The sequence below is a fragment of the Afipia sp. GW821-FHT04G03 genome, assembly GCF_059419985.1.
In genome coordinates, this window is the sequence record NZ_JBWKSV010000004.1 from 1 (window position 1) to 115,343 (window position 115,343).

Sequence of the window (115,343 nt, forward strand, 5' to 3'; positions counted from 1 at the left end):
TTCTTCGGCATAACCAAAGCTCCTTTCCAAGCTCACTTTCTCACAAAGCTTGGTCCAAAAAAGCCCGGTCAGGTCACCTAGGTCCTCTGAAAACGAGAATATTTTGTTAGACGGCCGGAGAATACTGGTCGACTACAGAGGCCCTGGCGGAAAAACGGTCTCTGTAGAGAATGACCTTGCGTGAAAAGCCCGCCGTTGGCGGCCCTTTTTCGCAACCAAGAGAGAAATTCTCTGAGTCACGCACTGGCTGGCTGGCGATGCAGTGCTGATCGCGCCGGTCTCCGCGCCAATTCCCTGCTAACAGGGAATTTTACAGGGAAATTCGCGAATTCGGCCCCCGCAGAGCGCTTTGGAGGCAAGAAACCGCAGCGCCACAGCGACTTCCGGGATATTTCCCTAGAAAATTAACAGGGAAGACATTTCGAGGAACAGGGAAACTTCGCGCGCGCAACAGGGATTTTCGGAACAGGTAGAGCCAGATTGCAAAGCCAGCGCGGATTCGATTTCCAAACTATACAAGTTAGGTCACTTCGTTACGGCCTGAACGAAAACTGCGGAGGGCCGAGTTGATGCATCAGACAGGGGCGCACAAGCTCGATCCAGTCGCACAACCGCGACCGCGTTTCGCGCGGGTGGATGAGGTCGTGGACCGAGAAGGCCTCGGCTTTGCCAAACGGAGATTGCAGCGCGGCGAACTGGTCTTCAAGTTCAAGCCGTTTTGCAGCGGGATCTGCGGCCGCGGCAATCTCATGCCGGAATGCAAGCGCGACGCCACCTTCCACCGGCAGCGCACCGCTTTCCGCCGATGGCCATGCCAGAACATGACAACCCGACGGCATGTGGGCATAGTTGGCAAGCCCCATGCTCTTGCGCACCAGAACCGCCGCCCAGGGTATCGTGGACAGCGCTACTGAAATCAGCGCCGACGCGCCGTGCCTGATGGTGGCGTCGCGCTCCGCATCGGGACCGATCATGAAGCCGGGCTCATCCACGAAGGTCACGATCGGCTGATGGAACGTCTGGCACAAGTCGACGAACTTCCGCAGCTTCTGGGCTCCCGCCGCGGTGAGCGATCCAGCATTGTGCTTTGGGTCGCTGGCGAAGATGCCGACGACACAACCTGACAGCCGCGCGAAGCCGGTGATCTGGCCGGGGCCGTATTTCTTGCCTATCTCGAAGAACGAGCCGCGATCGACAATCGCCTCGACCACCTGCCGCATGTTGTAGATACGCTTGCGGTTGGCGGGAATAATGTCGGCAAGTTCTGGCGCTTCGCGGTTGGCCGGATCGTCGGTCGCGGTGCGCGGCGCCAATTCCCAGACGTTCTGCGGCATGTAGGACAGAAAACGCTTAATGGATTCGAAGGCCGCGTCCTCGTCCTCGACCACGTCATCGACAAGACCGCTTTTTTCGTGGATCTGTGCGCCACCCAGTTCTTCCTTCGTCAGCTTGACGCCGAGCGCACGCTCGACCAGCGCCGGACCGCCGGTCAGGATTTGCGATGTGGTCCGCGTCATCACCGTATAGTGCGAGGCGACAAGTCGGCCGGCCGGAAATCCGGCAACCGCGCCAACTGCAGCGCTCGCAACCGGCACGGTTCCAAGACACCGCGCGATGGATTCAAAACGGCTACGTTCGTAGACCGCTCCGGGGAGGGTTTTAACCCTTTTGCCTCCGCTCCCGGTGATGCTTGCGCCAGAACCTTCATGAAACCGCACCAGCGGAATCCGATATTGCAGCGCAAGGTCCTCCGTGTAGATGCTTTTACGCAACCCCGCTGCGTTGGGCGAACCGGCGCCCATGGTGAAATCCTCGCCAGCAACCACGCAGTGTCGTCCCGCAATCTTGCCGATGCCGAGCACGAAATTCGCAGGCGTGAATGACAGCGAGCCGTCTTCCGCGCGTTCGCCTACGCCGGCTATGGGGCCGACTTCCTTCAGCGTGTCTTTATCGAGGATGCGCTCGATCCGCTCGCGCACGGTGAGGCGGCCCTTGTCGTGCTGCTTGCGAACCGCATCCTCGCCTCCTTGCAGAAGCGCCAGCTTGCGCCTCTCATCGATTTCGTCGGTCCTGTCCTGCCAAGCAGTCGAACGCATCGGCTCTCTCCATGTCGCCGCTGGCGTGCAGCAGCTATATTCACGTCTCCAGAACGAGGAGCAGATGCCCTTCTTCGACCATATCGTCGATCTGAACGAGAATGGCCTTAACCCTGCCATCGCCCGGTGAGGCGATTGGAATCTCCATCTTCATGGATTCGATCAGGATCACATCTTCACCCGCGTTGACGTCAGTCCCGATCGCAGGAAACGAAATTACCCGGCCTGCCAGTTCGGCGGTTATTCTCTTTTCGGCCATGCACCGATACCCATCGCGCGAAGTTAGGCCCTGCCCGAATGTACAAGCAGCGGCACGACAAGTTAGTTCCTAAATGGAACCTGTCAAGCGCAACCGGCCGCATTGCGCGCCTGCGAACTCGGTTGGCCTCTGCATACTCGTTCCAGTCTAGTGCTGCGTTGTGCTACCCTGGAGCACTCAGAATCTCGCCTCCAACATCCTATCTCTCAAGATCTATTTCGACCGGAGGATAGCAACCGAACTCCAGTTCTCGGTTGCATCCAGTTGAAGCAACCGTTCGCAGCGTTCGAGCATTGCTTTGGCTGGCCGATCACCCAGACGTGAATCCAGAACCAAGCTGAAATCGCGCATGGCACCGGCTAAATCTCGTGCGCGATATCGTGCGAGACCTCGCTGATAGGACTCGATCCACGATTGAGCGTGTTCTTCGGTTCCCATAACGCCGGCCATGCCGATCAGTTCGTGCACTGACAGGCCCTCCTCGCGCCCGTAAACGGCGATACTGTCGATCTCCCGCGTCACGAGAGCTCCGTGCGCCAGACGTTCGGTGGCTTCTCCGATCAGAAGGCTCGTGCCAAATATCTTGTTCGCGCTCTCCAGCCTACTGGCGACATTCACAGCATCACCAATGACCGTGTAATTGAGCCGTAACTCGGATCCGATATTGCCGACCAACATGGAGCCAGAATTGATCCCGATGCGAATCTGCAGCGGATTGCCCTGATCATCTGCAAGTCCGGATGCTTCGATAGCCGCCCGACAGGCCAATGCCGCGCGGCAGCAGCGCACCGCGTGGTCCGGCTGAGATGTGGGCGCTCCCCAAAATGCCATCACGGCATCGCCAATGAACTTGTCGATGGTACCTCCGTGAGCGACGATGTTTTCCGACATGGTGTCAAGATACCTGGACAACAGCGGCACGATGCGGTCGCCCATTCGCTCGGAAAGACCGGTAAACCCTGCGATGTCGATAAACATCACGGTCAGTTCGCGAACCGTCCCTCCCGGCTTGGCTTCGACGCCTTGCTGGACCAGCAAACGCACCAGATCGGCAGGAATGAACCGGCTGAATGCAGACAGGCCGCTTGCCATTTCAGCGATGGCTCCGGACAGACTCGCGATCTCCTTGAGATGCGAGGGATGCCGCCTGACCTGCTCCAGTGCAAAACTCTCCACATGCCGGATCTCGCCGACGACTCGCGACAGCGGGGTGGCGATCAGCCCTCGCGCGAGAAAAGCTGATCCAATGGCGGCCAAGAGCGCCCCCACGGCGAGACCCGCAATCAATCGCCTGAGTGCAGCCTCCACTGGACCGAGAAATTCGGATTCGGGAATCACTGTCGCCAGCGACCAGCCGGGAAACGGCAGCGGCGTCAGCGCAACTTCATATGCTGCGCCTCCCGATGTCAGCCGGTCCCGCCACGCGGTGATGCGGCCATTGTCGCCTGCCCGCACCAGCGCCGTTTTCGCCAGTGGCAAGAGCGGTTGAACGCTCCGCGTATGCTGCAGTTCGTCAGCTTGACTGTCAGGCGTAGCAACCAGATCGCCCTTCCCGTCGAAAATGAAGGCCGCTCCGGTTCGCCCAACCTCAAGCTGGGAGAGAAAACGCGACAGCCGCGTATATTCGATCATCACGGCCAGCACGCCCTGGCGCTCCTGATAGACGTCGATGGGGCCTGCGAAGGCGATAGAGCTGCGCTCTCCAACGGGATGGGTGAGAACCCGGAACCATTGCGGCTCCTCAGAGATCAGGCCGGTCCTGAACCATGGCTGATCCCCGACGCGAAAATCCGTCGGCTCGAAGCGGCGGCTTTCAAACTCAATGTCGCCAGGCACGACCTGATATTCGTCGATCCTGCGCTGATGCGGATCGGCCTGTCCGATCTCCATCATTTCGAGACGTCGATCGCCCAGCTTGTGAGCCGCGAAGAACGAACCATCCGGCCATCCAAACGCAACCCACGAAATGTCCGGCTGTGACTGCAACTGGGACAGGAAGACAAACTCCCGCTTATCAGCTTCCCGTGTCTCCAGCACGTTCTGCAGAAAAAGCGTTCGTATTGCGGTGAAAGCCGAGCGCGCTTCGTCCACGATCGCGGAAACCTCCTTGCGCACAGCGGCGACGATTTGCTCGTTGATCGTGCTCGCAAGCTGCCGGCTGACCGTATCGGCCGTCCGCCACCACAAAAGGCTCGACATCGCCGCTGTCAGAAGAATGGCCGTCAGAACCAGCGCGGATATCGCAAGGCGGATGCTGACCTGCGGAGCGCGCCATTTTCTGCCCCGCAGATCACGCTTGCCGGCTTCCATTCCCGAACACTCCTTGCTTCGTGCGAAGTTGCCAGTCAGCGCCGGCCCGCAATTTCCAGCCGCTTGACGAAAATGGCCGCGATGGTGAGCGACGCGGCGATGCCGCAGACACATGCGAGCCAGCCAAGGTGGTCGAACAACTGACCAAGCACGGCGGTCCCCGCCAGCCCGCCAAGAAAATAGCAGGCGAGGTAAACGCCGCTGGCGACGCCGCGATTGACTGTCGCGGCCCGTCCCACAAAGCCTGTCGCGACGGCCTGAGCGAAAAATGTTCCGATGCCGACCATCACCATGCCGCACATCACGGCCGGGAGCGAAGGCAACAGCAGCAGCGGCAGGCCCGCCAGAGCGAAGGCCAGCGCCCCCCACATCGCGATCCGAAATCCAAACCGCGCCACGGCATTGCCGGCCAGCAAGGTCGTAACGATCGATGGCAGAAAGACAAAATAGATAAGGCCAAGTTGCATGCGATCCAGCGACAGTGGAGAACGCACCAGCACGAAATTGACATAGGTAAACGTGCCGATAAATGCAAACAGAATGCAAAATCCGATCACAAAGGCCGAACGCAGTGGCGGGGACCGCCAGTGATCGCGCAGCGCAGACAGCGACGACTGGGGCGTCTCACCAGACATGGCGCCGGGCCGCGCGCGACTGATCGTAAAAAACACCAATGCGGCGCCAGCCAGATTAAGCACGGAAAAAAAGAGGAAATTGGACGCAAGCCCGAAGTTGTCGGCGACTGCAGCCGAGATCAGACGTCCGATCAGATTGCTTGCAACATTGCCGGTGATGTAGGCAGCGAAAGCGCCGCCGGCGTCCATGCTGCTGCATTGCTCTCCAAGATAGGCCAGCGTCAGCGCAAATGCTGCGGACATGCAGAGGCCCTGTGCAATGCGCAGCATCGCGAAAGTCGCCAGATCGGGCGCAAATGCGAGGCACGCGGTCGGAATGGCGAGTCCGGCCAGACTGAAGAGAATTCCTGAGCGCCGCTCGATCTTCGGACTGAGCAATCCTACCACCAGGCCGGAGATGGCCATGCCCAACGTGCTGGCGTTGACGGCAAGCCCCATCGCGGCGGGGGACACGGCATAGTGCCGTGCCAGCGTTGGCAAGATTGCCTGGGTGGCAAACAGATCGACCACGGTCAAAAACGCGGTAAGCCCGATAACTGCCGAGCGCAGCAGCACACCTGAAGTGCGTTCCGGTATGACAGCTTCGTGCAGGTGTGTCGTACTTGTCATGGAACTTCGCGCCTATGAAACTGAAAGGAATGATGTGACGCTCCGTCTTGGCAGGGTGGCCGGGGCAAGCGGAGCGTCACATCAGGCGGCAGGGATGGGGAAGCGGCCTGCCGCAACTCGTTCATCACATGTGATGATCGTTCGGATCCTTGCGGACATCGCCGACATAGAGAACGGCCGGTGCATCGCTGAGATTCTTCCACCAGTGCGACGTGCCGGATACTTCGGGACGGATGTCGCCTGCCTTGTGCAGGATCGGTCCCGCACAGTTGCTCGCATACTCGATGATTTCGCCCTCGGCGATGTAGATCAGCGCCGGGCGATCGTCATGGCTATGCCACGGCACAATGCCGCCGGGCTGAATGACGAGCTTGCGAAAACGAAGCTCGCGTCCCTTGATCTTCGCTGGCTGCTTTTCAAGATCAATGGCGCCAAGTGTCGTATCGGTCACGCCGACCGGCTTGAAGTCGACTTTCTCACGCACACCGGGCTTGAACTGATCCGCGGGACACTCGCCCGCGAAGGCGGTGGTTGCGGTCAGCGCGGATCCTGCGATCAGCACTACTGCGGCGATGCCTTTTCCTAACATACCAAAATCTCCTGCGTTGCGCCGGTCAGCGGTCGTGCGCCAGCGATGACATCACCTTCGCCGAACAATGCTTCCGCCTGAAATGCCGCCTCGCTCTGGTGTCGATAGCGGTCCGCTATCTGCAAGACGGCATGCGCCGAGTTACCGAACTCACAACAGGTTCTTGATGTCGGACGAAAATGTCGGATAGGCGTAAATCCGATCCTTGAGTGATACCGCCGGAATGCGATGCTCGATCGCGAGTGCAAAGAGATTGATCAGTTCTTCCGCCGCATGCCCGACGAGATGGGCACCGAGAACGAGTCCGCTCGCCTCATCGGTGATAATTCTGGCCCATGCGGCCGTTTCGGCATATGTGCGCGAAGAGAGCCAACCCCTCATGTCCGTGTCGCGGACCCTGATTCTGTGGCCCTTCTCACGGGCAGCCTGCTCGGTCAGGCCGACGCTGGCGAGCGCCGGCACGGTGTAGACTGATGTCGCGAGCGCCTCGTAATTCGGCGTATCGCGGGCACCTTCGGCGATATTGCGCCCGACCAGGCTGCCTTCATAGGTCGCGACGGGTGACAGTTGCGGCGTGCCCGGTACGGCATCGCCGCAGACATAAACACGGGGATTGGAAACCGAGCGAAGCCAGGGATCGAGCGTAATGCGGCCGTTGGTATGCGCCACATTGCCTGCGGCTAGATCGAGATTATCGACATTGGCAATGCGTCCGGCGCCATTCACCGCACGACCGGTCACGATGCCTTGCTCATGCCCTTGATGGCGAAAGACAACTTGAAGCTGACCGTCATCCCTTTTCTCAATCCTCAACACGTCGACGCCAGTCAGAATGCGAAGTCCGATGCGCTCGCATTCGGCCAGCAGTTTTTCAACCGCGGCCTGTTCGATCGCCGGCAGCAACCGCGGCAGCGCTTCCAGAACGGTGACCTCGACGCCGGCGCGGGCATAGACATGTCCCAACTCCAGAGAGATGACACCGCCGCCTATGAAGACAGCCGAGCGCGGCAAAATCCGGTCAGCGAGAATATGATCCGAGGTCACAAGATGATCAGCACCTGGAAAGGCAAGAGGGCGCGATTTCGAGCCGGTTGCGATCACAATGTGTTTCGCGGCGAGACAGCGCTCTCCAACGCAAACCGTGTCGGGGGCGACAAAGCGCCCTTCTTCACAAATAATCTCGACGCCACGCCGCTGCATCGAGGCGCGCAGTTGGGAGGGTATCGGCGCGACCATTGCCTGTTCGCGGTCAATCAGCGCAGACCAGTCGAGCTTCGGCTCGCTCACGGATATCTTATGGGTTACCGCTCGCGCAATCTCGTCGAGCGCATGGCCGGCAGCGACCAGAATTTTCTTTGGCGTACAGCCGCGATTGGGGCATGTGCCGCCCAGGTCGCGCGCCTCAATCATGGCGACAGACAGTCCTGCCGCTCGCGCGGGGCCGGTGACGCCGATCCCGGCATTGCCGCCGCCCAGAATCACCACGTCGAACGGTTCTGTGATCATCGGATTTAGCAACACTACTTCGTTGTGATCGTGGACGTGATGGATTCCACCACCATCGTCGCCATCTTGAACTGGGCATCGCGATTGGTGATGCCGTGACGTTTTGCGATCCAGCCGAAATCCGTCCACACGGCATACACATCACCGTTCTCGCCCTGCGTCAGCAATAAGCGAACGGGCCAGTCCAACCCGGCGTCCGGATTGGCTGTGATGAACTGCGTGCCGAGCGGCGGATTGCCGAAGACCAGCAGGGTCGAGGGACGCAGCTTGACGTCGGCGTCGGCTGCGAGCTTCGTCTGATTGATCTCCATGAAGAACCAGATGCCCTTCTTCGCGATGTCCGCCTTGATCCGCGCGATGGCTTCGCTCATCGGAACCGCACTTTTGACGCGAATAATGCCGTTATGGCTATCGGCACGCACGACAGACGTAGCTGCGGACACAAGGACCGCCAGCAGCAGAATGGTGACAACGAAATTGGAGAAACGATTGATCATGGCATGACCTCGCGAGTGTGAATGACGTTGCACCCAGCATGTCAACTGCGTTGTCGTCTGCGAAATACTGCGTTGCTACCAAGTCGATAGCTGTCTGCTATCCAGCGGCAAGAATGCGCGGCGGCTATGGTGTCAATCGTCCATCGGTATTTTAACGCTGGCCCGATCCGGCTTTCTATGCGCAGGCCCGAACGGCGGGCCGCTTCAACCTCATGACGGGAAATCACCATATGTCCAAGAGCAATGTCATCACCTCACTTGCCATCGCCGGCGCCTTTTCATCAGCGCTCGCCATGACCGCGACGCCGTCGCAGGCGGAGAGTTCAAAGGAAAAGTGTTTCGGCGTTTCGCTGAAGGGCCAGAACGACTGCGCCGCCGGCGCGGGCACAACCTGCGCGGCGACATCGAAGGTCGATTATCAGGGCAATTCTTGGAAGCTCGTGGCCAAGGGCACTTGCACCACCACATCCACTCCATTCGGGCCAGGGTCGCTGACGCCGATCAAGCGTCCGGCGTAATATTCGTTTCGCAAGCCTGCAGCGCTGGCGGAACCATTTCCGCCAGCGCTTGACCGCCCGCCGGAGGCCAATATGGACTTAACGCCCCACTTCCAGGAAAACGAGCACCGGTCCGACTCCGTCCCTGCCGTGCGTGCGCTGCCACGTCTCGGCGCAGGTGCCGGCCTCAAACACGAACATGCGGCGGACATTTTTGAAGGCATCGACCATGTCGATTTCTTTGAAATTCATGCTGAAAACTACATGGGCGCGGGCGGGCCGCCTCACCATTTGTTACGGCGGATTCGCAGCGACTATCCGCTGTCGATCCATGGGGTAGGCCTGTCGATCGGCGGCGCCGGTCCGCTGGACCGAAATCATCTGGCGCGATTGAAAGCATTGATGGCCCGATACGAGCCATCCGCATTTTCAGAGCATCTGGCCTGGTCATCTCACGAGGGCATTTTCATGAACGATCTGCTGCCGCTCCCCTACACGATCGAAACACTGGCGCGGGTCGCCGAGCATGTGCATCAGGTGCAGGATGCTCTCGGGACGCAAATGCTGCTCGAAAACCCGTCGACCTACGTTACATTCGCCAACTCGGACATGACCGAAACCGATTTTCTGCGCGAGATTGCCCGGATCACCGGCTGTGGCCTCCTGCTCGATATCAACAACGTCTACGTGTCCGCAATCAATCAAGGCATTTCGCCCGACCGCTACATCGATGATTTCCCGATAGAGCATGTCGGCGAAGTTCACCTCGGCGGATTCGCTGAGGACGCCGACGATTTCGGTGCGCGCCTCTTGATCGACAGCCATGGCGAGGGAACGGCGGATGCGGTGTGGGATTTGTATCGCTATACGCTCAGGCGGAGTGGTCCGGTTCCGACGCTTGTGGAATGGGACAATGACATTCCCGAGTTCAAAGTGCTCGCCGCAGAGGCTACACGCGCCCGGGCGATTCTTGCTGTCGAAGCTAGGCGACGAAACCGCGTCACAGTCGCGGCCTGAAGGAGAGCATCATGCGGTTCGACCGTGTCACGACCCAGAGTGCTTTTGCCGCCGCACTTTTCGAACCAGCTTCGCTGGTGCCAGCCGTTATCACCGCAGCGAGCCACCCCCGTACGAGGGCCGGCCTTAATGTTTACCGCAACAATGTTGCCGCCGGGCTTTTCAATGTGCTCGCGTCCCGCTTTCCAACCGTCAGGCGAATCGTTGGCGATGAGTCGTTCGCGCCGGCCGCGCGCGCTTTCATTGCGGCGCATCCGCCCCGTTCAGCCGTTCTGATGGAGTATGGGCAGGAATTTCCGGGTTTCGTGCGTCGCCGCGGGACGGATGCCTGCTTCAGGTATGTCGCCGACATTGCGGATCTGGAGCTCGCGCGCAGTCGCGCCTATCACGCCGCGGATGCGACGCCGTTGAGCCACGGCGCGTTCGTCGCGCTATCCGGTGACGAATTTTCCGGCAGGAGAGTGACACTGCATCCCTCGGTATCCCTGCTCAAATCGCGATTCCCCGTCATCTCGGTCTGGCAATCCCAACAGGCCTGCGGCGGCGATCATCCGACGCATGCACGCGGCGCCGAAGCCGCACTGATTTCCCGTCCCTTCCTCGACATCGAGATATATCTGCTCACGGACGGCAGTTATGCTTTCCTCAATGCGTTGCACAGCGGCAGCACGATCGCGGAAGCGCTGAAGGCTGGGGCTGACAGCGCAGCCGCGTTCGATCTGACCGAAAGCCTGTCGTTGCTGATTAGCTCAAATATCGTTGTCGCGCTCCAATGAGGAGAAATGAATTCGGCTGCAAACCGATTGGGGCTAACGAGCGAATTGCGGCAACGTATGCGTGCGCATCCAGATCAGATGATCCAGCGAAATCGCTCCCGGACCACGTGCGATGATTGCGAGCAGCAGTGCCCCCCAGAGCAGATGTTCCGGCCAGGCGCCGGGATAAACGAACGTCTGAATGACTGCGACCATTCCGAGCAGAGCCAGCGCGGACAGCCGCGATGCCAAACCGATGATCAGTAGGATCGGAAGGACATGTTCGGCGGTTGTCGCCGCATAGGCTGCGACGCTAGGCGGCAGCAAAGGCACCCTGTACTCCTCACGGAAAAGCACGAATGTCTCTTCTCGCAGCATGAAGCCCGAAACCTTTGTCTGGCCGGAACGCCAGAACACGCTGGCGACGGCAACACGAGCGACAAGAGCGACCAAACTCGGCGGTATCTGCTCCGCAATATCGCGGCCACGATTGAGAAGGACAGAGAATGACATGCGAACGCTCCTATTCCGCACAGACGGCAATAATTGGCGAACAGCCAACCGTAGTTTCACCGGCGGATAAAATGCCATCTCGCAATGAAGGCGATAGCGACCTGGCATCGCGTTGGCGCTGGACTTGTGAGACCATCCACCCGATGATGCATGAAAGCCGCGGCTTGAACGGTCCATCATGACACCAACAAACACGCCAGCGATCACCCCTGAAATTATCGCCACGCTCCGGGCGGCGTTCGAGACGTGCCGCGACATGGATGCCCCGTTGAGCGATCGGCTGGCCGCGTATGCAGCGGCAAGTTTCGAGGCGCTTCCAGCCTATGGAAACGCTGTCGACCGCCTGGTCGCGCGTATCCATGAAAACGGCGGCGGGGAAACCGGCCCTAGGCCGGGAGATGCGCTGCCTCCATTCGTGCTGCCGGACGACAGCGGTGCGTTCCGCAGCCTCGACGGATTTCTCGCAAAAGGGCCGGTTGCCGTGATGTTTCACCGCGGACATTGGTGCCCCTATTGCCGCCTGAGCCTGAACGCGCTGGTCCGGGCACAAGACGAGATTGCGGCGACCGGCGGCCAGGTTGTCGTGATCACGCCCGAACGCCAGCCCTATGCTCGCCAATTCAAGGAGACGGCCAACGCGCCTTACCCGGTGCTGACCGACCTCGATAACGGCTACGCCTTGTCGCTCGACCTTGCGATCTGGCTCACCCCGGACCTTCAGGACATTCTTTCCATCAACGACTTGCCGCGATTTCACGGCAACGATGCCTGGATTCTGCCGATCCCGGCGACTTTCGTGCTGGGCCGGGATGGCGTGATCCGCGCACGCTTTGTCGATCCGGATTTCCGCAAGCGCATGGAAATCGACGACCTGATCGCCGCGCTGAAGGCTGGACGCTAGTTGAAGCGCGACCAGTCGGAGCCGCGCAACAGCCGGACGACAGCAGCGGCAACAGCCGTGCGCTGACGGCCGGCAACGCCATAAAGATTAAGCGTACGCTTGAGATCGAGTCCGTTGACATCGAGACGCTTCAAGGCGCCGGGAACGATGGTGCTTCTAGGGACAAACGCGATGCCGACGTCCGCCTCGAGCAAACCCATCAAATCCCGCTCGGATGAAATCTCATGCGGATGACCGATCTCGATATCCTGCTCGCGCAGGCTGTCGGCGACCCGGCCGCCATGCTCGCAATAGGTCCTGCTCAGGATCTGCTCCTCGGCCAGATCGGAAGGATCGACGCTATCGCGATTGGCCAGCCGGTGGCGGGCATTCACCACCAGTTGGAATCGTTCGGTGAAAAGCGGCCACGCATCTAACCGATCCCAGTCGCTGTCGATCTCGGCGGCCAGTCCCAGCTCGGCCTCCCCGTTCTTGAGGAGTTCTCCCACAGCCTTGCTGGTGCCACGCAGAAAGCGAAACTCAAGTCCAGAGAAATGCCGATTGATCTCGGCAAGAAACGGAATCACCAGAGATAGATCGACGCCTTCTGTCAGCGCAATGCGGAGCGAACCGATATCGCCACTCTTGAAGGATGAGGCCAGCGAGCGAGCGCCCAGCGCCGCATCGTAGCACTGCTTCAGCAGCGGATGCATGCGCTGGCCGAGTTCGGTGAGCTGTGCTGCCGGACGTTCGCGGCGAAACAGATCGCCACCAAGTTCGGCCTCCAGTTGCTTGATCGCTCGGGTCAGCGATGGCTGCGTGACATTGCAATCGTCCGCCGCCCGCGTGAAATTCAGCGTGCGCGCAACGGCCAGAAAATACCGAACCTGATGCATCTCCATGGTGCCGGCCCCGTATCGCGATCACCCTTGTTGTTTCTAGCGGAACTTTGCCCGAATTCCCAACAGAAAGGCGATAGCGTCGGCCTATGGACACGGAAGCCGTCAGGTATTTCCGCAGCAAAGAGGCTGCGGGCAAACTCGGGCATTGCCATCTTGTACAGCCGAAGGGTGCTTCCATGAATGTTCAGATCCAGCCCAAAAATGCAGCAGGCCTCTCCCTCGGCGGGAAGGTCGCACTCGTCACCGGGTCCACGAGCGGAATCGGTCTTGGCATTGCGCGCGCCCTGGCCGCTGCCGGCGCAGCCGTCGTGCTGAACGGCTTCGGCGGCGCGGACGACATTGCGAAAGCGCAGGCCGATATCGAAACCGGATTTGGCGTCAGTGCTGGCTATTCCGCCGCCGACATGTCTGACCCGGCAGCCATTGGCGAGATGATCGGCAGCATCCTGAAAGATCACGGCCGTCTCGATATCGTCGTCAACAATGCAGGCATCCAGCATGTTGCGCCGATCGCCGAATTTCCGGTGGAGAGATGGAATGCGATTCTCGCGATCAATCTGTCCTCGGCCTTCCATACATCACGGGCCGTCCTGCCCGCGATGCGAAAGAACGGCTTTGGCCGCATCATCAATATCGCCTCCGCGCATGGACTGGTCGCCTCGCCCTTCAAGGCCGCCTATGTCGCCGCCAAGCACGGTATCGTCGGATTGACCAAGACCATTGCGCTGGAGAGCGCGGAGGAAAACATCACCTGCAATGCGATCTGCCCGGGCTACGTCTATACACCGCTTGTTGAAACGCAGATCGAGGGGCAAGCCAAGGCGCATGGCATCTCCCGCGACAAAGTGATCCGCGACGTGTTGCTCGCACAACAACCCAACAAGCGCTTCGCTACCGTGGAGGAGATCGGGGCGCTGGCCGTTTTCCTCGCCAGCGATGCCGCAGCGTCGATCACCGGAACAGCGTTGCCGGTCGATGGCGGCTGGACCGCGCATTGAGGTGGCGTCATGACCCGTCACAACGGCAACGAACAAGACGCTCTTCCCGGCCAGGTCGTTCTTGTGCTGCAAGGCGGCGGAGCACTCGGCTCTTATCAGGCAGGCGTCTATCAGGCCCTGCACGAGGCTGGGATCGAGCCAGACTGGATCATCGGCACCTCCATAGGCGCAATCAACGCAAGCCTTATTGCCGGAAATCCGCCAGAGCGGCGGCTTGAGCGGCTGCAGGAATTCTGGGCCCGAATGGAGCAGCGGCCGGTACTCACCTTTGCGGGCGCCTGGCCCGGCTTCCACGACGCGCTTGGTTACTGGACAACGCTGATGCAAGGCATTCCGGGATTCTTCACTCCCAACCCGTTGGCCCATACAGGTTTCAATTATCCTCTCGGCGCGGATCGGGCCGGTTACTATTCAACCGGCGCGCTCGAACAAACGTTGCTGGAGCTCGTCGACTTCTCGCTTGTCAAACAGTGCAAACCGCGGCTTACGGTCGGCGCAGCTCACGTCACCACCAGCCAGATGCGCTATTTCGACAGCCGCTCGCATAATCTCGGCGTGAAACACGTCCTCGCCTCCGGCGCGCTGCCACCCGCATTTCCACCGATCCGAATCGACGGCGAACTTTATTGGGACGGCGGAATTCTCTCGAACACGCCGACCGAAGCTGTGTTCGATGATAATCCGCGCAAGAACTCACTAATCTTCGCGGTTCATATGTGGAATCCCGCCGGCAGCGAGCCGCAGACGATGGCGGAAGTGCTGAACCGTCAGAAGGATATCCAGTACTCCAGCCGGATCGCCAGCCACATCGCCCGGCAGGAGCAGGCGCATCGGCTGCGGCATATCATAACCGAGCTTGCAGCACACCTGCCCGACGACATACGCCAGAGCAAGGAGATCAGGTCATTGACGGCCTATGGCTGCCCGACACGCATGCATGTGATCAGGCTTCTTGCTCCGCAACTCGAACGAGAGAACCACACCAAAGACGTTGATTTCAGCCCTTCGGGAATCAAGCAGCGTTGGCACGCCGGATACATTCACACGCGCCGCGTTCTTGAACGCAAGCCGTGGCAAGGTGGGTTTGATCCGTTGGCCGGCGTCATCCTGCACGAAGAGGATCGTGCACTGGCGATGGCGGCAGAATAGCAATCCGTTTCGTCAGGCCTAGGGATCGGAACATCGTTTCATGAACATCGCGACAATCGGTCAGCGCCTGCAGGAAGCCTTCGATCATTGCCGCCGCATGGAGGGGCCGGTCAACGACCGGCTGACGGCCTATGCGGATGCCTTGCGAAAGATCAATCCGGAGTTCGCCGACGCCGTTCAGCGTCTTATCGATCGCCTGCAGCAGAACGGCTGCGGCGAGAACGCGCCGAAGCCGGGCGACCTGCTGCCGCCATTCGCATTGCCGGACGATGCGGGGCGAATCGTGACACTGGACGATCTGCTGCAAAAGGGGCCCGCCATCATCACCTTTCAGCGCGGACATTGGTGCCCGTTCTGCCGGATCAATCTTGCGGCGATATCGCAGAACATGGATGCGATCCGGCGCGCAAGCGGGCAACTCGTAGCGATCACTCCGGACCGCCAGGAATTTTCGGTCGCATTCAAGCTGGACAGTTCGGCGCAATTTCCAATTCTGACCGACCTCGACAATGGCTATGCGCTGTCACTGAATCTTGCGATCTGGGTGGGTCGTGAACTCAAACGGATGATGGGCGAGCGCGGACGAAGCCTGCCGGATTTTCAGGGCAACGACGCCTGGCTGTTGCCGATTCCCGCGACCTTTGTCGTGGGCAAGAACGGCACGATTATGCGTCGCTTTGTGGACCCGGACTTCCGTCGGCGTATGGACATCACCGATCTTCTCGGTGCTCTCGCAGCTTGAGCGGAGATAGCATTTCACTGCCGTTACGCTTCGCAATGAAAAGCCGACCACGCTTCTGGCATAACCGGCTTTTCGTTGGGTAGATTTCAGAAACCGCGAGCGCCGATGCCGCCTTTCCGGATCTTCCCGAAATCGACCGACGGCACAGTACGGTCAATCGACGCGTAGCTGTTGATCCGGGAATCTGCGTTTGACGAAGCCTCCAGCGCCGGCGCCCCCTTCGGACCGCCCGAGTAGGTTCCGCTACCCGCATGCGCTGTCGACATCAGGCCGAGTATACTTGCCGAAAACAGTGTGATTTTGATAGCGTTCATGACATTTCTCCGTGAGATATCAGTACATGCGACAAGCCGCATGCCTGAACCGAAGATTGTCAGAGAGGCTTGCCGGGTTGAAATATCGGCTGGCTCTCGTGCTGATAGCTCCGCTCTATGTAACGGGCTCGATAAGAGGCTCCCCAACAACTATTGCAGTGCCAAAATCCGCTTTATGGAGATTATTGCCCCGGGCAAGAGTCGATCCCGCGGCATGAAGCGACCTGAAACACCTTGAGACGCGAAGAGGAGCTGCGTCGCAGCTCCCCTTTCTTTAGAAAAGACCCGGCCCTATCCGCCCGTTACAATCACTTCCGGTTGTTAAATCCCGGCAGTAACATTGCCACGTTCGCACGATACTTTCTGTATTCGTCGCCAAACATCGCAATGAGATCGCGCTCCTCAAGCCAAATCCCTATCAGGATGTAGGCTGTGGTCGCGAACGCAAACAGGGCGTGGCCCGCCGTCATTGTCGATGTTGCCCAGAAAGCAATGATAAATCCGAGATAGATCGGATGACGAACGAAACGATAAAGACCCGGCGTTTTGAAACGGATCGCAGGTGCGACACGGCCGGCAAAGTTCATCGTCACCTGCTTCAGGCCGAAGAGTTCGAAGTGACTGATGAGAAATGTCGCGTAGAGCACGATCAACCAGCCAAACGCGGAAAGCGCCTTGAGCGCGAATGCGGCGTGAGGACTGGTCACCTGCCAGATGATCTGCGGCATCGGCTGCCAGCACGCGAATAACAAGACCAGCGCCAGCGACGACATCAGCACGAATGTCGACCGCTCGATGACGGGAGAGACGAATTTGGTCAGGACGGCCTTGAAGCCACGTCGCGCCATACCCGAGTGTTGAATGGCGAAGATACCGAGCAGCAATGTATTGACGCACAGAGCCGGAATCAACAGTCCGGGGACGCCGTTGTCGATCGTCTTGGGCACAACGACGCCGCCGACAAAGCCAATCGCATAGAGAAACGTGCCAAGGAAGACGAGATAGGCGAACGTCCCATATGCGAAGCCAAGCGAACGCGCGAGAAAGCTGGATTTGGGTGGTTCGCGTACAAGAATTGTTGTCATGATAAATTCCTTTGCATGAAACGAGTAGGCATCGGCGGCCTCAAGCCGCCGACCCTTCAGAACTGCGCGGAGGGATGGCCGCGGTCCTCGCTGCCGACACGCGGTCCAACAACTGGCCGGCGACCGCGCTTTCCAGTTCGCCACGAAAGAGACCGATGTCCTTCAACTCGCGATCGCTGAACCGGCGCAGCACAGCCAGTGCAGTCTGACGTTCACGATAGGCGATATAGCGAACCGCCCATCGCTGGAGGCACCCTCCGATCCAAAGCACGGTCTGCGCAAGTTTCTCGAAGATATAAAACGTCTTTTCGTTGAATCCGTTTGTATGGGTAATACTCATGATCGCATCCTCGAATGATTGATGAAATTGGAATTCTCGTCTGGCGATGCCGCGCGCCGTTCGGGCGCGGCATCGCAGATCGAAAAGAGGACTACTCAGCAGCCTGTGCTTCGACCGGATCGCTCCGGACGACGACGGTGGTCGCAACCTTGTAGAATTCTTCGCCCGGCATGCCGACGCGGCGCGCGTGTTCACGGATCGATTCACCGTCGCGCGCCTGATAGACGCAGAAGGTTCCGATCCGGCCATCCGGCTCGTGGACCACGTAGCTGCGAATCCAGCGCACGCGATCGGACATCTGTTCGTTTCCAATCTGCGCGGACTTTGCACCGGCCATCTCGAGTTCAGCCAGGTTTGCCCAAGCGCTGGGGCGACGAATGACATAGGTATCCATTTCCGTTATCCTTTTCAGTGTTGAGATGATGTGGATCGAAACTCAGCGAGGAGATTTCCAGCGGTCGCTGTAGCTCTTGACGAACTTGACGACCGATTGGCCGGGACCGGAGTGGTAGATGTCCTTGCCGGTTCGTTCGAAGCCCCGGCCGATTCGCACTGCGCCAACACCGACCGCTTTTCCGACGGTGACAGCTCCGCTCCCGACAGCCTTCGCAGCGACCACGGTGCCGCCACCAACGGCCTTCGCCGCCGTGGCCGTGCCACCACCTACAGCCTTGGCCGCAGTCGCAGCGCCGCCACCAACGGCTTTCGCACCGGACTTCACGGCACTGCCGACAGACTTCGCTGCACTCTTCAGCGAGCCGAGCGCCCCAGCTTCCGCCGGAGTTGCCGTCACGACCGAATGGGCCATGGTCAGCGGCGTCGCGAGACCCAGCGCCAAAATCGCTACATGTAATTTTGATCTAATGGACGTTTTCATAATCAAGCTCCTATAAGATTCCACTTAAGAATCAGGTGGTTAAGCCGCCCCGCGTTGTTTCTTGACGGCTTGTGTGGTATAGGAGCGTCTGTCGCCAGGGTCCTTACGACGCCCTGATCAAACTCTTATTTCTCGCTGATCATTGTGATGGATGATTTGGAAGTCTTTCAGTTCGGACCGTTTACTCTCGACCAGCCGGCGCGCGCGCTCCGCTTAAATGAGCGTGAGATCGATCTTCAACCGCGCGTCTTTGATTTGCTTTCGTACCTCGCTCGCTATCGCGAACGTGTGGTCTCGAAAGACGAACTTCTCGATGCGCTCTGGCCCGACGTAACTGTCACAGACAATTCGCTGCAGCGAGCTGTCAGTTTGCTACGCTCAGCTCTGCGAAAAGGCGGCATGGAAGATGCGGTGCGAAATATTCCCCGCGCCGGCTATCGCTTTTGTATCGACAACGACAATGTAGCGCTGGCACCGACGAGCACCAACGGCGACGATATCGTCGCATTGGCACGTCACGCAGTTGAGGATCAACGGTGGCGAGCAGCCATCGATCGTTTCGAGATCGCCGATAGAGCCGCGACGCTTTCTGCGAATGATCTAGATAGCTGGGCCGTCGCGCTTCATTGCCTGGGCAGGCCGTCAGACGCCATACGAATTCTTATCAGGGCGATTTCTGCTCACATCAAAGAAAAGAATTTGGATCGCGCAGCTTCGAGTGCCGTCTTTCTTTCCACAATCCATCTGGAGCGAAATGAGATTGCAGTAGCGAAAGGACTGCTGTCGCACGCAACCGAACTCGTCGCCGATCAGCCTGACGCATCGGCGAACGGCCAGATTATATGGATGGACGCGCGCATTGCGGCAGCTGAAGGAAATCCTTGTTTCGCACTAGATCGTGCCAACGAAGCTTACCAATTCGGAAAAAGCCACGACAGTCTCCAAGTGGAGACATTGGGACTCATGTATCGCGGCTTTTTTAAACTCAGCATGGGCGATACTGAAGCCGGTCTGGCCGATCAGGATCACGCAGCCGCACTAGCGTTATCGCGTGGCACAGATCCGATTACGAGCGGCGTGCTATACTGCAATATTCTTTGGGCATGTAGAACGTTCGGCGATTGGTCTAGAGCGAACCAGTGGACGCTGGGATATCAACACCTTTGCCTTGAAAGCGGCATGGAATTCTCTGGGTCGTGCCAGCTCCACCGTGCGGAAGTGTTGGCAGTGCGCGGCAGTCTTCCTAATGCCCGTGACCATATCAGCGAAGCACTCAGCAAGTTGTCCGGTGACGCGCCTTGGGCGCTGGGTGACGCCCACCGGGTGTTGGGCGACATCGAATCCGCGATTGGAAACCGGGACGCTGCACGAGCGGCCTACGAGACGTCCTATGCTCTGGGCTGGAACCCGGAGCCTGGGCTGGCCATGCTTCTTCTCGAAGATGGCGAGGCCGAATCCGCCTATGCCAGCCTCGAACGCAGCCTGATCGGCCAAAACTGGTGGACATTGCAACGGCAGGGCATGCTTCTGGCGCATCTTGCCCTTGTTGCCGCCCACGCCGGCCGCAACGACAAGGCAAAAGCTCTTATCGCCGATCTCGCTGCGCAGGAAAAGCGCTGGCCGATGCCCTCGATCCGAGCCTTGACGAGCGAAGCCTCGGCTGTTCTTGCAAGATCGGACGATCCTCTGGCGGCTCTGCGTTACCTCCACTTGGCCCGTCAACTATGGACCAGCGTGGATTCACACTTTCACGCAACACGATTGAGACTAGAATTGGCTGATCTGCTGCTGAGCATGGGTGACCGCGCTGGGGCGGGAACGGAGATACGCACCGCTATCGCCGCGGCAAAAGAGCAGCAGTCCGACAAGCTCATCGCGCGCGCTGTGGTGCTGTCAGATAAGGCCACTTTCCAATAATTACCTAACGTTCAGGCCTGCGTAGGGCGACGCAAGGAACCTTCTAGGCGGCAATAATTGTTTGCACATGGAAGGTTTTCGCGGCCCATTCGATCACCAGATCATTTCTTCCTTTGATGCCGTCCGGCCCCCGCGACCATCTTCGCGAACGGCTTCCGTCAGTCTATCGCTTCACGCGCAAGATTGAATTCAGTTGGCTGGGCAAGGTCCACGAAGCGGTCAGTACAAATCAGCAAGAGCTAAGGACTTGGTAAGGACCAAGACCCAAGCGCTACCTATACCGATCAACGCTGCACGATCGCAGCGATGTCGCGGCAGACGCCGCGCGTCATTTATTCAGAGGAGATTTCTCGATGAACTTGTTAAACAGATCCAAAGCCTTTGCCGTTATCCTCACCATCGCTGCTGCCTCCACGATGACGCTGATGCAGTCAGTTGTGACCCCGGCAACCGCTCATGCCAGCCCGCTGGGATCGATCAAAAGCGCCGCCAAATCGGTGGGCAGCGCAGTCAAGTCGACCGCCGGCAAGGTCGTATCGGCTCCGAAATCGCTCGCTGCCGGCACCAAAGCAGCCGCGGTACTTGTCTACAACAAGACGACTTCGGTGGGATACAAAGCAAGCGCAATCGGTGGCAAGGTTGCGGGCGGTGTAGCCTGGGCGCTGAAGAAGCCCAGCAAAGCAATCGCTCACACTTACCCGATCCGGAAGATTGCTATTGCAACCAAGGGCATCGTCCGCAACGCGCAGCGTTGACGGAATTCAAACAAGAAATTATTGGCGACAGATCGATTGCTGGTGCGGCGAGATATACCTCGCCGCACCAACTTCATGCGAAACGTTCAAGCAACCGCAAATCAATGACGCGGAAAGAGATTACCCGCCGCTGCCAGCGGATTTGTTAAAGCGCACCAGTTCTCGTCGGCGGATATCGAACACACCGTACGACTGTATCACGCCGATCCATAGCGTACAGCATTTGTCACATTGTCCGGATATGACGATCTAAGCTATCGCTCGTAGTGCTCTTTCCGAGCTAAATCGCCAGTTGGCAAACGCCTCCTTTACGCTCGGACCTCTTTTTTGCCTCCTGCGATTGGGAATCGGGACTCTCGCCTCTCGTTATCCAAATCACATTTGCGGCAAGCACGACCGAGATGATCGTGTCCTCAATGACTTCGAGAAAGTCGCCTCCAAACATCGTCGGGCCAGTCCTTTTCGAGTGAACGACGCCAATTGACATACCAATACCGATCAATAGGGCGACAGCAATAACTTTGAGTTTCATGATCGCATCTCAAATAAATACAAGGATGAATTCGGACAATGGTCTTTGGCGACTCCGACAGGAACTAGTCTGGTGCCGCCATCACTTTCTTGGTAGAACGACGCTTCAGTTTGCTAATCCATGGCAACGAAACGGATGCCAGTATTCGGCAACGAAGTTACGAGTGAGTCTGAAGGGTCCGGATTCTACAACCGTTATCGCTGCCTGCCTGATCTTCGAACCGGTTCGCGCCCTCTCATTGCTGAAAAGCAAAACCCCGCCGCTTACGGCAACGCCGACGTTGGCAGCGGCCTCCTTGATTGCCTTGCCTATCGCCCGGGCGGTGCCCTCGACGGAGATGGTGATACCAGCTTCTGCGGACATTGCGGTCACTGCGGAGATTGCAAGCTGAGTTATGGTCATCGGAGCCGCCGCACCGACACCAATCATCACTGCAACAATCCGATTCCTAATAGAAATTGTCATCGTAACGGGTCTTTCAGCTATCGGCATCGAATGCCGTGGATTATTCCGCAGCGACGTCTTCGCTGCAGTGATCCCGATATACAAACTGCTATCAGCCAGGTCCTTACGGCAGACTGATCAGTTTCTGATTTGGTTCATTGAGTGGTTTGGGCCGGCTGAGGAGCTTTCCTCTAGAAGAAGATGCATCTCGGCCTGTTCCCCACCAATCGCACCTAGCCCACTGTGAGAGGATGACGAGGGCTCCTACCCGCATCATCCGGGGATGGCGGAACCATCAAAGCAAGATCGGAGGCGACAGGCGGCGAACTTCATCCCGGCCATAAAAAGCGCTCTCTAGACAGTTTCGCGACTGGCCACTACTGCAAGTGCATTGGCTACGAAGCTAAGAATTCCATAATCGCTCATTATGCGCATCATGGATGTAGACGCCAGATGGAGAAGTCACTGTTGTCCCAGATAGAGATGTCACTCTCCACGGTTTCAGTTGGGGAGCATGGGGCCGATGACGGTGATTGCGATGAGCCGGACGGAGATCGACCGGATGAGCGTGTTGCAGGATCTGGCGGCGAACAGGATCAAGGTTGCGGATGCTGCGGCGTTGATGGGACTTGGCCGACGTCAGGTATTCCGGCTGGCGAAGGCCTACGACCAGCATGGCCCCGAGGCGCTGGTCTCACGCCGCCGCGGCCGGCCGAGCAACCGCTGTTATCCGCCAGCGTTGCGCGCCGAAGTCATCGGCATCATCCGTGAGCGCTATTTCGACTTCGGTCCGACGCTGGCGGCGGAGAAGTTGGCGGAGCTGCACGGGATTCACCTGGCGCGCGAGACGCTGCGGCAATGGATGATCATGGCGGGTCTGTGGAAGGATCGCCGCGCCCGGTTGAAGCCTGTGCATCAGCCGCGGTATCGGCGCGATTGCCTGGGCGAGTTGATCCAGATCGACGGCTCGGAGCACTGGTGGTTCGAGGGCCGCGGTCCGCAATGCACCCTGCTCGTCTACATCGACGATGCCACCAGCCGGCTGATGCATCTGCAGTTTGTCGAGAGCGAGAGCACCTTCGATTATTTTGCCGCCACTCGCGCTTATCTGGAGCGTCACGGCAAACCGGTGGCGTTCTACTCCGACAAGCACGGCGTGTTCCGGGTCAACAGGAAGGATGCCGCCTCCGGCGATGGCATGACCCAGTTCGGCCGGGCGCTGCACGCGCTGAACATCGACATCATTTGTGCCAACTCCTCGCAGGCCAAGGGCCGAGTGGAACGGGCCCATGGCACGTTGCAGGACCGGCTGGTGAAGGAGATGCGGTTGTGCGGCATCGACACCATCGCAGCCGGCAATGCATTCCTGCCGACGTTCATGGAGCAGCACAACGCGCGCTTTGCCAAGGCGCCCTTCGAGGATCGCGATGGTCACCGCCCGCTCGCCGGGCATGATGATCTCGACGACGCCTTTGCCTGGAAGGAAGAGCGCTCGGTCTCGGTGAACCTGACGCTGCAGTACGACCAGGTGCTGTTCATGCTGGAGCCGACCGCGATCGCACGGTCGCTGGCACGCAAGCGGGTCACGGTGATTGACTACCCCGACGGACGGCTGGCCATCCGGCACCACGGCGTCGATCTGCCCTACCGGACCTTCGATAAACGTCCGCAGGTCAACCAGGCCGCCATTGTCGAGAACAAGCGGCTGGGCCCGATCCTGGCCTACATTGCCGAACAACAGAAACAGCTCGACATGTCCCGCTCCGCCAAGGCGCCGCGCCGGCGCGGCCAGAAGAACCACATGTTTAAGATCGGATAGATCCGGCGGTTTCCAACCTCTAACCCACAGAAAGGCGGCTATCCTGCTCCCGACCGGGTGACATTTCTAACTGGCGCAAATCGTGACTTCCCTAAATGGCGGCGACAATGGATGTAGACGCCATGTAGACGCCAGATGGAGAAGTCACTGTTGTCCCAGATCGAGATGTCACTCTCCACGGTTCAGGCGGAGGAGGCTTACGGCCACCATGGCCCGAAGCGCTGGTGTCGCGGCGGCGGTCGGGTAGACCGGCTGGCACCGTTGCGTTGCGTAATGTAGGCTTCACCCCGCGCCTTCCTCCACGAGCAATTCCAATCCTAGCCTATGGAAGGGCGGCTAACCTGCTCCCGCAGCGTGAGGTTCTAACTGGTGCAAATCTGACCTCACTTAACGGGGCGACAATCTGGAAAGGAACTCACAGTCGAGCCGACGTCTCAGCTTGACATTGAGCCGCGGACCTCTCCAACTTAGGCATCGAAGCTGTGCGGGAGCTCGACATGACAGTCCACATAAACCTCAGCGACGACAAACCTTACCTGCTTTCAGTTGCGGACACGCTCGCCACGCTCAGCGACCAGGCAGATTTCCAATCCGTTGACCAAGCTCAAATAATATGCGGCGATCTAAGACTGCCGTCCGACGAGATAGTCACCCTAATGGGACAGGAATTCATGAGCTTCGCGATTCGTCGATCACTGAGTGCTCAGCCCGCTGATCATGATCAAAGTGTCTCTTCTCTCGAAGGCTCATGAGCGAGCCACTCATTGTAGGCGAGATCGAGCGCGGCCTGGGGCATGGCAGCCTGCGCGGTAGCCTCGCAATATCAGCTCCGATGAACTTCGGCATTCAAAGTCACGGCCACGTCAGAGGCCCGTTCCATGCTGTTTGGCGGTGCACCGATGGAGGGTCCCCGTTACATCTGGTGGAATTCCGTTTCCTCGCTCGAGCGGATCGAGGCCGCTAAGGAAGAGTGGGCCAAGGGACGGTTTGATACCATGCCAGGTAACGAGGCTGAGTTCATTCCACTGCCTGAAAGGAATGATGCTCCACAGCGTGCGACGGGCGGCGTATTTTATCCGTAACGCGACGCACGATATTCCTGCCTCACCCCTATTATTGCTTGGGGTGGGTCCGATTCGCATTCAGGCGATGGTCGACTAACTCTACAATGCTATCGACCACAGGATGACACATGCCCTTTTGTCGCGCCAGCAACTGCACGAGTTTATCGGCTCTTTCGACATTTACAGCACCGCTATTGAGCGCTCTTGCAACCGACGCAGGACGTGACAGACTCTTGGCCGCATCAGCATATTTTGTAAAGGTCACAAGCTCTTCGCGTGAAGCCCCCAGAGCAACGCAAACGTCCGCGACAAACTCATAAACCGACCTCGTTTCATCGAGATTGGAGTGCACAGCTTGCTCCGCAGTTCGCATACCATCCTGTGTCACGCAACGATAGTTTCCAGCAAGCAACATCGACCATTTTGCCAGCGGCACAAATATTGATTGATGAACTCGCAATTTTACCGGGATCTCAATATTGCCAGTCCCGAAACGAGCGGCGTCAATGTCTCGTTCAAGTCGTTCGAGGATCGCATCACTTTTCTCGTTATCGAATCTCGCTACCTTGAAATTTGTTGGCAGCGTTACTTGCAATATATTCGGCCTCTCATCTGGAGGACGAACCGCTTGGGGATCCGGACTGCACAGCGTCAGCGCTCCGGATTCAAAGCCGCTCCAAACGGACGGATCGGTATAAGCCGCCTCTACGGTTTGGGATAAGACACTCTTGATGCGTTTAATATACGGAAGTGGAGGCATGTTCATAATGGACATGCACGGAACCCGGGATGCAGCAATCCGCTCAAGCAGCCCGCGGACACCTTGCGTACCATACTGCGGCTCCTGCATCGCCAAGCCGATCAGATCGAACTGCTCCGGATTAACATCATCGGGATCTGCGGCAGATACCTCGCCGGGTAATTCACGGGAGTCGATGACAATCGGATCTTGTCCGCGAATGGGCATTCTCACACGGAAACCCTCGCTATTAATTAGATCAGCTTCAGCCGGCCAACAAACAAGCGTAACCGAATGGCCTCCAAACATGATTTTCGAAGCGAGCAGTGATCCGTATGATGCGCCAAGTATCAGGATTTTGTAGTTTGCCATTTTATCCATCTCAGATTTTCCACGATTTCGAATTTGATCTAAAGCCAACAACACCAATCCTCCGACGAGGACGCGAAACTATCGCTGCCATCCGCTTCAAATGTTTCGTTAATGCGCAAGACGCACGCCGATTACGACGCGGCTGAGTGCGCTGCTCCGATTGCACGCGCCCCCACGAGAGTGAAAGGCGCCAAATAATTTACCTGAGGCAAGGCCGCCGAAAGCCATACCGATAGAAGCAGAACCTGAATTACACCCACCCAAGCTCGCAAATTCTTTTGCGGCACAGACACTACGCCAAAATCGCCTTCGCCGAATTTGCCTGATCGCGCAGCGCGAATTTCTGGATCTTGCCGGTGGACGTCTTCGGGATCGCGCCGAACACCACTGACTTCGGCGATTTAAATCCCGGCAGTATGCTTTTGCAGTAGCTCAGGATTTCCGCTTCGGTCGCGGTCGCGCCGTCCTTGAGTTCGACGAAGGCGCAGGGCACCTCACCCCATTTCGGGTCCGGCTTGGCGACCACGGCGGCGAACAGGACCGCCGGGTGCTTGTACAGGACGTCTTCGACTTCGACCGACGAGATGTTTTCGCCGCCCGAGATAATGATGTCCTTGGAGCGGTCCTTGATGATGACGTAGCCGTCCTTGTCGAGCACGCCCAGATCGCCGGTGTGAAACCAGCCGCCTTCGAAGGCTTCCTTGGTGGCCTTCTCGTTGTTCAGGTAGCCCTTCATCACGATGTTGCCGCGGATCATCACCTCGCCGATGGTTTCGCCATCGCGTGGCACGGGCTGCATCGTGTCCGGATCAAGTACCGTGACGGCTTCCTCAAGCGGATAGGGCACGCCCTGACGGCGCTTGAGCTGGGCGCGCTGGTCTGCCGGCAGATCATCCCAGCCGGGCTGTTCGGCGCAAACGGAGGCGGGGCCATAGACCTCTGTGAGGCCGTAAACGTGAGTGAGCTTGATACCGATGCTCTCGGCGCCCTCAAGCACGGCCACAGGCGGCGCCGCGCCCGCAATCAACCCGACGACGGGTTTCGCAGCGCTGCCCTTGGGAGCGTCCGGCGCATTGATCAGCGTGTTGTAGACGATCGGCGCACCGCACATGTGGGTCACGCCGTGAGCCTTGATTAGCTCGAAAATCTTGGCTGGATCGACCTTGCGCAAACAGACGTTGATCCCGGCCGACACCGCAATCGTCCACGGAAAGCACCAGCCGTTGCAATGGAACATCGGCAGCGTCCAGAGATAGATCGGATGGGTGCCGAGATTGCCCGCGAGGATGTTACTGACAGCATTGAGATACGCGCCACGATAATGCGTGACGACGCCCTTGGGATTGCCCGTGGTGCCGGATGTATAGCCGAGCGCAATGGCGTCCCATTCGTCCTGCGGCTGATGCCAGGCGAAGTCCGGGTCACCGGACGCGACCGCCGCTTCATACTCGATCTCGCCAATGCGCTTGCCGCCGGCAAACGCCGCGTCATCCACATCGATCACCAGCGGCTTCGGGCCTTTCATCAGGCCCAGCGCATCGGAGATCACGCCGGAGAACTCGGGATCGACCAGAATGATTTTTGCGCCGCCGTGGTCGAGCTGGAATGCGATGGAAGCCGCGTCGAGCCGGATGTTAAGCGCGTTGAGGACGCCGCCAGCCATTGGCACGGCAAAATGCGCCTCGTTCATCGCCGGGATATTCGGCAGCATGACCGCAACGGTGTCGCCACGCTGGATGCCGCGCTTGACGAGAAACGACGCGAAGCGCTTGCAGCGCTCATAGGTCTGCGCCCAGGTGAAGCTGCGATCCTCGTAGACCGTGCTAACGTGATCCGGATAGACGGCGGCGCTGCGAGCAAGGAAGCTCAGTGGCGACAGCGGCACATAGTTGGCGGCATTCTTGTCCAGACCAGTGCTGTATTGGCCCTGATGGCTGCTCATAGCCTGACTCCCTGATTGTCCGACAGGTCGGACGCCCGAAACGGACGAGACCCGTACTCTATTTGTCTATACACGATGGTTTCGGTGATCATTCACAACGCCGAATGAGCAGAGCTATGGAAGGTTGAGGCCGTTCATGAACCATGTCGGCTATAGAGACCCTCGATCTCTGAAGCGTACTTCTTCTGAACATTGAAGCGACGAACCTTCATTGTCGCTGTGACTTCGTCGTCATCATGATCCAGTTCCTTTGTCAGAAGATGAAATTTCCGGATTTGCGAAACTTGGGCAAGTTGCGCGTTGGCCGTATCGATCTCCGACTGGATCAACTCGCGAAGACTGTCGTTCTCTGTGAGGTTCTTGAAATTTGTGTAGGCGACGCCCTTCTCCTCTGCCCACTTCCCGGCAAGATCATAGTCGATCTGTATCAGCGCCGAGACATACTTGCGCGCGTCACCGATGACGACGCACTCCTTGATGAACGCGCTCGACTTCACCATGTTCTCGATCTCCGACGGACTGAGATTCTTTCCCCCCGCCGTAATCATGATGTCCTTCAGCCTGTCCACAATGCGGAAATGGCCGTCCTTGAATTCCGCGACATCACCGGTGTGCAGCCATCCGTCGCGGATCGACATCCTGGTCGCCTCTTCGTTCCGGTAGTAACCCGCAAACACCGTATCTCCGCGAATAAGAAGCTCGTTCGACTCTCCGAGCTTTATTTCCATCCGGTCGATACCGTTACCCACTGTCCCCACCCGCCGGTCCGACAGTACCTGCCCCAGCGCGATGCCCGAACTTTCCGTCAGGCCGTAGACCTCGATCAGCGGCACGCCGATGGCGCGAAAGAAATGCACAATCGCGGGCGAAATCGGCGCGGCACCGGTCATGGCAATGCGGGTCTTTCGCAGCCCGATAAAGTTTTGTAGCGCGCGGAAGACCAGCCAGTACGACAGCGCAAACTTGAGTTTTTCGGACAGCGTTCGGTCGGCCGCGTTCTTCTCCGCAAACGGCTCGCAGGCAGCATAGGCCCGCTCGAACATGGCGCGCCGGATGCGTCCCGCCTCCAGCAGCTTGATGTGGATCGACGAATGCAGTTTTTCCCAAATCCGTGGCACACCGAGGAACACGCTTGGTGCAACCTCGCGCAGATCCTCCTGCACGGTCCGGATTGACTCTCCGAAACTAACCAACGAGCCCAGATACGTCGGGACCATCACTGTCGTCATCTGCTCGGCGACGTGACATAGCGGCAAATAGGACAGAACACTTGCCGACTGATCGACAACCAGCCGATCCGCACAACCAATCGCCTGCGCCCGAATGTTCTTGTAGCTTAGCATTGCACCTTTCGGCTTCCCGGTGGAGCCGGAGGTGTAGATAATCAATCCGATCTGCGATAACTGTTGACGATCGATGATGCCATCTACCAAAGCGGCATGGCTCGTCTCGAAGTCGGCGCCAAGCGCTTCCAGCGCATCGAACGACATGACTTGATCGGGCGGGTAATCCCTGATGCCCTTGGTTTCAACGACGATAATCCTCCGCAACTTTGGCAGTTCGTCACGGCGTTCCAGAACCTTATCGACCTGCTCCTGATCCTCGCACACGATGATCTCGGATTCAGAGTGCGCCAGCACATAGGCGACCTCGTTCGACGGACTGGTGGGATAAACCCCGACTGCAACAACGTCGATAATGTTTGCGCCAAGCTGCGCCAGCACCCATTCGATCCGATTCTCGGACAGAATGCCGATATGACCGCCTGCACTCAGTCCCAACGCGCGGAAGCCGAGTCCGATATGACAGGCACGGGTATAGTAGTTCCTCCAGGTACACGGATTCCAGATTCCGTATTTCTTCTGCCTGATAGCAACCCGGTTCGGATGGACACGGGCATTCTCACGCAGCGCCTGCGGCAATGTCATCTCAGGAAATCTGTCGCTCATGCGATCCTCATTTCAACCCTAGGACAGCCAGCGCTTGCGGCGCTTGTAGTGTTTGATACCGCGAAAGCCCTTGGTCTCCGCGTTCGCCGCCCCAACGCCGAGATAAAATTCTCGAACGTCCTGATCGCGCAGAAGCTGCGCCGTGGGGCCGTCTGTCACGATCCTTCCCGACTCCATGATGTACCCGTAGGTCGAGACAGCGAAGGCGACGGCCGCATTCTGCTCGACCAAAAGCATCGAGACGCCCTGCTCGCGGTTGATGCGAGCGATGATCGTGAAAATTTCCTCCACCAGTTTCGGCGACAGGCCGAGCGACGGTTCGTCGAGCAGCATGAGTTCTGGTTGAGCGATTAGCGCGCGGCCGATGGCCAGCATCTGTTGCTCGCCGCCGGATAGGTAACCGGCGCGCCCGGTTCGCCGCTCGAACAAACGCGGGAAATAAGTGTAGACGAGATCGAAAGGAGTCTTCGCGCCGCTGCGCCCTGACATTGCGTAGGTCGCCGCAGTAAGATTCTCCTCGACCGTCAGGTCTTCGAAAACTCGGCGTCCTTCCATCACATGAAACAGCCCACTCTGCACCAATTGATGCGGGGCGAGACGCGAGACGGCATTGCCCTTAAACAGGATCTCGCCGGTCGTAACGTTGCCGCCTTCCAGTTCAAGAAGATTGGAGACAGCTTTGAGCGTGGTCGATTTGCCAGCTCCGTTGGAGCCAAGCAACGCGACCACCGCTCCCTTGTCGATCTTCAGCGACAGGCCGCGGAGCACCTGGACCGTTTTGCTATAAACGACCTCGATATTATTCACTGAGAGAAGTGTGTCCGCGGCCATTGTCATTACTTCGCAATCCTGATCCAGTCGGAGACCGGCTTCATGGTCTTGTTCGCGCCGTCGTATTGATAGACGCGACCGACAGGAATGGTGTTGCCAGAGATCGAGATCGGTACGCCGATGATACCGCCGGTATCGAAGTCCTTGATCGAGTTCAACGAGGCCTTCATGTTGGTCGCGGTGAGATCCTTCTTGGCATCGAGTGTACGTTTTGCCGCTTCGATCATCAGCATCGCGGTGAGGAAACCCTGAGTGTAGTATATCGTCTGATACTCGGGGCGGAGCTGCCGGATTTTGTCGAGGGTTGGCGACGCGCCCTCGGTATCGAAATAGTAGCGATATGGCATCACACCCATGTAGCCGTCGGCGACCGCAGCAGAATTAGCCCAGATGGAATTGTCCATCGACCAGAAGGTGCCCATAAACTTGCTCTTGAGACCCAGTTGCTTCATCTGCGTCATGAATTCCGGCAACGGCGCGAGAACATAGCCGTGAAAGATCGTGTAGTCGGGATCCGCCCGGCGCAGCTTCAGGACTTCGGTCGAAACATCGACGCTGGTCGGCGGCGTTGCGATCTTACCGACTATTTTCAGACCTAACTCCGCAGCCCGCTTCTCTGTCGCCGCGATCGGATCCCGGCCGAATTCGGTATCTGAATTGACAAGGACGATTTTCGCGCCCGGCGTCGTTTTGGCAATGTATTCCAGAAGAATGCCAATCATTTGCGAATAGTCAGGGCCCGGGATGAACTGATACGGAAAATTCTTCGGATCGTTCAGCTCTGTCGCGAAGGACGTGCCGGCCATAAGGATGCTGTCGCGGCGATTGAGTTCGGCATTGATGGTCTTGGAGAACCCCGTGGAATCTCCGTAGTAGAGGCTCACCTTCTCGCTGGCGGTGATGCGGTTGAACGCCGCGATCGATTTATCGACCGCGTATCCGCTGTCTTCCGATATATACTTGATCTTGCGGCTCCCAATGCCGCCGGCATCGTTCGCTATCTTCACATAATCCTGGAACCCGAGGTTAAGCGGAATACCTGCGAAACCAAATGCGCCGGTCAGGGGCATCGATGCGCCGATGACAATATCATCGGCAGCGCGTGCCGACGTTTGGATTCCGAGAGCAAGACAGCCGGCGGCTGCATACGACATCAATTTCCGGCGCGTTGGAAAAATACTCATTATTTTCTCCCTACATACTACTTTTTGAACGGCCATAGATGGAAGAAGCGCCGTATGCGGCGCCAGGTCTCGGCGAGGCCCTGCGGTTCAAACAACAGAAACACAACGATGAGCAAGCCGAAAACGATTGTGCGAATTGGCGACAGCTGTGCTGTCGCGTTCGGAATGAAGGTCATGTATGAAACCAACAGCTTGAGAAGCTCCGGGATCACGGTCATGAAGATCGCGCCAAGGATGCCGCCAAGGATCGTGCCCATGCCGCCGACGATGACGGCGGCGAGGAAGAATATCGAATAGATCAACGGAAAGCTTTCCGGCGTAACCACGCGAAAGAAATAGGCCCACATCCCGCCAGCAATACCGGCGTAAAAGGACGAGAGCGCAAAGGAAAGCAGCTTGTATTTCAGCAGAGGAATTCCCAGCACTTCAGCGGAAATATCGCGGTCGCGGATCGCAATGAAGGCGCGGCCGATACGGGTCCGGAACAGGTTGGCTGCGGCGAACACCGATAGTGCGGTCAGTGGCACGAACAGCCAGTACAACTGGAACGGACGCACGAAATCGTATTCGAACAACCGCGCCGGCGGCATGCTGAGCCCCTGCGTACCTCCAAGGATCGACGGTCCGTTCGTGTATAGGAAATGCAGAATGAATGATGCCGCGATGGTCGCAATAGCCAGGTAAAGACCTTTTACGCGAAGGCTTGGGACCCCGAAGATCGCGCCGACACCCGCGGCGACTACTCCAGCTGCAATCAAATTGAAGATAAAGGGCGTACCTACATGGATCTCGAGGATCGCGACCGTATAGGCTCCGACCGACATGAAGGCCGCTTGGCCCACGCTTATGAGTCCGGTATAGCCTGTGAGAATGTTGAGACCAGTTGTACCGACGATATGGATTGCGACGAGACACGCAAGATAAATCCAGTACTGGTCAGCCAAGAACGGAAACACCACCAGCCCTGCGAACAGCAACAGCAGCATCACGCGCTGCACATTGGTATCCAAAAACGACTCTGCCTGGGCATAAGTTTCGTGGGCGGCGCTTATACGCATCAGAGTCGCTCGATCTCGATTGTGCCAAACAATCCGTAGGGCCGGATCATCATGGCAATGATAAGAGTAACAAAAGTGACGAAGAGCTTGAATTCGCCGCCAAGATACGTACCGACGAGCGCTTCAATGACACCGATCGCCAGGCCAGCCACAAGCACCCCGGCAATCGAGTCGAGCCCGCCAACAATTACCGCGACGAGAACCGTCAATCCGAACACGCCCATGCTCGGCGAGATACCACCGATCGAGCCAATGAGGATCCCCGATACAGCCGTCGCCATCCCCGCGACAATCCACGAAATCGAGAACACCGCTGGAACGTTGATGCCGCATGAAAACGCTGCCCCCTGATCAGCAGCAGTGGCGCGCAGCGCCACGCCGCCGCGCCATTTGCGAAAGACCAAGAGAAAACCAGCTATGAGCAACGAAGCGACGACGAAGCATACCGCTATCTTCGGCGATACATAAGCATCGCCAATGAACACTGGTTTTGTCGGGAGGAAATTAGGCAGTGTTCTGGGATCTCCACCCCAGACGAGTTCAACAAAGCCAATCAACACCGAGCTCAAACCGACCGTCACCATAAACACCGAGATCGGACTTTCACCAAGCATCGGTCGTATGAGCGCCCGCTCCACCACGCCGCCAAGAACACCGCCACCGATCACGGTCAGTATAATCGCGAGCCACACAGGTAGGGCCAGCGCGGTGGTCAGACCGAAGAAGAAATAGGCGCACAGCATCAACATCTCGCCGACGGCAAGATTGATCACCTTCGTCGCTTTGTAGATCAGCACAAAGGCGATGCCCGTCAGGGCAAACAACGCACCTGATCCCAGACCCGACAGAACAACCTCGATGAGAAAGAGCCAGTCCATCATGCTGCCTTTTCGCAAGCGATACGCCGCGACAATTCTCCGACATCGCCGGACCCGAGATAGGCCGTGATCACGTCCGGGTTGTTCTGAATCTCCGCGGGTTTTCCGGCCGCGATCACCTGACCGAAATTCAGCACGACAACGTGGTCCGAGATATCCATCACGAGGCCCATGTCATGTTCGACCATCAGGATGGTCACCCCCCACTCCTCCTTCGCGTCGAGGATGAAACGCGCCATGTCTTCAGTCTCTTCGCGATTCATGCCCGCCACCGGCTCATCGAGCATCAGCACGCGCGGCTGCATCGCAAGCGCGCGCGCGAGTTCGACGCGCTTGCGCAAGCCATAGGATAGCGACGCGACGGGATGATCGCGGATGTACTCCATCTCGAGGAAATCAAGCACGCGCCGCTCGAGCTCGGAACGCAGTTCAAGCTCCTCACGCCTGGCGCGACCGAAGTACCACAGCGCATCGAACACGTTCGTCTGCATGTGCGCGTGACGGCCGAGCTTGATGTTGTCCAGCACCGTCATGCCGCGAAACAGCGCGATGTTCTGGAACGTGCGTGCCAGGCCCATCTTGGCCCGCGCCGGCGGATGCAGCCGAGTAATGTCTTCGCCGCCGAATTCAATCTTGCCTTCCGAAGGTTTGTAAAAACCAGATATGCAGTTGAATAGCGATGTCTTGCCGGCGCCATTCGGCCCGATCACCGCCGTGATCGCCCCCGGCGCTACAGAGAAGGTAACATCCGACAGCGCCTTCAGCCCGCCGAACGCAAGCGACAAATGGCTGACGTTCAAGCCTGCAGAGTCTGGCTTAGAAAAATCCGACAATTGATATCCCCCGTTGACCGTCGCGGCGCTTTTCGCGCTCTTGCAGTCATATTTTGAAAGCTTGTCCAATCTTATCGTTTCTGCACTACCGGCGTGCGATCCCGGTATTTTTGCCGCATGTCCATCGAGGTGATTGCGGGCCTGTTCTTATCCACCGTGCCGGTCCTCGACGCCCCAATGCTTCCCTTGCAATCTGCGATAGGCAGGCGCGAGACGATTTCGCAGCCAAGACGTGAACGACCACCCCATCTTTCGCACATATCAACGTACCGAAGCATTGGTTGGAATAGGATGCATCTGCAACAATGCAGTTCGAATGTCCTCGCTTGTCATCACCCAGTCGTTGTCGAAATTCGCGACGATCTCTTTCATGAACCTCTCGGTCATCGACAACGCCTTCTGTTGATCGCCGTAATATTCGTTCAGTATTGCCAAAGACAATTGCATTGGCTCATCGCCTTCGTAACTCCATTCAAAGAATCCGCTGCCATAAGTCCTGATATGGAGAACGTGATCCAGCGGCTGCCCATCAACCGTCACGCGCACTCCGTCAATCGATCTCGTTCCCTTGAAAATACTCATGTCCTTGCCCTTCAAGCCTTTGCACGGGTATCGAGCACAGGCCGCACGTACACGCACCTATCGCGACAACCGCTCACAACCGTCACGAAAATGCTCGATATGCCAGAAACCCGCCATCCACCGGAAGTTCGACGCCGTTAACGTACGAAGCTTCATCGGATGACAGAAAGGCGATGGCTTCAGCGACTTCGGGAAAGAGACCAGTGCGCCCTAACGGGACCGACTTCAGAAGCTTTGGACGCAACTCCGGGTCGGCAGATGCAACAGATGTGCGCATCGGCGGCATCCACCCGGGAATAACCGCGTTCGAGCGGATGTTATCCTTCGCGTAGTATCCCGATGCTGACTTCACGAGAAGAAGTATTGCCGCCTTTGCCGCATTGTATCCCATGTGGACGTAATCCGCGCCAACCTTTCCCGCGATGGATGAGACGGCAACGATTGATCCACCGCCAGCCTGGGCAATGGCCGGTGCTGAATGTTTGATGCCAAGGAACGTTCCACGTGCGTGGATCGCAAGGAGACGATCAAAATATTCCGTATCCATGACATCCGGAATCATCCCGCTGATCCCCGCATTGCTAACAAGCCCGTCGAGCCTGCCATAGCTGGATACAGCGAAATTCACCGCACCGATCCAATCCGGTTCATTGCAAACATCGAGATGAAAGACCGACGCAGATCCACCATCAGAAATGATCGACTGAGCAACTCGCGAAGCGTCTTCATCGAGTATGTCGCCGATAACAATGTTAGCTCCTTTGCGCGCCATAAGGCGGGCAGCGCTCTCACCAAGGCCGCTCGCCGCGCCGGAAATAAGAAAAGTCTTGCCCGTCAGCTTCATTAGAAGTTCCTATTTCTCGGTGACGCCGTAACGCGTTTTTTCACTAACGCAACGTTCCTATTTGTTGACCTGACTTTTCGGTTTGACATCGGGAAAGACCCAAATGGCAAAAACCACGAACAGGCCAACCCCCACGGATACCAAAGCCGGTGCAATTAGTCCGATGCGATAGTCGTAAGCTGCGATACCGCAGGCAACAGCAAGAACAAGAATCGAAATCACAGACTTTATTTTGGCCATCATGATCTTATTCCTCGCTCAAATCATCGACAGCGTAGCTACGACAGAAGAGGATCGACAAAGCATCACCAGCGCGACTGCTTGAACGCAGAGCAAGACCGTCAATCCACCGCGGCTGTCGATCCAACGCTCGGGAAACACATCAAGGATGGCCGGCACAAAGAGGAATATCCAACTTGCCATAAGAATGATGCTCGACACGCGAAGGGTAAGCGCAGCAAACAAAGCCGTTCCTGCGAGTAGTAAGAAGAGCAAGAAGATGTTCACGACCACCAGGCCAGTTCCGCTCGGGGTCGAGAGATTGTTTGCTCGCACACCTAAGGGCAGCATGCCGGAAATTGTCAGCCCGCTTAGACAACAGGCCAGCCAAAGAATGGAGAACCATCCCAGCGACACGAGATCCGGCTCCACTGTACGGGCAATCGAAAGCGCAGCTTCCATCGACGTTGCTCCCAACTTGCAATTTACTCAAAGCACGACAGGCAAGCTCACTGGCTCTCCGCCAAGCGCTGCAATTTTAGCGTCGGTGTTTTTGCTGTTTTTCGCAGGCCCGATTTTACGTGCTTCCAGCTATTTCCATTGAAGACGTGCCCGAAGAAGCCGCGATCGAGATCGGACGTGCCGTAAACCCAATCGAAAATCGGAGTTCCGATGCCCATATTGACTTCCATCATGATGGAGTGGTCGTGATGGGCTTTGTGATGCCTGCGCGCGGTGTTGACGATCGGACAGTTGATCAGGAACCAGTTGTCTTCCACGTGGCAGCAGAAATGAACGAACTCGTACCACATGTAACTGCCAATCACGCTCGCCATGACAAGCCAGCCAACATTAGGCGATAGCAGCAGACCGCAAATCACCGCACTAGGCAGAGCCACAAGAAGCATGGTGGCCATTGTGAACGGCGGGAAGAAGGTGACACGCCAGTCCATGTGATCAGCAAATCGCATCTCGTGGTCAGTGAAGAACTGATGATGCTGCAGAGTATGCCGATTGTAGAGTTCACGAAGCGCCCCATTCTGCGCAGGCCGGTGAAGCCACACACGATGGGCCCAATATTCTCCGAACTGGTACGCCAGGAAAACAACAGGAATGACGCCCCACGCCCACCACGCGCCGTCACGCAAATTCGCCGCGCAGACGTAAATGACGGCGAAGCCGGAAACAAAAATCACCGCGAGGTGAAGCCAGCCGTTGTACCAAGTTGCGATTTGATGACGATAGGTCGCGCGGAACGCGCGTTGCCTATCGGACATGGCTGATTTCTGCAGTTCCATGACCCTTCCTCCCTTTTAGCCGACAATTCAGGATCATAGTCCTACTTGCCGACACCTGAAATTTCAGTTGTCGGCAACATAATCCCGGGGCCTGCCGCTTGTCAAGTCTGTTGCAGTGGCCATCTCCACCGCTCAAGCTGAGAGGTCATTTGCGTCGTTGCGATCGGACAAATGTCAGCTATGTGTACTCATATTGATCCGTCCAAATCGAGAGAGAGAGAGCCCCGGTCTGATGCTTCGCAAACATCATGCTCACAAACGACAAAAGCCGTTCGCACCCGACGACGATGATTCAAACATCAGTCTGGCCGACCACGCCTATCGCGCTTTGGAGGAGATGATCGTTACCCTGCGATTGCAGCCAGGAGCCGCACTCTCCGAACAAACTCTTGCCAGCCAGTTGAACATGGGCAGGACACCGATACGTGAAGCCTTGCGACGTCTGGAACGCGAGGGTTTGGTTCTCATTCTTCCACGAAGGGGGGTTCTGGTCAGCGAATTGAACGTTCACAAGCAGCTTAGTCTTTTGGAAATGAGAAGGGAGACTGAACGTTTGCTTGCGCGACTGTCCGCCGAACGCGCCAGTCCAGAACAGAGGAAGGAGTTCGCTAACATCGGCTCGAACCTGCGGCAGCTTACCGAGGATACCGATGAAACGTTATTTAGTCGCTGGGACAACCGGCTGACCGAGCTGGAATATGAGGCTTCTCAAAATGAGTTTGCTGCGAAATCCATGGCGTTACTGCACGGCCTATCCAGGCGATTTTGGGTGAAGTACCATAGAAGACACGCAAGCCTAGTTGATACCGCCGTGCTGCACGCGAATTTGGCCGAACAAATTTGCAGAGGCAATGCGAAATCAGCCGCGGCTGCATCCGATAAGTTACTGGATTATATTGAGAAATTTACCAGAAATACTATCGTGTAGCTTCGTGCGGATTCCTGATGCCAGCGCTAGAACGGAAGCGCATACCAAATCGGACTGACCGACGAACTGGTCCTGAAGCTGCTCAACGGCCAGTCGCGTACTCTGAAGTTCCGTCATCTACTTCGGACCAGCCCCAGCAATTCGATGTCGTAGCGCCATCGCTCCGCTTCGAAAGCGGAAGCCCGGTGTGCCGTTGCCGGCAAACATGACAGAGTTCAGCAAGACGCCATTCTTCACCGCGCAGGAGTTCAAGGACATGGGCTATCATATGGTCATTTGGCCCGTGTCGTCGCTGCGCGTCGCGAACAAAGCACAGAACTGCTGTACAAGGCCATCGCACGCGACGGGGGACACACAGAGCCGTAGACGCTAGACCGGCTGGCATCGGCGTGCGTTGCGCAATGTAGGCTTCACCCCGCGCCTTCCTCCATGAGCAAATTCCAATCCTAGCCTAAGCGCGGACCGCTCCTGCGGCTTTGGCGATCGCCGACCGGCTCGAACGGTTGGCGCGGCAGGTGCGTTGATGTCTTTGCAGACAACAATGTTCAGAAGATTTGCGACGAAATGACCATCGCAATCGGATTAATGAAAAGATTTTGAAGCATGAGTGACCTGACGGATATTTTGGACCAGCGGGATAGAGACTACTGCATTGCCGCGCTCCGATCCAGATGGGTTGCTGGCGCTGATGTGTGCGGAGCCGGTGGTCGATAGTTCAGCGATGAGTGCGGTCTGATCGTGTTGTAGTGCTTGCGCCATTGCTCGATAACAACGGTGGCTTCCTTCAGGCTGTAGAAGATCTCCCCATTGAGCAGTTCATCGCGCAGTTTTCCGTTAAAGGACTCGCAGTAGCCGTTCTCCCAGGGACTGCCGGGTTCGATGTAAAGTGTCTTCGCTCCAAGTTTGGCAAACCAGCTGCGCACGATCTTTGCTGTCATCTCCGCGCCGTTGTCCGAGCGAATGTGTTCCGGGACGCCCTTGGCGAGCATCACATCGGCCATCGTCTCAATGACGCCAAAGCTATTGATCCGGCGAGCCACCCGGATCGCAAGGCACTCCCGGGTGAACTCGTCGATCAACGTCATCAGTCGGAGCTTTCGTCCATCATGGGTTTGCGCTTCGACGAAGTCGTAGCTCCACACATGATTGCGATGCTGCGGCCGCAGCCGGATACAAGACCCGTCATTGAGCCAAAGCCGGCCCCGCGGCTTCTGCTTCCTTGGTACTTTTAGCCCCTCACGACGCCAGATCCGCTGCACGCGATCACACCCAACCTGCCAGCCAGCATCGGCAAGCAGCTGTGCGATCCTCCGATAGCCGTATCGTCCGTACTGGGATGCGAGAGATATAATGGCTCGCGTCAGCGCATCCTCATCAGCCCGGACAATGGTGGAGTATCGTTGCGTTCCGCGGGGCTGACCGACAATTCGGCAGGCATGGCGCTCCGAGAGACCATACTTCCTTCGGATGCCTTCGACTGCCTGCCGGCGCCGCTCGGGGCTTACAAGTTTCCCGAGGCAACGTCCTTGAGCACCTGCTTCTCGAGAGACAGATCGGCAACAAGGCGCTTGAGGCGGACGTTCTCCCGCTCCAGATCCTTCATCCGTTTGGCTTGATCAAGTTCAAGGCCGCCATACTCTTTGCGCCATCGATAATAACTCTGCTGCGATATGCCGGCTTCCCGGCACGCCACCGGCGGCGATTTGCCCTGCGACATCAACACTTCGATCTGACGAAGCACCACCACAATCTGCTCTGCGCTAAACCTCTTCTTCGGCATCACCAAAGCTCCTTTCCAAGACATTCTCTCACAATGCTTGGTCTAAAAAAGCCCGGTCAGGTCACTCGCTGAAGAATCCTATTGTGGAACGGGCCGGTAGATCCACTCGCGCCAAACGGTCAGAAACGCCGCCATGATCACAGGCCCCAGAAACAATCCGAACAATCCGAAGGCAGCGAGGCCTCCGAAGATTCCGATAAAGGCGATAAGAAACGGGAGACGCGCCGAACCGCCGACCAGAGTCGGCCAGACGAAATGATCGCCTGCAAGCATGACGATCGCTCCCCAGGAAAATACGGCTGCGGCCGCGAACCCACTGCCGCCGCCGGAGACCAGGACCAACGCCGCCGTGGTGAAGGCGAGCCATGCTCCGAGCGGCAGCATCGCGAAAGCCGTCGTCAGAATCGTAAACATCACCGGATTTGGTACACCCGCCACGAGGAAGCCCACGCCAATCAGCAATCCCTCGCCCACGGCAACCAGAACAGTGCCGTTCACCGTGCCGCGCGTGGCATCAACCATTTTCTCGACCAGCCCCTCCCCTGCATCGCCAATAAGGCGGTCACACGTCTCGAGGAAACGGCTCGCGACGGCGCGACCATTGCGGAGCAGAAAGAACAAGGTCACGAGCGAGAATATCAACAGGAACAGCCGATGGAGAAGCTGTCCGCCAAACGTTTTGAAAAACTCTGACGCATTGTCCGCATTGACGGTTCGAAGCAAGGCGCTGGCCGCTTTCGGGTCCGAGAGGTTGGCGCGCCACCATGATTGCAGACTTTCCGCGGCAACCGGCAGGCGAGCGACCCAATCCGGGACTTCAACCCCGCTCTCCTGGGCCTGCTTGAGCCAACTCACGAGCACGTCGCCTTGCTGCGCTATCTGGTAGACGGCAAGCGACATCGGAGTGAACAGGACCAGTGCAACGATTGCGGTAAAGATGAACGCAGCCAAGCTGGAGGGACCGTAGGAGAAGCGTGCCGCAAATTTGAGGTACAGCGGCCACAGGGCAACCGCGAGAATCGTGGCCCAAATCAGCGCTGGCAGAAAACCCGCGGCGGTCCACACCGCTAGACCAAATAGGACTAGGGCAAGCACGACCCGGGCATTCATGCGCGCGCCGGCGCCCAAAGGAAGAGGCTTCCTCTCCGTCGTGGCAGGCGCGTCGTCGATCCGCTCCGACGGCCGTTTTTTGGGCGCGGCTAAACCCACTCTTCTTGCCATCACGTGTCGCGCCCCTATTGTCATGACAGAACTAAAGGACGGTCGTTCAGTTCCCGCTAGGAAAACGTGGCAATCCGCCGAAAGACGGGCGCGCGACGGGAAACCGATCTTATTCGCGGGAAGTTATTTCCCTTCAGGTCCCTCATGATCCCAATTGTCCGACGGCGTCGGCCTCGACCACCGAACTATGAAGACCCCCATGCGCCTGCTTTCCGCTTCACCATGCTGCTGTTCGGGTCAGCGTGTTAGCGCCTCACCCGCTGCTGCCCTCGCTTACACTGACCGACCCAGATCGGGAACAAGTGGCAATATGGCGCGTTTGACTCCGTGAGCAGGTGGCGCGAGCCGCTTCCTGCGGCGAGCCGTCCACTTTACTTGTTTCAACAAAGCTTAGACTCCACTGGAAGGAAAAAATCATGAAGAAGCTCCTGCTTTCGACCGCTGTCGTCGCCTTTACCGTCACCTCGGCGTTCGCGCAGACCACCGAATTTTACGTTGTGAGGGATGCCACGACCAAGAAGTGCACCATCGTCGACAAGAAGCCGACCACAACCACCACGACCGTTGTCGATAACGGCACCTTCAAGACCCGGACCGAAGCCGAGACCGGCATGAAGACCATCAAAGTTTGCTCGGAAAACTGATCGTTGAGAACGCAGGCGACGGGCCACCAAGTTTTCCCCACTTGCCGTCTGTCAGACTTCTGTGCGCAGCCTGCCGAGTACCCACTCGGCAGGTTTTTTTTCGCCTCGTAAAATTCAGCGGAACACCGCGCCCATATCTTCGTTAGGATTAAAATTTTACAAAGAGGTGCATGAATGAAACGTAACTTGTCAGCGGTCGCAGTACTGCTTCTCCTGGCAACAGGGGCTCGCGCAGAACACGAAACCATTCCCAGCGACAAAGCGCACACTTCGACGGAAGACTGTTCGAAGCAGGTGTGGCCGAATTTTACTCCTTCATGTCTCCGCAATGCCGGACGGGCAACGAACGTTCGCCTAATTTCCACGGAGCGCCGCTGACGCCGGGAACATTTGGCAACCGAGTTTGTTAGCTCGCACGATGTAACACTGAGAAAGACGTTATGAAGCCTACTGATTGCCCTCGTGAGTTCAACCGGCGCGTTTGCACAAAGCGTGCGGGCGCTGTCGGCGGCGCTATCGTGGGCGGCCCCCTGGGCGCTACTGTTGGCGCAGTGCCCTGCGGGTGGCATTTCGGACGAAACCCGTCCAAGCTTTCGCACCTATGTATCGGGCCAAAAGCATAGCTCCTATCGTTATGACCGTGAAGTACGAGTTGGCGCTGATCTGCCCTCAAGCGGCGTAACCTATTACGAAGTACCGCGCGAGTACGGCGTCACCAAGTATCGTTACGCCGTCGTCAATGATCGGACGGTCTTAGTCATAGAAGTCATCGATTGATACATGCGGCCCGCTTCGGCGGGCCGTACTTTTTCGGCCCTATCAGCTCCGCCGCAAGAATAACCTCACCGCCCAGAGCAAGGCGATCCTCGAGTCCTAGACATATAGAGCACCGGCCATATCAAGCGGTCGGCTGGTCCGAAGTCCGCTCTGGGTCCTTCGCGTCGCTTTGAATGGACGATGGCCGTTTCGGTCACCCCAGGTGAACGGACATTCTCAGGATAAGCGAGCTTCAAGACGCCTCCGGTGCGCGCCAAACTCTCTCTGCACCGCTCAATAGATGATTTCCAGGACAAATTTATAATAATCGGGCTGTATGCCCGACGCTTTCCATCGATCCGAACGGGGCGAGGCGGAATAATTTCATCGTCTGAGAGCCAAGATAGAGCCGAGGTAGTCCCTGAATATCATTACCGCTTGGCTTCTGCGGGGATACCGAGCGAGGAAAGCGCACTGAGCAGCTCGACTTCACGGTAAGGCTTCGTGACGAAGGCAATCTTCTCTTGCCCTGCGAATAGCGTCCTGATCTCTTCCGAGCCTGCGCCGGTGGCCACCACCACCGGCAAGAACGGGTGCAGTGCTCTTATCTCACGGATTAACTCGTCGCCCCTTCGGTCTGGAAGACCCATGTCGGCCAACGGCATCAACACCGCCGGGTATCTTGCCCAGCACGTTCATCGCTTCGGACGCGGTGCCAGCGGGATGAACGGTAAAACCGCTTCCTTGCAGATATTCAGCGGCGAGCATTTGGATAAGCGCTTCGTCTTCAACAAGCAAAATCCGGCCGGGTTCTCGTTTAGCATCAATAATGTCTCTCAGCTTTTCCGCGAGCGCAGCCTGACTAAAGGGCTTGGTGATAAGATCCACACCTGCATCGAGCCGGCCGTCATGGACAATCGCGTTTCGCGCGTAGCCCGTTGTAAAAAGAACTTTGAGATGGGGGCGGCGTCTCCGCGCTTCATCCGCTAATTGTCGCCCATTCATGCCACCTGGAAGTCCGACATCGGTGAACAGAACACGGATAGCCGGGTTGCTGTCCAGAACGCCCAGCCCGGCAGCGCCAGTACCAGCGGAAAGAACGTCGTAACCAAGCTCGCTTAGCGTGTCGCAGCTATAGGCGCGCACATCAGGATCATCTTCCACCACAAGAACGGTTTCGTTTTTGCGGCCGCGAACAAGTATTTTGCCATGCTCATACTCTACTTCGTCAGGAACCGCATGCGCGCGGGGCAGGTAAAGCTTGATCGTGGTGCCTTCCCCGAGTTCGGTGTAGATTTTGACGTGTCCGCGCGACTGCTTGATGAAGCCATAAACTTGCGAGAGGCCGAGCCCGGTGCCATGCCCCACATCCTTGGTGGTAAAAAACGGGTCAAAGGCTTTGGCCTTAACCTCATCGGTCATCCCGCTCCCGTTATCCGTGATCGCGATCATGACGTACTGACCAGGAACGACCTCATTCTGCGTGGAAGTATATTTTTCGTCCAGATACACATTCGCGGTTTCGAGCGTCAATTTTCCACCGTCCGGCATAGCGTCACGTGCATTCACCGCCAGATTGAGAACGGCAAGTTCGAGTTGGTTCGGATCAGCGAGTGCCCGCCACGTCCCACCGCCCAGCACAGTTTCGATACTTACTTGCTCTCCGAGCGTACGGCGAAGCATATCTGACATGCCCGGTATTGTACGGCCAAGATCCAGCGGCCTCGGATCGAGAGGCTGTTGCCTGGAAAAGGCAAGCAGACGCTGCGTTAGTGACTCGGCGCGCCGCGCGCCGCGCATTGCGTTTTCGGCGGACCTTGCAAGCCTGGGAATATCGACAGGTATGTCATTCAACTTGCGCTGAACAGTTTCGAGATTACCGACGATGACCATCAGAAGATTGTTGAAGTCATGGGCAACGCCCCCGGTCAGGTGGCCAATGGCTTCCATTTTCTGCGCCTGACGCGCGCGTTCGTCAGCGGCCCGACGTTCTGTCAAGTCTCGTGTGATCTTGGCGAACCCAATATGCTTACCGTCAGCGCTCCGAATCGCATTGATGACCACGCTTGCCCAAAAACGGCTGCCGTCCTTGCGCACACGCCAACCCTCCGCCTCATATTTTCCAGTCTCCAACGCCGTCCCGAGCGCGGTTTTGGGAAGGTCGCGCTCAATATCTTCCGGTGTATAAAAGGTCGATAAATGCCGCCCGACGATTTCGGCGCGCGAATATCCCTTGATCCGCTCAGCTCCCGGATTCCAGTTAATGATCGTCCCGTCTACGTCGAGCATATAGATTGCGTAATCGGTCACGCCTTGAACAAGATGCTGAAAGCGCCTTTCTGTGTCTTCCAGCTTCATCACGCTGGCGGCTAGTTGTTGCGCCCGTTCTTCCGCGCGCTTCTCAAGATTTTGATTTAGTTGCTGGAGATCGCTCTCAGCCTGTGTTCGCGCTGCGATCTGGCGCAGATTGACTTCATTGAGTTTGGCGTTGTCGATGGCAACCGCCGCCTGGGCCGCGAGCGCCTCAACGATCCGCTCCGCCCGCGCGGTAAACACTCTTGGCTGTGCATGACCGAAGAAAAGTCCACCTAGAACTTCACCGGAGCGCGATACAACCGATGCCGCAAGATAGCTGCGCACTGGCAGATGGCCTTGGGGCATACCATGATAGGGAGGATTTTTTCCGTAGCGTGGATCAACAAGAATATCATCTGATCGCACCGGCGCCCCTCCCCGGAACGTAGGCTCGAAAATGGCTGAGTTGCGCGGCATCGGAAACTTCTCGAACGCTTCGCGCGGCGCACCGGATAGCGTGTACAGAGTATATGCTTCGCCGTCTTCCCGTAGGACGTTGTAGAAGAACGCTCCGAACTCGGCATGGCTAAGCTCGACGCCGGCGTCGGTCACGAGTTGTACCAACTTTGCAATATCGTGTTCGGCCGCAACGGCAATTCCGACCTGGTTCAGAACTTCCAAGGCTCGCGTTTCCACCCGCGCTTCGGCTACCCTCGCTTCAAGCGTCTCGTTGACGGAGAGCAAACGTGCTTCAAGTGCCTTACGGTCTGTGATCTCGTAAATTGCTCCACTTAAGTGTTTGGGTGGCCCGCCGTTTGACACGACCTGACCGCGTCCTGCGATCCAGTGTAGTCTTGCGTTTGCATTGTAGACGCCAGATGGAGAAGTCACTGTTGTCCCAGATAGAGATGTCACTCTCCACGGTTTCAGTTGGGGAGCATGGGGCCGATGACGGTGATTGCGATGAGCCGGACGGAGATCGACCGGATGAGCGTGTTGCAGGATCTGGCGGCGAACAGGATCAAGGTTGCGGATGCTGCGGCGTTGATGGGACTTGGCCGACGTCAGGTATTCCGGCTGGCGAAGGCCTACGACCAGCATGGCCCCGAGGCGCTGGTCTCACGCCGCCGCGGCCGGCCGAGCAACCGCTGTTATCCGCCAGCGTTGCGCGCCGAAGTCATCGGCATCATCCGTGAGCGCTATTTCGACTTCGGTCCGACGCTGGCGGCGGAGAAGTTGGCGGAGCTGCACGGGATTCACCTGGCGCGCGAGACGCTGCGGCAATGGATGATCATGGCGGGTCTGTGGAAGGATCGCCGCGCCCGGTTGAAGCCTGTGCATCAGCCGCGGTATCGGCGCGATTGCCTGGGCGAGTTGATCCAGATCGACGGCTCGGAGCACTGGTGGTTCGAGGGCCGCGGTCCGCAATGCACCCTGCTCGTCTACATCGACGATGCCACCAGCCGGCTGATGCATCTGCAGTTTGTCGAGAGCGAGAGCACCTTCGATTATTTTGCCGCCACTCGCGCTTATCTGGAGCGTCACGGCAAACCGGTGGCGTTCTACTCCGACAAGCACGGCGTGTTCCGGGTCAACAGGAAGGATGCCGCCTCCGGCGATGGCATGACCCAGTTCGGCCGGGCGCTGCACGCGCTGAACATCGACATCATTTGTGCCAACTCCTCGCAGGCCAAGGGCCGAGTGGAACGGGCCCATGGCACGTTGCAGGACCGGCTGGTGAAGGAGATGCGGTTGTGCGGCATCGACACCATCGCAGCCGGCAATGCATTCCTGCCGACGTTCATGGAGCAGCACAACGCGCGCTTTGCCAAGGCGCCCTTCGAGGATCGCGATGGTCACCGCCCGCTCGCCGGGCATGATGATCTCGACGACGCCTTTGCCTGGAAGGAAGAGCGCTCGGTCTCGGTGAACCTGACGCTGCAGTACGACCAGGTGCTGTTCATGCTGGAGCCGACCGCGATCGCACGGTCGCTGGCACGCAAGCGGGTCACGGTGATTGACTACCCCGACGGACGGCTGGCCATCCGGCACCACGGCGTCGATCTGCCCTACCGGACCTTCGATAAACGTCCGCAGGTCAACCAGGCCGCCATTGTCGAGAACAAGCGGCTGGGCCCGATCCTGGCCTACATTGCCGAACAACAGAAACAGCTCGACATGTCCCGCTCCGCCAAGGCGCCGCGCCGGCGCGGCCAGAAGAACCACATGTTTAAGATCGGATAGATCCGGCGGTTTCCAACCTCTAACCCACAGAAAGGCGGCTATCCTGCTCCCGACCGGGTGACATTTCTAACTGGCGCAAATCGTGACTTCCCTAAATGGCGGCGACATGATCGCTCGCTCGGAAGATGAATGTCAGCTAAAAGTGCTTCGACATACTATACTGCAGCTTGCCTAGCTCATTCCTAATATACCCTCCATGATCCGAAACGATCCAATACGGAAACCGACAACCCTCGCTGAGGCAATTCATGTTGTCGAGAAAAGCCACGGCCTTTCAGAGCGCGCGCAAATCGTGGTGCATGTTGGGCGAATGAATTTGAATGCGGGCAAGCATCTTCACCTCGTCCTGCTGGATTATAAGCTCTCACTTTCCGACGAGAGCACTTTCATTCCCTTGCAATCAGGCAATACGTTTCGTGCAATTGAGAATTTAACCGGCCAGCGCCGCGAGTATGCTGTTGATTTATTAGACGGAGGTATGGTGTCACATGATGCGGTTATCACGCTGCAAGATGGCACCACGTTACGCGCGGTCGAGATTATACCCGGTCGACTTCCATATGAATTCACCCCCTTAGATGAGAAAATCATCCATGCGGCCATTTCGGTCGCGCAGATCGAAGGCGCTGCCTATCGGTCTTTCCGGGAGGGGCTATCTGAGGAAGATGCGAAACGCACTGTGGTCACGGGAGCTGAGTTCTTTGAATTCGTTGAATTCGGTGAATTCATTGACGGCTTCAAATTTATCGACTTTGGCAAGCTGGCAGAGGTTGAAAAGCCACGTCTCAAGCTAAAACATGTGCAGCGCAAATTTATAGAAATTTTCCCCGCGGCCGCAATTCCCTCGGAGCAAAAGATTTCTGACACGCTAGCTTTGGTGGGCCTTTGGAATCCAAAACGTAGGCCAAAATCGTAGAACTGCAGATGGCCACTTTTTGGCCATGTTCTCACTTGGATCTAAGCTGGTGACGCCGCACCGGGGATGTGAACATTAGGAGCTTCATTCATTTGGAATGGGGCTTCAATGCAGACGCCGAAAGTTGAGACAACCCTAGTTTCCGCCCTTAAGCGGAACGCGCGCAACGCGCGAACTCATTCAAAAAAGCAGATCTTGCAGATCGCAGACAGCATTCGCTTATTCGGCTGGACCCAGCCGATATTGGCGGATGATAGAGGCAATGTGATCGCCGGACACGGACGATTGGCTGCTGCTCTGGAGCTTAAGCTCAAAACAGTACCTGTCATATATTGCACCGAGCTGACCGAAGTTCAAAAGCGCGCCCTTGCAATAGCAGATAACAAAATAGCTTCTAACGCGGGCTGGGATAGAGCGTCGTTGGCAAACGAGCTTGGCGAGCTCGCTACGCTTTTGCCGAAGTTCAATCTAGATCTGGAGATCACAGGCTTCGAGCCTGCTGAGATCGACGGTCTCATGGGCGACTTCAGCGACGCTGAAGCCGATCCCAGCGATTTTGTGCCGTCGCTCAAAAGCAACGCGACAAGCCGTACAAGTGACTTATGGATGCTCGGCGAGCATCGCCTCTTATGCGGAGACTGTAGACGAGCGGATCATCTGAAACATCTGATGGGCAAGAACCGCGCCCTTATGGTTATCACGGATCCACCCTACAATGTCCGCGTAAGCTCCGTGCAAGGGCGAGGCAAGATCAAGCATCGCGAGTTCTCCGTCGCTTCTGGGGAAATGTCGTCCGAAGAATTTACGGAGTTCCTCGCCATTTCGATGGGGATCGCGGTTGATTTCTCGGAAGACGGCTCAATGCATTTCTTCTTCATGGACTGGCGACATACGCCGGAAATCCTGGCCGCGGGCAAGAAGATCTATGACGAGCTGAAGAATATCGTTGTCTGGGTAAAATCGAATCCTGGACAAGGCAGCCTTTACCGATCGCAGCATGAATTAGTCTTTGTCTTTAAAAGCGGCGAAGCGCGCCATCAGAACAATATTCAGCTTGGTAAGCACGGGCGATCTCGGTCGAACGTGTGGCAGTATGCTGGCGTCAATACATTTCGAAAAGACCGCCTTGCGGAGCTGACCCTTCATCCCACTGTCAAACCCGTCGCCCTCGTTGCCGACGCGATGCGTGACTGCTCCCGTCGTGGCGACATAGTGCTCGATCTCTTTATGGGATCCGGCACCACCATTCTAGCCGCGGAGAAAGTTGGCAGGCGCGGATATGGCATCGAAATCGATCCCCTCTACATCGACGTAGCGATCCGCCGTTGGCAGGAATTCACCAGACGCGACGCGATACTCGCGGCTACCGGTCAAACCTTCGACGAAGTGGCCACAGAGCGATCCGTCTCCCCTGTTCTCAAACGCGTAAGGACCTAACAAATGGCATCAATTCCAAAAGTGAAACGTGTGTTCCGGAAGCGGGTTCGGCTCAAGTCGAGCGACGAAGATGTCGGCTATGGCAAGCCGCCAAAGGCAAATCAATTCAGGCCGGGCAAAAGCGGCAATCCAAAAGGTCGTCCCAAGGGGGCCAAAAGTCGCGAACTTATCCTTCGCGAACTCCTCGATAGCAAAATCACAATGCGCCGCGACGGCAAGATTCGCAGGATCACAGTCATTGAGGGCATCTTCCATAAGGTGGTGGAGGATTCTTTGAAGGGTAACATCAAGAGCGCTACCTTTTTGCTAAATCAGTTGGCCGCGATCGCATCGAACGCGGGCGACGAATCCGAGATAAGTCGCGACGACAAGGCAGTACTCGACGCCTACCTACGTGATTTCCAATCCACACTTGGTGGAAAGGAGAAGGCGCGATGAAGGATCAAGACCTCCTCTATTCCATCCTGCGCAATGATTTCGAGAGCTTCCTTCATCGTTGCTTTCTGATGCTCAATCCAGGGGCTGAATACCTGCCCAATTGGCACATTAAAGCGATTGCGCATCAACTCCAGCGCCTTCGCCGAGGAGAGACGAACCGCTTAATCATCAATATGCCGCCGCGATACCTGAAGTCTCTCACCGTGTCGGTGATACTGCCGGCGTTCTTGCTCGGTCACGATCCCCGAATGAAGATATTCGGCGTGAGCTACAGTAACGACCTCTCGGCCAAGCACGCGGCCGATTTCCGGGCGATTGTGCAGTCCGATTGGTATCGAAAAATGTTCCCGAGCATGCGTATCGCTCGGACCGCCGATTCCGATGTCTTCACCACTAAACGCGGTTTTCGCCGATCGACTTCCGTTTCGGCAACGCTGACAGGTCTCGGCGGCGACATGATCATTCTTGATGATCCGCAAAAACCGGTCGACGCGCAATCCGACGTTCTGCGTAACTCACTAAATCAGTGGTTTACCAATACACTCCTTTCGCGTCTCGACAACAAAGCGACGGGCGTCATCATTCTGGTCATGCAGCGAGTTCATCTGCATGATCTAACGGGCTTTCTTGTTGAGAACTCCAAAGACTGGAAAGTCCTGAGCCTGCCTGCCATCGCCGACGTCGATGAGAAGGTCGAGATAGGTGAAGGGCATTTTCACGCGCGCCGCGCGGGCCAAGCTCTACATCCCGCGTACGAGACTCTCGCAACGCTGGAAAAGCTTCGCACCGAAATGGGTTCGGGCATCTTCGGGGCCCAATATCAGCAATCTCCCGTTCCCGACGGCGGCGGAATGATCAAGCGTGAATGGTTGCGCTATTACGATCAATTGCCGGAACGCACCTACCGCACCAAAGTGATCCAAAGCTGGGACACGGCGGCAAAAGTTGGCACTCAGAACGACTGGTCCGTCTGCACGACGTGGTTGCTCGTGGATAAACACTTCTATCTGATGGACGTCACAAGGGGACGTTATGAGTATCCCCAACTCCGCGCCACGGCGATCGCCCTCGCGCAGCGATACGATCCGCTCAAAATTCTGGTCGAGGACGCATCGACAGGTATCGCTCTGGCTCAGGAACTTAAGCAAAGCGGTATCCACACCGTCAAACCCGTGCCCATCGAGCGTGATAAGCAGGGCCGCCTATTCGTGCATCAAGCCAAGTTCGAGGCGGGTTTGGTGCTGTTTCCGAAGAAGGCACCTTTTTTAGCGCAGCTCGAAACCGAGCTTCTGACTTTCCCGCAAGGCAAGCACGACGATCAGGTTGATAGCCTTAGCCAAGCACTTTCATACAAGGGCGGCTACGATACGACTCTATCGTGGGTCGGGTGAAAGCGCGGTCGATTAGTCAATAGCTGCGAGCCGGCCGGGTGCGTTTGAGTCATCGAGCTGCCACCGCGCTTCTCCGCGTCAAACGAGTGAAGTGTCCTCATAGTCGGTCAGAGCTTGCGGATGGATGAAAAGCGCATGGTGAAGACCGGGTTCTTCATGGATCCGGCCAAGGTCACGCTCTGCTCACCCACGCAATCGAGGTTCGATGGAAAGAAACTTCCCGAAAACCGGACGGGGTCGCCACGTTTCATCGCAACCAGAGATTTGAAAAATTGCGTATCGGGATCGATCAGAGTTTTATCAGAATAGTCCGATAAGGCGTTGTTCCAGGTCGAGACCTGTAAACCCGGCGCAAGTTCGAGCGTAATGACGCCTTTGCCATCGCCATTGGTGGAGAGATAAGCGACCTTTCCGATCCATCCTGAGGCACTCTGACCTTGAAGAGCGCTGCAGATCGCCTGCTGCCTGGTATTGCGGATTCCGCCTGCAGCCAGTTCATTGGGGGCCGACGTGAATTGAGATCGTGCCTGCGTGATGGCTGCTATGAAGCGAGCCTGATCGGATGGCAGGGGCGCGCTCGGAGCGGGTGGTGCCGCAGTTCGACCGCCACCGACAAGGGCGCCGACGACGATAAATCCAAGTGCGCAGCCCAAGGCCGCCTTGATCACAATATTCATGGATCACTCCCAGCTATTGCTCAGTGTGCCCTTCCGCCGCACCCCGCAGGCTCGGCGTGGGTGGGTCAGCACATCGCTTCCCACGGGGTAGAAGTCCACGACACCCTCGGCTGTCGGCGTCACTATCGCCAACGTCAGTTAATATAATCCTATTTTGGGATAATCCATTTTCAGGATCAGATTGCTCGCCGCCGATTCACGGCCTTGGCGGCGCATGCAAAAGACCCTTAAATCCGCAGATTATGCCCGGCTGATCGACCTGCTTGTCGCAGCGCGGAAAGCCGCGGACGTTCGCCAGCAGGCGTTGGCCAAGAAGCTCGGGCGGCCTCAATCTTTTGTCGCGAAGTATGAGAACGGCGAGCGCCGCCTCGATATCATCGAGTTCACTGCTATCGCCCGCGCCCTTGGTGCCGATCCCGTCAAGCTATTCAAGGACTATGTTGGCGGTAAGGGCTCGCCCAAGTCCCCGTCAAAGCGTCCGGCCAAGTAAGCGTGGCGGCTCGGACTTTTCCCGATCATCTTGTGATCCGGACTGGCTGATAAGAGCCACTAGATTGCTGCGTTTCGGCTCGACTTCGCCGGCACATGGAGCGTCACTGTCGCCGTAACCGGAGGCAAGATGATGGACCGCAAAATCACGGAACAGGCAATTGGGCTGATCCTCACCGAGATCGGTATTCGCCTTGGCGAAGCCGCCCGGATCGCCAAGGCGGCAGAGGCCTGCGCGCTGGCTGGCAGTGTCAGTGAGGGCGTGAGAGTCTCGATGGATCTCGAGCAGATCTTTTACGAGACCAGCCGCTTGCAGGATGCGGCTTCGCTGCTCAACCGGTTGTCGAGCGACTAAGGATTTCTCTCCGACCGAAAGGTTCTCGGCCCGTCGGCAACCGACGGGCTTGCGGCAGTGGCAGCACAGGACGCTGTCGTTGAGGCAGGAGAACCGAAATGACCACCAGCAATCGAAAGCCCCCTCGCAAGACCGGGCGTAGATCCACCCCGGCACCAAAGCGATCGACGAAACCGGCCTCTAAGATTCTGCCGCCCGTCGCGCCGAAGAAGCCGGTCACGCCGAAGACGCCGAACGTGGCCATGTCCAAGCAGGACAAGGTCCTCGACATGCTGCGCGCCCCGTCCGGCACCACCATCGCCGCCATCATGAAGGCCACGGGCTGGCAGCAGCATTCGGTGCGGGGATTCTTTGCAGGCACGGTGCGCAAGAAGCTCAAGCTGAACTTGACCTCAGCGAAAACCGATAGCCAGCGCGCCTACCGGATCGCAAAATCGAGCACCGCGAAATGATCCAAGCTTCCTCCTCCATGAAGCCAGCCGATCCATCGGTGGAAGCCGAGCTGAACCAGCTGGCGACAGCTCCCATCGCCGAACTGCGCAGACGTTATCGGGAAGTGCTTCGAACGGATCCGCCGAAAGCATTTGGTCCGGACCTGCTGCGCCGGAGCATCGCTCACCGGATCCAGGAAAAAGCCTATGGCGGCTTGTCCGGCCCGACCAAGCGCCTGCTCGACCAGTTGGTGAAGGCGATGGCCGCCAAGCCCAACGGGCGGCTGGAGCTGCCGCGCCGGATCAAGCCCGGCTCGGAACTGGTTCGGACATGGAAGGGAAAAACCCACCGCGTCGTGGTTCGTCCGGACGGGTTTGCCTATGACGGCAAGACCTATGCAGGTCTCTCCGAGATCGCCTCGCTGATTGCCGGCACCAACTGGAATGGACCCCGCTTCTTCGGATTGCGGTCAAAGACTCCTGGAGCAGCCAATGGCAAGTAGCGCAACCAAAACACTCCGTTGCGCCGTCTACACCCGCAAATCTACCGAGCACGGCCTGGAACTGGAATTCAACTCGCTCGATGCCCAAAGAGAAGCTTGCGAGGCCTATATAAAGAGCCAGACATCGCTCGGCTGGAAGGTGCTGCCCCAGCCCTATGACGATCCCGCTTTCTCCGGAGGCAACCTCGAGCGCCCCGCCCTCAAGCGGCTCCTGAAGGATATCGAAGCTGGCAAGGTCGATGTGGTGGTGGTCTACAAGATCGATCGCTTGACCCGTTCGCTGGCGGATTTCGCCAAACTGGTCGAAGCGTTCGATGCAAGATCGATTTCTTTTGTCGCCGTGACGCAACAGTTCAACACCACCACGTCGATGGGACGATTGACCCTCAATGTGCTCTTGTCCTTTGCCCAGTTCGAGCGCGAGCTGTCCTCCGAGCGGGTCCGGGACAAGGTGGCGGCTTCGCGTCGCAAGGGAAAGTGGACCGGCGGCACGGTGCCGCTCGGTTATGAGGCCCGGGATAAGAAGCTCGTCATCAATCCTACAGAGGCAGAAACCGTCCGCATCATCTTCCGCCGATATATCGAGCTGCAGTCTTTTGGCCGCCTTGTTGTCGATCTCGACAAGCGCCGCATCGTCACCAAGCGGCGAAATACCCAGGTCAAGAAATTTAACGGTGGCATCCCGTTCACCTACGGTCCCCTCGCTCATGTCCTGAAAAACCGGATCTACATTGGCGAAACTGGTCACGGCGGCAAATGGTATCCCGGCGAGCACAAGGCGATCATAGATCGCAAAACCTTCAACAAGGTTCAAGAACTGCTCTCCGCCGGCACCAACAAGAGGAAGATCAAACGATCGGAAAGCCGTGCGCTCCTGATGGGCAAACTGTTCGACGACCGAGGCAACGCCATGAGCCCCAGTTTTACGTCGAAAAACGGTGCCCGCTATCGTTTCTATGTCAGTTCAGCAATCCTGCGTGGGCGCAAAACCGACGCTGGATCGGTCGCACGCGTTTCGGCAACCAGCATCGAACAGACGCTGATTAATGCTCTGCGCGAGCGACTAAAGATCGATAAAGCTATCCTGGATGCGGATATTATCGGCACATATGTTGCGCGTGCCGAACTAAGTAGCCGTGCCATCAAAATCACCACATCTCCAGCAGCGAAGATTCGATCCAGCCAGTTCACGATTCCTTGGCAGCCGCCCCAGGCCGGTTCGGCATCGATCGTCGATGCAACTAACGAACGCCAACCCGATGCAAAATTGGTGCAGGCCGTTGTTCGGGCTCATGCGTGGTTGCGCGATCTGAAGAACAACAAATTTGACACTGTTGAAGCGCTGGCAGCCGCCGTTAACCTGCATCCCAAGCTGGTCCGGCAGGAACTCCGTTACGCGTTTCTCGCACCGGCCATCACCGCGGCCATTCTCAACGGCGATCAACCAGCGACATTATCCTTAGCGCGAATCCCCAAGACGCTGCCGCTGGCATTTTCCAAGCAGTGGCAGGCGCTGGGATTCTAGCGCGCCGGAACACGCTTCGCCACCTTTTAGCATCCCGAGTTTGGCTTGGAGCTTTCCTGCTCCACCAGCACCGGACCATTTATAGTGTTACTCGATAACATTCGTGATAGCCGCAAACATTAGCCGAGTTTCAACCCTATCTCGAACAATCTCATAACTCTGGCCCTCAAGTTCCGGGGGCTTTGGCACGTCTTGAGCAAAATTTATATGCACACCGATACGCGGTCGTTTTATTTTGGAGACTTGGTCGTATGCGACTTTTTGCGGAGTATCAAAACCCTTTCGGATAGCGACCGCCAAAGTTTCCAACACCGATGGTTGAGGCGGTGAAACGCCGCGCGATATATAGAGCTGACTGGCGGTGCCACCAATAGCGCTGAGGATCAAGTACAAACGTCGATTTGCCAGCTTAAGAACTAGGTCTCTTGCTCGCCAACAACACTCTAGTTTCGCGCTGTCTGTGCCCAATTCCAGTTCTATCTCGCGATACGGTCGGCCACCAAGCCAAAACAGCAACGCATTTGCTAATCTGTCAAACTCCGCGTTTGTTGGAGGGCTGCCTTGTTTAGTGCCGCTGACCTGCCACTGAACTTTCATCCGGTGGCAATTAGAGCCTCGGCTGGTGATGCGCCTTCTCGCGCGGTGAGTGTATCGGCATAAGCCGCCGGCGTCTTGTATCCGAGCGAGGAATGCGGCCTCGCGGTATTGTAGTCGGTGGCCCATGCGTCGATGAGTTGGCGGGCCTGACCAAGATCGACGAACAGGCTTTCGTTCAGAAGCTCGTCGCGCATCCGGCCGTTGAAGGATTCGATGTAGCCGTTCTGCATCGGCTTGCCCGGCGCGATGTAATGCCATTCGACACGATGATCTTTTGCCCAGCCAAGGATCGCGTTCGAGGTGAACTCGGTGCCGTTATCCGACACGATCATCGCAGGCTTGCCACGCTTGCCGATAAGCACCGTCAGTTCGCGTGCGACCCGTCTCCCCGAGATCGAGGTGTCCGGGATCGCCGCCAGGCATTCGCGCGTCACATCATCCACGATGTTGAGAATGCGGAAGCGTCGGCCGAGCGCGAACTGATCGTGGACGAAGTCGAGCGACCAGCGTGCATTGGCCTTGGCTTCGATCAGGATCGGGGTCCGTGTTCCCACGGCCCGTCGCCGAGCTTTGCGTTTGCGCACCGTCAGCCCTTCCTCCCGATAAAGCCGGTAGATGCGGTTGATGCCTGAGGGCTCGCCCTGATCCCGCAGCAGGATGAACAGCCGCCGGTAGCCGAACCTGCGGCGCTGGTTGGCGAGATCGCGCAGACGCGCGCGAAGTTCGATATCGGGCGGGCGGCGCGAGCGATACCGGATCATCTTGCGATCCGCAGCAACGATGGTGCAGGCCCGACGCTCACTCATCTCCAGCACGCTGCGCAGATGAGCGACAGCCTGGCGCTTGGCGGCGGGCCCTACCATTTTTTTGTCAAAAGCTCCTTCATCGCGGCATTGTCGAGCATCGATTCCGCCAGCAGCTTCTTCAGCTTGCGGTTCTCATCCTCCAGTGCCTTCAACCGCCTGGCCTCAGACACCTCCAGGCCGCCATACTTGGCCTTCCAGTTGTACAGCGTGGCTTCCGAGACGCCGTGCTTGCGCGCCAGATCGGCGGCCTTCGCACCAGCCTCGTGTTCGCGCAAAACCGCGATAATCTGTTCTTCCGTAAATCGCTTCCGCTTCATTGGTCCGCCTCCAATAGAGGCCGGACTCTAACTCCAGGTGGAGGAAAAACTCAGTGGCAGGTCACCGCGCATTACTGACAGCGCAATTCCTGCATCCAACTCCATCAGTGCTTCATAAGATTGTCGGTCCGCTTTGAAAAACTGTATCAGCCACTCAACCCACCCGCCGATACTCGTGGGAAGGCTCTCAAAGTCGGCTTCCATGCGGGCGCGGGCCTTGGCCAGCGGATCTGCGGCAAGCCCATATGAAGCCGCAATAGCGGAGACATCAGCATCGATGTCAGAAGGCTGCGCGATGACCGCTTGCAAGGCCAATACTTTGGTTTCGAAATTTTCAGCTTCGTTTCGTCGGTCAGCAAGGAATTTCGAGAAAGAACGGCGCACTGTGTTCAGTGCGTTCTCTGCCGCTTGCTCTGGGTCGTCAGCAGCCTGAATCCTGCTAATGAAATATCTGACGTCTAGACTATTTGTGTCGCCAGACTGGATACGATCGAGTACCCGGGTTATTGGGTCCGCGATGGCCACACACTTATCATCCTGCGGAAGTATGGCGCGAAGTTTACTGAAGGCAGAATCGGAGGGCCTCCCATTGTGAAAGGTTTCTATTGGTTCCGGGACCATTAAAACCACACCGTTTGCCAAATGACCTGCGCGACCAGCGCGGCCTGCCGCATTCAACAGCTCATGGGCCGCTAGAGCTGATCGGCCCTCGTCATCGTCGTGACGTTTGTCGCCAGCGAGTATTGCCAATTGCGCCGGAAGGTTCATGCCTTGCGCTAGTGTGGGCGTGGCGACTATCACGTCGACGCCGTCTCGCTTCTTGTAGAGAGATTCCGCGAGTCTTCGCTCGAGGGGTATCATGTCTCCATTGTGAGGTAACGCCGCAGCGCCGATATTAATCAGGGAATGCTCGCTCCCGCCCAACTCAGCCTGAATGTTTCCCCATAAAGCAGTTTCGCTTGCAGTCAGCGTATATGTTGCTTCCAATTTACCTGAAATGTTTCGTGCTGTAGAAACAGCGTGTCCGGGCTGCTGAACGAAAACTATAGTTTTGAGACCGGCAGCGCAGGCGTCGATAGCAAGGCGGGCCGCAACTTTGTTGGAATTCGGTGTCGCATAACCATTTTTTTTAACTGTGAGCTCTACAGGATCATCTGACAATTTTATCAGACGAATGTCCGCCGCCGCTCCTTGGTTCCAATTTTGATGTAGTCCAAAAACCGCAAACGGCACCACATCCTTTTTACGCTTCAGTTTAGTTTTTGTTTTGGCAGCCCGGTTTGCTCTAGTGGCTGATCTACGAATTTCCTGAACTTCATTTTGATCATATACAATAACACCTCGGGCCTGGCGGCTCGGCTTCCACGAATCTTGGAAGGCGACACACGGGCGAGTTGTTATTTCTGCAATCCAATCTGCAAAATCAGCGGCGTTTGTGAGCATTGCTGAAAGAAGCAGTAAGTCGGCATGCGGAGCGCGTCTGATTGCCTGAATAAGGCACAGCATTGCATCAAGGCTACGCTTTCCGCCTCCTTGCGGGCTTAGAAGATGACACTCATCAAACACCACGAGCCCCACGTCTTCGAGAGCGTCTGCATTGTGACTCATGAGAGCAAGGCAGCGTTCTGGGGTCATGACTTCAATGGAGCTTAGCTCCGGGACCGATAATGTTCCGGTGAGGTCACCGTCAGCGGCGACCTCAATATCGCCGATTGATGCAGGAAAGCTTTCTGCTAAATCGTCCCGGAGCTGGTCCACAAGAGCGAGCGTGGGAACAATAAACACAACCTTGTGTTCTGCAGCCAGCGTTGCTGCGATCTTTAGCTCGGAAAGTGTGGTCTTACCCGCGCCTGTCGGCAAAACCAGAACAGCGGACGTGCCTCTATTCAAGAAATTGGTTTCGAGAGCGCGGCGGTGATTACTCCAGATTATGGGCTTGGACTTCGCGCGATGTTTAAGCCAAGGCACCCAGAATTCGGGGGATGCATCTTGTGGCGGTGGAATATTCGCGACCCCTGCGCCCTCCAAACCATCCGCAAGATGCCGCAAAAGCGCCGCCAGATGTCTGGGCCCTCCAAACACTGCATATGAATCGCCTTCGCCAAAATCCGCAAGATTTAGATCTTCGACGGATAGTTCTAGAACGCGTTCGAATGCATTCTGCGGTGAGTCAAAATTGAGAAATTGTGTTGCTGGAGACTCAACACCCATCAAGCGAGATACCAGTTGTACTATGCCCGACCAACACAGGCCGTAAAGCGCCTGTTCGATCGCTGCGTCACCAAACTCGTTAATTGGCGCTCGCATTTGCTCAAGGCGGGCCGCACGGTCAAGAATTGACTGGTAGCTCTCGGAGGCGAGATCATAGACGGTTTCGATGAGCGCAGATTTGATCAGGTTATCATCGCGAACATCTGTTAGGGACCTAGCCGCCTCGCGAGCGTCGGCGTTTTGCTCCGCGACTAGAAATAAGAGCGGCGCAGCCAGCAACGGATGAATGCTTGATACGGTAAGGTATGGTAGCGATACATCGTATGCTCCAGCCATAACGCGACCGAGAATTTGATGGGCTGTTGCTGCAACGAAAGCGGATGCGCGTCTCCGTTCGTTGTCCACAGTTACATCTGCGCAAGCCTCGTAGACCGTGGCAATGCGGCTCAATCTTTCTAGCAAAATTGCGCGGTCAGAAGCGGCCACCAATTCATCTTCACGTAAGCGAAGAGCGACCAGTTCCGCATAAATCCCTGTTAATTCCTGCGGAAGAACATTTGGATCAACGCCTCGCAATGCAGGCGCACGGCGGATCAGGCGCGATGTTTCAACGTCAAACATCCTGCTCCTCTATTTTAGCCCAAACGTCTTGTGCAAAGACGCTGAACCATTGTCGAATGTCAGGCAGTGGAAATGTGTCGCCAAGACGATTCTCGATCGCAGGAGTCAGGGTGCCGTAATCCTTAAACACTGCTACGCACTGTTCCGTTGCAAATGGAGTCGGCGTGACGGTTAGTGCCGCCCGGAATGCCAAAGGCCGGTCTTGAACTAATCTGTCGAACACCGCAGTGCGCTCGTCATCGGTTAGATCAAAAGAACTCAATAACCCAGTTGCGATTGAAGTCAGATGATTATCGCGTTTCCCAGACATCCACTCCTTGAAAGATGGCATCACATTATCTCTAAATTGCGGTCGCGCGTTCGCTGTGCATTTCTGCTCATAGATTGTCGCCAGCGATAGCGTGCGTGACGCGGCATCAAATCGGACAACAATTGTGTCCGCACCCTGTTGGGTTGAGGAAAGATGTGGATCCGAAATCACATCATTAGCGTCTGCGGACATGCGAGCAGTTATCCAGCAGATGATTTCGAATAGAAGGCCGTCGCGGTGCCATTGCATGGCCTCACTGGCAGGGTGAAGCTGGGCACGTAACGCATTTCGTTGCGCTACACTCGTATTGACCGAATTGTGTTGTGTGCCTTTAAGAACGCTTGCAACGTGCTTCGCCCGCCCAACAAGAACCGTCCCGACAAGCGTTGCTAGCTCGTCCTGATTGGCCACCAGCCATTGCGTGCCGCCGCACTCAGGTGCAGCAGGGTAATCGAGAATAGTAAGCGGCATTTACCCCGCAACTCCCCAAAATCACTTCTTTTGTTATTAAGCAATTAGAATGCTGTAACTAATCGCCGACGGCAAGCAATTCATCCCAAGACGTCGTATATCACGGGGAGAGGTGATCCCTCCGGAGCTTTTAAGCCGGCCGCTTGCCTGATGACGCGTATGTCAGGGTGCTGCGACCGTAATACGCGTTGAGCTCATCGAGGGCTTTCGTGAGGGACTTCGACCGTGCGGGCATCGGGATGACGTCCAAAGATCACCCTGCACTCGCTCTGACGGGGCGAGATCGAGCAATATCACGCCCGCTGGTTTGTATGGGAAGCCGTCCTTATAGATCGCGCGTATGACCGTATTCGCCGCCTTGGCGAGCGTGCCCGCATCCGCGCCGGCGACCGGCAACCGGATCAAGCGTGATACGTTGTATGCGGATCGGTCGGTTTGAAGCGGTTAGGTTTGACAAAAACAGACAGGTGCGCAGTCGCGAGATACTGCCGCCTCATCTTCTCTGCGGCGCGAGCGACGGCTTCTTCCATTTCCTGCAAGGTCGTGACTAGCCTGCCGAACGAACGCGAAGCGATGATGCTTTGCGGTCCAGCACAGGATCTTCCACCACGTTGAACCGTTCCCGGATAAACTCCGGGTCGCACTGGCGTAGTTTCAGCGGCGTCACAATGCCAATTTCGGTAAGACGTTGCGCCATACGGCCAGCACGACCGACAGGTCGGTCGACATCATACGACCCAGCGTCCGGTCATCACATAGACGGCGCGGTCGAGGTCCTTCTTGGCAAAGCGATTCGTCACCTTCGTCAACGTTGGTCGGGGCTATCCCCGTCCGATACCGGGATACCGGTCCGGCCCCGCCTAAGCGGTCGTCCACTCTCGTAAGAACCCAGCAACTCGCAGATTGGGGGGAAGCCCCTGTGGTCAGGGACAACTCAATCAATTGCGGCTTGGCACACAGTGAACACTCCAAATAGACTTAACAGCGTTCTTGGATTGTTCTAGTCTTATTGCATGTCAAAAACTATAACCGCCAACCAATTGCTCGGGGAGATAGGCGAGACGGCAGTTCGTCTTCGCTTTCTTAACATGGGTTTTCAGTTTGACGGGCGCTCGCGTCTAGAAGCGGGGGTCGATGGCATTGCCGAGGTAATGGATAAGGGGCAGCCACTGGCCCGGATGATTGCGGTTCAGGTCAAGGCAACTGACTCATCTCGCTACTCGTCCGAGACTGACGACGGTTTTTCTTACCTGTTGCGCCCCGAAGATCTGGCCTATTGGCGCGGTTCCAACCTTCCGGTCATCATTGTTCTCCATCGCAGATCCGATGACACTTACTTCTGGAACGAAGTTGGCAGTCAAATCAAAGGGGAAGAGCGTCGGCTCCAATTCGACAAGAAACGCGATATTCTCGATGCAGATGCCGTAGATCGCCTTGCAGCGCTGACTGTTCCGAAAACTGGTTTCGGTTATTATGTGCCGCCTATCGGAGGCGGAGAAGAAGCACTAGTCAATATTTTGCCGATTACGCTTCCAACTGAGGTGTTCGTAGCATCCACGCCGCATACGCCTAAGAAAGCAGCTGCGATCCTGCTCGATGGCAATAGCCCACGATTTGATTGGGCCATCAAGGGCGGAACATTCTGGTCGTTTAGTGACCCGCGCGAGACGGTTTGCAGGAAGCTTGTCGATTTCGATCAGGTTGAAGCAATCAACACCACGGCACTTGCGTTTCAGGAGGAGCAGGATGAGCAAAATAACTTTGCCTTCCTGCTTCGCAAAACGCTGGACCATCAAGTTCAAAATGACTTGCGTTGGAACAAGGATCGCAAACTCTTCTATGTCCGAGCCTTGGCAGAGAATACTTCGCGAACATTCGCGTATGAGGCATCAAAAAAACGCGCGTCAACCGACGTTGTGAATGCGATCGTGAACAAGGCCGACAAAGAGAGTGTCGACTTTGTCCGTCACCACGCGTTTACGCCACGTTTCGAATTGATTTACGATCAGTGGTATCTTGTCATCAACCCAACTTATTTTTTCACGACGAATGGATTTATTCCGCATTCGTATCCGGCTGCGCTTCTTGCAGGAAAAAAACGCCTGGACAATAGCGCATCGCTGCGCGGGCAAGTCGTGATGTGGCACCGCTTCCTAAGTCAGGCAGACCGCGAAGAAAACAATCTGTTTGGGAAATTATCGACCGAACCTCGGCTACGCTTCGGTGAGCCACCGACTGTCGACCTAGCAACGCGCGTTCCTGAGGATGTTTGGGGATCGCAAAAGAAAAGCGTTGTCGAGCCTGACGACGGACAGGAGAAAATGTTCGGATGAAATTTGAAACGAAAATATTCGAAGAGCCGCAGCTGGAGTTTGGTGACAAGCATCATCATCCGGACCCACGGCTTGGCCTGTCAGAAGCTGGACCGCTGCAGATTCCTTTAGGAGACGTGGTCAAGATCGCCGTAATCGGCAGCTCAAAGACAGTGGAGGATACAAAGGAGTTTTTTGAAGAAGCCGTTGCTGGCTTTGAGGGCAAAGGCGAAAAACATCCGAACCTGCATCCAGATTTTCCGGGATTGGGAAATCAGAATCCATATCGATGCAAATTCGAGATATCTGATGGCGCGACCATTGCGATCTCGCAATCCAAAATCGACAAGATTAGGAAAGAACCACATCATTATAAAGCTGTAGAGATGGCGGTCGATGAAATCGTCCAACAACTGCAAACACTCGATGAGACCAGCCACCGTCCGGATGTTGCGATTGTCGCGTTACCGGTGGAGCTGATTGAACGTGTATGGAATGCGAAAGTGGATTCCAAGGCGACGACCGAGAAGGACGATTCCGGCGGTTCAGATGCACCCGACTTCCGTGGCATGCTCAAGGCAAAGGCCATGGACCTGAGCTTCCCGATCCAAATTGCTTGGGAAGATGTGTTTGACGAGAGTGCAAAAATTCCGCTCAAGGTTAAGGAAAGTCGCGCCAGAAAGATACAAGATCAAGCTGATCGAACTTGGAATTTGCTGACGACGATCTACTACAAAGGAACGGGCCGCATTCCGTGGCGGAAGATGCCGCAAGATGGCGAATTCACTGCCTGCTATATCGGGATCAGCTTCTATCGCGAAGTCGGCGGGCAGCAATTGTTCACCAGTGCGGCGCAGATGTTCGACGAGCGAGGTCGGGGTTTTATTCTAAAGGGAAAACGAGCCCAGACCGAAAGTCGAGGTCGTCACCCATACATGACGCAGGAGGATGCGCATGAATTGGTCGCCAATGCGCTGACAGCCTATAAAAACCATCACAAGCATTATCCCGCGCGCGTTATTGTCCTCAAGACCTCGAAATTCCGAGAAGAAGAAGCAGAAGGCATCTTTGAAGCTATAAATGAAGCCGGATTGGAGTTTCGAGACCTCGTTTGGGTACAGGAGTCCTATTCCGTCAAAGTTCTACGTGACGGCAACTATCCTGTTATGCGCGGGACATTCGTCGATCTAGACGGGAAAGGACTGCTCTACACAAACGGAAGCATTCCCTATTACGGAACCTATCCAGGTATGTACGATCCACGACCGCTTCTTCTCTGTCCATACGAGGGCAGTGACAGCACAGTGGCGCAAATTGCGAGCGAAGTTTTGGCTTTGACGAAGGTGAACTGGAATTCCACGCAAATGAATCAGAAGCTGCCAATTCCTATTCGAGCAGCGCGAGCTGTTGGCGAAGTCTTAAAGTACACAACCGATCAGAAAGTCAGCTCTGATTACGCCAGATACATCTAGCGCCGTGGCGATCAAGATTCGATCAGAGCTAAGCTCTGGCGCGTTCGCGTGATCCAAAAATGGAACTGAGAAGCAGCAGTGGGCCGTAACAAAGGATAAAGCCAATGATCGCAAATATAACTGATGTGAGTGTCAGTGGAAACGCGGGCGTGAAAGCTGCCCGCGCTTGCGACATTATCTGCGCATCGTAATTAAACGCGACCGAAAGCACCGCTGCCAAAGTAACGCCGTTTGCTAACACTGATTGCTGCGAATTTAGTCGTTCAAGCCTGCCTGTATAATCTTCCATCCGCTGACCTTGCTCTCTTACAAGGCGCTCAGGGTTCTTCTTCATGAGGCCAAACGCGCCAGCGCGGTCAAATCCGGATCGCCGAGAATCTTCGTCGAAATTGCGCACAATGACATTGAGTTCATCAGCCGCGCCGCCAATTCTTTGGCGATACTGCTGTATCAACTCCGGAATTTGCGCAAAGAGCAGCGCGGACAAAAGCGAAAGGGCCATAAAGAGCTTCTGCATCGAACAACTCCTTTGACGTTGATAGACTTGAACAGCCCAGTTGGGATTCGTCGGTGATTCGATGTCGCCCGTCCAATTAATGGCGCTCGCCTTGCTGGTGTTCCAGAGCAAAGTTGATGACAGCTTTCCGCGGAAGACGGCCGAGCAGACTGCCAGGTCATAACGCAGTGATTTTATTCTCCGGTCTCTGAGGCGAGTCTCCAGAAAACGGGAATTCTTCAATAGGTACTTGGAGACTTTTGGAAATTTTCAGAGGAATTGGGCGAACATTAGTCTCGACAGAGACTCGTAACGCGTGAAAAGCCCGCTATTTGCGGGCCTTTCTGCCTCAAAACAATAATATTCTATAAAAGCCGGACTGGTTGGCTGACCTTGGAGGATTCGAACTTCCACATTCCCAGTTGGAAAATGCCCTTTGATTTCTCAACAGAATTTCCGCAGTTCTGCGGCAAATGCTACTTGGAGACTTTTGCAGCTACTGGCTGCGCAACTTGTCCCTGCAACCCGTTCGGTCCAATCCCTTGACTGATTGACGGAGCGGGCAGGCATTTCCGCCAGAGGCCGCCGAGGCAGACTGCCGAGCCATCACGCATTGGCTTTATTCTCCGTTCTCTGAGGCAAGTCTCCAGAAAAGGGGAAGTCTTCAATGAATGAGCGTAGAGGAACAAGGACGACGCGATCCGCCGGCATTTTGGCGAGGACGATTTCTGCGACCCCCACGGGTGCGACCGACTTCCCGCCCAACCGTCTCGCAAACGCCATGTTTTGGCAGATTTTGGGCTTGGCCTATCACCCATGCATGCGACATCGATTGCGGCTCACCGTGCGAGGGAATATGGCTGCGGACCTGAAAAATGATCTTTTCATTGGGAGGTTCAAATGGCGAATCCGGAAACCGGACTTCAACTTCGGTCCTTGATCAAGAAAAGTGGTGAACTCGAAATTTCACTTGTGAAGGTGCCCGTCGCGGAGCCTTCGGCTGACGAGTTGATCGTGCGTGTCGAGGGATCTCCGATCAATCCCTCCGACCTCGGCCTTCTCCTCGGCCCCGCAGACATGAAGACGGCTAAATTCTCCGGCGCGGGCGAAAATGCCACAGTGACGGCGACTGTGCCGGAAGCGCTGGTGAAATCCATGGCGGCGCGGCTCGACCAATCGATGCCGGTCGGCAACGAAGGCGCTGGCGTTGTGGTCAAGGCCGGCGCCTCCGAGGCCGCACAGAAGTTACTCGGCAAGACGGTCGGTCTGATCGGCGGCGCGCTGTATGCGCAGTTTCGCACGGCGAAGGCGGCGGAATGCCTCGTCTTGCCAGCAGGGACAACACCTGCTGAGGGCGCTTCATGGTTCGTCAATCCTTTGACGGCGCTTGGCATGGTCACCACCATGCGGCTCGAAGGGCACAAGGCACTTGTGCACACTGCGGCTGCGTCCAACCTCGGTCAGATGCTGAACAAGATCTGCATCAAGGACGGAATCGATCTGGTCAACATTGTCCGCAGTGCGGAGCAGGTGAAAATCCTGAAAGGCCTCGGCGCTAAGTATATCTGCGACTCGTCCGCGCCAACGTTCATCGACGAACTCATCAACGCGCTCGTCGCAACCGGTGCCACCATCGCATTCGATGCGATCGGCGGCGGTAAGCTCGCGAACCAGATTCTGGTAGGCATGGAAGCTGCGGCTAACAAGACCGCGACGAGCTACAGCCGGTACGGTTCGACGGTTCACAAGCAGGTCTACATTTACGGCGGTCTTAATACGGCGCCGATGGAACTGACTCGAAGCTACGGCATGTCGTGGGGCGTCGGCGGTTTTCTCGTCTTCAACTTTCTGCAGCGGGTCGGCCCTGCGGAGACGAGGAAGCTACAGGAGCGGGTCGCGGCCGAACTCAAGACAACCTTTGCAAGCCACTACACGAAAGTCATCTCGCTGCAGGAGGCCCTTCAGCCCGACGTGCTGGCCGCTTACAACAAGCGAGCAACTGGCGAGAAATATCTGATAAATCCGAACAAGGCGTAGGCCGGATGATTTATTCGCCGCGCTGGCCCATGGGCCGGTGCAGTGAATGGTCATCGATGTGGCAGCGACGCTGACCTTTGGCCTGCCAGTCCGGCATCGCAAGACGCGGATGCTGAACCGGGAGTATGCACCTCGGTGAAACCAGCGAGGAGACGAGCTAACGGACTCGCCTCCTCGATTTTCTAAGCTGCCGCCCGGCTGTTCGGGGCTCCGAGTTTTCTCGACAGGAATTTTCGGATCTTGTCCGCCATCACCTTGTTAGCAGTGCCCGGGAATATTTTGTCTCGGCCGTCGGTTATTTCTCCCCACACATCCGCAAACCGAAACTTATCCATGGTACGAAGCAAAAGCTCTCCAGCATCCCGCCATTCCGGTACGCCGCTTAACACCTCACACAACGCCTCAACGATTGTGGCTTTAACGAAGCCAGGATTTCCATCTGCGGTCTGCGTAATACATTGAAGAGCAGTGATCAGCGTATCTCGTCCATACAGATTGAAGCATCTTGTTAGCGCTCCAACGGCCGACGTCTGACCTCGCTTAAGATTAGATTGAATTTTGCGAACGATTTCGACCTCAGCTGCAGCACATACCTCTGCAAGCGCGAGTGACGCGGGATCTTTAGCAGCGAGCCTTGCGTGATAGAGTTGCTGTGCAGTCGTCTTGGTAATATTGCCGTTGACGGCGGCATACGCCGCCGCCTGCCGTGCGCGATCAGCCTGAACAACTTGGCAAGGCACAGTTTTCTGACCCCGCAACATCGCGGCCGTCGTCCGATGCTGACCATCAACAATAGCGAACTGGCCGCCCTCGACCGGTGCGACAATGACCGGGGCAAACTTTGACCAGTCGAAATTTTCAGCAATTTGATTGACGTTGATTGTGCCGCGTCGGCCGATTTCGCGCTGATATGACGCGTCGACGACGAGCTTATCAGTTTCAATCCACTCCAGAAACGGAGCAGGTCCCGGCACAAACTCTGATTGCGGTGTGACAAAACGATTCGCACTAAGAGGCTTGAACATGGTGACCTCCGCTGTTGAGGAATCGCCCCCAACTCCAGCAGACCGTCGCAATGCGCCATTTCAATATGGCGGCGAGAGCCGTACACAGCTAAGAATCTTGTGTTTCCTCTCGCACCGTCAATTTCTCGATACAAAGCGCAAGATCATCGCAGATGAGTCGCGGAAAGAGATGCCCCAGACTAACCTTTCATTGCTTCCAGCAATGCGGAAATTTCGATGGTTGCGAAATTGGAGAATGTATCTGAGATCGCGTAGGGGAAAATAATCTTGTCGTTGTGCCGCATCGCCCCGCAAGTGTAGACGACATTCGGCACATATCCCTCACGCTCTGAAATATCGGGTCGCACCAGCGGTTCACGCAGGCGCGCGATAACCTTTGACGGGTCTTTCTTGTCGAGCAGTGCCGCACCGATGGAATATTTCCGGACCGGACCCACGCCATGCGTCAACATCAGCCACCCACTGTCGAGTTCAATCGGTGATCCGCAATTGCCGATCTGAACAAACTCCCACGGAAACTCTGGCTTCAGGATCGCCTGCCCCTCGTCCCATGTGTACAGGTCGTCGGAGTAAATCAGATAGAGATTCTCGTTATCCTGTCGCGCGATCATCGCGTACTTGCCGTTAATCTTGCGGGGGAAAAGGGCCATGCCTTTGTTCCGCGCAGCTGTACCTTTCAGCGGTGACAAGCGGAACGACACAAAGTCCGACGTTTCGATTAGTTCGGACCTGATTGCCCGTCCGCTGTAAGCGGTGTAAGTGGCGTAATAAATGCTCCGGCCTCCATCGCGAAACTCCACGAAGCGCGCGTCTTCGATGCCGTTCGATTGCGATTCAGTGATCGGGAAGATCACCCGTTCGCTAATGTCCTCATCCGGCGGGAAGGTGAGATCGACATCCTCACGACCTGGATGAACGTCAATGCGCGGACTGGATGCCAGGCGCGATGTGGAGTCGACGCTGACCTTGCCGTCAGCAGCGATGATGCCCGATCGGAACGTGAGAGATGAGATATGCCCCTCGCCCACCGCACGAAGACTTAAGACGAAGCGGAGGCTCCCGGCAGGAACGCCTGATTGGTCGGGGTGCGCCACGATACTTGGATTAAAGAGCGCCGACGCCTCAAACGAATACTCGTTCAGAAAGTAAGCGCCCGCCAATTGCCGCTGCTCCTGCGTGAACACAGCATGAGTATTAAAGGCCTCTTCCATTTCTCCAGCTCGCGCCTCGAACAGCTTTAGCAGATTGCGATGACGGCCCTCGAAATTTTCCAGTACGTCGGCCAATTGGCTGGTCACGGTTTCAGCGTCGAGCGCAAGCATGCGATCGATGATGTGATTGGCGCGTGTCTTGTCGGTCGGATTGAGGTCGCGCGGCTCGGTCGCCGGCTTGAACGGACGCACAATCACCCGCGCCGGATCGGGACGCAGATAAAGAGCCTGACGATTCAGGAATGGAAGCTGTGACAGGGTGTCCTCAGATTCTTGAGAAAAACATTGCTGAGTTTAAGCGACACGAGCCGCGGGTTTCGAACGGCTTTCGCTCAGGCGGGCGATCTGACGAATTTCTGAAAGCGCAAGCAGATACGATACGACGGATTCGCCCCCCCTGTTTTCATTTGGCCGATCCGGATGCAATCCATCGCGACAGCTTCCCGTTTCCAGATCGATGAGAGACACGGACAGATCGTTGCTGCCGAGAAACCATGCGAAGACGCGCGCGGCCTCTACGTTCCATTCCGAATCATGAGTAGCACGCCAAGCCGCGACGCAGGCTGAAATCGTCGCGGTCGCTTCCAGCGGCTGTTGATCGAATGCCCGCGGCCGCCGGCGCGTTTCGCCAAATCCTTCCGTCCCGACAGGCCTGAACTGCCCCCCTTCCGTGGTCTGCTGCGTCACCAGCCAGTGCAAAGACCGCAAACCCGCTTCAATATAAGCGGGTGTTTTGGTGGACAGACCGGTCAGGATCAGCGCCTGTGGCAATCGCGCGTTGTCGTAGGCCAACCCCTCTTCAAACCACACCCAATCGCTCGTTTCGACGGTGCCGAGGATCAACATCAGTCTTTCGGCAAGCACCGAGCGAAGCCGGCTGGCGAGCGCATCGTTAGACCGAGCGACACAATAGGCCTCCAGTCCAAGAAGCGTAAAAGCCCAGGCGCGCGGTGAGCTAAAGCTTTCAGCGCTGCGCATTGCTTCGCAGAACAAACCTGCAGCCCAAGCCCTGCGAGACGAACTTGCGTCGGTTAACGCGCACACGCCCAATGCCCAAAGCGTTCGCCCGTGGCTGTCTTCCGAACCACTGGGCTCCAGCCAACAACGATTAAAGCCCATGAAATTTCGAAACCGCTTGGTATCTGGATTCCACGCGTGCTGGATAAAAGCCGCGAACCTCGCGGTAAGAATTTCCGGCAATCGCTGCTCACCTGGATTATTAAGCGCACAGGCAAGCAGCAATGCGCGAGCGTTATCATCGACGCAATAGCCGTGCAATCGATCAGGTACAGAGTGCACTGCGTGCTGAAACAAGCCGGTATCATCACACATCGACAGGAAATGTCCCGTTTGCATCTCCGGCGGCGCATGGCTGTCGCGTAGCAGAGTACTGGTGTCGAGATGCACAATCGTTTCTAGCCGGTGTCGTCGTCTGGTTCCTTCAAAGACGGACATATAGCGCTCCGCCGATCTTTCCCAGATCATGGAGCGGCTGCTCGCATAGGCTCGCTTACGCATAGCCAGCCGAAGCATATCGTTGGTCAGGAGCTTGCCGATTTCATTGCCAATCGTAACTGCATCGCCGAACGGCACGAGAATTCCCCTGCCATCGGCCAAAAGTTCGCGCGCATGCCAATACGGGGTCGAAACGACCGCTTTCCCCAAACCAAAGCTGTAAGCCAGCGTGCCCGACGTCATCTGCGCTTCGTTGAGATACGGCGTAACATACACATCGCACATCGAAATGAAGTCCAACAGGATCGGAAGATCGACAAACTGGTCGAGAAACACGACGCTATTTTCAACGCCAAGCTCACGGACGCGCGCCTTGAGACTGTCCCGGTACTTCTCGCCCTGATCGCGGACCAAGTTTGGATGTGTCGCTCCGAGGACGACATAGACTGCGCCGCGCTTGCTTTTCAGGATTGAAGGCATCGCATCGATCATGACTTCGATGCCCTTGTTATGTGACAGGAGCCCGAATGTCAGGATAACGGCTCTGTTGCTGAACCCATGCTTTTCCTTGGCCACAGCAGGCTCAACGAACGCAAAATCGGGTATGCCATGCGGGATGAGTTCAATCTTGTCGTCGGGCACCAGATACACAAGCCTGAGCAGCTCCCTGCCCTTCTCGGCCATAACCACAACCTTCGATGAGACCTCAACGATGCGCGCAAGAACCTCTCGTTGCGCCGCCGTCGGTTCGACGAGAACCGTATGCAGCGTTGTCACGATGGGCATCGTCAGCCGGGAAAGCAATGCCATGATGTGGCTGCCGGCCTCGCCTCCAAAAATGCCAAACTCATGCTGCAAGCAGACAACATCAAATCGGCCAGCGTTGAGGAATTCGGCGGCGGCGATGTAATCCTCCAGCTGATGGTCGTTAACCTGAAAACCCACAGCCGACGGATAATCGTAGACCTGACCGTGGTCCGTCATCGCGACAATGGTCGTTTCAAGGTCGGGGCGCGATGCTGCAATCGAGCGCTGCATGTCTGTTGTGAACGTCGCTATGCCACATCGACGCGGCAGCGAATTCCCGATGAACGCCACACGATTGACTACCGTCACGTCTGGGCCTCCGGTTGCTTGTGCGTTGTTCCTGATGACTCTTGCTGCGCTGAGGCTCTCAAAGTACGACCCGCCGCAATCGTTGACGTGTCGTCAAGTTGCGCAAGCAAGCCAAGATCGACATCGGGACCCGTATACGCGAGCAACCCTTCAAGACCATCTGGCCCGACTTCAATGTGAACCCGCTCATCCATAATAAAGGCTGCCTCCCCTTTTAAGGCGTCGATCGCTCCGATCCGGCCGTGTCCTTCGAGAACCAGCGTCCAGGTTTCACGCTTGGCATGAAGCACCCATCGAGATCCCGGCTGAAGTTTGATTTTCTCCAGCACAAAATGGCGGTTTGCGATCAAAACGGTCCGGACTTCGTTTAATTTTTCCGAAGGAGATTGATGTTCGACAGGGCCCGCATTAGCGACCGTTAAAGCACTTTCGACGTGCAGTTCACGCTGACGTTCGTAGTCAAAAATACGAAAGGTGGCATCACTTCGCTGCTGAATTTCGACAAGAACAACTCCTGCACCAATCGCATGAATTGTTCCGGCTGGAACGGAGCAAACATCGCCCGCATGAACTGAACGCCAATGTACCATTCCGACAATGGAGCTGTCAGCGATAGCTGCACGCAGCTCAGTCGAGGAAAGCACCCGTTTAAGTCCGATACCCACTTGAGCGTCGGGAATGGCTGAAAGAATGTACCAAGCTTCGGTCTTGCCGTTTGCAAGACCGATGGATCGCGCGAAGGCGTCGGTCGGATGAACCTGAATAGACAGCGGCTGTGTTGTGAATAGCAGTTTCAGAAGCAGGGCCGAATCCGGCGCATTCTTATCGGTTCGCTGAAACCAGAGTTCCCCAATAGGCACACCGTCACGATCGACATTGCTCCATGGGCGAAGGTCGGCACTACCCCACGGCTTGCGGACGAGTTGCGCGGAGGCACGTTCGGCTGCCATGGAGCCTCCTGATGAACGAACGGAAATGGGTCACAAGCGAGCGGCAGACACTCTGCGCACATGATGCGCATGTCGGCTCAGAGGCGATTTGCCGATCGATATGAAATCAGCAGGTTAGAAAGCTGCCGACCAGATTTTTGCCGATGCATCGTAAGCTGCACCTTGGCGACGTCGCCAGTTCCATAAAGATGGGCACGAATTGCTCAGATACAACGGACCAGATGTCTAATGGTCCCGCGCAGAACAGCGATATTGACGAAATAACTCATTGGCTATTCATCGATTAAGGGCGCATTGTCTTGGCCTGCGAAATCCGTAGCTGAATCGCTTTTCTAAGCTTCGGCCGTCGCAACTGATGAGCGGCGATCTGATTTGGGATTACTCATTGAGCAACCATCACGCGGTCCCAGTATTTGGTTGAAAGACCTTTATTTCCTTTTCGCCCAAGCTGGCATCAAACCCGTCCATGCAGGAAGTCCATTCCACTCGGCCGCGCGCATCCGACGTTCTTCATCGCCGACTCGAATGAACACGAATGCATCATCATCCTTACCGGTCTTCGATCCCACAAACATAGCGGGCGAACCGTAAGCGTCTCGAACAAGTGCCGGGTTTGTCATTTTTTAGCTCCTGCTTTGCGCAGAACCTATCATGTTCGAGGAAGGCGCTGCCTCTTATCGTGTTCGACCGTATCTCATTGCTCAATTTCATCACTTACGTGATCGCTTTCATCCGCAAGGAGCCGCGAGCTATTGCCCACGTATAACCTTACGGACCCCCGTGTCGGCACAAGGCTTCACTGATTGCGCGCAGACCGTCCACGAAGGGCTGGATGCCCTACCGCGCAGTGGTTTTATTCTCCAGTCTCTGAGGCGAGTCTCCAGAAAACGGGAATTCTTCAATGGTTGAGTGGAGACTGCCCCCGATTTCGGAAGATAGTGGTTCGAATCCGGTCTCTGAAGAGACTCCCCATGCCTAGAAAGCCCGCGGTTAGCGGGCCTTTCTCATGCCTGAAAAGGAAATTCTCCAAAATCCGCACTGGCTGGCTGGCGACGCAGTGCTGATCGAATGGGTCTCCCGGTGAATTCCTTGCTAACAGGGAATTTTACAGGGAAATATGCGATTTCGGAGCTCTCAGGTGCGATTTCTTGCCGAGAAACCGCTGTGCCGCAGCGACTTTTCAAGAACTACTCTACTAAAATTAACAGTGAAAATTTCCAAGAAAACAGGGAATTTCCTAGCGGGGACAGCGAATCTACCAACGCATAATCGAGATCGCTGACGGATAAGGTTTTCGATAAGTACAGGTAACTCAACGCCGACTATTACGGTGTGCAGCCGCCCGCCCAAGAGACCTCGTCTGGATCAACGTCACAACAACGGCGTCAGAACGCACCGATCATTGGACAAAGATACGCCTGTCTCTCGCCAAATTCGGCGAACCGTAAGCGTCAAAATCATACGCCATTCCTGGCGGACTTCATCATCACTACGTCCGGGTCTAAGTTTTCGGTACACACACACCCGGCAGGCGTATTACAGAGGTCGGGCGCGCCGAAACAGGCTCGCAGAGCCCGGAATCCAGTTCTTTCCCGCAAGATTTCTCATCAGCTACCCTGCGCAAAAGCAGGAAATCCTTATCACGGTTCGATCAACACGCCTTTTGGAAGTGACAGGGTATACTTGGCGATTTCGCCCGCCGTCGTCAGCCAAATATCTCCCCGCTGTCTGACGATATGCTCCAGTGCATGGCGCAACCTGCGCGCGCGGTGCGGCTGCCCCATCACGAAGGTATGAAGCGCGATGCAATAGACCAGCGGATACTTCCTTGAATCCTCTAGCTGCTGGTCGAATGCATCAATCAGTAAAGAGGCAAATTCTTCATCGCTGACCTTGCGATTGAAGATCGCCGGCAGATCGTTCAGTTCCATCGAAGGATAAGGCACGCTCAGGATTGGCCCGTTGTCCGTGCGGAACAATTGAGGTTGTTCGTCGAAGAACCAGTCCAGCATGTACCTGAAACCGTTCTCGACCAGAAGCTCCGGTGTCTTAGCGCTCTGCGAAATGAAAGGGCCGAGCCAGCCTTTCGGCGCCGAACCTTCCTCGTGCTCGAATCTCGCGCAGACCTCGCGAAGCATTTCCCGCTCCTGATCTTCCGTCATGTCGACCTGACGCTCGGAGTTCGTTCGGCCGTGACCGACGAACTCGTCGCCACGGTTGCGGAACGCGGCGACGAGCTCAGGATAAGCGTCGTACACTGCGGCATTAGTGAGTACAGAAAGCGGAATGTTCAGTTCGTCGAACATATCCAGCAGGCGCCACGCGCCAACACGGTTACCGTAGTCACGGTAGGCATAACCGCGGTGGAACGGCGCGGTCGGCATGGTTGTGAAATCCGGTCCGGGATTCCGACCGAACTCGAATGCCTCGATATTGATCGCGAAGTACACCGCAAGCCGCTTGCCATTTGGCCACTCATAAACCGGCCGTTTCGTGATCGGCACGAAAGGATAGCGGTCCATTTTTGTATCGAATTTCGTCATCGGTTCTCTGCTATGTTGATTGAATTGAACAGCGGATACTTATTCGGCGAAAGCAGCCTCTCGCTTTGCGCGCAAAGTCGGGAGCATGAGTGAGAAAACAAGCATCATTGTCGCGGCAAACAGAGCGATACTGATCTTGCTGTGGATCAGAATCGCGGGATCACCACCCGAAAGTAGGAGTGATCGCCGCAGGTTCTCCTCGAGCAACGGCGCAAGAATGAACCCCAGCAACAACGGTGCGGGCTCGCAATCCAGCTTGCGCAGCGTGTATCCAACGAGAGCAAAGCCAGCCATCAACAAGACATCGAACGTCTGAAGATTCACGCTGAACACGCCGACGCAACACACCAGAAGAATGGCCGGGAAGAGACGCCTGTAAGGGACCAGCACGAGTCGGGCCCACAGGCCGACCAACGGCAGGTTGATCACCAGCAGCATGAGATTTCCGATCCACATGCTCGCGACGATCGTCCAGAACAGCAGCGACTGCTCTTCGATGACCTTCGGACCTGGAACGATACCCTTCACGGTCATCAACCCGAGCATCAGCGCCATCACGGAATTGGCGGGAATACCCAACGTCAGCAGGGGAATGAAAGACATTTGCGCGCCCGCATTGTTCGCGGACTCCGGTCCCGCAACCCCGGCGATGGCTCCGTGGCCAAACTTGCCAGGATCCTTGGCTACGCGTTTCTCGATCGCGTAACTCGCAAACGAGGCGAGGATCGCGCCGCCACCCGGCAGAATTCCCAGGATCGATCCAATTCCCGTACCGCGCAGCATGGCCGGCCACGACTCGCGCAAGTCATCACGGCTAGGGAGTATCCTGTTCAAGTTAGCTGTAACAAGGCTGCGCACTTCCGGCTTTTCGAGCGCGAGGATGACCTCGGAAATGCCGAACACTCCCATCGCAATGATCGTGAAGTCGATGCCGTCGGCAAGTTGAAGGTAGCCGAACGTAAACCGCTGCGCATCGGAGCTAACATCAGTCCCGACCAAGCCCAGGAAGAGACCCAGAAAAATTACAGCGATCGATTTCAGTATAGACCCGTTGGCCAGCACGACCGCAGCCACCAGCCCTAGCACCATGAGAGCGAAGTATTCCGGAGCTCCGAACTTCTGCGCAAGCGCCGCAAGCGGTGGACTGAGCAGCGCGATGAAAACTGTCGCAATGGTGCCCGCAAAGAACGAGCCAATCGCGGATATTGCGAGCGCAGTACCAGCCCGACCCTGCCGGGCCATCTTATGACCGTCCAGCGCTGTGACGACCGACGACGCTTCACCCGGGAGGTTGATGAGGATGGATGTCGTCGATCCGCCGTACTGGGCGCCGTAGTAGATACCAGCAAGCATGATTAGCGCCGCATCGGCCTGCAACTGGTAGGTAATCGGCAATAGGATCGCTAGCGTAGCCGTCGGACCAAGCCCGGGTAAAACACCGATGAGCGTTCCGATCAGAACCCCGACAAAGCAGTAGAGCAGATTGTAAGCCGACAGCGCTGCCATCAGCCCGCTCAGAAGGTTCTGACCTAGCTCCACAGCAGCACCGGGAGGCTTGGCAACAGATCGATTCGAACGCCGATACCGCAAACAAAGACCAACGTAACAATGGCGATCAATACGCTTGCGAGGACAAGCGTCTCCGCGAGGCGCTGCCCTTTAATCGCTTGTCCGCCGCATGCGAGCAACGCGAAGCTTGCAACAATCAACCCGGCCGGCTTTATGAGCAAGCCGTACAGTACGATCCCCATTAGAACGCTGAGCAGCGGCCGCGGATTCCAGGGATTGAAGTCAGCGGTGGATTCTTTCGCTTGCAGAATCGCAGCAACGACGCCTCGCGCGCCGATGATCGCGCCAAAGATCGCCATTCCACTTCCCAGAAGAAGCGGCACATACCCCGGCCCCATGTGTCCTGCAGTTCCTATCTTGTAACCGAAACTGAGCTTGATCGCGACGAAGCCAAGCGCTGCGAACATCGCCCCCGCCAGAAAATCCTTATTGAGAGCTGTCATCTTTATGCGCCGATACAGTCAGTTGCTTTCGGCTTTGAGGCCGGCCTCTCTGACGATCTTGCCGATCGCGCTGTAGTCGCCCTTCACAAAGGAGGAGAACTCTTCCGGCGTGAACGCGCCCGGAGTCGCTCCGCTTTCGAGAATGCGTTTTTTGTACTCCGGCAGTTCCACCATCTTCCGAAGCTCGGCGTTGATCTTCGAGATGATCGGCTTCGGCGTCTTGGCTGGCGCAAACAGCCCAAACCAGGATCGCATTTCGTAGCCCGGAACCCCCTGCTCCGAGATAGGCACAACATCAGGGATCAGATCCTGACGGGCAGTAGTCGTGACGCCGAGGGGCCGCACGGTGCCAGCCTTTATCTGACTGATCACGGAAATCGTGTTGGCGAACATGGATTGAACTTCGCCAACGACCACCGCGTTGGCCGCCAGCGCAGAGCCTCGGTAGGGAATGCTCAGCAACTTAACGCCCGCCTTCTCCTTGAAAAGCTCTCCAGCGATGCTCATCGACGTTCCCGAGCCTGCATGGCTAAACGTCACTTTTCCCGGATTAGCCTTTGAATAGGCAACGAACTCTTGAACCGTCTTCACCGGAAGGCTGGGATTCACCACCAGAACATTGCCTAGCATCGCAACCATGGCGATCGGTTCGAAGTCCGTGAGCGTATTGAACTTCATGTTGCCGAACAGATGGGGGTTGGTGGCATGCGTAGCTTGACCACCCATCAGCAGCGTGTAGCCGTCCGGCTCTGCTTTCGCGGCCAGTTGCGAGCCGAGTACTCCCTGCCCGCCGGGGCTATTTTCAATAATGAATTGTTGTCCGAAGGCCTTTGTCAGATGCTCAGCCGCCATCCGACTGTAGAGATCATAAACGCCGCCCGGCGGAAACGGCACGATGATCCGCACGAGCTTTGTCGGATAGTCCGCGCCGAATGCGCGTGATGGGAGTATTGTAGCTGCGATCAGCGCGGCGATCCGGGCGAGCCGTAACCATCTCGAATTCAGCATTGTCTACCTCCCAGTGAATGGCTATTCGCCGCGTCGTTTCCCATTCGGTTGCGCGGCTTGACCCAAACGCTAGTTCAATATATTTAATTTTGCAAACTAAAAATATCAAACAGCGCAAGGAACGATCATGAGACCGTGGGATCCATTTATCTCCACTGAAGAACAACGCGCTTACGAAGCCGCAGGCTTCGGCCGGCCCGGCGGACTCGGAAAGCGTCCAGCTCTGCTGATCATTGACGTCCAGTATCGAACCACCGGAACAACGCCACTGCCCTTCTGGCAGGCCGTGGAAGAATTTCCAACTTCATGCGGCGACGTCGCCTGGCAATCCGTTCGCCATATCAAGGATCTTCTGACCCTGTTCCGCAGCAAGAGATGGCCTGTCGTCTACCCCCATGTAGCGCCAAAAACACGAAACGACCGTGGCAGGTTGGCCAGCAAGGTGCCTGCCATCATGTCGATTTCATCGCGCGGATATGAGTTTGTGGAAGAGATCGCGCCTCTCGAGCACGACATCCTGATTCCGAAGAAACATCCGAGTGCTTTTTTTGGAACAACTCTCGTCAGCCATCTCGTCGATCTCAATGTCGATACACTGGTCATGACCGGGTGCACGACATCGGGCTGCGTCAGGGGCAGCGTCGTTGACGCCTTTTCCTACAATTTTCACGTCGCCATTCCCGAAGAGTGCGTCTACGACCGCAGCCGCGCGGCTCATGCTGTGAACCTTTTTGACATGTCGCAAAAGTACGCCGACGTATCACCGACCGCGGTGCTTCGTTCACAACTTGCTGACCTACAGCCCGGAGCCTGACATGCGGGATGATTTCGAATACGGGTCCGCCGGTATCATCGGCATTGCGCCGCCGCAATCGAACCCGACAGTCGAGCCTGAGATGGCAACGCTTCTGCCCGCCGACGTGACAATGCTCACGACGCGTCTCCGCGGAAATATGCTGGATACCCGAAAACGGTTCGGTGAATACCTTATCAACCTAAAGGACAGTCTCGATGGCTACGGAGCAATCAAGCTGGGCGCCTTCGGCTTTGCATGCACCGCGACCAGCTATCTGCTGGGCGAACGGGAGGCAAGCCGGGAGTTCGATAAGCTTTCTCTGCATTTTGGATATCCTATCATTTCATCAGCCCAGGCAATCCGCATAGCTCTCAGTGAACTGGGCGCGGCTCGCATTGCCCTGTTTGGACCCTATCCGGGCTGGCTTCAGGAAGTATCGCAAAGGTTTTGGTTCGAGTCCGGCTTCGCGCTGGTCGCCAAGACCGGCGTGGATCTCGGCAACGGTGATACGCTGGGCATCTACCGGCTGCGAACCAATTCCATCGTCGAAGCGGTCAGCCGTATGGATTGGAGTAAGGCCGACGCCATCGTGCTGACCGGCACGGGCGCACCGACGCTCAGGGCGATTCCCGAGATCGCACGCCTGTCGGGCAAACCCGTATTCTCTTCGAATCTCTGTCTCGCTTGGGCTCTTCTCCGCGAGATAGGCCACAAATCAGCACTGCCTGTTTGGGCGGACCAAAGCGTGTTAATCAAAGGCTGGGCAGACCGACTGGATCGCAGATGATTCGGACGGCCATACCCTGAAGCGGAGGGGATGGCGTGCCAAAAAAAGCGAAGCAGACCAAGCTGACATCTCGAAAAAGCTCAACAGTCGTGTCGAAGAAAACTACACTCCCTCCGACCGTCTCGCGCGCATCCCTGATGCTTGATGGTTCGGATGCTCTCGTCCGCCGTATTACTCATTTGCACTATGTTCTATCCGGCATGCTGGAAAGCATCCGAGGCGGTTTCGCATCGTTGATCGGCGTCTCATCGTTTCAATACGTCTTGATGCAGGCTCTTGGACGGCTTCAAACCGACACCGACTGGACGGTGCGCTCGGTCGCTCGGGAAATGCATATGACTGACGCCTATGTCAGCACTGAAATTAGCGACCTCGAGCAACAGGGTTTTCTGGAGAAGGTCACAAACCCGAACGACAGGCGCATGAGCTTTCTCTCGTTGACAGCAAAGGGGCGTGAATCGCTCGCCGCAATAGCGCCGATTCAGACCATCGTGAACGATACCCTGTACGGACATCTCGACGAAAAAAGCGCGACCGCTTATCTGGAAGAACTGGGGACATTGGCCGCCCAAGCCGAGAAAGCAAGCGCGGTGCTCGATCAAATCACTGCAGCACAACGACTGGCAGTTCTTGGAAACGTCCCCCGCCCCCGGCGCCGGCGCCGTCCACCCTTACGCGCATAAGCACGAACCGCCCTTGGTTACCACTGTCTTGACAGCAAACGTGATGTCATTTAGTTAGTTTGCATAAATAACTAAAGGTGACACATGCTTCGATCCGGCAAGGACTATCTTCGCTCGCTTCAGGACGGCCGTAAAATCTATCTCGGCAGTAAGCTCGTTGACGATGTCACGGAGCACCCCGGTTTTCGCAACTCCGCAAGGAGTTTTGCCCACCTCTTCGATCTCAAACGCGATGCCGCGCATACCAACGCGCTCTCGTTCGAAGCCGACGGCGATAGGCATAGTTTCTACTATTTGCAGCCGCGCAACGGTGAGGATCTGCAGTTCCGGATGAAAGGTCACAAGCTATGGGCCGACGCGAGCTACGGACTTTTCGGGCGTTCCCCGGATCATGTCGCTTCCTTCATCACCGGAATGACCTGCCGACCAGAGGTCTTCGACATACCTGAGCATGGCTTTAGAACCCGACTGCTCGACTACTATCAGTATATTCGCAGCAACGATCTCTACGTCAGTTACGCGACCCATCCACCGCAAGGCGCTCGAAACTATTCGACAGACGCCAAAGCGCATTTCTTCAAGTCACCGGCCTTGCATGTCGAGGCTATGGATGATGAGGGCATTATCCTCCACGGCATGAAAACACTCGCGACGGGCGGCGCGTTCTGCGACGAGGTCTGGATCGGAAATCTGACACCCCTTGCCCCCGATCGGATCAAAGAGGCGGTCACCTGCGCAATTCCCGTCAATTCAGCTGGGCTTTCGCTCTGGTCGCGCCGATCGATGGAAGGCGCCGCGCCCAACGAGTTTGATTATCCGCTCTCGTCGCGGTTCGACGAAAGTGATTGCATGCTGGTGTGCGAGCACGTGCGCGTTCCATGGTCACGCGTTTTCACCATTGGCAACGTCGATCTGAGCCGCGCGATCTATATGGAGACCGGTGGTCACTATTTTGGCAATCACCAGTCGAACGTGCGCTTCTGGTCGAAGTTGCAGCTTATCGTCGGCTTGGCGAACAAAATTGCCAAATCCGCAAGCGTACGAGGTATCCCCGCCGTTCAGGAAACGCTGGGCAAGCTTGCAGCGATGGAAGCCACGATTGCCGGCCTCGTGCACGGACAGGTTTCCGATCATCAGCCCCTGGGCGATGGCTACGTTGTCGTGAACCAGCGCTACATGTATGCAGCTTTGAGCTGGTGTCAGGATAACTACGGCCTGATCTGTGCGACCGTCCGCGAGCTAATGGGTGGAGCAATCTTTCAGATGCCGGCTGACATTTCCATTATCGAAAGCGGAAAACTCAACGATATTTTCGAAACCTATTGGGCAACCGACGGCGAAACGGCGCTCGACCGTATGAAGCTCTACAAACTCGCCTGGGATCTGCTCGCATCCGAATTCGGTGCGCGGCATGTGCAATACGAGAACTTCTATGCCGGTCCCCCTTTTCTCGTGCGTGCCCATAGCATGAGGCTCGCGCCGTGGGATCGCTTCGACGCCACCGTCGATACGCTCATGGCGAGCTACGGACCACAATCCCACACACGCACGGCAGCAGAGTAAGGCAATGCCCGCGGACAGCATCTCACCCGTCCCGTTCGACACAAGAGCCTTTCGGAAGGCACTCGGCTGCTTCCCGACCGGCGTCGCCGTTATTACTGCGCAACCCTCGGGACAGTTACCGGTCGGGTTGACCATTAACTCATTTGCATCCGTCTCGCTCGATCCTCCGCTCGTGCTTTGGAGCCTTCAGCGCGATGCGCCGAGCAAGGACGCTATCCTTCAGTCCGGGCATTTCGTCGTCAACGTGCTGGACGAGACCCAGCTCCGCCTGGCGCAGCAGTTTGCGCGACCTGCTATCGACAAGTTCGACGGCGTCGAGATTTCAACGAACCGCTGGGGCGCGCCATACATAAAAAAGTGTATCGCTAGGTTCGAGTGCAAGGTGATGAACTGCGTGGACGGCGGAGATCACGTGATTTTTCTCGGAGAGGTCGAACACTTTCACCACGAAACTGGAGCTCCGCTGGTATTTTGCCACGGGATGTTTGCATCCGTGGCCGACACTAGGCCAAAGCAGATCACTGGCTAGGATAAACCGCGCCCGGTCTCGCCTTTCGCGACGTCCTCGGATCGCGCGCCTGATTGCTCTCAAGAATCCCGCCAATCTAAGCGCAGTGCAGCAGTTCGATCGCCCGTCGCTTTCGGCAGGGCTCGATCTCAGCATCCTCTTAGGGAAATCCGGCGAAGAAATTAGGGAATTTCTACACGAACTCTACATCAGGCTATACGAAATTCGATTCCATCAGCGATGACGGTCAACGCAAGGTTCCTTCATCACCGCGGCGAATTGATCGCGCAACTTGTGCTTCTCAATCTTTCCCGAAGGCGTCCGGGGCAGGGAATCGACAATACGAACATGCTGCGGGACCTTATAACCCGCAAGCTGCGCCCTGCAGGCTGCCCGGAGACGCTCCGGATCGATTTTGTTTCCAGATCGCGGCACCACGACGGCAAGGCCGACCTCGCCCCAGCGCGTATCCGGCACACCAATCACCGCAGCCTCGGCAACATCTGGAAGATCGTAAAGGAAGTTCTCGACCTCGGCCGGATACACATTCTCTCCTCTGGAGATGAACATGTCTTTGAGGCGATCGACAATGAAGATGTCGCCATCGGCATCACGGACAGCGACGTCGCCGGTGCTGAGCAGTCCCTCTAGCACGCCCACGGAACGTGCGTTGGTATGAGTCCACTCCCTTCAGGCCCCATCGACAGAGATTAGAGAGGCCCAAGCAGCACGAACGGGCACGTGTTGCCACGCCGTATACTGCCAACTCTGCTTGAACCGATGCAGGGAAAGATCCATGCGGCCCGCTGCAGTTTGGTTTGGAACGGCATCGCATTCAATGGCGTCATTACGCGGAAAACCCGATCAACGACCAGCTGGCTTTTTCAAATTGTCCTATCGTTAAATGACCTGCCTGCCTCCTTCCATCAGAAATCAGGAAGATCCTAGATCTGATTGGCTGTGCAGCATTGAATACATCGCATCGGGCAAGGGACCGCCCGTTGCCCAGTCAAGCAATTCAACGGTGTGAACTATCGGAATAGTCGTCGCGGCGCCGATCTGTGTCATGCATCCCAGGTTTCCGCTCGCGATAATCTGCGGCCTCACTTTCTCGATGTTGGTCACCTTTCGCGACCGAAGCCGGTCTGCGATTTCGGGCTGCATAACATTATAAGTCCCCGCCGAACCGCAACAGATGTGGCTTTCAGGAACGTCCTTCACGACAAATCCCATCTGCTTCAGAAGGGATTTCGGCTGATCAACGATGCGCTGACCGTGCTGCATTGAGCACGCCGAATGATACGCGACAATCTGACCTGTGGTCCGAACGGGTCCCTGAAGCTGAAGTTTATGGAGATACTCAGTGATATCCTGCGCGAGCGCAGAAATGCGCACAGCCTTGCGAGCGTATGCCTTGTCCTCGCGGAGCATGAATCCATAATCTTTGATGGTCGTTCCGCAACCCGACGCCGTGACGATGATGGCATCGAGCCCGCTCTCGTCAAGCTCCCGTGTCCAGGCATCAACGTTGCGCCGGGCCGCCTCCAGTGCCGATTCCTCGTAACCCATATGATGCACGAGAGCTCCGCAGCAACCCTCGTCGCGGGGGCTCGTCACCTCAATCCCATGACGATTCAGCAGCCGGATCGCGGCGTCGTTGATGTTCGGATCAATGACCTGCTGGGCGCAGCCCATCAATATTGCGACTCTGCCTCGCTTGCCCTGCGCGACCGATCCCTGAGGAGTGGACTTCCGCGGCTTCAGAGCCGGGGCAAGATCGATCATGGCGGCAAGATGCGCGCCGCCCGGAAGCCTGGCAATCCATTTCCTCACCGGCCTGACCGCAGCCGCCGACAACAGCGCCAGTCTCAGCCGTTTCGGATACGGCAGCACCGACGCCAGCATGCCACGCAGAACACGATCGACCAAGGGGCGCTTGTAGGTCTTCGTGATGTGGGCCCGCGCATGGTCCACCAGATGCATGTAGTGCACCCCGGACGGACAGGTGGTCATGCAGGAGAGACAGGACAGGCAGCGATCCACATGCTTGACGACCTTCTCGCTCGCCGGTTTCTCATTCTCGAGCATATCCTTGATGAGGTAGATTCGCCCGCGCGGACTGTCGAGTTCGTCTCCCAGCAGCAAGTAGGTCGGGCACGTCGCAGTACAAAACCCGCAATGAACACAGGCGCGAAGAATCTTCTCCGATTCGATCATGTGCGGATCGACAAGCGCTGTCAGCGAGAAGTTCGTTTGCATGGGATTTCGATCTGCGCTTCAAATACCAGAGTACATTTTTCCGAAGTTGAGGATACGGCCGGGATCAAACGCAAACTTGATCCTTCGGGTCAGTTCTGCAACCGAGGGCGGAAGCGGCTCGAATATATCGACCCTGCATCGAACCTCCGGCGGTGCACGCAGAAGCGTCGCGTGGCCACTGAGGCCTCGCATTACATCCCGGATCACCTTGGACCCCGCGTCTTCTGGCGCGTCGACAGCGAGCCAGACCAAACCGCCGCCCCAGTCGTAGAAATGACGCACATCAAGCACCCGCTTGATATCAGCAATGATACCGGGTGCCTTCGACGGGGCGAGCGAAAGCCGCCATATGGCGCTCTCGGCCGGATCAGCCAGCCACCGCGCATCCCGCACATCAGACCAGATATCGGCGCTCACCTCTCCTTCCAGAAGATCGGCCTTTCCGTATGGTCTCCAAAGTTTGGCGATCTCGCCGCAACCATACGCAACGGAAGGCGCGAATCCTTCGATACGGATGATGGTCAGGGGCTCCGACACCACACCCTTCGGCAGATGCGCCGCCGCGGAGACGGAAAATGGCGATCCCAAAGCGGTCGTCAATGCAGCGATAGCCGTCGCATCATTCAATCCGCGCAGCACCAGAGAAGACGTATATTCCGGTCTTGGCAGAACCTTGAAAATGACTTCGCTTAACACGCCGAGCGTTCCCCACGCTCCGCAATTGAGCTTGACCAGGTCGAGACCCGTGACATTCTTCATGACCCGTCCGCCCGATTTCACGACATCGCCGCGGCCGTTTACCAGCCGGATGCCGATCAGACTGTCACGGCAGGCTCCCGCCATGATACGTCGCGGGCCAGTAACATTTCCCGCTGCAATTCCGCCGATTGTCGGCTCATGGCGCCCGCCGAGAATCGGCCGATAGTCCATCGGCTCGAACGGCAGCATTTGATTCTGTGTTGCAAGCGTCTGATTGATCTCGGACAGTGGTGTTCCGGGAAGAGCCCCGATCACCAACTCCGTTGGCTCATAGAGCGATATTCCCTGCATACGTTGTGTCGTAACAGACATCGCATATCCATTCGGCCGACCAATACCTGACTTGCTGCCAGCGCCACTGACAATCAACGGCATTTTTGCCGCCGCTGCCATTCTGATCGATTCAGACAGGTTCTTTTCGTCGCGCGGTTTCAGATCTCCAGACATCGCCAAATTCGTCCAGCGTTACGTTTGATTTCGGCAGTCAACGGGGAAAACCTTGTCCGTGTTGAGTAGCCATTTTGAATCGAACGCTGCACGCAAACGGATCTGCTGGGCAAGATCGATCTCATTGAACTGGTACGGCATCAGGTCGCGCTTCTCGATGCCAACACCGTGTTCGCCGGTAAGACAGCCACCGACTTCAACGCACAGCTTAAGAATGTCGTTGCCCGCGGCCTCCGCTTTCAACTGCTCCGCCGGATCGTTCGCGTTATAAAGGATGAGAGGATGCATATTTCCGTCGCCGGCATGGAAGACGTTAGCCACACGCAATCCATAGTGCTTCACGATCTCGGTGATCTGCGCCAGAACGTAGGACAGCTTGCCCGTCGGCACCGTTCCGTCCATGCACAAGTAGTCCGCAACGCGCCCAGTCGCGCCAAATGCCGACTTCCGCCCCTTCCAGATCGCCGCTGTTTCAATCGCGGATTTGCTCTCCCGAACCGTCTCAACGCCATTGGCTCGCGCAATGGAGATAATCCGATCCAGCATCGCGTCCATTTCCGCCTGCGAGCCTTCCACCTCAATGATCAGAAGAGCTTCCGCATCGAGAGGATAACCCGCCTTGGAAAAGGCCTCGCATATCTCAATCGCGGCCTTGTCCATGTACTCGATCGCGACTGGAATGATTCCCGCCGCGATAATCTCTGCAACGGTGTTGCCTGCTCCATCGGATGAGGAGAAGCCAAACAGAACGGGACGCGCGGCTTCCGCCGATCTCAATATCCGGACGGTAGCCTCGGTCACGATCCCGAGCTGGCCTTCAGATCCGACCACAACACCCAGTAGATCAAGGCCACCGCTATCGAGGCTATCTCCACCCAAGTCGATGATCGTTCCGTCGATCAGAACCATTCTGACGCCGAGAATATTGTTTGTCGTAACGCCGTATTTCAGGCAATGCGCACCGCCCGAATTATTGGCGATATTGCCGCCGATGGTACACGCGAGTTGAGATGACGGGTCCGGCGCGTAAAAGAAGCCTCTGTCCGACACTGCAGAAGTTATGCTCAAGTTGGTGACGCCCGCTTCGACCCGAATGAAACGATCATCGTAGTTGATCTCAAGCACGCGGCTCATTCTTGAAAGTCCAAGAACAACAGCATCCTCGGTCGGAATTGCACCTCCCGCAAGTGAGGTGCCCGCGCCGCGCGGCACGACCTTCACGCCATTATCATGGCAAAACTTGAGAACCGCACTTACTTCATCCGTCGATGTCGGCAACACAACGGCCAGCGGCATCTTGCGATAGGCGGCGAGCGCGTCGGTCTCGTATGCCCTGCACTCATCTCTATCCGTGATAAGGCCTTCGGGCGAAACCAAGCTTGCCAGGTGCTCCACGATTGCACCGCGACGATCGAGAATATCCTTGTCTGGTTCGGAAAACATGGTCGCGCTCAAGCGCACCTCCTAGATCGAAACACTTCCGACGTGCGCTTCAATTTTGTGAGCCGACCCTGAGAGCAGTTACCGTGGAAACGATCGCTGTGAGACTGTCTTCTCGGCTTCAAACCTTCGCGCCGAACATGTTCTTCCAGGATTCCGTGCCGGGTTTTGCTTCCCACTTTTTGGTGTCGGACATAACAGCCAGCCCCTCCTGCACCGCCGGACGAACCTTGATCGCGTCGAACCAGCGCTTGAGATTGGGATACGTCTCGAGCTCCTGCCCCTGCCATCGGTAGGGACGAATCCATGGAAAGGTCGCAATATCTGCGATCGAGTACTCACCGGCGAGATATTCGCGGTCTGCCAGGCGGCGATCGATCACGCCATACAGTCTGGCGGCCTCTTTCGTGTAACGCTCCACGGCATAAGGAATCTGCTCTGGTGCGTAGCGCCGAAAATGATGAGCCTGGCCGAGCATAGGGCCGGCGCCGCCCATCTGAAACATCAGCCATTGAATGACCTCCATCCGTGCCCGCGGGTCGGATGGCAGCAGCTTGCCGGTCTTTTCAGCAAGGTACAGAAGAATGGCTCCCGACTCGAAAACCGGCAACGGCTTCCCGCCCGGGCCGTCGTGATCGACGATCGCCGGTATCTTGTTGTTCGGGCTGATCTTGAGAAACTCCGCGCCGAATTGATCACCCTTGGTGATGTCAATCGGCAGAACCCGATAATGCAGGCCGAGCTCGGCCAGCATTATCGTGATTTTGTATCCATTCGGCGTGGTCCAAAAGTAGAGGTCGATCATAGACGAACTTCCCGTGAAACAGCCGAATGGATAGTGTTGTGCGATTAGGCCTTAGGCTTGTCGAAGAGAATGCCCGGGTTGAGCACCCAGTTCGGATCAAGCTCGCGCTTGTTGGCCTGCATCATTCGGATGAAGCCCGGATCGATTTCCTTGTCATACCAAGGACGGAAACTGCGTCCGACAGCATGATGGTGCGTGATGGTGGCGCCGAGTTCCAGAAGGGCGTCGGAAGCAACCTTGTTCAACGCTGCGTAATGCTCGATGTTCTTTTCGTGAGAAGACGGAGCCATGATGGAGTAGTACGGCGCCGGCCCATCCGGATAAAGGAACGAGAACCGACGGCAGACAATGCCACCACCGCAAATCTTCTTCTCCGCCTCAGCTACCCGCCGCATGACTTCGGTGTCGAGCGCTTCGAACTTGTCCCACGTATAGGCCGTTTCGAAGGTAAAGCTGACGATACCCATCGCCGCACGAACGTGCATGAGATAAGGCAGATAGCGGAACTGGTTACGCCAGCTGCCCTGCGCGCCCGAGCGGCTGGTTTCGAGAGCATCGGTGCCCGTGCCCGCCTTCTGCTTCACCGTACCGCCGTAATCCCGGCAGATTTCCAGAGAGCGATCCAGCCATGCATCGACCGGATGATCAGCCGACTCATAACCGATCAGCAGCATCGATTCCGTGCCGTCGCCGGCCCCATAGAAGAAGGCGTCCTTCTCATCGAGGTAGCGGCAGTTTGCGGGATAAAGACCGGCCTGGGTGATCTGCCGAACGGCCTTCGCACCCTCGTAGAAGGTCTTGAATGAAACCGAGGCGTTGGCGCGGAACTTCACCCGGCCCTGCAGACGCATCCACGCTTCGGTGATGATGCCAAGCGTACCTTCCGAGCCGATGAAGGCGCGATCGGGGCTGGGACCGGCGCCAGACGCCGGCAGTCGGCGGTTTGTGATCGTGCCGGTCGGCGTGACGACGCGCAGGCTTTCCACCATGTCGTCGATATGGGTCAGATGCGTCGCATAGTGACCGGACGAACGCGTCGCGATCCATCCGCCGAGGGTCGAGAATTCCCAGGACTGCGGAATGTGGCGCAGCGTGAAACCATGCGGCTTCAACTGCTCCTCGAGCGAAGGACCGAACGTGCCGCCCTGGATTCGGGCCGCGCGCGAAGTCGGATCGACTTCCAGAACGCGATTGAGATTCTCGAGGTCGATCGTGACCACGCCCTTGTAACTGCTATCATCCGGCGGATTGATGCCGCCCGTAACGCTCGATCCGCCGCCGAAAGGCACGGCCGCGTAGCCATTTTCACCGCACCAGTCGAGAACCGCGGCAATGTCCTTTTCGTCGCGAGGATAGGCCACGACATCTGGCGGATTTGGATACTTGCGCTTGTAGATCATGGCCAGGTCGCGGAAGCTCTTGCCGTAGGTGTGAGCAACGCGATCCCATTTTTCCGTCGTGCAGAAGCTTGCAAGCGATGCCGGCGGCTTAATGCGCGGGGCACGGATCTCGATCTCGTCGAGGGTCGGATCCGGGAGAACTGTGAAATCGCTCATGCCGAGGCGCTTCGCGACGCGCTCGTGCATCGACTTCACTTCTGACTCAGGGATGTCCTGGCCTTCGTAACCCCAGCTCCAGAACTTCCTTCGCTGCCCTTTTGGCATATTCATGGGTGCATTCATTGCCTCGCTCCTTGCTCCTCGCTCGTGTTGAACCGGAAAGCCAGCCCGACTGATTCATCTGTCCCGACAGTCGGGAGAAAAATCTTCGGTAATACACTGGCCCTTCCAAATTGGTACGACCAATAAGCTCCCGACCATGCTCTTTGTCAAGCGCATCTTCAGGCGTTGATCGAGAATTTCTTCATGGCCTGCAGGCCCTCATTGCAACGTCCGGGCTCCATCCGCTGACGCGGACGTAGCCAAGCGAGCCCGCCTCAGCGAGCCCCGCAAGGGATCTTCGGAATTCGATTTTGCGCGAAAAATCGCAAAGCCGGCCGATTGCCTACGTGGCTTAGCCGTTCATTTGGGTGACGAACTTGGTGTTCAAGTAGGCCTCCATGGCCTCTGTTCCACCCTCGGAGCCGTAACCGGAATCCTTGATGCCTCCAAACGGGGTTTCAGGCAGCGCAAGACCATGATGGTTTATCGACATCATTCCGCTTTCGACCCCCGTGCTGATGGCACCAATGACGGCCGCCGACTTCGTGTAGGCATAGGCGGCGAGGCCAAATGGAAGACGATTTGCCTCCGCTATGGCCTCATCGAGATCGGAGAAGGCGCTGATCGGAGCAACGGGACCAAACGGCTCCTCGTTCATGATGCGCGCGTTCAGCGGGACATCCGTGAGTACGGTCGGCTCGAAGAAGAATCCCTCGTTTCCTATTCGCTTGCCACCGGCTCTGATGCGGCCGCCGCGCGATGTGGCGTCGGCGATCAGAGCCTCCATCGCCTCAATACGGCGATGATTGGCCAGCGGACCCATCTGGCTCGCGGCGTCAAGACCGTTGCCGACAACCAGATCCTTTGCAGCCGATGTGAAGTGGTCGACAAATTCCTCGTAGACGCTCTTGTGCACGATGAAACGCGTAGGCGAGACGCAAACCTGACCGGCGTTCCTGAACTTCGCCGCGGACAGCAGCCTCGCCGACTCCTTCACGTCCGCATCGCCGAACACCAGTGCCGGCGCATGCCCTCCCAGTTCCATCGTCACCCGCTTCATATGGCTTCCCGCCAGAGCGGCGAGTTGCTTGCCGACCTGGGTCGAGCCCGTGAACGAAATCTTGCGAATGAGCGAATGAGCAATCAGATACGAAGACACCTCCGCAGGAACGCCGAAGACCAGATTGAGCACGCCCGATGGCAGGCCGGCATCGGCGTAGGCCTGAACCAGGGCGGCGCAACTAGCCGGCGTTTCTTCGGGTCCCTTGAGAATTACGGAACAGCCGGCAGCGATTGCAGCCGAGATCTTGCGGACAGCCTGATTGATCGGAAAATTCCACGGCGTGAACGCTGCCACCGGCCCGACCGGCTCCTTGATCACGATTTGCTGCACCGCTCCGGAACGCGAAGGAATAGCGCGGCCGTAGGATCGGCGAGCCTCTTCGGCAAACCAGTCGACGATGTCCGCGCCGAGCAACACCTCCAGGTTCGCTTCCGCCAGGGGTTTCCCCTGCTCGAGCGTGAGAATGCGAGCGATTTCGCCGGCCCGCTCGCGCAACTTCTCGGCAGCCGCCCGCATGAGCTTGTAGCGGTCGAACGCCGATGTCTTGCGCCACGCATTGAAGCCGCGCCACGCGGAATCGAGCGCTCGATCGAGATCGTCGACAGACGCATGCGGAACACTCCCGATCGCAAGCCCGGTCGCTGGATTTAGCACTGCCCCGGATCGGCCTTGCGACCCGTCGCACCAAGCCCCGTCGATGAACATCTTGACGTCCGGGTAGGTCTGTTCCTGCTTCATGGCGATGTCCATTGGCCTTCGATGGGATTGAACGATCTGGAATGACTAGACAGAAAGCGCCGATGCTTCGGCGTACTGCTTCAAATCATGCTTTCTGATCTTGCCGTTTGGCGCGACCGGCAGCTGCTGCATCACGATGATCTGCTGAGGCTTCTTGTATCGGGCCAGCTGTCCTTCGATGAACGTGAACAGGTCACTGGTCTCGACGGAGACTCCAGGAACGGGCTCCACAAATGCGATGATTTCCTCGTTGCCCTCGACCGATCGCCCGACGACTGCAGAGTTGAGGACGTTCGGATGCGTATTGAGAACCGCTTCGATCTCGGGCGGATACACATTGAACCCCGAGCGAATGATCAATTCCTTTGATCGGCCCTGTACGATCAATGCGCCACTCGCATTGCGGCTGACAATATCGCCGGTCTTCAAATAGCCCTGCTCATCGATAACCCCTGCAGTAAGCTCCGGCTGACCATAATAGCCAAGCATGACGTTTGGTCCACGTACAAGAAGCTCGCCCGGCAGGCCGTCCTCAACCTCATCACCGTTCGCTCCGACAATCTTGATCTGAACTCCGGGGATGGGGGGACCAATGTTGACTTCGTCGCTGCCCATTGCGTACTGGGTGCGACTGATCGTCGGCGAGGTTTCGGTGAGACCATAACCGTTGTGAAGAACGACCCCAAACACACGCTCGACGTTTTGACGCAACGAAAGGTCCAGCGGAGCGGTGCCGGTGTAAACATATCGGAGCCTGTTCGGTGTGAGCTGAAGACCCGCCTGGTCGACGTGAGCGACGATACGCGACAGCAACGCCGGCACGGCCGTAAATATCGTAAGAGTCTTGTTCACGACGGCTTCGATAGCTTGCGTGAGCGAGAATCTTGGCATGATTTTCAGATGCGCGCCTGCGAACAACATGCCTTGCATGAGTGTAAGCCCATACGAATGGGAAATCGGCATCACGCACAGCGAGACGTCGTCCGAACGAATCGTGTCGGTCCTTTTCCCCCGGCATGCGACAAACGCGAGACTGCGATGGCTAAGCATCACTCCCTTTGGGCGTCCGGTGGTTCCCGTCGTATAGATGACAACGGCGACCTGCCGGGAAGGATCCAGGTGAACCCGCTCCGCAACACTATCCGCATCAAGCTTTCCGACCTTCACCTCACCTATTCCGGTGAACCGCTCAATGTCTGCATCTCGGCGACACGCATGAGCATCTGCGTCGGGTGAAACGGCATGCGTATAGAACACACGCCGCGGGCGGCAGTCGCGTTCGATCAAATCCAGTTCATGCTGGCTCAGTCGTGCATTTGTGATGACCGCCCAGGCGTCAAGCCGGCTCGATGCATATAGTAATACGATCGCTGCGATTGAGTTTTCACATACGATCATGACGCGATCGCCCGGCCGAATACCGAGCCGGCTCATGTCGATGGCGGCAAGCTCGACTGTATCGATCAGGCGACGATAGGACCAATCGACACCATGCTCGTCGGTAAACGCGATCCGGGAAGCATCCCCCTTTGCCCCCTCATCAAGTATCCCGTGAATGCGGGCCGGCAAGTTTGATACCAAATCCATTTTATCAGCCTGTTTCCTGGTCGCTGCTAAAATCAGCGCTCCATCCGCGTCGCTGGGATAAATCGGCACCCCGGATGCAACCGCCACTCAAGAGCCAGCAACCTCATATTGGTAAGACCAATTTGGTCTGTTCAGTCGTGTGCTGTCAAGACGTATTTGGCCGGCCAAGATCAACCTCGCCCGTCGCCGGGCGCGTCCGACGGGGATGGATTCCTGGCAGTTATTCTGCCGCCTCGCGGACGTAACGCTGGGTCGGCGTGCGCATGGTCACGAGTTCCTCTGCCGAGGTAGGATGCAGCGCCATGGTGGCGTCGAAGTCGGCTTTGGTCGCTTTCATCTTGACCGCGATAGCGACAGCCTGAACGATCTCAGCAGCCTCCGGACCGACGATGTGGCAGCCGAGAACACGGTCAGATGTTCCATCGACGATCAGTTTCATTAGAACGCGGCTTTGGCTGCCCGACAGCGTTGCCTTGATCGGCCTGAAATCGGTCTTGTAAATATCCACGTGGGTGAACTGCGCCCTTGCCTCGGCTTCGGTCAGCCCGACCGTTCCAACCTGCGGCTGTGAGAACACCGCGGTCGAGATCTCGGCATGATCGACACGCACTGGCCGCTTGCCAAACACAGTGTCGGCGAAAGCATGCCCTTCGCGTATCGCAACTGGCGTCAGATTGATGCGGTGGGTGACGTCGCCCACCGCATAAATGTGCGGCACATTGGTTTGCGAGAAGGCATCGACGGCAATGCCGCCGTTGGCCGGATTGAGCGCCACGCCTGCCTTTTCAAGCCCAAGACCCTTGACGTTGGGATGACGGCCGATGGCAAACAGCACTTGGTCAGCAGCAATCGTCGATCTCCCAGACAGGTGCGCGGCGAAGCCCTCCCGTTGCTTCTCGACCTTGCTCACTGTGGTGCCCGTGAGAACTGTAATACCCGCCTTCTCGACCTCACTACGGACATGCGCGCGGACATCCTTGTCGAACCCCCGCAGGATATTATCGCCGCGATAGACCAAGGTCACGTCAGCGCCGAGACCTGCGAAAATGCAGGCGCACTCCAGTGCGATGTAGCCACCGCCCTGGATTACGATGCGCTTTGGGAATGCCGGCAGGTGGAAAATCTCATCCGACGAAATGACATGCTCGATGCCGGGAATTGCCGCGCCGTGGCTCGGCGTACTGCCGGTGGCGATCAGGATGTATTTCGGCCGTACCGTTTCGCCGGTCGACAAGCGCAGCGTGTGCGCGTCCTCGAACACCGCGCGCGCCTTGACCACCCGCGCGCCGGCCTTCTCGGCATTGCCGGTGTAGGCGGCCTCCAGCCGGGCGATTTCCTTGTCCTTGTTGGCGACCAGCGTCGCCCAGTCGAACGTCGCTGACGGGATGTTCCATCCGAACCCCGCCGCGTCCTTGATCTCCTCGTGGACATGCGAAGCATAAACGAACAGCTTCTTGGGCACGCAGCCGCGGATCACGCAAGTGCCGCCCATGCGGTACTCTTCGGCAAGCATGACCCTGGCGCCGTAATTGGCTGCAATCCGCGCGGCGCGAACGCCGCCCGAGCCACCGCCGATCACAAACAGGTCGACGTCGTAATCAGCCACGACACCTTGCGCTTTGCCGCTCTGTCCCGACATTTCCAAATGCTGCAGAATCATCATCAACCTGATACGAAAGAACTATACGCAGGATGATTGTTATCCCAACGCCGCCCTTTTCGGTCTTACCAATTCGGTATACCAGTCTTATATGTTCGGCACACCGGAATCAAGCGAGCGGCCGTGCGACGTCCGATTTAGGGCGAGACGTTATCTGGCGGCGGGACTCGCACCGGTGCGGAAAGCACCTGTAATATCATCGCCTGTCGAAATAGAGTGAACATCACTCAGATTCGTGGCTATTGGCATGTGCCCGGGCGCGCAACGGCTTAGCAGACAAGCTCCCCCCGGGAACGCAGGCTGGAAAGAGTAGACACAAATGACCGAACGAAATCGAACCGAAAAGCCTGAGCCTCCCTCGAACGCCATCGGAAAAATCCTTTCGTTCATCCGTGAGCGCCGCTACCAACCCTCGGAACGTCTGCCGTCTGAGCGCGACTTCGCGGAGAAGTTCGACACAAGTCGGGGCGCCGTCCGCGAGGCGCTGGCTGCTCTCGAAGCCATGCGCGTCATCGAGAGGCGGCCCAACTCGGGCATATATCTGCGGAACTCGGACGAAAGCAGCATCGAAGCTCTCGTTCTTCACGCCGAATCCGGTCTTCCGTTCCAGGCCAACGAAATTGCCGATGTCTTCGAAGTGCGACGCATGCTCGAAGTGCAGGCCGCCCGGTTGGCCTGCACACGCCGAACACCTGACAACATCCGCGATCTTCGCGCAATTTTGAGCGACACCGAGAAGCGCCTTGCCAAGAAGCAGACGATCGAGCGGGAAGATGAGGCATTTCATCTGGCCATCTTCGCTGCCACCAAGAATGATATCCTGTTGCGCGTGGTAAAATCATTCTATGAGCTATCCAGACAGCGCCGCCGCGTCTATTTCGCCGATCACAGCCGCGGTCGCCGTTCCTATGAACATCACTGCGAAATCCTCGACGCCATTGAAGGGCGGCGCGTCGGCCAGGCAGAGCAGAAAATGAACGAACACCTGTCCCAGACCATCGAAACCTGGCAGACGCTGTTGGGAGAGCCAAAGATACCTGCAAGACGATAGACTTTCGTCAAAGATCCATCCGAGCAATCGTTCAAGTCGATTCCGGCACGGTGGCGCACAGAACTGATCTCTTGCCCGGACGGGATCTGGAACGTCCCTACCCTTTGAGGGCGCCTGCCGTAAGTCCTGCGACGAAGTACCGGTAGCAGAACGTAAAGATGACAAACAGCGGCAGCGCTATAAGGGATGCGCCGGCAAGAATTTCGCCCCAACGCAGGTCCTGCGCTCCCAGCATTGATGCCAATGCTACAGGCAGCGTCTTGTTCTGATCACTCATAATCAGGATGAGAGCGAACACATAGTCGGCCCAGGACAGCAGGAACGAGAAGATACCGACCGTAATTAGGCCGGGTGCGGAAAGCGGCAACACCACCTTAATGAACGCGCCGAATTGCGAGCACCCGTCGACCATTGCCGCTTCTTCCAGATCAAATGGCATCGACTTGAAGAAGCCCCACAAAAGCCAGACGCCCAACGGGAGCGAGATTGCGAGGTGAGCAATCAGCAGACCCCACAGGCTGTCGGAAAGCCCGACCATGCGAAACAAGGCTGACATCGGGATAACCAGCATCAACGGCGGGAACATATAAGCAAACAACATCGAGGCAACCAGTGTCGTCTTGCCGCGGAACCGCAGCCGCGTCGCGCCGTAGGCAATGAACGCCGAAAGCGTTGTGGCAACGATGATCGTTGCCATCGCCATCAGCGCGCTGTTGAAGAAATTGGCCGTGTAGTTCGTCAGCTCCAGCAGCGACTTATATGAAGAGAGATCTGGCGGCCAAAACGCCAACGACGTGTCCAGAAACAGCCGCTGCGGGGGCCGAAGGCTGGATATGATCATCCAGTAAATCGGAAAAAACGAATAGATGCAGATCACAACGACAGCAGCATAGAGACCGACACGTCCGGCAATCTGCTTGATCGGCTTGCTCGCTAACCCGAACAACTTTTGTTCCGATGCCGGCGTTGGCGCGTTCTGCGGCAAGCGATCGAACCGGGATGTGTTGCGAAGGAGCCGCTCCTGCCGCGGATCCGCAACAGCAGCAACGACGGAGAGGTGCGAATTTTGTTGTGTCACTGTCATCGGCCTTGCTTTGCTTCGTCGATCGGGAAGAACCGCAGATAGATCAGGATAATGGTCGCCAGAAGCGCAAACGAGATTGTCGCAACCGCCGCCCCGCCTCCAAGATCGAATTCCAGAAACGCTCTTCGATAGGCAAGGGTCGGGAGCGTCTCGGTCTGATTCAGCGGGCCTCCCTTGGTCAGCAGCCAGATCACGTCAAACTTGTTGAACATCCAGATGCCTCTCAGCAGAATGACCACGATCAATACAGATCTGAGACCCGGCAGAGTGATGTGCCAGAACTGCTTCCAGGCACCGGCACCGTCGACCCGAGCTGCTTCGTAAAGCTGGACCGGAATTGTTTGAAGGCCGGCCAGCACGCAGGTCACCACAAAAGGAGTCCATATCCATACGCTGACAAGAACAATCGTTCCCTTCGCAGTTGCCGAGTTGGCGCCCCAATCGAACATGCTAGATCCGAACGACGCCAGGATACTTTTGATCAATCCGTAATTGGGATCGAGCATCCATTGTGCGATGAGGCACGCAACGACTGTCGGAAGAAAGTATGGAACGATGGACAGCGCTCGAACGATTGTTTGCCCCACGAATTGACGGTTCAGAACGAGTGCAATGCCCACGCCGAGCGTAACCTGCAACACGATTGCGGAAATTGAGATCGTTATCCCGTTTAACAGTGCGTCCCAAAAATTACTGTCCTCCAGGACAGAGAGATAATTTCCAAATCCAACCCACCGCGGCGGAGCAATAAAGGACTCCGCCGCGTAGAACGAGAGCTTGATGGAGTACAGGAGTGGTCCGCCAACGATCGCGCCGACTATCAGAACGCCCCCGACGAACAAGCCGATGATTCGCCAATCCTGCCTCATGAGGCACCTACCTTTTCGTCAACGATTTCAGCCGAGTTTCCGGATGCGATTGGCCGCCGTCTTCACGCAATCGGCCGACGACATGTTCTTGAGCACCTTGTTCTGCAGCATCTCGGGCATGACATTCGTATCGAATACCTTGCACGGCCGCAGATCGATCGACGGACCGATCAGGTCGACCGACGAGAGCTTGACCTTGCTGTCCGGATCGATGAACGACTTCATCTGCATCATCGTTGCCCAATGCTTCTGAATCATCGGGTGTTTCTTCCAGCGCGGATCCTCGTAGATGTCCAGGCGCACCGGCTGGAAGTTCATCCAGGCCGAATGCAGCCAGTCGATGTAATGCTCATCGATAAACCATTTGAGGAACTTGAGCGTCTCCTCGCTTTGTTTAGTCTTGAATGCCACGAACCCGTCGAAGGCAAATGGCAGCGCCTTTTGCTTGCCGGTGCTATCTGGTGCGGCAAAGATTCCATACTTGTCCGCAAGATCCGGATTTCGTGCTTCAAGCGCCTCGACCACACGACCGGAGTAAAGGGTATGCGCGACCTTTCCGGTGACGAAGAGGCTCATCAGTTCGGCATAACCGACCGTGTTCAATCCCGGTGGCATGGTCTTGTAGAGTTCACCGTAAAGATCGAGGAAGCGCCCGGCCCGATCCGCATTCTCGGGAGCATCAAGAACAACGTTCCACTTGTCGTCGTAGAACTGCGGGGCCTCCGCGAACAGGTTGCCGAAGCTCGCCCAATTGGTCGCACTGTCGCTCGCCAGCGGCATCACGCAACCGCCACGCTCGATGTTGCCATCCTTTGAAACGGTCAACGCCCGGCAGTTTTCGAGATATTCCGCCCATGTATTAGGGATCTTGAGGCCCTTCTCGGCGTAGAGATCCTTTCGATAGTAACAGGTCACCAGATTGTAGTCGTAGGGATAGAACCAGTTTTCTCCCTGATACTTCCAGGCGCCCATCTGCCCCCAGGAATGCTGCTTCACAAGATCGGTCACCGGAAGAAGATGACCACCGCGGGCATACTGAAGAATATGGGCGATATAGCCTTGGGTGGCGAGATCATACGGAGTACCCGAATTGATCGCTGCCATGGTCTTCGCGTAGGCGCCGCTGATCGGCGTCGAATCGACGATGATCTTGACACCGAACTTGCTCTCATACTCGTTGCACGCGTTTCGCAGCACGGTCTGGCTATCGGCCGCGGTCTCATTGTTCAGGAATCGGAGGGTCACTCCGGCTTGGGCGTTCACGTACGGAGCCGCCAGAGAGCTCGTCGCGCCAATGACTGCTCCCGCGGATGTTTTAAGAAAGTCTCGCCGGCTAAAACCGAAAGACTTACCCTTGGACTTCCATTGGTTTGAATTGCGCCTGGTCATGATCTTCCCTCCCTTTGTTAATTTCATTTATTGATTTTGATTGCCTCAAAGCCTTCCCGTTTTCGCGCGAGAACAAATGCAACCGCTCCGCAGGCAGAACGACGGGGATTTTGTCGCCGGCCGCGAGCACGTCGTCGCGCGCAAATACCGCGCGGAATTTCTGACCGAAGATCGTTCCCAGCACATATGTCTGTGCACCGATTTGCTCTACCAAGCTGACGATCATCTCGATGTCCGATGCCGTCTCGGCACGAACGATATGCTCTGGTCTGATGCCAACGGTGACGCTCTTCTCGGTCTCGATAAACTCGCCGTTCTGCAATCCGAGTTGTAGCTCGCCGGAACGAACCTTCAGACCGCCACCGTCGCGGAGCAATTCACCCTCAACCAGGTTCATCTCGGGCGAACCGATGAAGGCCGCCACAAAGACATTCTCCGGCCGGTCGTAGAGATCCAGCGGCCGCCCGGCTTGCTGGATCCAGCCATCGCGCATGATGACAATCCGGTCACCGAGCGTCATGGCTTCGACTTGGTCGTGAGTCACGAAGATCATCGTGGCTCCCAGCCGGGCATGCAGCGTCGCGATTTCTTCGCGGGTCTTCACGCGCAGCTTGGCGTCCAGATTGGAAAGGGGTTCATCGAGCAGAAAGACGTCCGGGTCTCGGACGAGCGCGCGGCCAAGCGCAACCCGCTGCATCTGGCCACCCGAGAGCTGGCGCGGTTTTCGCTCGAGCAAGGGATCAAGACCGAGGCTCGACGCCGCGCTGCGCACACGACGATCGATCTCGTCTTTCGGTTCTCCGCGCACGCGAAGACCAAACGCCATGTTGTCGTAGACGGTCTTTTGCGGATAGAGCGCGTAGTTTTGGAATACCATCGCAATATTGCGATCTTTCGGCGGAAGCGCGGTCACGTCCCGCCCGCCGATCATGATCTTGCCAGATGTCACATCATCGAGGCCGGCAAGCATGCGCAAGGTGGTCGATTTCCCGCAGCCGGACGGCCCGACAAAAACGACCAGCTCTCCGTCGGCAATATCCAACGAAAAATCCTGCACCGCCCATGGCCCTCGGTCTCCGCCAAAGGATTTCGATACATTCTGGAGAGTGACTCGCGCCATACAGCAAACCTCGCTTCGCGTTGCCTCTAGTTTTTATCACCATGCGCAGAATTCTGACTGCACAGCTGTCTTCCAAATTGGATAGACCATTTTGGTCTTCCATACGTCTCCGCTTGTCAACTGTCAAGCAATCAGCGGTCCGTACCCATCGGAACCTCGACCATTGAGCGGACGCTTGCGCCGAAACCTGGAGGACCCGGAACCCGTTGCCAATCTTGTTACAGCCGATATTGGTTTGACCAATTTGGACGATCCAATTATGGTTTAAATGGAAGGCGCGGAGTTTGTCGGAAATAGATCGCGTCACATAAACTGACAAGGAAGCGACATGGCTGGACCTCTGGTGGGCTACCGAGTACTCGATCTCTCAAGAATTCTCGCAGGACCGTGGTTAGGCCAGCTTCTTTCGGATCTCGGTGCCGAAGTCTGGAAAATCGAACGTCCCGGCACCGGCGACGACACACGGCAATGGGGACCGCCATTCCTGAAGGACAGTGACTCCAACGACACAACAGAAAGCGCCTATTTTCTCAGTGCTAACCGCGGCAAGTATTCGATCTGCGTCGACATCGCGACCGAGGAAGGCAGCGCAATCGTGCGCTCACTGGCGCAAAGTGCCGACATCGTGATCGAGAACTACAAGGTCGGCGACATGACCCGGTACGGGCTGGACTATGAGTCGCTGCGAAAACTTAAATCCGATATCATTTACTGCTCTATCACCGGCTATGGCCAAACCGGTCCAATGAAAGATGTCGCGGGATACGACATGGCGATCCAGGCAATCGGCGGCCTGATGAGCATTACGGGTGAAAGCGACGATATGCCGGGCGGAGGCCCACAGAAAGTCGGCGTTCCCATCGTCGATATTCTCACCGGGATGTACAGCGCCACGGGTGTAATTTCAGCGTTGCTGCACCGCGAGCGCACCGGCGAGGGTCAACACATCGACATGGCTCTGCTCGATGTTCAGGTTTCGGTACTTGCCAACCAGAACATGAATTATCTCACGACTGGGACTCCACCTAAACGCTCCGGTAATGCACATCCGAATATCGTGCCTTATCAGGTGTTCAAGACAAAGGATGGCTCGTTTGTGCTGGCTGTAGGAAACGATCAGCAATTCAGAAAATTCTGTGTAACGGCGGGATTGACGGAACTAGCCACCGACACCCGCTTCCTCACCAACACCGATCGGCTTCACAATCGCGACCAGCTGATCCCACTTCTGGACGTCCATCTGGCAACACAGACGACACATCACTGGATATCAGCATTTGAGCCAGTCGGAGTTCCTTGCGCGCCGATCAATCGCCTGGACCAGGTGTTTGCTCATCCGCAGGTGATCCATCGGGAACTGCAGATCAATCTGCCTCATCCTTCCGGCGCCATCGCGCCTCTCGTCGGCAACCCGATCAAGTTTTCTAAAACGAAAATCGAATATTCGAAGAGCCCGCCGTTGCGGGGCGAGGACACCGAACATGTCCTCAAGACTGTACTCAAACTTGATCAGGCACAGATTCAGCGCCTGAACGAGAGCAGAATCGTCGATACCGGCACGCATCCTAAGCGCTCCTCACCAGGCCGGCTCGAATAAGCGGGCGCGCTACTCGCAGCACCCCCGACGCATCACTGCGGTCGCGCTTATTGCATCTGCCTCGAAATCGGCGGCGCTATTTCTCTGGCAAGCGAAGCTCGGACAAACTCGGACGAATGCGACCTACCTAATGACCGAGGGCCCAGACCGCCTTTTGAAATGCCGTTCTGTCTTGGGGAGACATGGTCTTGTCCCAATGCTCGATCCTCTTCGGCGCCCATAGAAGAACGACAATAGCCGACGCGATAAGCGAAGCTGTCAACACCCGAGTGATCATCGAAACACCTCTCTGTTGACGCCCGAACCCCGGCCACTATAATTGGACATACCAAAATGGTACTCCAAGACGATCAAAAAACAACGGCAAAAATTCGTCACTCGTATCGGAAAAGCATCCGGCGAGCTCTTCAAGCACACCAGCCACGTTACCCAGCCGCGGGCGTTCCCAGGGGGATTCGAAATGAAATTATCTGGATATGACTACATCATCGTTGGCGCGGGATCGGCGGGATGCGTGCTGGCTTCGCGACTGAGCGAAGACCCGAACGTCAATGTCCTGCTGATTGAGGCCGGTGCTCCGTCCGCGTCCATCTTCGTTCATATGCCAGCCGGCATTCGCGTCCTCTACACAAGTCCGAAATACAATTGGCAATTCTGGACCGAACCCCAGGCTCATCTCAACAACCGAAAGATTTACATTCCGCGCGGCCGGGTTGTGGGTGGATCGTCCTCCATCAACTCAATGATTGCGATTCGCGGCAACGCCTGGGACTACGACTCATGGGCGGCCCAGGGCCTGCCATCATGGAGCTACGAAAACCTGCGCCCCTACCTCAGGAAAATCGAGGATGCTACCCTGGTGACACGGGAGCGCGATCAGGACAGAGGATATTCCGGTCCTATTCGGCTGTCCTACGGCACCCTGCAACATCCCATTTCAAAGGCGTTCATTGAAAGCGCAGTGTCGGCCGGCTTGCCGGAGAACAATGGCTTCAACGGCCCATCCCAGATCGGCGCGGGCTTTTACGAACTCACCATCGCCGAAGGAAAGCGATCCGGAGCCTTCAAATATCTCGATCGCGCGAAGGGACGAAGCAATCTCACCCTCATGGCTAACTGCAGAGTTCGCCGGATCGCGATGGAGGGAACGCGAGCGCGCGGCGTGGTCATAGAGAAGGGTGGACGCGAGATAACCATCTCGGCAGAGCGCGAGGTATTGCTGACATCCGGAGCCATCGGCTCACCGCAACTGCTGATGCTGTCGGGCATCGGACCGGCAGATCACCTGCAATCGCTCGGCATCAAGCCGGTCCTCGATTCCGGCGTTGGAAGTAATCTGCAAGACCATCTGGACTGCGCAATTCGCCTGGAAGCGTCTCAGCCGGTTACGCTGACGCCGTATCTCGGCCTGATCAAGGGCGGCTTGGCGGGGGCGCAATACATTCTTCGGGGCACGGGCCCCGCAACGTCTCAAGGTGTCGAAGCCGGCGCCTTCTGGGGACCTGACAAAAATTCGTCGTTGCCGGAATGGCAAGCCCATCTCATCGTTGCGCTCCGAAATCCGCCGCCCAACGAACGTATCGATCATGGTTTCGCGATTCGCGTTTGCCAGCTTCGGCCCAAGAGCCGTGGCACGCTGCGATTGCGATCGGCAGACCCATCCGACACTCCCGCTATTGATCCGCGCTTTCTCTCTGACGAGTCCGATTTCGTCAGCATGCAGGAGGGTGTCAGGCAGCTTTGCGAAATTATCGATCAACCGGGTCTGCGTAAATTCGTGAAACGAAAAATCGATGTCGATGCATTTACCAGTGTGAACTCGCGCAAAGAATGGATACGGGCGCGCGCCGAAACGATCTATCATCCGGTCGGCACCTGCCGCATGGGCGAAGACAGCAACGCGGTTGTCGACGGTCAGTTGCGGGTCAGGGGGATTGACAACCTCAGAGTCATCGATGGCTCGATCATGCCTACCGTCATCAGCGGAAATACCAATCTGCCGATCATGGCCATGGCGGAAAAGGCCGCAGAGCTGATTGCAGGCAGCAACGAGACCAGACAGTCAGGTGCCGCCCCGAAAAAGCAGTCGGCTTGACGCTCCGAGCATCTCGAAACCGCTGAGTGACCCATTTCATCGATGGACTAGTGCCCCCGTGATGCGTCGGATATATCACTTCAGGCTGCGGTAATCCACGCGTTGCAATACCATCGTCTCCGCAATCATAAGGTTGAACCATGACTGAACGACTGGAACCGTATCGTGTGGAAGCTTACAACACCGCCAAACTGTCCGAAAACAAGATGCATGATGATTCCGTAGCCCTGAAATACGGCTTCAGAGGCGGACTGGTGCCGGGAGTCGATGTTCTCGCCTACATGATCCACGTTCCGGTCGCGAAATGGGGCCGGACGTTCCTCGAGCGAGGATTGATCGAAGCGCGGTTCGTCAAGCCGGTCTATGACGGCGAGGCCGTACTGGTTCAGGCCGAGGAGTGCAGCGATGGGCTGGCACTGACCGTCGAGCGCGGCGAGCCAAAAGCCACGGGACGGGCCTCGCTTGCAGACACTGCGCCGGCATTCTCGCTCGCCGATTATCCCGACACCGCACCGGTTGTGACACGGACGCCCATCGACGCTGAATCTTATCGGCTCGGAAAATGGCTCGGCACTGCCCCGCGCTCCTGGCAAGGCGAGGCAGGTGCCGAATATCGCGCCGAGGTGCGCGAGGCCGATCCAATCTATGCGCGCGAAGGCCTCGTCCATCCAGGCGTGCTGCAGCGGATCATGAACCGAGTCCTCATGGAAAATGCTCTTCTCGGGCCATGGATTCATATCGGCAGCCGCATGCAACTGTTGTCAGCCGTTGCCGACACCGATGAACTCACCGCTCGCGCACGCGTCACGGGCAACTACGAGAAGAAGAGCCATTTGTTTGTAGAACTGGACGCTCTTATCGTCGCCAATGGCCGCACTCCTATCGCCCATTGCCAGCACACCGCGATCTATCAGCCTCGCGCTCAGGCTGCATAGGGTGCGGTCGCTTCGGCATTCAGCTTTTCTAACGCATTATCGTGGTTAGCCGAACTGGCTAGCCACTTTTCATCATGAAATTCGGGTGTGTGGCGCGATGCCGTCGCGCAGATAAGCGCAGCGGCCACAGCTTCTGCATACGACTGACTGCCCCCTGTATGCACACCAATATTCCATAACGGCCATTATGCGAATCTGATCGCTCGCCCAGAAATGAAGGGCAGCCAAAAGTACTTCGAACATACTATACTTCGGTTGCATTGCTCATTCGAAGTATCCTCCATGCCCCCAAAAGATCCACTACGAAAACCGACAACCTTCGCTGAGGCAATCCATGTTGTCGAGCAAAGCCACGGTCTTTCAGAGGGCGCCCAAATCGTGGTGCATGTTGGGCGGATGAATATGAATGCAGGCAAGCATCTTCACCTCGTCGTGCTGGATTATAAGCCATCACTTTTCGACGAGAGCATTTTCATCCCCCTGCAATCAGGCAATACGTTTCGTGCGATTGATAATTTAACCGGGCAGCGCGACGAGTATGCTGTTGAGTTATTAAACGGAGGTATGGTGTCACATAATGCGGTTGTTACGCTGCAAGATGGCACCACGTTACGCGCGGTGGAAATCCTACCCGTTAGACTTCCATATGAATTTACCCCGATGGATGAAAAGATCATTCATGCCGGCATTGCGGCCGCGAAGATTGAAGGCGCTGTCTATCGGTCTTTCCGGCAAGGACTATCTGAGGAAGATGCGAAGCGAACTATGGTCGTGGGAGATGAATTCTTTGAGTTTATTGAGTTCGGTGAATTCATTGAGGACTTCAAATTCATCGACTTTGGTAAGTTGGCTCAAGTTGAAAAGCGACCCCTCAGGCTAAAACATATACAGCGCGAATTCATAAACCTTTTCCCCACGGCCGAAATTCCGTCGGAACAGAAGGTTTCTGATACGCTAGCTTCGGCAGGCTTTTGGAAGCCAAAACGCAGACCAAAATCGTAGAATTATAGCTAGCCACTTTTTAGCCACGTTCTCAGTTGGATCTGAGATGGTGACGCGGCACCGGAGATGTGAACATTAGGAGCTTCATTCATTTGGGATGAGGCTTCAATGCAAACGCCTAAAATCGAAACAGCCCTCGTTTCCGCCCTTAAGCGGAACGCGCGCAACGCGCGAACCCATTCGAAAAAGCAGATCTTACAAATCGCAGATAGCATCCGCGCGTTCGGATGGACCCAGCCTATATTGGCGGATGATAAAGATAATGTAATCGCCGGACACGGACGGTTGGCTGCCGCTTTAGAGCTTAAGCTCAAAACGGTACCTGTCATATATTGCACCGAGCTGACCGAAGTCCAAAAGCGCGCCCTTGCAATAGCAGATAACAAAATAGCTGCGAACGCGGGGTGGGATAGAGCGGTGTTGGCAACCGAGCTTGGCGAGCTCGCTACGCTCTTCCCGGAGCTCAATCTAGATCTGGAGATCACAGGCTTCGAGCCTGCTGAGATTGACAGTCTCATGGGCGACTTCAGCGACGCTGAAGTCGATCCCAGCGATTTTGTGCCGTCGCTCGAAAGTATCGCGACAAGCCGCACGAGTGACTTATGGAAGCTCGGTGAGCATCGCCTTTTGTGCGGAGACTGTAGACGAACGGATCATGTGAAACATCTGATGGGCAAGAACCGCGCATTCATGGTTATCACGGATCCACCCTACAATGTCCGCGTAAGCTCGGTGCAAGGGCGAGGCAAGATCAAGCATCGCGAATTCGCCGTCGCTTCGGGGGAAATGTCGTCTGAAGAGTTTACAGAGTTCCTCGCCACTGCGATGGGAATCGCGGTTGATTTCTCGGAAGACGGCTCAATGCATTTCTTCTTCATGGACTGGCGGCATACGCCGGAAATCCTAGCCGCAGGCAAGAATATCTATGACGAGCTCAAGAATATGGTCGTGTGGGTTAAATCAAATCCTGGACAGGGCAGCCTTTACCGATCGCAACATGAACTGGTCTTTGTCTTCAAAAGCGGCGAAGAGCGCCATCAGAACAATATCCAGCTTGGTAAGCACGGGCGATCTCGGTCGAACGTGTGGCAGTATGCTGGCGTAAATACATTTCGAAAAGACCGCCTTGCCGAGCTGACCGCTCATCCCACTGTCAAACCCGTCGCTCTCGTTGCTGATGCGATGCGTGACTGCTCCCGTCGTGGCGACATCGTGCTGGATCTATTCATGGGGTCCGGCACCACCATTTTGGCCGCGGAAAAGGTCGGCCGGCGCGGCTTTGGCATCGAAATCGATCCCCTATACGTCGACGTAGCGATCCGCCGCTGGCAGGAATTCACAAAGCTCGACGCGGTTCTCGTGGCCACCGGCCAGACCTTCGACGAGGTGGCCGCCGAGCGGTCCGCCTCCCCTGCTCTCAAACGCGTAAGGATCTAACACAATGGCATCGATCCCAAAAGTTGAGCGTGTCTTCCGGAAACGGGTGCGGCTGAAGCCGAGCGACGAAGATGTCGGTTACGGCAAGCCGCCGAAGGCCAATCAATTCAAGCCCGGAAAAAGCGGAAACCCGAAAGGTCGCCCCAAGGGCGCCAGAAGTGAGGCAACCATGTTGGTAGAACTATTAAATCGCAAAATCGAGATCCGCCAGAACGGCAAGGTTCGTAAGATCACCATCCTGGAGGGCATCCTTCATAAGCTCGCGGAGGATTCACTCAAGGGCAACACCAAGAGCGCAGCTTTCGTGTTGAATCGTTTGGCTGCAATCGCATCGACAGCCAGCACGGAGCCTGAGGTCAATCCGGACGATAAGGCCGTGCTCGACGCTTACTTGCGGAATTTCCAATCCACCCTTGGTGAAAAGGAGAAAACGCCGTGAAGGATCACGATCTGCTGCACTCCGTCCTACGCAATGATTTCGAGAGCTTCCTCCATCGTTGCTTCCTGATGCTCAATCCGGGGGCTGTATACCTTGCGAATTGGCACATCAAGGCAATCTCGCATCAGCTTCAGCTCATTCGAGAGGGCAAGGTCAACCGTCTCATCCTCAACATGCCGCCGCGTTACCTAAAGTCTCTGACTGTCTCGGTGATACTGCCAGCGTTCTTGCTAGGTCATGATCCTAGAATGAAGATCTTTGGCGTGAGCTACAGCAACGACCTTTCGGCGAAACACGCGGCTGACTTTCGGGCGATTGTTCAATCCGACTGGTATCGAAAAACGTTTCCGACGATGCGCGTCGATCGGATTGCGGATTCCGACGTCTTTACCACCAGACGTGGCTTCCGCCGATCGACCTCCGTTTCGGCAACGCTCACCGGTCTCGGCGGCGATATGATCATTCTTGATGATCCGCAAAAGCCAGTGGATGCGCAATCGGACACACTCCGTAATTCCCTGAACCAATGGTTTACCAATACGCTTCTTTCGCGGCTGGACAACAAAGCGACGGGCGTCATCATTCTGGTCATGCAGCGAGTTCATCTTCACGACCTGACGGGATTTCTGGTCGATAACTCCAAGGACTGGACCGTCCTCAGCTTGCCGGCCATTGCCGAGGTCGATGAGAAGGTTGCTATCGGCAATGATGAGTTTCATATGCGCCGGGCCGGTGAAGCGCTTCATCCCAAATACGAGACCATCTCCACACTGGAAAAGCTACGCAATGAAATGGGTTCGGGCATCTTCGGTGCCCAATATCAGCAATCTCCCGTTCCCGACGGCGGCGGCATGATCAAGCGCGATTGGCTGCATTACTACGATCAGTTGCCGGAACGGGGTTATCGCACCAAACTGATCCATAGCTGGGACACTGCGGCAAAGGTTGGCGCTCAGAACGATTGGTCTGTCTGCACCACCTGGCTGTTGGTGGACAATCGCTTCTATCTCATAGACCTCATCCGAGGCCGCTATGAATACCCCCAACTCCGCGCCAAGGCTATTGCGCTTGCGCAGCGAGACGAACCGCTCAAGATTCTGATTGAGGATACCTCGACGGGCATCGCGTTGGCGCAGGAACTTCGGCAGAGCGGCATCTATACGGTCAAGCCTGTACCCGTTGAGCGAGATAAGATGGGTCGGTTATTCGTGCATCAAGCCAAGTTTGAAGCGGGCTTGGTCCTGTTTCCGCGAAAGGCGCCATTCCTGGCACAGCTCGAAACCGAGCTTCTGACTTTCCCGCAGGGTAAGCACGACGACCAGGTTGACAGTCTCAGCCAAGCGCTCTCATACAAAGGCGGCTACGATACGACCCTTTCGTGGGTCGGATGAAAGCGCGGTGAGGTGATCAACAGCTCCGTGGCTCGCCTGTCAGATTTCGACCCTTCGAAGCTCCAGCGGCCACCTCAAACGAACCGACTTCGAGGTGAACGAACTTAGAGATAGCATCGGTTGGGGCAAATGTAAGTGCCGCTGTCGTCGATCAGAATTTTCGGATCGAAGAAAATCGGATCGTGAAGACCGGGCTTTTCATCGATCCAGCCAAGGTCACGCTTTGCTCGCCAATACAATCGAGGTTCGATGGGAAGAACCCTCCTGAAAACCGGACGGTGTCACCACGTTTCATCGCGGCGAGAGATTTAAAGAACTGCGTATCTGGATCAATCAGGGTCTTATCAGAATAGTCTGATATAGCGTTATTCCAGGTTGAGACTTGCAAACCGGGCGCAAGTTCGAGCGTAATCACGCCTTTGCCATCGCCATTGGTGGAGAGATAGGCGACCTTTCCTATCCATCCGGATGCGCTCTGACCTTGCAGAGCGCTGCAGATGGCCTGCTGCCTGACATTGCGCATCCCGCCTGCGGCCAATTCGTTGGGAGCCGATGTAAATTCGGATCGTGCCTTTGTGATAGCCGCAATGAAGCGAACCTGATCGGATGGAGCAGGTACGCTTGGAGCCGGCGGGGCCGCGCTTCGACCCCCGCCGACGAGGGCTCCAACAGCGATAAATCCAAGCGCGCAGCCCAAGGCCGCCTTGATTGCAATGTTCATCGACAACTCCAAACTTTTGCTCGGTGTGCCCGTCCGCCGCATCTCGAAGGCTCAGCGTGGGTGGATCAGCACATCGCTTCCCATGGGGCAGAAGTCCACGATGCCTCGGCTGTCGGAGGCACTATCACTAACCTCAGTTAATAAAATCCTATTTTGGGATAATCCGTTTCTGGGATCAAATTGTGTGCCGCCGATTCACGGCCTTGGCGGCATATGCAGAAGACTCTCAAATCCGCGGATTATGCCCGGCTGATCGACCTGCTTGTCGCAGTGCGGAAGTCAGCGGACGTTCGCCAGCAGGCCTTGGCCAAGAAACTCGGCCGCCCTCAATCTTTTGTCGCAAAGTATGAGAACGGCGAGCGTCGCCTGGATATCATCGAGTTCACGGCCATCGCGCGCGCTCTTGGCGCCGATCCCGTCAAGCTGTTTAAGGACTACGTTGGCGGAAAGAGCGCACCCAAGACCGCCGCAAAGCGTCCGGCCAAATAGGTCGTGCAGCCTTGGGCTCTTTCGGATCATTTTGTGATCCGGACCGGCTGATAAGAGCCACTAGATTGCTGCGTTTCCGCTCGACTTCCCCAGCACGTGGAGCGTCACTGTCGCCGTAAATCGGAGGCAGAATGATGGACCGCAAAATTACAGAACAGGCAATTGGCCTAATCTTGACCGAGATCGGTGTTCGCCTTGGCGAAGCCGCGCGCATCGCCAAGGCTGCCGAGGCCTGTGCGCTGGCCGGCAGTGTCGCCGAAGGCGTAAGAGTTTCTATGGATCTCGAACAGATATTCTATGAGACCAGCCGATTGCTGGATGCGGCCTCGCTGCTCAACCGGCTGTCGAGCGACTAAGGGTTCTCTTCAACCGAAAGGTTCTCGGCCCGTCAGAAACTGACGGGCTTGCGGCAGTGGCAGCACAAGATGCTGTCATGCACGCAGGAGAACCGAAATGCCGAAAAGCAGTCGAAAGCCCCTTCGCAAGACCGGGCGTAAATCTACACGGGCAGCAAAGCGACCGACAAAATCCGCCGGGAAGGTTCCGCCGTCCGTCGCGCCGAAGCAGCCGGTCATGCCGAAGACGCCGAACGTGGCCGTGTCGAAACAGGACAAAGTCCTCGAGATGCTCCGCGCACCGTCCGGCACCACCACCGCTGCCATCATGAAGGCCACCGACTGGCAGCAGCATTCGGTGCGCGGCTTCTTTGCAGGCACGGTGCGCAAGAAGCTCAAGCTGAACCTGACCTCAAAAAAGATCGACGACCAGCGTGTCTACCGGATCGCAAAACCGGCCACCGCGAAATGATCCGAGCGTCCTCCTCCACGAAGCCAGCCGATCCCGCGGTGGAAGCCGAACTGGATCGGCTGGCGACCGCTCCCATCGTCGAACTGCGCAAGCGCTACCGGGAAATACTTCGAGCGGATCCGCCGAAAGCTTTCGGTCCGGACCTGCTGCGCCGGAGCATTGCCCATCGGATTCAGGAAAAGACCTATGGCGGGTTGCCCGGTCCGACCAAGCGCCTGCTCGACCAACTTGTGAAAGCCATGGCCGACAAGCCCAACGGAAAGCTTGATTTGCCGCGCCGGATCAAGCCCGGCTCGGAACTGGTCCGGACATGGAAGGGAAAAACCTACCGCGTCGTGGTTCGCCCTGACGGCTTTGCCTACGACGGCAAGACTTACGCGGGACTTTCCGAGATCGCCTCCCTAATTGCTGGCACCAACTGGAATGGACCGCGTTTCTTCGGGCTACGGTCAAAGTCTCAAGGATCCGCCGATGGCAAGTAGCTCTCCAAAAAACCCTGCGCTGCGCTGCGCCATCTACACCCGCAAATCGACTGAGCATGGTCTCGAGCTGGAATTCAACTCGCTCGACGCCCAGCGCGAGGCTTGCGAGGCATATATAAAGAGCCAGGCATCACTCGGTTGGAAGGTGCTGCCGCAGCCATACGACGACCCGGCATTCTCAGGCGGCAATCTTGAGCGCCCTGCCCTCAAGAAACTGCTCAAAGATATTGAAGCCGGGAAGGTTGACGTCGTCGTGGTCTACAAGATCGACCGTCTCACCCGTTCACTGGCCGATTTCGCCAAACTGGTCGAAGCGTTCGATGCAAGATCGATTTCGTTTGTGGCAGTGACGCAGCAATTCAATACCACAACGTCGATGGGACGACTGACGTTAAACGTCCTGCTCTCCTTTGCGCAGTTCGAACGTGAGCTGTCCTCCGAGCGCGTCCGGGATAAGGTGGCGGCCTCCCGTCGTAAGGGAAAATGGACCGGCGGCACGGTGCCGCTCGGTTATGAGGCCCGGGACAAGAAACTCGTCATCAATCCTACTGAAGCGGAAACCGTCCGGACCATCTTCCGACGTTACATTGAGTTGCAATCCTTTGGCCGCCTTGTTGCCGATCTCGACAAGCGTGGCATCGTCACCAAGCGGCGAAACACTAAGGTCAAGAAGTTCAATGGCGGGATCCCGTTCACCTATGGACCCCTCGCTCATTTCCTGAAGAACCGCATTTACGTTGGTGAAACCGGCCACGGCGGCAAATGGTATCCGGGCGAGCATAAGGCCATCGTGGACCAGAAGACTTTCGACAAGGTCCAGGGATTGCTCAAGTCCGGTATCCACAAAAGGATGATCAAACGATCTGAAAGCGGCGCTCTCCTGATGGGTAAACTGTTCGATGATCGTGGCAACGCGATGAGCCCGAGCTTTTCGTCAAAGAACGGCGCCCGCTATCGTTTCTATGTCAGCTCCGCAATCTTGCGGGGCCGAAAAGCTGAGGCCGGATCGGTCGCACGCGTCTCGGCAACCAACACCGAACAGAGGCTGATCAATGCCCTGCGCCAACGGCTGAAGATTGATCAGGCTGTTATGGATGCCGATGTTATCGGCAGCTACGTCGCACGTGCCGACCTGAGCAGTCGCGCCGTCAAAATCTCGACCACCCCGGCGGCAAAGATTCGATCGAATCAACTCTCGATCCCTTGGCAGGTGTGCCAACCGAGTTCGGCAACTATCATTGAGGCAAACAGCGAATGTCAGCCCAGTGCGAAATTGGTCCAGGCTATTGTTCGAGCCCATGCATGGCTGCGCGATCTGCAAAGCGACAAGTTTGACACGGTCGAGGCGCTCGCCGCCTCGGTCGAACTGCATCCAAAGCTGGTGCGGCAGGAGCTGCGTCATGCGTTTTTAGCACCAGCCGTTACAAAGGCGATTTTGACAGGTGGCCAGCCGTCGGCGCTCTCGCTCGCACGGATACCGAAGACTTTGCCGCTTACATGGTTGGAGCAGTGTCGCGCCCTCGGTTTCTGAGGGCTCGAAATCATAAATCCGGCCATGAAATCTGTAAGTCCGCTTTTCGCTAAGAGCGGACGACGACTTTCAAATGGATGCCAACGAAGCCCTGACCGAAACTCGCCGGTCCTTTCGTGAGTCTTTTTTGACACAGGGTGGATGTATCCCAGACACGACCTTGAAGCGCGGTAGTCAAATCAGCCAAGCTGTGCAAAAACATTTACGCTACTGGAGAAATCCGATGACATATGCCGACTCCTTCCCTTCCTTTCCTTTCGCGGATAGCCGCGAAGCGGCGTCATCGCGGCCCCGGTTGTCGGTGAAGATCCGCGGCAAAGCCATCACGACGACCCCAGTCTTCGCTGCGTACTGGTATTTCGCTGCTGAGCGGCAACGCATCTTCTTTCGACGCCTGCAGGGTTCGCTTACGCAAACGACGAGCGATCCGGTGCTTAGCGTTTACAAATTCACGAATGCGTACCGGGCCTCGGACCGAGTTAGCCAATACCTGATCCGTAGCGTCATCTACCGTGACGATTTACCCAACGACACAACAAACGTCTTCTTTCGCACGCTACTTTTCAAGTTATTTAATAAGATCGAGACTTGGGAAATGCTTGAAAGGACGGTCGGCCCCATCGTTTGGGAGACGTTCAGTTACGAGCGCTACAACCGCGTTCTCGCGCAATGCATGAAGGCGGGTAAGCGTATCTATTCGGCTGCTTATATCATGCCGTCAGCTGGTAGCTTTTTCGGACACACTGCCAAGCACCAAAACCATCTCAAGATGTTAACATATCTTGTGAAGGAAGAATTCCCTGCACGGTATGTCGCAACAGAGAAAATGGCGGATGCGTTCGCCCTTCTTCGCTCGATACCTTCGGTAGGCCCTTTTCTTGCGTACCAGTATGCAATTGATCTCAACTACAGTCGGCTGACCAGCTTCTCGGAGGACGACTTCGTCGTCGCGGGGCCCGGCGCACTCGATGGCATTCATAAATGTTTCGTCGGCGTAGATGGTATTAGCGCCGAAGATATCATCCGTTATATGTGGGAAACCCAGCAAGAGCATTTCGCCGCCTACGGTATCGACTTCAAGTCGCTATGGGGACGGCCGCTGCAACTGATCGATTGCCAGAACTTGTTTTGCGAAATCTCTAAATACGCGCGCGTCGCGTTCCCGGAATATTCCGGGGTCGCCGGCCGTACGCGGATCAAGCAAAAATTTCAGCCCGGCAAGACGGCGCCGGCACCCTGGTATCCGCCGAAATGGGACCTCAACGCGCGGATTCCCGACTGTCTATTTTGATATATCGGCCACGTCGGCAACATCGGC

At 56.7% G+C, this 115,343-nt stretch carries 109 protein-coding genes and 3 pseudogenes (1 of these 112 running past the window's edge); 48 read left to right on the forward strand and 64 right to left on the reverse strand.

What is annotated here, in order from left to right:
- Window positions 1–533: 533 nt before the first annotated feature.
- The 7 genes from AC07UB_RS18120 to AC07UB_RS18150 form a co-directional block, all read right to left on the reverse strand.
- Complete coding sequence (locus tag AC07UB_RS18120) at window positions 534–2,096, reverse strand: acyl-CoA carboxylase subunit beta (RefSeq protein ID WP_494654187.1); 1,563 nt, start codon at window positions 2,094–2,096, stop codon at window positions 534–536.
- 40 nt (window positions 2,097–2,136) lie between these two features.
- Entirely contained in the window at window positions 2,137–2,355 is a 219-nt protein-coding gene (locus AC07UB_RS18125; protein ID WP_494654186.1) for an acyl-CoA carboxylase biotin carboxyl carrier protein subunit, read from the reverse strand.
- 213 nt (window positions 2,356–2,568) lie between these two features.
- Window positions 2,569–4,665 carry an adenylate/guanylate cyclase domain-containing protein gene (locus AC07UB_RS18130; protein WP_494654184.1) on the reverse strand — a complete coding sequence of 699 codons (2,097 nt, stop codon included), beginning with the start codon at window positions 4,663–4,665 and terminating at the stop codon, window positions 2,569–2,571.
- 35 nt (window positions 4,666–4,700) lie between these two features.
- On the reverse strand, window positions 4,701–5,909 hold the full coding sequence (locus AC07UB_RS18135; protein ID WP_494654182.1) for an MFS transporter: 1,209 nt from the start codon (window positions 5,907–5,909) through the stop codon (window positions 4,701–4,703).
- 124 nt (window positions 5,910–6,033) lie between these two features.
- Window positions 6,034–6,498 (reverse strand): cupin domain-containing protein, encoded by a 465-nt coding sequence (locus tag AC07UB_RS18140; protein ID WP_494654180.1) that lies wholly within the window; start codon window positions 6,496–6,498, stop codon window positions 6,034–6,036.
- Window positions 6,499–6,648: 150 nt separating this feature from the next.
- The gene (locus tag AC07UB_RS18145) at window positions 6,649–8,004 is read right to left on the reverse strand and encodes a dihydrolipoyl dehydrogenase family protein (protein WP_494654178.1); all 1,356 of its coding nucleotides are present in this window, start codon (window positions 8,002–8,004) and stop codon (window positions 6,649–6,651) included.
- Between the two features lie 14 nt (window positions 8,005–8,018).
- Entirely contained in the window at window positions 8,019–8,501 is a 483-nt protein-coding gene (locus AC07UB_RS18150) for a DUF302 domain-containing protein (protein ID WP_494654176.1), read from the reverse strand.
- A 230-nt stretch (window positions 8,502–8,731) separates the two neighbouring features.
- Here AC07UB_RS18150 and AC07UB_RS18155 point away from each other — a divergent pair, with 230 nt between their 5' ends.
- The 3 genes from AC07UB_RS18155 to AC07UB_RS18165 all read left to right on the forward strand — a co-directional run bounded on the left by AC07UB_RS18155 (window position 8,732) and on the right by AC07UB_RS18165 (window position 10,791).
- Window positions 8,732–9,019 (forward strand): BufA1 family periplasmic bufferin-type metallophore, encoded by a 288-nt coding sequence (locus AC07UB_RS18155; RefSeq protein ID WP_494654174.1) that lies wholly within the window; start codon window positions 8,732–8,734, stop codon window positions 9,017–9,019.
- 72 nt (window positions 9,020–9,091) lie between these two features.
- Entirely contained in the window at window positions 9,092–10,015 is a 924-nt protein-coding gene (bufB, locus tag AC07UB_RS18160; protein ID WP_494654172.1) for an MNIO family bufferin maturase, read from the forward strand.
- Between the two features lie 11 nt (window positions 10,016–10,026).
- On the forward strand, window positions 10,027–10,791 hold the full coding sequence (locus AC07UB_RS18165; RefSeq protein ID WP_494654170.1) for an HvfC/BufC family peptide modification chaperone: 765 nt from the start codon (window positions 10,027–10,029) through the stop codon (window positions 10,789–10,791).
- 33 nt (window positions 10,792–10,824) lie between these two features.
- On the opposite strand, the gene AC07UB_RS18170 is transcribed toward AC07UB_RS18165, so the two are convergent.
- Complete coding sequence (locus AC07UB_RS18170) at window positions 10,825–11,283, reverse strand: DoxX family protein (RefSeq protein WP_494654168.1); 459 nt, start codon at window positions 11,281–11,283, stop codon at window positions 10,825–10,827.
- A gap of 178 nt (window positions 11,284–11,461) precedes the next feature.
- Here AC07UB_RS18170 and AC07UB_RS18175 point away from each other — a divergent pair, with 178 nt between their 5' ends.
- Window positions 11,462–12,184, forward strand: coding sequence for a peroxiredoxin-like family protein (locus AC07UB_RS18175; RefSeq protein WP_494654166.1), 723 nt, complete (start codon window positions 11,462–11,464; stop codon window positions 12,182–12,184).
- Here the strand turns inward: AC07UB_RS18175 and AC07UB_RS18180 are convergent.
- Window positions 12,181–13,065 (reverse strand): LysR family transcriptional regulator, encoded by an 885-nt coding sequence (locus AC07UB_RS18180; RefSeq protein ID WP_494654164.1) that lies wholly within the window; start codon window positions 13,063–13,065, stop codon window positions 12,181–12,183. The two genes, AC07UB_RS18175 and AC07UB_RS18180, sit on opposite strands and share 4 nt — an antisense overlap.
- Before the next feature lie 176 nt (window positions 13,066–13,241).
- Between AC07UB_RS18180 and AC07UB_RS18185 the strand changes: the two genes are divergently transcribed.
- From AC07UB_RS18185 to AC07UB_RS18195, 3 genes are read left to right on the forward strand one after another with little or no spacing between them, the layout of a single operon-like run.
- Entirely contained in the window at window positions 13,242–14,063 is an 822-nt protein-coding gene (locus AC07UB_RS18185) for a 3-hydroxybutyrate dehydrogenase (protein WP_494654162.1), read from the forward strand.
- 9 nt (window positions 14,064–14,072) lie between these two features.
- A complete protein-coding gene (locus AC07UB_RS18190) occupies window positions 14,073–15,212 on the forward strand; it encodes a patatin-like phospholipase family protein (protein ID WP_494654161.1) in 1,140 nt (379 codons plus the stop codon).
- A gap of 40 nt (window positions 15,213–15,252) precedes the next feature.
- Entirely contained in the window at window positions 15,253–15,954 is a 702-nt protein-coding gene (locus tag AC07UB_RS18195; RefSeq protein ID WP_494654159.1) for a peroxiredoxin-like family protein, read from the forward strand.
- Window positions 15,955–16,040: 86 nt separating this feature from the next.
- On the opposite strand, the gene AC07UB_RS18200 is transcribed toward AC07UB_RS18195, so the two are convergent.
- From AC07UB_RS18200 to AC07UB_RS18220, 5 genes are all read right to left on the reverse strand, one after another.
- Window positions 16,041–16,268: a hypothetical protein gene (locus AC07UB_RS18200; RefSeq protein ID WP_494654157.1), complete on the reverse strand. Its 228-nt coding sequence runs from the start codon at window positions 16,266–16,268 to the stop codon at window positions 16,041–16,043.
- 308 nt (window positions 16,269–16,576) lie between these two features.
- Window positions 16,577–17,353: a methanethiol S-methyltransferase gene (gene mddA / locus AC07UB_RS18205; RefSeq protein WP_494654156.1), complete on the reverse strand. Its 777-nt coding sequence runs from the start codon at window positions 17,351–17,353 to the stop codon at window positions 16,577–16,579.
- Between the two features lie 40 nt (window positions 17,354–17,393).
- Window positions 17,394–17,693, reverse strand: a complete 300-nt coding sequence (locus AC07UB_RS18210) for a DUF1127 domain-containing protein (protein WP_494654154.1) — start codon at window positions 17,691–17,693, stop codon at window positions 17,394–17,396.
- A gap of 91 nt (window positions 17,694–17,784) precedes the next feature.
- Entirely contained in the window at window positions 17,785–18,087 is a 303-nt protein-coding gene (locus AC07UB_RS18215) for a nickel-binding protein (protein WP_494654152.1), read from the reverse strand.
- A gap of 42 nt (window positions 18,088–18,129) precedes the next feature.
- Window positions 18,130–18,570, reverse strand: coding sequence for a hypothetical protein (locus AC07UB_RS18220; protein WP_494654150.1), 441 nt, complete (start codon window positions 18,568–18,570; stop codon window positions 18,130–18,132).
- A gap of 147 nt (window positions 18,571–18,717) precedes the next feature.
- Here AC07UB_RS18220 and AC07UB_RS18225 point away from each other — a divergent pair, with 147 nt between their 5' ends.
- Both AC07UB_RS18225 and AC07UB_RS18230 read left to right on the forward strand, forming a co-directional pair.
- Window positions 18,718–20,487, forward strand: a complete 1,770-nt coding sequence (locus AC07UB_RS18225) for a winged helix-turn-helix domain-containing protein (protein WP_494654148.1) — start codon at window positions 18,718–18,720, stop codon at window positions 20,485–20,487.
- 353 nt (window positions 20,488–20,840) lie between these two features.
- Window positions 20,841–21,242, forward strand: coding sequence for a hypothetical protein (locus tag AC07UB_RS18230; protein WP_494654147.1), 402 nt, complete (start codon window positions 20,841–20,843; stop codon window positions 21,240–21,242).
- Between the two features lie 280 nt (window positions 21,243–21,522).
- On the opposite strand, the gene AC07UB_RS18235 is transcribed toward AC07UB_RS18230, so the two are convergent.
- Both AC07UB_RS18235 and AC07UB_RS18240 read right to left on the reverse strand, forming a co-directional pair.
- Entirely contained in the window at window positions 21,523–21,774 is a 252-nt protein-coding gene (locus tag AC07UB_RS18235) for a hypothetical protein (protein WP_494654145.1), read from the reverse strand.
- Between the two features lie 105 nt (window positions 21,775–21,879).
- The gene (locus AC07UB_RS18240; RefSeq protein WP_494655283.1) at window positions 21,880–22,206 is read right to left on the reverse strand and encodes a hypothetical protein; all 327 of its coding nucleotides are present in this window, start codon (window positions 22,204–22,206) and stop codon (window positions 21,880–21,882) included.
- 535 nt (window positions 22,207–22,741) lie between these two features.
- Between AC07UB_RS18240 and AC07UB_RS18245 the strand changes: the two genes are divergently transcribed.
- The 3 genes and pseudogenes from AC07UB_RS18245 to AC07UB_RS18255 form a co-directional block, all read left to right on the forward strand.
- Window positions 22,742–24,037 carry an ISNCY family transposase gene (locus tag AC07UB_RS18245; RefSeq protein ID WP_006019196.1) on the forward strand — a complete coding sequence of 432 codons (1,296 nt, stop codon included), beginning with the start codon at window positions 22,742–22,744 and terminating at the stop codon, window positions 24,035–24,037.
- A gap of 497 nt (window positions 24,038–24,534) precedes the next feature.
- On the forward strand, window positions 24,535–24,789 hold the full coding sequence (locus AC07UB_RS18250; RefSeq protein WP_006019218.1) for a hypothetical protein: 255 nt from the start codon (window positions 24,535–24,537) through the stop codon (window positions 24,787–24,789).
- Between the two features lie 105 nt (window positions 24,790–24,894).
- Window positions 24,895–25,119: pseudogene (locus tag AC07UB_RS18255) on the forward strand (pirin-like C-terminal cupin domain-containing protein); the annotation flags it as partial.
- Between the two features lie 31 nt (window positions 25,120–25,150).
- Here the strand turns inward: AC07UB_RS18255 and AC07UB_RS18260 are convergent.
- The 13 genes from AC07UB_RS18260 to AC07UB_RS18320 all read right to left on the reverse strand — a co-directional run bounded on the left by AC07UB_RS18260 (window position 25,151) and on the right by AC07UB_RS18320 (window position 37,830).
- The gene (locus tag AC07UB_RS18260) at window positions 25,151–26,212 is read right to left on the reverse strand and encodes a hypothetical protein (protein WP_006019216.1); all 1,062 of its coding nucleotides are present in this window, start codon (window positions 26,210–26,212) and stop codon (window positions 25,151–25,153) included.
- A 292-nt stretch (window positions 26,213–26,504) separates the two neighbouring features.
- A complete protein-coding gene (locus AC07UB_RS18265) occupies window positions 26,505–28,154 on the reverse strand; it encodes an acyl-CoA synthetase (RefSeq protein ID WP_006019215.1) in 1,650 nt (549 codons plus the stop codon).
- A gap of 134 nt (window positions 28,155–28,288) precedes the next feature.
- Window positions 28,289–30,103: an AMP-dependent synthetase/ligase gene (locus AC07UB_RS18270; RefSeq protein ID WP_006019214.1), complete on the reverse strand. Its 1,815-nt coding sequence runs from the start codon at window positions 30,101–30,103 to the stop codon at window positions 28,289–28,291.
- A gap of 18 nt (window positions 30,104–30,121) precedes the next feature.
- Window positions 30,122–30,934 (reverse strand): ABC transporter ATP-binding protein, encoded by an 813-nt coding sequence (locus tag AC07UB_RS18275; protein WP_041711067.1) that lies wholly within the window; start codon window positions 30,932–30,934, stop codon window positions 30,122–30,124.
- Between the two features lie 5 nt (window positions 30,935–30,939).
- A complete protein-coding gene (locus AC07UB_RS18280) occupies window positions 30,940–32,118 on the reverse strand; it encodes an ABC transporter substrate-binding protein (RefSeq protein WP_006019212.1) in 1,179 nt (392 codons plus the stop codon).
- A 17-nt stretch (window positions 32,119–32,135) separates the two neighbouring features.
- Window positions 32,136–33,128 carry a branched-chain amino acid ABC transporter permease gene (locus AC07UB_RS18285; RefSeq protein WP_244432844.1) on the reverse strand — a complete coding sequence of 331 codons (993 nt, stop codon included), beginning with the start codon at window positions 33,126–33,128 and terminating at the stop codon, window positions 32,136–32,138.
- A gap of 47 nt (window positions 33,129–33,175) precedes the next feature.
- Window positions 33,176–34,057, reverse strand: a complete 882-nt coding sequence (locus AC07UB_RS18290; protein ID WP_245258697.1) for a branched-chain amino acid ABC transporter permease — start codon at window positions 34,055–34,057, stop codon at window positions 33,176–33,178.
- Entirely contained in the window at window positions 34,054–34,887 is an 834-nt protein-coding gene (locus tag AC07UB_RS18295; RefSeq protein WP_041711790.1) for an ABC transporter ATP-binding protein, read from the reverse strand. Before AC07UB_RS18295 ends, AC07UB_RS18290 begins: the two co-directional genes overlap by 4 nt.
- Before the next feature lie 261 nt (window positions 34,888–35,148).
- Window positions 35,149–35,469, reverse strand: a complete 321-nt coding sequence (locus AC07UB_RS18300; RefSeq protein WP_006019208.1) for a DUF6166 domain-containing protein — start codon at window positions 35,467–35,469, stop codon at window positions 35,149–35,151.
- Window positions 35,470–35,551: 82 nt separating this feature from the next.
- Complete coding sequence (locus tag AC07UB_RS18305; protein WP_006019207.1) at window positions 35,552–36,313, reverse strand: SDR family NAD(P)-dependent oxidoreductase; 762 nt, start codon at window positions 36,311–36,313, stop codon at window positions 35,552–35,554.
- A 57-nt stretch (window positions 36,314–36,370) separates the two neighbouring features.
- Window positions 36,371–36,556: a hypothetical protein gene (locus AC07UB_RS18310; protein WP_006019206.1), complete on the reverse strand. Its 186-nt coding sequence runs from the start codon at window positions 36,554–36,556 to the stop codon at window positions 36,371–36,373.
- Window positions 36,557–36,571: 15 nt separating this feature from the next.
- Window positions 36,572–36,994: a hypothetical protein gene (locus AC07UB_RS18315; RefSeq protein ID WP_006019205.1), complete on the reverse strand. Its 423-nt coding sequence runs from the start codon at window positions 36,992–36,994 to the stop codon at window positions 36,572–36,574.
- A gap of 47 nt (window positions 36,995–37,041) precedes the next feature.
- Window positions 37,042–37,830: a sterol desaturase family protein gene (locus AC07UB_RS18320; protein ID WP_006019204.1), complete on the reverse strand. Its 789-nt coding sequence runs from the start codon at window positions 37,828–37,830 to the stop codon at window positions 37,042–37,044.
- A gap of 232 nt (window positions 37,831–38,062) precedes the next feature.
- Here AC07UB_RS18320 and AC07UB_RS18325 point away from each other — a divergent pair, with 232 nt between their 5' ends.
- Window positions 38,063–38,758, forward strand: a complete 696-nt coding sequence (locus AC07UB_RS18325) for a GntR family transcriptional regulator (protein ID WP_006019203.1) — start codon at window positions 38,063–38,065, stop codon at window positions 38,756–38,758.
- Between the two features lie 172 nt (window positions 38,759–38,930).
- Window positions 38,931–39,106 (forward strand): annotated as a pseudogene (locus tag AC07UB_RS18330) (methylisocitrate lyase); the annotation flags it as partial.
- Window positions 39,107–39,402: 296 nt separating this feature from the next.
- Here AC07UB_RS18330 and AC07UB_RS18335 read toward each other — a convergent pair.
- Window positions 39,403–40,538, reverse strand: a protein-coding gene (locus tag AC07UB_RS18335) for an IS3 family transposase (RefSeq protein ID WP_085947359.1) whose coding sequence is annotated in 2 segments (ribosomal slippage) — window positions 39,403–40,274 and window positions 40,274–40,538 — 1,137 coding nt in all. Because the reading frame shifts where the segments join, the coding sequence is not laid out codon by codon here.
- A gap of 78 nt (window positions 40,539–40,616) precedes the next feature.
- Window positions 40,617–41,648, reverse strand: a complete 1,032-nt coding sequence (locus AC07UB_RS18340) for an AI-2E family transporter (RefSeq protein ID WP_245258696.1) — start codon at window positions 41,646–41,648, stop codon at window positions 40,617–40,619.
- 527 nt (window positions 41,649–42,175) lie between these two features.
- On the opposite strand from AC07UB_RS18340, the gene AC07UB_RS18345 reads away from it, so the two are divergent.
- Entirely contained in the window at window positions 42,176–42,403 is a 228-nt protein-coding gene (locus AC07UB_RS18345; RefSeq protein ID WP_006019199.1) for a hypothetical protein, read from the forward strand.
- 462 nt (window positions 42,404–42,865) lie between these two features.
- Window positions 42,866–43,180 (forward strand): DUF1236 domain-containing protein, encoded by a 315-nt coding sequence (locus AC07UB_RS18350; RefSeq protein ID WP_430648544.1) that lies wholly within the window; start codon window positions 42,866–42,868, stop codon window positions 43,178–43,180.
- Between the two features lie 410 nt (window positions 43,181–43,590).
- Here the strand turns inward: AC07UB_RS18350 and AC07UB_RS18355 are convergent, their stop codons facing one another.
- Window positions 43,591–43,824 (reverse strand): response regulator, encoded by a 234-nt coding sequence (locus AC07UB_RS18355; protein ID WP_006019198.1) that lies wholly within the window; start codon window positions 43,822–43,824, stop codon window positions 43,591–43,593.
- On the reverse strand, window positions 43,769–46,276 hold the full coding sequence (locus AC07UB_RS18360) for a PAS domain S-box protein (protein ID WP_006019197.1): 2,508 nt from the start codon (window positions 46,274–46,276) through the stop codon (window positions 43,769–43,771). The genes AC07UB_RS18355 and AC07UB_RS18360 overlap by 56 nt, the downstream gene beginning before the upstream one ends.
- Window positions 46,277–46,402: 126 nt before the next feature.
- Here AC07UB_RS18360 and AC07UB_RS18365 point away from each other — a divergent pair, with 126 nt between their 5' ends.
- From AC07UB_RS18365 to terL (AC07UB_RS18385), 5 genes are all read left to right on the forward strand, one after another.
- On the forward strand, window positions 46,403–47,698 hold the full coding sequence (locus AC07UB_RS18365; protein ID WP_006019196.1) for an ISNCY family transposase: 1,296 nt from the start codon (window positions 46,403–46,405) through the stop codon (window positions 47,696–47,698).
- A gap of 196 nt (window positions 47,699–47,894) precedes the next feature.
- Window positions 47,895–48,614, forward strand: coding sequence for a hypothetical protein (locus tag AC07UB_RS18370; protein ID WP_006019195.1), 720 nt, complete (start codon window positions 47,895–47,897; stop codon window positions 48,612–48,614).
- Window positions 48,615–48,722: 108 nt separating this feature from the next.
- Window positions 48,723–50,051 (forward strand): site-specific DNA-methyltransferase, encoded by a 1,329-nt coding sequence (locus AC07UB_RS18375; protein ID WP_006019194.1) that lies wholly within the window; start codon window positions 48,723–48,725, stop codon window positions 50,049–50,051.
- Between the two features lie 3 nt (window positions 50,052–50,054).
- A complete protein-coding gene (locus AC07UB_RS18380) occupies window positions 50,055–50,489 on the forward strand; it encodes a DUF5681 domain-containing protein (protein ID WP_006019193.1) in 435 nt (144 codons plus the stop codon).
- A complete protein-coding gene (gene terL, locus AC07UB_RS18385; protein ID WP_006019192.1) occupies window positions 50,486–51,880 on the forward strand; it encodes a phage terminase large subunit in 1,395 nt (464 codons plus the stop codon). Before AC07UB_RS18380 ends, terL (AC07UB_RS18385) begins: the two co-directional genes overlap by 4 nt.
- Before the next feature lie 107 nt (window positions 51,881–51,987).
- On the opposite strand, the gene AC07UB_RS18390 is transcribed toward terL (AC07UB_RS18385), so the two are convergent.
- A complete protein-coding gene (locus AC07UB_RS18390; RefSeq protein ID WP_006019191.1) occupies window positions 51,988–52,557 on the reverse strand; it encodes a hypothetical protein in 570 nt (189 codons plus the stop codon).
- A gap of 214 nt (window positions 52,558–52,771) precedes the next feature.
- Here AC07UB_RS18390 and AC07UB_RS18395 point away from each other — a divergent pair, with 214 nt between their 5' ends.
- The 5 genes from AC07UB_RS18395 (at window position 52,772) to AC07UB_RS18415 (ending at window position 55,860) form a co-directional block, all read left to right on the forward strand.
- Window positions 52,772–53,047 carry a helix-turn-helix domain-containing protein gene (locus AC07UB_RS18395; protein ID WP_041711055.1) on the forward strand — a complete coding sequence of 92 codons (276 nt, stop codon included), beginning with the start codon at window positions 52,772–52,774 and terminating at the stop codon, window positions 53,045–53,047.
- Window positions 53,048–53,179: 132 nt separating this feature from the next.
- Window positions 53,180–53,401 (forward strand): hypothetical protein, encoded by a 222-nt coding sequence (locus AC07UB_RS18400; RefSeq protein WP_006019189.1) that lies wholly within the window; start codon window positions 53,180–53,182, stop codon window positions 53,399–53,401.
- A gap of 98 nt (window positions 53,402–53,499) precedes the next feature.
- On the forward strand, window positions 53,500–53,853 hold the full coding sequence (locus tag AC07UB_RS18405) for a DUF3489 domain-containing protein (RefSeq protein ID WP_006019188.1): 354 nt from the start codon (window positions 53,500–53,502) through the stop codon (window positions 53,851–53,853).
- The gene (locus AC07UB_RS18410; protein WP_006019187.1) at window positions 53,850–54,335 is read left to right on the forward strand and encodes a DUF2924 domain-containing protein; all 486 of its coding nucleotides are present in this window, start codon (window positions 53,850–53,852) and stop codon (window positions 54,333–54,335) included. The genes AC07UB_RS18405 and AC07UB_RS18410 overlap by 4 nt, the downstream gene beginning before the upstream one ends.
- Window positions 54,325–55,860 carry a recombinase family protein gene (locus tag AC07UB_RS18415; RefSeq protein ID WP_006019186.1) on the forward strand — a complete coding sequence of 512 codons (1,536 nt, stop codon included), beginning with the start codon at window positions 54,325–54,327 and terminating at the stop codon, window positions 55,858–55,860. The genes AC07UB_RS18410 and AC07UB_RS18415 overlap by 11 nt, the downstream gene beginning before the upstream one ends.
- A 593-nt stretch (window positions 55,861–56,453) precedes the next feature.
- Here AC07UB_RS18415 and AC07UB_RS18420 read toward each other — a convergent pair.
- The 6 genes and pseudogenes from AC07UB_RS18420 to AC07UB_RS18445 form a co-directional block, all read right to left on the reverse strand.
- Window positions 56,454–57,580, reverse strand: a protein-coding gene (locus AC07UB_RS18420) for an IS3 family transposase (protein ID WP_430648543.1) whose coding sequence is annotated in 2 segments (ribosomal slippage) — window positions 56,454–57,326 and window positions 57,329–57,580 — 1,125 coding nt in all. Because the reading frame shifts where the segments join, the coding sequence is not laid out codon by codon here.
- Window positions 57,581–57,607: 27 nt separating this feature from the next.
- A complete protein-coding gene (locus AC07UB_RS18425; protein ID WP_006019183.1) occupies window positions 57,608–60,412 on the reverse strand; it encodes a DEAD/DEAH box helicase in 2,805 nt (934 codons plus the stop codon).
- Window positions 60,405–61,193 carry a hypothetical protein gene (locus AC07UB_RS18430; RefSeq protein ID WP_006019182.1) on the reverse strand — a complete coding sequence of 263 codons (789 nt, stop codon included), beginning with the start codon at window positions 61,191–61,193 and terminating at the stop codon, window positions 60,405–60,407. The genes AC07UB_RS18425 and AC07UB_RS18430 overlap by 8 nt, the downstream gene beginning before the upstream one ends.
- Window positions 61,194–61,323: 130 nt before the next feature.
- Window positions 61,324–61,428, reverse strand: coding sequence for a DUF4113 domain-containing protein (locus AC07UB_RS18435; RefSeq protein ID WP_430648541.1), 105 nt, complete (start codon window positions 61,426–61,428; stop codon window positions 61,324–61,326).
- Between the two features lie 74 nt (window positions 61,429–61,502).
- Window positions 61,503–61,598, reverse strand: a pseudogene (locus AC07UB_RS18440) (hypothetical protein); the annotation flags it as partial.
- Window positions 61,595–61,723, reverse strand: a complete 129-nt coding sequence (locus tag AC07UB_RS18445; RefSeq protein WP_430648540.1) for a hypothetical protein — start codon at window positions 61,721–61,723, stop codon at window positions 61,595–61,597. The pseudogene AC07UB_RS18440 and the gene AC07UB_RS18445, both read right to left, overlap by 4 nt.
- Window positions 61,724–62,206: 483 nt before the next feature.
- Here AC07UB_RS18445 and AC07UB_RS18450 point away from each other — a divergent pair, with 483 nt between their 5' ends.
- The gene (locus AC07UB_RS18450) at window positions 62,207–63,526 is read left to right on the forward strand and encodes a DUF4365 domain-containing protein (protein WP_006019181.1); all 1,320 of its coding nucleotides are present in this window, start codon (window positions 62,207–62,209) and stop codon (window positions 63,524–63,526) included.
- The gene (locus AC07UB_RS18455) at window positions 63,523–64,977 is read left to right on the forward strand and encodes an argonaute/piwi family protein (protein WP_006019180.1); all 1,455 of its coding nucleotides are present in this window, start codon (window positions 63,523–63,525) and stop codon (window positions 64,975–64,977) included. The genes AC07UB_RS18450 and AC07UB_RS18455 overlap by 4 nt, the downstream gene beginning before the upstream one ends.
- A gap of 28 nt (window positions 64,978–65,005) precedes the next feature.
- Here the strand turns inward: AC07UB_RS18455 and AC07UB_RS18460 are convergent, their stop codons facing one another.
- Complete coding sequence (locus AC07UB_RS18460) at window positions 65,006–65,494, reverse strand: DUF2937 family protein (protein WP_006019179.1); 489 nt, start codon at window positions 65,492–65,494, stop codon at window positions 65,006–65,008.
- A gap of 879 nt (window positions 65,495–66,373) precedes the next feature.
- Here AC07UB_RS18460 and AC07UB_RS18465 point away from each other — a divergent pair.
- The gene (locus AC07UB_RS18465) at window positions 66,374–67,510 is read left to right on the forward strand and encodes a zinc-binding dehydrogenase (protein WP_494654132.1); all 1,137 of its coding nucleotides are present in this window, start codon (window positions 66,374–66,376) and stop codon (window positions 67,508–67,510) included.
- A gap of 182 nt (window positions 67,511–67,692) precedes the next feature.
- Here the strand turns inward: AC07UB_RS18465 and AC07UB_RS18470 are convergent, their stop codons facing one another.
- From AC07UB_RS18470 to AC07UB_RS18505, 8 genes are all read right to left on the reverse strand, one after another.
- A complete protein-coding gene (locus AC07UB_RS18470) occupies window positions 67,693–68,535 on the reverse strand; it encodes a DUF6551 family protein (RefSeq protein ID WP_494654130.1) in 843 nt (280 codons plus the stop codon).
- Between the two features lie 179 nt (window positions 68,536–68,714).
- Window positions 68,715–70,004: a glycoside hydrolase family 130 protein gene (locus tag AC07UB_RS18475; RefSeq protein WP_494654213.1), complete on the reverse strand. Its 1,290-nt coding sequence runs from the start codon at window positions 70,002–70,004 to the stop codon at window positions 68,715–68,717.
- 36 nt (window positions 70,005–70,040) lie between these two features.
- Window positions 70,041–72,317 carry a glycosyltransferase family 4 protein gene (locus tag AC07UB_RS18480; RefSeq protein WP_494654128.1) on the reverse strand — a complete coding sequence of 759 codons (2,277 nt, stop codon included), beginning with the start codon at window positions 72,315–72,317 and terminating at the stop codon, window positions 70,041–70,043.
- Window positions 72,314–73,267, reverse strand: a complete 954-nt coding sequence (locus AC07UB_RS18485) for a class I mannose-6-phosphate isomerase (RefSeq protein WP_494654126.1) — start codon at window positions 73,265–73,267, stop codon at window positions 72,314–72,316. The genes AC07UB_RS18480 and AC07UB_RS18485 overlap by 4 nt, the downstream gene beginning before the upstream one ends.
- Window positions 73,268–74,907: 1,640 nt before the next feature.
- Window positions 74,908–75,810: a polysaccharide deacetylase family protein gene (locus tag AC07UB_RS18490; RefSeq protein WP_062316866.1), complete on the reverse strand. Its 903-nt coding sequence runs from the start codon at window positions 75,808–75,810 to the stop codon at window positions 74,908–74,910.
- A gap of 39 nt (window positions 75,811–75,849) precedes the next feature.
- Window positions 75,850–77,316: a tripartite tricarboxylate transporter permease gene (locus tag AC07UB_RS18495; RefSeq protein WP_197430967.1), complete on the reverse strand. Its 1,467-nt coding sequence runs from the start codon at window positions 77,314–77,316 to the stop codon at window positions 75,850–75,852.
- Window positions 77,317–77,339: 23 nt separating this feature from the next.
- Entirely contained in the window at window positions 77,340–77,786 is a 447-nt protein-coding gene (locus AC07UB_RS18500; protein WP_494654123.1) for a tripartite tricarboxylate transporter TctB family protein, read from the reverse strand.
- 54 nt (window positions 77,787–77,840) lie between these two features.
- Complete coding sequence (locus AC07UB_RS18505; RefSeq protein ID WP_062316872.1) at window positions 77,841–78,830, reverse strand: Bug family tripartite tricarboxylate transporter substrate binding protein; 990 nt, start codon at window positions 78,828–78,830, stop codon at window positions 77,841–77,843.
- Window positions 78,831–78,957: 127 nt separating this feature from the next.
- On the opposite strand from AC07UB_RS18505, the gene AC07UB_RS18510 reads away from it, so the two are divergent.
- The 5 genes from AC07UB_RS18510 (at window position 78,958) to AC07UB_RS18530 (ending at window position 83,188) form a co-directional block, all read left to right on the forward strand.
- Entirely contained in the window at window positions 78,958–79,644 is a 687-nt protein-coding gene (locus tag AC07UB_RS18510; protein WP_062316874.1) for an isochorismatase family protein, read from the forward strand.
- Window position 79,645: 1 nt separating this feature from the next.
- Window positions 79,646–80,413, forward strand: coding sequence for a maleate cis-trans isomerase family protein (locus AC07UB_RS18515; RefSeq protein WP_062316876.1), 768 nt, complete (start codon window positions 79,646–79,648; stop codon window positions 80,411–80,413).
- Between the two features lie 35 nt (window positions 80,414–80,448).
- Window positions 80,449–81,096 carry a MarR family transcriptional regulator gene (locus AC07UB_RS18520; protein WP_156449420.1) on the forward strand — a complete coding sequence of 216 codons (648 nt, stop codon included), beginning with the start codon at window positions 80,449–80,451 and terminating at the stop codon, window positions 81,094–81,096.
- Between the two features lie 84 nt (window positions 81,097–81,180).
- A complete protein-coding gene (locus tag AC07UB_RS18525; protein ID WP_062316880.1) occupies window positions 81,181–82,659 on the forward strand; it encodes a 4-hydroxyphenylacetate 3-hydroxylase family protein in 1,479 nt (492 codons plus the stop codon).
- Window positions 82,660–82,663: 4 nt separating this feature from the next.
- Window positions 82,664–83,188 (forward strand): flavin reductase family protein, encoded by a 525-nt coding sequence (locus AC07UB_RS18530; RefSeq protein WP_062316882.1) that lies wholly within the window; start codon window positions 82,664–82,666, stop codon window positions 83,186–83,188.
- 213 nt (window positions 83,189–83,401) lie between these two features.
- Here the strand turns inward: AC07UB_RS18530 and AC07UB_RS18535 are convergent, their stop codons facing one another.
- The 9 genes from AC07UB_RS18535 to gor all read right to left on the reverse strand — a co-directional run bounded on the left by AC07UB_RS18535 (window position 83,402) and on the right by gor (window position 95,532).
- Entirely contained in the window at window positions 83,402–83,737 is a 336-nt protein-coding gene (locus AC07UB_RS18535; protein ID WP_082757991.1) for a class I adenylate-forming enzyme family protein, read from the reverse strand.
- 363 nt (window positions 83,738–84,100) lie between these two features.
- Entirely contained in the window at window positions 84,101–85,426 is a 1,326-nt protein-coding gene (gene glcF, locus AC07UB_RS18540; protein WP_062316886.1) for a glycolate oxidase subunit GlcF, read from the reverse strand.
- Between the two features lie 18 nt (window positions 85,427–85,444).
- Window positions 85,445–86,632 (reverse strand): FAD-binding protein, encoded by a 1,188-nt coding sequence (locus AC07UB_RS18545; protein ID WP_062316888.1) that lies wholly within the window; start codon window positions 86,630–86,632, stop codon window positions 85,445–85,447.
- 18 nt (window positions 86,633–86,650) lie between these two features.
- Window positions 86,651–88,075: an FAD-linked oxidase C-terminal domain-containing protein gene (locus AC07UB_RS18550; protein ID WP_062316956.1), complete on the reverse strand. Its 1,425-nt coding sequence runs from the start codon at window positions 88,073–88,075 to the stop codon at window positions 86,651–86,653.
- A gap of 118 nt (window positions 88,076–88,193) precedes the next feature.
- Window positions 88,194–88,877 carry a glutathione S-transferase N-terminal domain-containing protein gene (locus AC07UB_RS18555; protein ID WP_082757990.1) on the reverse strand — a complete coding sequence of 228 codons (684 nt, stop codon included), beginning with the start codon at window positions 88,875–88,877 and terminating at the stop codon, window positions 88,194–88,196.
- A 44-nt stretch (window positions 88,878–88,921) separates the two neighbouring features.
- Entirely contained in the window at window positions 88,922–90,559 is a 1,638-nt protein-coding gene (locus AC07UB_RS18560) for an FAD-binding oxidoreductase (RefSeq protein ID WP_062316890.1), read from the reverse strand.
- 331 nt (window positions 90,560–90,890) lie between these two features.
- The gene (locus AC07UB_RS18565) at window positions 90,891–92,339 is read right to left on the reverse strand and encodes an NAD-dependent succinate-semialdehyde dehydrogenase (RefSeq protein WP_062316960.1); all 1,449 of its coding nucleotides are present in this window, start codon (window positions 92,337–92,339) and stop codon (window positions 90,891–90,893) included.
- Window positions 92,340–92,384: 45 nt separating this feature from the next.
- On the reverse strand, window positions 92,385–94,013 hold the full coding sequence (locus tag AC07UB_RS18570) for a class I adenylate-forming enzyme family protein (RefSeq protein WP_318256755.1): 1,629 nt from the start codon (window positions 94,011–94,013) through the stop codon (window positions 92,385–92,387).
- Window positions 94,014–94,146: 133 nt separating this feature from the next.
- On the reverse strand, window positions 94,147–95,532 hold the full coding sequence (gene gor, locus AC07UB_RS18575; protein ID WP_062316964.1) for a glutathione-disulfide reductase: 1,386 nt from the start codon (window positions 95,530–95,532) through the stop codon (window positions 94,147–94,149).
- Window positions 95,533–95,905: 373 nt separating this feature from the next.
- Here gor and AC07UB_RS18580 point away from each other — a divergent pair, with 373 nt between their 5' ends.
- On the forward strand, window positions 95,906–96,637 hold the full coding sequence (locus tag AC07UB_RS18580) for a FadR/GntR family transcriptional regulator (RefSeq protein ID WP_062316892.1): 732 nt from the start codon (window positions 95,906–95,908) through the stop codon (window positions 96,635–96,637).
- A gap of 97 nt (window positions 96,638–96,734) precedes the next feature.
- Here AC07UB_RS18580 and AC07UB_RS18585 read toward each other — a convergent pair whose 3' ends face one another.
- From AC07UB_RS18585 to AC07UB_RS18600, 4 genes are read right to left on the reverse strand one after another with little or no spacing between them, the layout of a single operon-like run.
- Window positions 96,735–97,721, reverse strand: a complete 987-nt coding sequence (locus tag AC07UB_RS18585; protein ID WP_062316894.1) for a carbohydrate ABC transporter permease — start codon at window positions 97,719–97,721, stop codon at window positions 96,735–96,737.
- Window positions 97,718–98,590, reverse strand: a complete 873-nt coding sequence (locus AC07UB_RS18590) for a carbohydrate ABC transporter permease (protein WP_062316896.1) — start codon at window positions 98,588–98,590, stop codon at window positions 97,718–97,720. The genes AC07UB_RS18585 and AC07UB_RS18590 overlap by 4 nt, the downstream gene beginning before the upstream one ends.
- Before the next feature lie 27 nt (window positions 98,591–98,617).
- Window positions 98,618–99,979, reverse strand: coding sequence for an ABC transporter substrate-binding protein (locus AC07UB_RS18595; protein WP_062316898.1), 1,362 nt, complete (start codon window positions 99,977–99,979; stop codon window positions 98,618–98,620).
- Window positions 99,939–101,099, reverse strand: a complete 1,161-nt coding sequence (locus tag AC07UB_RS18600) for an ABC transporter ATP-binding protein (RefSeq protein ID WP_062316900.1) — start codon at window positions 101,097–101,099, stop codon at window positions 99,939–99,941. The genes AC07UB_RS18595 and AC07UB_RS18600 overlap by 41 nt, the downstream gene beginning before the upstream one ends.
- Window positions 101,100–101,427: 328 nt before the next feature.
- On the opposite strand from AC07UB_RS18600, the gene AC07UB_RS18605 reads away from it, so the two are divergent.
- From AC07UB_RS18605 to terL (AC07UB_RS18635), 7 genes are all read left to right on the forward strand, one after another.
- On the forward strand, window positions 101,428–102,696 hold the full coding sequence (locus AC07UB_RS18605) for a CaiB/BaiF CoA transferase family protein (RefSeq protein ID WP_062316902.1): 1,269 nt from the start codon (window positions 101,428–101,430) through the stop codon (window positions 102,694–102,696).
- A 460-nt stretch (window positions 102,697–103,156) separates the two neighbouring features.
- Entirely contained in the window at window positions 103,157–104,791 is a 1,635-nt protein-coding gene (locus tag AC07UB_RS18610; protein ID WP_062316905.1) for a GMC family oxidoreductase, read from the forward strand.
- 140 nt (window positions 104,792–104,931) lie between these two features.
- Entirely contained in the window at window positions 104,932–105,726 is a 795-nt protein-coding gene (locus tag AC07UB_RS18615) for a hypothetical protein (protein WP_062316907.1), read from the forward strand.
- 282 nt (window positions 105,727–106,008) lie between these two features.
- Window positions 106,009–106,728 carry a hypothetical protein gene (locus AC07UB_RS18620; protein ID WP_156449422.1) on the forward strand — a complete coding sequence of 240 codons (720 nt, stop codon included), beginning with the start codon at window positions 106,009–106,011 and terminating at the stop codon, window positions 106,726–106,728.
- 108 nt (window positions 106,729–106,836) lie between these two features.
- On the forward strand, window positions 106,837–108,165 hold the full coding sequence (locus AC07UB_RS18625; protein WP_184087191.1) for a site-specific DNA-methyltransferase: 1,329 nt from the start codon (window positions 106,837–106,839) through the stop codon (window positions 108,163–108,165).
- A gap of 4 nt (window positions 108,166–108,169) precedes the next feature.
- On the forward strand, window positions 108,170–108,604 hold the full coding sequence (locus tag AC07UB_RS18630) for a DUF5681 domain-containing protein (protein ID WP_062316912.1): 435 nt from the start codon (window positions 108,170–108,172) through the stop codon (window positions 108,602–108,604).
- Entirely contained in the window at window positions 108,601–109,995 is a 1,395-nt protein-coding gene (terL, locus tag AC07UB_RS18635) for a phage terminase large subunit (RefSeq protein ID WP_062316913.1), read from the forward strand. Before AC07UB_RS18630 ends, terL (AC07UB_RS18635) begins: the two co-directional genes overlap by 4 nt.
- A gap of 151 nt (window positions 109,996–110,146) precedes the next feature.
- On the opposite strand, the gene AC07UB_RS18640 is transcribed toward terL (AC07UB_RS18635), so the two are convergent.
- The gene (locus tag AC07UB_RS18640; RefSeq protein ID WP_062316915.1) at window positions 110,147–110,716 is read right to left on the reverse strand and encodes a hypothetical protein; all 570 of its coding nucleotides are present in this window, start codon (window positions 110,714–110,716) and stop codon (window positions 110,147–110,149) included.
- Between the two features lie 213 nt (window positions 110,717–110,929).
- Between AC07UB_RS18640 and AC07UB_RS18645 the strand changes: the two genes are divergently transcribed.
- The 6 genes from AC07UB_RS18645 to AC07UB_RS18670 all read left to right on the forward strand — a co-directional run bounded on the left by AC07UB_RS18645 (window position 110,930) and on the right by AC07UB_RS18670 (window position 115,316).
- A complete protein-coding gene (locus AC07UB_RS18645) occupies window positions 110,930–111,205 on the forward strand; it encodes a helix-turn-helix domain-containing protein (protein ID WP_062316917.1) in 276 nt (91 codons plus the stop codon).
- A gap of 134 nt (window positions 111,206–111,339) precedes the next feature.
- Window positions 111,340–111,561, forward strand: a complete 222-nt coding sequence (locus AC07UB_RS18650) for a hypothetical protein (protein WP_062316918.1) — start codon at window positions 111,340–111,342, stop codon at window positions 111,559–111,561.
- Between the two features lie 217 nt (window positions 111,562–111,778).
- Window positions 111,779–112,012 (forward strand): DUF3489 domain-containing protein, encoded by a 234-nt coding sequence (locus tag AC07UB_RS18655; protein WP_494654114.1) that lies wholly within the window; start codon window positions 111,779–111,781, stop codon window positions 112,010–112,012.
- Window positions 112,009–112,494, forward strand: a complete 486-nt coding sequence (locus AC07UB_RS18660) for a DUF2924 domain-containing protein (protein WP_062316920.1) — start codon at window positions 112,009–112,011, stop codon at window positions 112,492–112,494. Before AC07UB_RS18655 ends, AC07UB_RS18660 begins: the two co-directional genes overlap by 4 nt.
- The gene (locus AC07UB_RS18665; protein ID WP_062316921.1) at window positions 112,484–114,025 is read left to right on the forward strand and encodes a recombinase family protein; all 1,542 of its coding nucleotides are present in this window, start codon (window positions 112,484–112,486) and stop codon (window positions 114,023–114,025) included. The genes AC07UB_RS18660 and AC07UB_RS18665 overlap by 11 nt, the downstream gene beginning before the upstream one ends.
- 73 nt (window positions 114,026–114,098) lie before the next feature.
- On the forward strand, window positions 114,099–115,316 hold the full coding sequence (locus tag AC07UB_RS18670) for a nucleotide kinase domain-containing protein (RefSeq protein WP_246395428.1): 1,218 nt from the start codon (window positions 114,099–114,101) through the stop codon (window positions 115,314–115,316).
- Here AC07UB_RS18670 and AC07UB_RS18675 read toward each other — a convergent pair.
- On the reverse strand, window positions 115,308–115,343 hold the final stretch of the coding sequence (locus AC07UB_RS18675) for a MazG nucleotide pyrophosphohydrolase domain-containing protein (RefSeq protein WP_062316922.1). Its footprint extends 1,650 nt past the window's final position; only the last 36 of its 1,686 coding nucleotides appear in the window; the start codon falls outside the window, past its right edge; its stop codon occupies window positions 115,308–115,310. The two genes, AC07UB_RS18670 and AC07UB_RS18675, sit on opposite strands and share 9 nt — an antisense overlap.

Bases quoted from the DNA above. Each gene is read 5' to 3' on its own strand.
- AC07UB_RS18300 (WP_006019208.1), bottom strand. From the start codon at position 35,469: ATGAGTATTTTCAAGGGAACGAGATCGATTGACGGAGTGCGCGTGACG.
- AC07UB_RS18400 (WP_006019189.1), top strand. From the start codon at position 53,180: ATGGACCGCAAAATCACGGAACAGGCAATTGGGCTGATCCTCACCGAG.
- AC07UB_RS18610 (WP_062316905.1), top strand. From the start codon at position 103,157: ATGAAATTATCTGGATATGACTACATCATCGTTGGCGCGGGATCGGCG.
- AC07UB_RS18125 (WP_494654186.1), bottom strand. From the start codon at position 2,355: ATGGCCGAAAAGAGAATAACCGCCGAACTGGCAGGCCGGGTAATTTCG.
- AC07UB_RS18265 (WP_006019215.1), bottom strand. From the start codon at position 28,154: ATGAGCAGCCATCAGGGCCAATACAGCACTGGTCTGGACAAGAATGCC.
- bufB (WP_494654172.1), top strand. From the start codon at position 9,092: ATGGACTTAACGCCCCACTTCCAGGAAAACGAGCACCGGTCCGACTCC.
- AC07UB_RS18390 (WP_006019191.1), bottom strand. From the start codon at position 52,557: ATGAATATTGTGATCAAGGCGGCCTTGGGCTGCGCACTTGGATTTATC.
- mddA (WP_494654156.1), bottom strand. From the start codon at position 17,353: ATGACAACAATTCTTGTACGCGAACCACCCAAATCCAGCTTTCTCGCG.
- AC07UB_RS18455 (WP_006019180.1), top strand. From the start codon at position 63,523: ATGAAATTTGAAACGAAAATATTCGAAGAGCCGCAGCTGGAGTTTGGT.
- AC07UB_RS18260 (WP_006019216.1), bottom strand. From the start codon at position 26,212: ATGGCAAACTACAAAATCCTGATACTTGGCGCATCATACGGATCACTG.
- AC07UB_RS18625 (WP_184087191.1), top strand. From the start codon at position 106,837: ATGCAAACGCCTAAAATCGAAACAGCCCTCGTTTCCGCCCTTAAGCGG.
- AC07UB_RS18445 (WP_430648540.1), bottom strand. From the start codon at position 61,723: ATGGAAGAAGCCGTCGCTCGCGCCGCAGAGAAGATGAGGCGGCAGTAT.
- AC07UB_RS18530 (WP_062316882.1), top strand. From the start codon at position 82,664: ATGCCCGCGGACAGCATCTCACCCGTCCCGTTCGACACAAGAGCCTTT.
- AC07UB_RS18190 (WP_494654161.1), top strand. From the start codon at position 14,073: ATGACCCGTCACAACGGCAACGAACAAGACGCTCTTCCCGGCCAGGTC.
- AC07UB_RS18670 (WP_246395428.1), top strand. From the start codon at position 114,099: ATGGATGCCAACGAAGCCCTGACCGAAACTCGCCGGTCCTTTCGTGAG.
- AC07UB_RS18120 (WP_494654187.1), bottom strand. From the start codon at position 2,096: ATGCGTTCGACTGCTTGGCAGGACAGGACCGACGAAATCGATGAGAGG.
- AC07UB_RS18320 (WP_006019204.1), bottom strand. From the start codon at position 37,830: ATGGAACTGCAGAAATCAGCCATGTCCGATAGGCAACGCGCGTTCCGC.
- AC07UB_RS18605 (WP_062316902.1), top strand. From the start codon at position 101,428: ATGGCTGGACCTCTGGTGGGCTACCGAGTACTCGATCTCTCAAGAATT.
- AC07UB_RS18395 (WP_041711055.1), top strand. From the start codon at position 52,772: ATGCAAAAGACCCTTAAATCCGCAGATTATGCCCGGCTGATCGACCTG.
- AC07UB_RS18185 (WP_494654162.1), top strand. From the start codon at position 13,242: ATGAATGTTCAGATCCAGCCCAAAAATGCAGCAGGCCTCTCCCTCGGC.
- AC07UB_RS18485 (WP_494654126.1), bottom strand. From the start codon at position 73,267: ATGGCAGCCGAACGTGCCTCCGCGCAACTCGTCCGCAAGCCGTGGGGT.
- AC07UB_RS18555 (WP_082757990.1), bottom strand. From the start codon at position 88,877: ATGATCGACCTCTACTTTTGGACCACGCCGAATGGATACAAAATCACG.
- AC07UB_RS18275 (WP_041711067.1), bottom strand. From the start codon at position 30,934: ATGGCCGCGGACACACTTCTCTCAGTGAATAATATCGAGGTCGTTTAT.
- AC07UB_RS18280 (WP_006019212.1), bottom strand. From the start codon at position 32,118: ATGAGTATTTTTCCAACGCGCCGGAAATTGATGTCGTATGCAGCCGCC.
- AC07UB_RS18235 (WP_494654145.1), bottom strand. From the start codon at position 21,774: ATGAAACTCAAAGTTATTGCTGTCGCCCTATTGATCGGTATTGGTATG.
- AC07UB_RS18465 (WP_494654132.1), top strand. From the start codon at position 66,374: ATGGCGAATCCGGAAACCGGACTTCAACTTCGGTCCTTGATCAAGAAA.
- AC07UB_RS18595 (WP_062316898.1), bottom strand. From the start codon at position 99,979: ATGACCAGGCGCAATTCAAACCAATGGAAGTCCAAGGGTAAGTCTTTC.
- AC07UB_RS18215 (WP_494654152.1), bottom strand. From the start codon at position 18,087: ATGGATACCTATGTCATTCGTCGCCCCAGCGCTTGGGCAAACCTGGCT.
- AC07UB_RS18590 (WP_062316896.1), bottom strand. From the start codon at position 98,590: ATGAGGCAGGATTGGCGAATCATCGGCTTGTTCGTCGGGGGCGTTCTG.
- AC07UB_RS18580 (WP_062316892.1), top strand. From the start codon at position 95,906: ATGACCGAACGAAATCGAACCGAAAAGCCTGAGCCTCCCTCGAACGCC.
- AC07UB_RS18535 (WP_082757991.1), bottom strand. From the start codon at position 83,737: ATGTTCATCTCCAGAGGAGAGAATGTGTATCCGGCCGAGGTCGAGAAC.
- AC07UB_RS18655 (WP_494654114.1), top strand. From the start codon at position 111,779: ATGCCGAAGACGCCGAACGTGGCCGTGTCGAAACAGGACAAAGTCCTC.
- AC07UB_RS18200 (WP_494654157.1), bottom strand. From the start codon at position 16,268: ATGAACGCTATCAAAATCACACTGTTTTCGGCAAGTATACTCGGCCTG.
- AC07UB_RS18450 (WP_006019181.1), top strand. From the start codon at position 62,207: ATGTCAAAAACTATAACCGCCAACCAATTGCTCGGGGAGATAGGCGAG.
- AC07UB_RS18600 (WP_062316900.1), bottom strand. From the start codon at position 101,099: ATGGCGCGAGTCACTCTCCAGAATGTATCGAAATCCTTTGGCGGAGAC.
- AC07UB_RS18135 (WP_494654182.1), bottom strand. From the start codon at position 5,909: ATGACAAGTACGACACACCTGCACGAAGCTGTCATACCGGAACGCACT.
- AC07UB_RS18225 (WP_494654148.1), top strand. From the start codon at position 18,718: ATGGATGATTTGGAAGTCTTTCAGTTCGGACCGTTTACTCTCGACCAG.
- AC07UB_RS18140 (WP_494654180.1), bottom strand. From the start codon at position 6,498: ATGTTAGGAAAAGGCATCGCCGCAGTAGTGCTGATCGCAGGATCCGCG.
- AC07UB_RS18490 (WP_062316866.1), bottom strand. From the start codon at position 75,810: ATGACGAAATTCGATACAAAAATGGACCGCTATCCTTTCGTGCCGATC.
- AC07UB_RS18525 (WP_062316880.1), top strand. From the start codon at position 81,181: ATGCTTCGATCCGGCAAGGACTATCTTCGCTCGCTTCAGGACGGCCGT.
- AC07UB_RS18230 (WP_494654147.1), top strand. From the start codon at position 20,841: ATGAACTTGTTAAACAGATCCAAAGCCTTTGCCGTTATCCTCACCATC.
- AC07UB_RS18220 (WP_494654150.1), bottom strand. From the start codon at position 18,570: ATGAAAACGTCCATTAGATCAAAATTACATGTAGCGATTTTGGCGCTG.
- AC07UB_RS18380 (WP_006019193.1), top strand. From the start codon at position 50,055: ATGGCATCAATTCCAAAAGTGAAACGTGTGTTCCGGAAGCGGGTTCGG.
- AC07UB_RS18545 (WP_062316888.1), bottom strand. From the start codon at position 86,632: ATGTCTGGAGATCTGAAACCGCGCGACGAAAAGAACCTGTCTGAATCG.
- AC07UB_RS18645 (WP_062316917.1), top strand. From the start codon at position 110,930: ATGCAGAAGACTCTCAAATCCGCGGATTATGCCCGGCTGATCGACCTG.
- AC07UB_RS18615 (WP_062316907.1), top strand. From the start codon at position 104,932: ATGACTGAACGACTGGAACCGTATCGTGTGGAAGCTTACAACACCGCC.
- AC07UB_RS18435 (WP_430648541.1), bottom strand. From the start codon at position 61,428: ATGCCCGCACGGTCGAAGTCCCTCACGAAAGCCCTCGATGAGCTCAAC.
- AC07UB_RS18470 (WP_494654130.1), bottom strand. From the start codon at position 68,535: ATGTTCAAGCCTCTTAGTGCGAATCGTTTTGTCACACCGCAATCAGAG.
- AC07UB_RS18640 (WP_062316915.1), bottom strand. From the start codon at position 110,716: ATGAACATTGCAATCAAGGCGGCCTTGGGCTGCGCGCTTGGATTTATC.
- AC07UB_RS18370 (WP_006019195.1), top strand. From the start codon at position 47,895: ATGATCCGAAACGATCCAATACGGAAACCGACAACCCTCGCTGAGGCA.
- AC07UB_RS18460 (WP_006019179.1), bottom strand. From the start codon at position 65,494: ATGCAGAAGCTCTTTATGGCCCTTTCGCTTTTGTCCGCGCTGCTCTTT.
- AC07UB_RS18155 (WP_494654174.1), top strand. From the start codon at position 8,732: ATGTCCAAGAGCAATGTCATCACCTCACTTGCCATCGCCGGCGCCTTT.
- AC07UB_RS18165 (WP_494654170.1), top strand. From the start codon at position 10,027: ATGCGGTTCGACCGTGTCACGACCCAGAGTGCTTTTGCCGCCGCACTT.
- AC07UB_RS18415 (WP_006019186.1), top strand. From the start codon at position 54,325: ATGGCAAGTAGCGCAACCAAAACACTCCGTTGCGCCGTCTACACCCGC.
- AC07UB_RS18145 (WP_494654178.1), bottom strand. From the start codon at position 8,004: ATGATCACAGAACCGTTCGACGTGGTGATTCTGGGCGGCGGCAATGCC.
- AC07UB_RS18630 (WP_062316912.1), top strand. From the start codon at position 108,170: ATGGCATCGATCCCAAAAGTTGAGCGTGTCTTCCGGAAACGGGTGCGG.
- AC07UB_RS18620 (WP_156449422.1), top strand. From the start codon at position 106,009: ATGCCCCCAAAAGATCCACTACGAAAACCGACAACCTTCGCTGAGGCA.
- AC07UB_RS18665 (WP_062316921.1), top strand. From the start codon at position 112,484: ATGGCAAGTAGCTCTCCAAAAAACCCTGCGCTGCGCTGCGCCATCTAC.
- AC07UB_RS18565 (WP_062316960.1), bottom strand. From the start codon at position 92,339: ATGAAGCAGGAACAGACCTACCCGGACGTCAAGATGTTCATCGACGGG.
- AC07UB_RS18430 (WP_006019182.1), bottom strand. From the start codon at position 61,193: ATGCCGCTTACTATTCTCGATTACCCTGCTGCACCTGAGTGCGGCGGC.
- AC07UB_RS18425 (WP_006019183.1), bottom strand. From the start codon at position 60,412: ATGTTTGACGTTGAAACATCGCGCCTGATCCGCCGTGCGCCTGCATTG.
- AC07UB_RS18375 (WP_006019194.1), top strand. From the start codon at position 48,723: ATGCAGACGCCGAAAGTTGAGACAACCCTAGTTTCCGCCCTTAAGCGG.
- AC07UB_RS18495 (WP_197430967.1), bottom strand. From the start codon at position 77,316: ATGGCAGCGCTGTCGGCTTACAATCTGCTCTACTGCTTTGTCGGGGTT.
- AC07UB_RS18345 (WP_006019199.1), top strand. From the start codon at position 42,176: ATGAAGAAGCTCCTGCTTTCGACCGCTGTCGTCGCCTTTACCGTCACC.
- AC07UB_RS18340 (WP_245258696.1), bottom strand. From the start codon at position 41,648: ATGAATGCCCGGGTCGTGCTTGCCCTAGTCCTATTTGGTCTAGCGGTG.
- AC07UB_RS18130 (WP_494654184.1), bottom strand. From the start codon at position 4,665: ATGGAAGCCGGCAAGCGTGATCTGCGGGGCAGAAAATGGCGCGCTCCG.
- AC07UB_RS18560 (WP_062316890.1), bottom strand. From the start codon at position 90,559: ATGAATGCACCCATGAATATGCCAAAAGGGCAGCGAAGGAAGTTCTGG.
- AC07UB_RS18195 (WP_494654159.1), top strand. From the start codon at position 15,253: ATGAACATCGCGACAATCGGTCAGCGCCTGCAGGAAGCCTTCGATCAT.
- AC07UB_RS18270 (WP_006019214.1), bottom strand. From the start codon at position 30,103: ATGAGCGACAGATTTCCTGAGATGACATTGCCGCAGGCGCTGCGTGAG.
- AC07UB_RS18250 (WP_006019218.1), top strand. From the start codon at position 24,535: ATGACAGTCCACATAAACCTCAGCGACGACAAACCTTACCTGCTTTCA.
- AC07UB_RS18515 (WP_062316876.1), top strand. From the start codon at position 79,646: ATGCGGGATGATTTCGAATACGGGTCCGCCGGTATCATCGGCATTGCG.
- AC07UB_RS18150 (WP_494654176.1), bottom strand. From the start codon at position 8,501: ATGATCAATCGTTTCTCCAATTTCGTTGTCACCATTCTGCTGCTGGCG.
- AC07UB_RS18660 (WP_062316920.1), top strand. From the start codon at position 112,009: ATGATCCGAGCGTCCTCCTCCACGAAGCCAGCCGATCCCGCGGTGGAA.
- AC07UB_RS18170 (WP_494654168.1), bottom strand. From the start codon at position 11,283: ATGTCATTCTCTGTCCTTCTCAATCGTGGCCGCGATATTGCGGAGCAG.
- AC07UB_RS18325 (WP_006019203.1), top strand. From the start codon at position 38,063: ATGCTTCGCAAACATCATGCTCACAAACGACAAAAGCCGTTCGCACCC.
- AC07UB_RS18245 (WP_006019196.1), top strand. From the start codon at position 22,742: ATGACGGTGATTGCGATGAGCCGGACGGAGATCGACCGGATGAGCGTG.
- AC07UB_RS18500 (WP_494654123.1), bottom strand. From the start codon at position 77,786: ATGTTCGCAGCGCTTGGCTTCGTCGCGATCAAGCTCAGTTTCGGTTAC.
- AC07UB_RS18180 (WP_494654164.1), bottom strand. From the start codon at position 13,065: ATGGAGATGCATCAGGTTCGGTATTTTCTGGCCGTTGCGCGCACGCTG.
- glcF (WP_062316886.1), bottom strand. From the start codon at position 85,426: ATGCAAACGAACTTCTCGCTGACAGCGCTTGTCGATCCGCACATGATC.
- AC07UB_RS18550 (WP_062316956.1), bottom strand. From the start codon at position 88,075: ATGTTTTCCGAACCAGACAAGGATATTCTCGATCGTCGCGGTGCAATC.
- AC07UB_RS18310 (WP_006019206.1), bottom strand. From the start codon at position 36,556: ATGATGGCCAAAATAAAGTCTGTGATTTCGATTCTTGTTCTTGCTGTT.
- AC07UB_RS18290 (WP_245258697.1), bottom strand. From the start codon at position 34,057: ATGATGGACTGGCTCTTTCTCATCGAGGTTGTTCTGTCGGGTCTGGGA.
- AC07UB_RS18585 (WP_062316894.1), bottom strand. From the start codon at position 97,721: ATGACAGTGACACAACAAAATTCGCACCTCTCCGTCGTTGCTGCTGTT.
- AC07UB_RS18355 (WP_006019198.1), bottom strand. From the start codon at position 43,824: ATGCCGTTGGCCGACATGGGTCTTCCAGACCGAAGGGGCGACGAGTTA.
- AC07UB_RS18650 (WP_062316918.1), top strand. From the start codon at position 111,340: ATGGACCGCAAAATTACAGAACAGGCAATTGGCCTAATCTTGACCGAG.
- AC07UB_RS18510 (WP_062316874.1), top strand. From the start codon at position 78,958: ATGAGACCGTGGGATCCATTTATCTCCACTGAAGAACAACGCGCTTAC.
- AC07UB_RS18405 (WP_006019188.1), top strand. From the start codon at position 53,500: ATGACCACCAGCAATCGAAAGCCCCCTCGCAAGACCGGGCGTAGATCC.
- AC07UB_RS18210 (WP_494654154.1), bottom strand. From the start codon at position 17,693: ATGAGTATTACCCATACAAACGGATTCAACGAAAAGACGTTTTATATC.
- AC07UB_RS18365 (WP_006019196.1), top strand. From the start codon at position 46,403: ATGACGGTGATTGCGATGAGCCGGACGGAGATCGACCGGATGAGCGTG.
- AC07UB_RS18410 (WP_006019187.1), top strand. From the start codon at position 53,850: ATGATCCAAGCTTCCTCCTCCATGAAGCCAGCCGATCCATCGGTGGAA.
- AC07UB_RS18505 (WP_062316872.1), bottom strand. From the start codon at position 78,830: ATGCTGAATTCGAGATGGTTACGGCTCGCCCGGATCGCCGCGCTGATC.
- AC07UB_RS18305 (WP_006019207.1), bottom strand. From the start codon at position 36,313: ATGAAGCTGACGGGCAAGACTTTTCTTATTTCCGGCGCGGCGAGCGGC.
- AC07UB_RS18315 (WP_006019205.1), bottom strand. From the start codon at position 36,994: ATGGAAGCTGCGCTTTCGATTGCCCGTACAGTGGAGCCGGATCTCGTG.
- AC07UB_RS18175 (WP_494654166.1), top strand. From the start codon at position 11,462: ATGACACCAACAAACACGCCAGCGATCACCCCTGAAATTATCGCCACG.
- terL (WP_006019192.1), top strand. From the start codon at position 50,486: ATGAAGGATCAAGACCTCCTCTATTCCATCCTGCGCAATGATTTCGAG.